The sequence below is a fragment of the Providencia sp. wls1943 genome, from assembly GCF_009706275.1.
Classification (GTDB): domain Bacteria; phylum Pseudomonadota; class Gammaproteobacteria; order Enterobacterales; family Enterobacteriaceae; genus Providencia; species Providencia zhijiangensis.
The window spans coordinates 51,997-167,339 of the sequence record NZ_WLTU01000025.1 but is presented as its reverse complement, the minus strand read 5'-3'; the positions used below and the strand labels follow the sequence as shown (position 1 = coordinate 167,339).

General features: G+C 41.7%; 120 protein-coding genes, 1 pseudogene and 1 other annotated feature (1 of these 122 running past the window's edge). Of the genes and pseudogenes, 71 read left to right on the top strand and 50 right to left on the bottom strand.

Annotation, left to right across the window (positions count from 1 at the left end):
* The 3 genes and pseudogenes from GKR48_RS17965 to GKR48_RS14840 form a co-directional block, all read right to left on the bottom strand.
* A protein-coding gene (locus tag GKR48_RS17965; RefSeq protein WP_230088701.1) for a YncE family protein crosses the window boundary here: on the bottom strand, positions 1–800 show its 5' portion. It extends 49 nt beyond the left edge of the window; the window shows 800 of its 849 coding nt (coding positions 1–800); the start codon lies at positions 798–800; the stop codon falls past the left edge of the window.
* Between the two features lie 294 nt (positions 801–1,094).
* Positions 1,095–1,985, bottom strand: a pseudogene (locus tag GKR48_RS17960) (rhomboid family intramembrane serine protease); the annotation flags it as partial.
* A 168-nt stretch (positions 1,986–2,153) separates the two neighbouring features.
* Entirely contained in the window at positions 2,154–3,851 is a 1,698-nt protein-coding gene (locus tag GKR48_RS14840) for an NAD-dependent malic enzyme (RefSeq protein WP_154628633.1), read from the bottom strand.
* Positions 3,852–4,280: 429 nt separating this feature from the next.
* On the opposite strand from GKR48_RS14840, the gene GKR48_RS14835 reads away from it, so the two are divergent.
* The 3 genes from GKR48_RS14835 to GKR48_RS14825 are packed head-to-tail and all read left to right on the top strand — an operon-like array spanning position 4,281 to position 7,740.
* Positions 4,281–4,877 carry a hypothetical protein gene (locus GKR48_RS14835; protein ID WP_154628632.1) on the top strand — a complete coding sequence of 199 codons (597 nt, stop codon included), beginning with the start codon at positions 4,281–4,283 and terminating at the stop codon, positions 4,875–4,877.
* Positions 4,878–4,904: 27 nt separating this feature from the next.
* A complete protein-coding gene (locus GKR48_RS14830; RefSeq protein ID WP_154628631.1) occupies positions 4,905–5,597 on the top strand; it encodes a hypothetical protein in 693 nt (230 codons plus the stop codon).
* 13 nt (positions 5,598–5,610) lie between these two features.
* Positions 5,611–7,740 (top strand): hypothetical protein, encoded by a 2,130-nt coding sequence (locus tag GKR48_RS14825; protein ID WP_154628630.1) that lies wholly within the window; start codon positions 5,611–5,613, stop codon positions 7,738–7,740.
* 131 nt (positions 7,741–7,871) lie between these two features.
* Here the strand turns inward: GKR48_RS14825 and cdd are convergent, their stop codons facing one another.
* From cdd to metG, 4 genes are all read right to left on the bottom strand, one after another.
* Complete coding sequence (gene cdd, locus GKR48_RS14820) at positions 7,872–8,768, bottom strand: cytidine deaminase (RefSeq protein ID WP_154628629.1); 897 nt, start codon at positions 8,766–8,768, stop codon at positions 7,872–7,874.
* Between the two features lie 179 nt (positions 8,769–8,947).
* On the bottom strand, positions 8,948–9,643 hold the full coding sequence (locus GKR48_RS14815) for a CidB/LrgB family autolysis modulator (protein WP_154628628.1): 696 nt from the start codon (positions 9,641–9,643) through the stop codon (positions 8,948–8,950).
* Positions 9,643–10,110: a CidA/LrgA family protein gene (locus GKR48_RS14810; RefSeq protein ID WP_154628627.1), complete on the bottom strand. Its 468-nt coding sequence runs from the start codon at positions 10,108–10,110 to the stop codon at positions 9,643–9,645. Before GKR48_RS14810 ends, GKR48_RS14815 begins: the two co-directional genes overlap by 1 nt.
* A 168-nt stretch (positions 10,111–10,278) precedes the next feature.
* Positions 10,279–12,306: a methionine--tRNA ligase gene (gene metG / locus GKR48_RS14805; RefSeq protein WP_154628626.1), complete on the bottom strand. Its 2,028-nt coding sequence runs from the start codon at positions 12,304–12,306 to the stop codon at positions 10,279–10,281.
* Between the two features lie 238 nt (positions 12,307–12,544).
* On the opposite strand from metG, the gene apbC reads away from it, so the two are divergent.
* From apbC to asmA, 6 genes are all read left to right on the top strand, one after another.
* Positions 12,545–13,657: an iron-sulfur cluster carrier protein ApbC gene (apbC, locus tag GKR48_RS14800; RefSeq protein WP_006662269.1), complete on the top strand. Its 1,113-nt coding sequence runs from the start codon at positions 12,545–12,547 to the stop codon at positions 13,655–13,657.
* 218 nt (positions 13,658–13,875) lie between these two features.
* Positions 13,876–14,436 carry a LemA family protein gene (locus tag GKR48_RS14795; protein ID WP_006660137.1) on the top strand — a complete coding sequence of 187 codons (561 nt, stop codon included), beginning with the start codon at positions 13,876–13,878 and terminating at the stop codon, positions 14,434–14,436.
* A gap of 29 nt (positions 14,437–14,465) precedes the next feature.
* Positions 14,466–15,422, top strand: coding sequence for a zinc metalloprotease HtpX (gene htpX, locus GKR48_RS14790; protein ID WP_154628625.1), 957 nt, complete (start codon positions 14,466–14,468; stop codon positions 15,420–15,422).
* Between the two features lie 171 nt (positions 15,423–15,593).
* A complete protein-coding gene (gene udk, locus GKR48_RS14785; protein WP_154604353.1) occupies positions 15,594–16,238 on the top strand; it encodes a uridine kinase in 645 nt (214 codons plus the stop codon).
* A gap of 66 nt (positions 16,239–16,304) precedes the next feature.
* Positions 16,305–16,886, top strand: coding sequence for a dCTP deaminase (gene dcd / locus GKR48_RS14780; RefSeq protein WP_036949679.1), 582 nt, complete (start codon positions 16,305–16,307; stop codon positions 16,884–16,886).
* A 112-nt stretch (positions 16,887–16,998) separates the two neighbouring features.
* Positions 16,999–18,861 carry an outer membrane assembly protein AsmA gene (gene asmA, locus GKR48_RS14775; protein WP_154628624.1) on the top strand — a complete coding sequence of 621 codons (1,863 nt, stop codon included), beginning with the start codon at positions 16,999–17,001 and terminating at the stop codon, positions 18,859–18,861.
* 62 nt (positions 18,862–18,923) lie between these two features.
* Here asmA and GKR48_RS14770 read toward each other — a convergent pair whose 3' ends face one another.
* A complete protein-coding gene (locus GKR48_RS14770; protein WP_154628623.1) occupies positions 18,924–19,466 on the bottom strand; it encodes a hypothetical protein in 543 nt (180 codons plus the stop codon).
* Positions 19,467–19,679: 213 nt separating this feature from the next.
* A complete protein-coding gene (locus tag GKR48_RS14765) occupies positions 19,680–21,263 on the bottom strand; it encodes a TerC family protein (protein ID WP_154628622.1) in 1,584 nt (527 codons plus the stop codon).
* A gap of 242 nt (positions 21,264–21,505) precedes the next feature.
* Between GKR48_RS14765 and gndA the strand changes: the two genes are divergently transcribed.
* From gndA to GKR48_RS14740, 5 genes are all read left to right on the top strand, one after another.
* Positions 21,506–22,912 carry an NADP-dependent phosphogluconate dehydrogenase gene (gene gndA / locus GKR48_RS14760; RefSeq protein ID WP_108478980.1) on the top strand — a complete coding sequence of 469 codons (1,407 nt, stop codon included), beginning with the start codon at positions 21,506–21,508 and terminating at the stop codon, positions 22,910–22,912.
* A 173-nt stretch (positions 22,913–23,085) separates the two neighbouring features.
* On the top strand, positions 23,086–24,462 hold the full coding sequence (locus tag GKR48_RS14755) for a DKNYY domain-containing protein (RefSeq protein ID WP_154628621.1): 1,377 nt from the start codon (positions 23,086–23,088) through the stop codon (positions 24,460–24,462).
* Between the two features lie 87 nt (positions 24,463–24,549).
* Positions 24,550–25,743, top strand: coding sequence for a multidrug effflux MFS transporter (locus GKR48_RS14750; RefSeq protein ID WP_154628620.1), 1,194 nt, complete (start codon positions 24,550–24,552; stop codon positions 25,741–25,743).
* Positions 25,744–25,871: 128 nt separating this feature from the next.
* Entirely contained in the window at positions 25,872–26,507 is a 636-nt protein-coding gene (locus GKR48_RS14745; RefSeq protein WP_154628619.1) for a CatB-related O-acetyltransferase, read from the top strand.
* 199 nt (positions 26,508–26,706) lie between these two features.
* Positions 26,707–27,129: a hypothetical protein gene (locus GKR48_RS14740; protein WP_154628618.1), complete on the top strand. Its 423-nt coding sequence runs from the start codon at positions 26,707–26,709 to the stop codon at positions 27,127–27,129.
* A gap of 55 nt (positions 27,130–27,184) precedes the next feature.
* Here GKR48_RS14740 and GKR48_RS14735 read toward each other — a convergent pair whose 3' ends face one another.
* From GKR48_RS14735 to hisG, 9 genes are all read right to left on the bottom strand, one after another.
* Complete coding sequence (locus GKR48_RS14735; RefSeq protein ID WP_230088700.1) at positions 27,185–27,613, bottom strand: YbaK/prolyl-tRNA synthetase associated domain-containing protein; 429 nt, start codon at positions 27,611–27,613, stop codon at positions 27,185–27,187.
* 188 nt (positions 27,614–27,801) lie between these two features.
* The gene (hisIE, locus tag GKR48_RS14730; RefSeq protein WP_154628616.1) at positions 27,802–28,413 is read right to left on the bottom strand and encodes a bifunctional phosphoribosyl-AMP cyclohydrolase/phosphoribosyl-ATP diphosphatase HisIE; all 612 of its coding nucleotides are present in this window, start codon (positions 28,411–28,413) and stop codon (positions 27,802–27,804) included.
* Complete coding sequence (gene hisF / locus GKR48_RS14725) at positions 28,407–29,183, bottom strand: imidazole glycerol phosphate synthase subunit HisF (RefSeq protein ID WP_154628615.1); 777 nt, start codon at positions 29,181–29,183, stop codon at positions 28,407–28,409. Before hisF ends, hisIE begins: the two co-directional genes overlap by 7 nt.
* A complete protein-coding gene (gene hisA / locus GKR48_RS14720; protein WP_154628614.1) occupies positions 29,165–29,902 on the bottom strand; it encodes a 1-(5-phosphoribosyl)-5-[(5-phosphoribosylamino)methylideneamino]imidazole-4-carboxamide isomerase in 738 nt (245 codons plus the stop codon). Before hisA ends, hisF begins: the two co-directional genes overlap by 19 nt.
* A gap of 5 nt (positions 29,903–29,907) precedes the next feature.
* Positions 29,908–30,501: an imidazole glycerol phosphate synthase subunit HisH gene (gene hisH, locus GKR48_RS14715; RefSeq protein ID WP_154628613.1), complete on the bottom strand. Its 594-nt coding sequence runs from the start codon at positions 30,499–30,501 to the stop codon at positions 29,908–29,910.
* The gene (gene hisB, locus GKR48_RS14710) at positions 30,501–31,568 is read right to left on the bottom strand and encodes a bifunctional histidinol-phosphatase/imidazoleglycerol-phosphate dehydratase HisB (protein WP_154628612.1); all 1,068 of its coding nucleotides are present in this window, start codon (positions 31,566–31,568) and stop codon (positions 30,501–30,503) included. The genes hisH and hisB overlap by 1 nt, the downstream gene beginning before the upstream one ends.
* A gap of 13 nt (positions 31,569–31,581) precedes the next feature.
* Positions 31,582–32,652 carry a histidinol-phosphate transaminase gene (hisC, locus tag GKR48_RS14705; RefSeq protein ID WP_154628611.1) on the bottom strand — a complete coding sequence of 357 codons (1,071 nt, stop codon included), beginning with the start codon at positions 32,650–32,652 and terminating at the stop codon, positions 31,582–31,584.
* A 3-nt stretch (positions 32,653–32,655) separates the two neighbouring features.
* The gene (hisD, locus tag GKR48_RS14700) at positions 32,656–33,972 is read right to left on the bottom strand and encodes a histidinol dehydrogenase (RefSeq protein ID WP_154628610.1); all 1,317 of its coding nucleotides are present in this window, start codon (positions 33,970–33,972) and stop codon (positions 32,656–32,658) included.
* 6 nt (positions 33,973–33,978) lie between these two features.
* Complete coding sequence (gene hisG / locus GKR48_RS14695) at positions 33,979–34,878, bottom strand: ATP phosphoribosyltransferase (protein WP_036952018.1); 900 nt, start codon at positions 34,876–34,878, stop codon at positions 33,979–33,981.
* 41 nt (positions 34,879–34,919) lie between these two features.
* Positions 34,920–35,047: a sequence feature (His leader region), on the bottom strand.
* 252 nt (positions 35,048–35,299) lie between these two features.
* On the opposite strand from hisG, the gene GKR48_RS14690 reads away from it, so the two are divergent.
* On the top strand, positions 35,300–36,124 hold the full coding sequence (locus GKR48_RS14690; protein WP_154628609.1) for an SDR family oxidoreductase: 825 nt from the start codon (positions 35,300–35,302) through the stop codon (positions 36,122–36,124).
* Between the two features lie 41 nt (positions 36,125–36,165).
* On the opposite strand, the gene GKR48_RS14685 is transcribed toward GKR48_RS14690, so the two are convergent.
* Positions 36,166–36,789: a glutathione S-transferase family protein gene (locus tag GKR48_RS14685; protein ID WP_154628608.1), complete on the bottom strand. Its 624-nt coding sequence runs from the start codon at positions 36,787–36,789 to the stop codon at positions 36,166–36,168.
* A gap of 277 nt (positions 36,790–37,066) precedes the next feature.
* Here GKR48_RS14685 and GKR48_RS14680 point away from each other — a divergent pair, with 277 nt between their 5' ends.
* The gene (locus tag GKR48_RS14680; RefSeq protein ID WP_154628607.1) at positions 37,067–38,272 is read left to right on the top strand and encodes a serine hydrolase; all 1,206 of its coding nucleotides are present in this window, start codon (positions 37,067–37,069) and stop codon (positions 38,270–38,272) included.
* Between the two features lie 1,989 nt (positions 38,273–40,261).
* On the opposite strand, the gene GKR48_RS14670 is transcribed toward GKR48_RS14680, so the two are convergent.
* The 4 genes from GKR48_RS14670 to GKR48_RS14655 all read right to left on the bottom strand — a co-directional run bounded on the left by GKR48_RS14670 (position 40,262) and on the right by GKR48_RS14655 (position 45,294).
* Complete coding sequence (locus GKR48_RS14670) at positions 40,262–41,629, bottom strand: L-serine ammonia-lyase (RefSeq protein WP_154628606.1); 1,368 nt, start codon at positions 41,627–41,629, stop codon at positions 40,262–40,264.
* 153 nt (positions 41,630–41,782) lie between these two features.
* Entirely contained in the window at positions 41,783–43,099 is a 1,317-nt protein-coding gene (locus GKR48_RS14665; RefSeq protein ID WP_154628605.1) for a serine/threonine transporter, read from the bottom strand.
* 904 nt (positions 43,100–44,003) lie between these two features.
* Entirely contained in the window at positions 44,004–44,612 is a 609-nt protein-coding gene (ybjG, locus tag GKR48_RS14660) for an undecaprenyl-diphosphate phosphatase (protein ID WP_006657692.1), read from the bottom strand.
* Between the two features lie 418 nt (positions 44,613–45,030).
* A complete protein-coding gene (locus GKR48_RS14655; protein ID WP_006657693.1) occupies positions 45,031–45,294 on the bottom strand; it encodes a GrxA family glutaredoxin in 264 nt (87 codons plus the stop codon).
* Between the two features lie 192 nt (positions 45,295–45,486).
* Between GKR48_RS14655 and GKR48_RS14650 the strand changes: the two genes are divergently transcribed.
* The 3 genes from GKR48_RS14650 (at position 45,487) to rlmC (ending at position 47,652) form a co-directional block, all read left to right on the top strand.
* Positions 45,487–45,843: a YbjC family protein gene (locus GKR48_RS14650; protein WP_154628604.1), complete on the top strand. Its 357-nt coding sequence runs from the start codon at positions 45,487–45,489 to the stop codon at positions 45,841–45,843.
* A gap of 155 nt (positions 45,844–45,998) precedes the next feature.
* On the top strand, positions 45,999–46,517 hold the full coding sequence (locus GKR48_RS14645) for a YbjN domain-containing protein (RefSeq protein WP_036951887.1): 519 nt from the start codon (positions 45,999–46,001) through the stop codon (positions 46,515–46,517).
* A 7-nt stretch (positions 46,518–46,524) separates the two neighbouring features.
* Positions 46,525–47,652 (top strand): 23S rRNA (uracil(747)-C(5))-methyltransferase RlmC, encoded by a 1,128-nt coding sequence (rlmC, locus tag GKR48_RS14640; RefSeq protein WP_154628603.1) that lies wholly within the window; start codon positions 46,525–46,527, stop codon positions 47,650–47,652.
* Between the two features lie 72 nt (positions 47,653–47,724).
* Here the strand turns inward: rlmC and GKR48_RS14635 are convergent, their stop codons facing one another.
* From GKR48_RS14635 to GKR48_RS14605, 7 genes are all read right to left on the bottom strand, one after another.
* Positions 47,725–49,128: a hypothetical protein gene (locus GKR48_RS14635; protein WP_154628602.1), complete on the bottom strand. Its 1,404-nt coding sequence runs from the start codon at positions 49,126–49,128 to the stop codon at positions 47,725–47,727.
* A 195-nt stretch (positions 49,129–49,323) separates the two neighbouring features.
* A complete protein-coding gene (gene artM / locus GKR48_RS14630) occupies positions 49,324–49,992 on the bottom strand; it encodes an arginine ABC transporter permease ArtM (RefSeq protein ID WP_154628601.1) in 669 nt (222 codons plus the stop codon).
* Positions 49,989–50,729, bottom strand: coding sequence for an arginine ABC transporter permease ArtQ (artQ, locus tag GKR48_RS14625; RefSeq protein WP_036951876.1), 741 nt, complete (start codon positions 50,727–50,729; stop codon positions 49,989–49,991). The genes artM and artQ overlap by 4 nt, the downstream gene beginning before the upstream one ends.
* A gap of 12 nt (positions 50,730–50,741) precedes the next feature.
* Positions 50,742–51,485 carry an arginine ABC transporter substrate-binding protein gene (gene artJ, locus GKR48_RS14620; RefSeq protein ID WP_036951873.1) on the bottom strand — a complete coding sequence of 248 codons (744 nt, stop codon included), beginning with the start codon at positions 51,483–51,485 and terminating at the stop codon, positions 50,742–50,744.
* 36 nt (positions 51,486–51,521) lie between these two features.
* Positions 51,522–52,250: an arginine ABC transporter ATP-binding protein ArtP gene (artP, locus tag GKR48_RS14615; protein WP_154604327.1), complete on the bottom strand. Its 729-nt coding sequence runs from the start codon at positions 52,248–52,250 to the stop codon at positions 51,522–51,524.
* A gap of 99 nt (positions 52,251–52,349) precedes the next feature.
* Positions 52,350–53,831 (bottom strand): DUF2867 domain-containing protein, encoded by a 1,482-nt coding sequence (locus GKR48_RS14610; RefSeq protein ID WP_154628600.1) that lies wholly within the window; start codon positions 53,829–53,831, stop codon positions 52,350–52,352.
* Between the two features lie 51 nt (positions 53,832–53,882).
* Positions 53,883–54,782, bottom strand: coding sequence for a lysine exporter LysO family protein (locus GKR48_RS14605; RefSeq protein WP_036951864.1), 900 nt, complete (start codon positions 54,780–54,782; stop codon positions 53,883–53,885).
* 444 nt (positions 54,783–55,226) lie between these two features.
* Between GKR48_RS14605 and GKR48_RS14600 the strand changes: the two genes are divergently transcribed.
* From GKR48_RS14600 to GKR48_RS14570, 7 genes are all read left to right on the top strand, one after another.
* The gene (locus GKR48_RS14600) at positions 55,227–56,891 is read left to right on the top strand and encodes an ATP-dependent nuclease (protein WP_154628599.1); all 1,665 of its coding nucleotides are present in this window, start codon (positions 55,227–55,229) and stop codon (positions 56,889–56,891) included.
* Between the two features lie 108 nt (positions 56,892–56,999).
* Positions 57,000–58,109, top strand: a complete 1,110-nt coding sequence (gene macA / locus GKR48_RS14595) for a macrolide transporter subunit MacA (protein ID WP_154628598.1) — start codon at positions 57,000–57,002, stop codon at positions 58,107–58,109.
* Between the two features lie 2 nt (positions 58,110–58,111).
* The gene (gene macB, locus GKR48_RS14590; RefSeq protein WP_154628597.1) at positions 58,112–60,055 is read left to right on the top strand and encodes a macrolide ABC transporter ATP-binding protein/permease MacB; all 1,944 of its coding nucleotides are present in this window, start codon (positions 58,112–58,114) and stop codon (positions 60,053–60,055) included.
* A gap of 462 nt (positions 60,056–60,517) precedes the next feature.
* Complete coding sequence (locus GKR48_RS14585) at positions 60,518–61,864, top strand: purine-cytosine permease family protein (RefSeq protein WP_154628596.1); 1,347 nt, start codon at positions 60,518–60,520, stop codon at positions 61,862–61,864.
* Between the two features lie 10 nt (positions 61,865–61,874).
* Positions 61,875–62,708 carry a nitrilase-related carbon-nitrogen hydrolase gene (locus GKR48_RS14580; RefSeq protein ID WP_154604322.1) on the top strand — a complete coding sequence of 278 codons (834 nt, stop codon included), beginning with the start codon at positions 61,875–61,877 and terminating at the stop codon, positions 62,706–62,708.
* Positions 62,705–63,451, top strand: coding sequence for an IclR family transcriptional regulator (locus GKR48_RS14575; RefSeq protein ID WP_154604321.1), 747 nt, complete (start codon positions 62,705–62,707; stop codon positions 63,449–63,451). The genes GKR48_RS14580 and GKR48_RS14575 overlap by 4 nt, the downstream gene beginning before the upstream one ends.
* Before the next feature lie 222 nt (positions 63,452–63,673).
* Positions 63,674–64,606 carry a DUF1177 domain-containing protein gene (locus GKR48_RS14570; RefSeq protein WP_154628595.1) on the top strand — a complete coding sequence of 311 codons (933 nt, stop codon included), beginning with the start codon at positions 63,674–63,676 and terminating at the stop codon, positions 64,604–64,606.
* 122 nt (positions 64,607–64,728) lie between these two features.
* On the opposite strand, the gene cspD is transcribed toward GKR48_RS14570, so the two are convergent.
* The 10 genes from cspD to GKR48_RS14520 all read right to left on the bottom strand — a co-directional run bounded on the left by cspD (position 64,729) and on the right by GKR48_RS14520 (position 71,076).
* Positions 64,729–64,962, bottom strand: a complete 234-nt coding sequence (cspD, locus tag GKR48_RS14565) for a cold shock domain-containing protein CspD (protein WP_154604319.1) — start codon at positions 64,960–64,962, stop codon at positions 64,729–64,731.
* A gap of 290 nt (positions 64,963–65,252) precedes the next feature.
* Positions 65,253–66,386 carry a phage integrase Arm DNA-binding domain-containing protein gene (locus GKR48_RS14560; protein WP_154628594.1) on the bottom strand — a complete coding sequence of 378 codons (1,134 nt, stop codon included), beginning with the start codon at positions 66,384–66,386 and terminating at the stop codon, positions 65,253–65,255.
* The gene (locus GKR48_RS14555; protein WP_006662242.1) at positions 66,376–66,612 is read right to left on the bottom strand and encodes a hypothetical protein; all 237 of its coding nucleotides are present in this window, start codon (positions 66,610–66,612) and stop codon (positions 66,376–66,378) included. The genes GKR48_RS14560 and GKR48_RS14555 overlap by 11 nt, the downstream gene beginning before the upstream one ends.
* Positions 66,613–66,681: 69 nt before the next feature.
* Complete coding sequence (locus GKR48_RS14550; RefSeq protein ID WP_154628593.1) at positions 66,682–67,398, bottom strand: hypothetical protein; 717 nt, start codon at positions 67,396–67,398, stop codon at positions 66,682–66,684.
* A gap of 2 nt (positions 67,399–67,400) precedes the next feature.
* The gene (locus tag GKR48_RS14545; RefSeq protein WP_154628592.1) at positions 67,401–67,883 is read right to left on the bottom strand and encodes a hypothetical protein; all 483 of its coding nucleotides are present in this window, start codon (positions 67,881–67,883) and stop codon (positions 67,401–67,403) included.
* 11 nt (positions 67,884–67,894) lie between these two features.
* Positions 67,895–68,683 (bottom strand): hypothetical protein, encoded by a 789-nt coding sequence (locus GKR48_RS14540; RefSeq protein ID WP_154628591.1) that lies wholly within the window; start codon positions 68,681–68,683, stop codon positions 67,895–67,897.
* Between the two features lie 82 nt (positions 68,684–68,765).
* Positions 68,766–69,680 carry a recombination-associated protein RdgC gene (gene rdgC, locus GKR48_RS14535; RefSeq protein WP_154628590.1) on the bottom strand — a complete coding sequence of 305 codons (915 nt, stop codon included), beginning with the start codon at positions 69,678–69,680 and terminating at the stop codon, positions 68,766–68,768.
* A gap of 159 nt (positions 69,681–69,839) precedes the next feature.
* On the bottom strand, positions 69,840–70,025 hold the full coding sequence (csrA, locus tag GKR48_RS14530) for a carbon storage regulator CsrA (RefSeq protein ID WP_006657722.1): 186 nt from the start codon (positions 70,023–70,025) through the stop codon (positions 69,840–69,842).
* A 25-nt stretch (positions 70,026–70,050) separates the two neighbouring features.
* Entirely contained in the window at positions 70,051–70,272 is a 222-nt protein-coding gene (locus GKR48_RS14525) for a hypothetical protein (RefSeq protein ID WP_154628589.1), read from the bottom strand.
* Between the two features lie 114 nt (positions 70,273–70,386).
* Complete coding sequence (locus GKR48_RS14520) at positions 70,387–71,076, bottom strand: LexA family transcriptional regulator (RefSeq protein WP_230088694.1); 690 nt, start codon at positions 71,074–71,076, stop codon at positions 70,387–70,389.
* A 105-nt stretch (positions 71,077–71,181) separates the two neighbouring features.
* On the opposite strand from GKR48_RS14520, the gene GKR48_RS14515 reads away from it, so the two are divergent.
* From GKR48_RS14515 to GKR48_RS14445, 14 genes are all read left to right on the top strand, one after another.
* Complete coding sequence (locus tag GKR48_RS14515; RefSeq protein ID WP_112860051.1) at positions 71,182–71,427, top strand: transcriptional regulator; 246 nt, start codon at positions 71,182–71,184, stop codon at positions 71,425–71,427.
* 37 nt (positions 71,428–71,464) lie between these two features.
* Positions 71,465–71,923, top strand: a complete 459-nt coding sequence (locus GKR48_RS14510; protein WP_154628587.1) for a YmfL family putative regulatory protein — start codon at positions 71,465–71,467, stop codon at positions 71,921–71,923.
* Positions 71,924–72,003: 80 nt separating this feature from the next.
* On the top strand, positions 72,004–72,210 hold the full coding sequence (locus GKR48_RS14505; protein ID WP_154638958.1) for a hypothetical protein: 207 nt from the start codon (positions 72,004–72,006) through the stop codon (positions 72,208–72,210).
* A complete protein-coding gene (locus tag GKR48_RS14500) occupies positions 72,203–72,382 on the top strand; it encodes a DUF4222 domain-containing protein (RefSeq protein ID WP_112860049.1) in 180 nt (59 codons plus the stop codon). The genes GKR48_RS14505 and GKR48_RS14500 overlap by 8 nt, the downstream gene beginning before the upstream one ends.
* 9 nt (positions 72,383–72,391) lie before the next feature.
* A complete protein-coding gene (locus tag GKR48_RS17955; protein ID WP_230088693.1) occupies positions 72,392–73,441 on the top strand; it encodes a helix-turn-helix domain-containing protein in 1,050 nt (349 codons plus the stop codon).
* Positions 73,438–73,686, top strand: a complete 249-nt coding sequence (locus GKR48_RS18225; protein ID WP_230088692.1) for a hypothetical protein — start codon at positions 73,438–73,440, stop codon at positions 73,684–73,686. The genes GKR48_RS17955 and GKR48_RS18225 overlap by 4 nt, the downstream gene beginning before the upstream one ends.
* Positions 73,686–74,330, top strand: coding sequence for a phage N-6-adenine-methyltransferase (locus tag GKR48_RS14480; RefSeq protein ID WP_154628586.1), 645 nt, complete (start codon positions 73,686–73,688; stop codon positions 74,328–74,330). The genes GKR48_RS18225 and GKR48_RS14480 overlap by 1 nt, the downstream gene beginning before the upstream one ends.
* Entirely contained in the window at positions 74,327–74,731 is a 405-nt protein-coding gene (locus GKR48_RS14475) for a hypothetical protein (RefSeq protein ID WP_154628585.1), read from the top strand. The genes GKR48_RS14480 and GKR48_RS14475 overlap by 4 nt, the downstream gene beginning before the upstream one ends.
* The gene (locus tag GKR48_RS18220) at positions 74,728–74,913 is read left to right on the top strand and encodes a Lar family restriction alleviation protein (RefSeq protein WP_006661527.1); all 186 of its coding nucleotides are present in this window, start codon (positions 74,728–74,730) and stop codon (positions 74,911–74,913) included. The genes GKR48_RS14475 and GKR48_RS18220 overlap by 4 nt, the downstream gene beginning before the upstream one ends.
* The gene (locus GKR48_RS14465; protein WP_336431178.1) at positions 74,906–75,292 is read left to right on the top strand and encodes a RusA family crossover junction endodeoxyribonuclease; all 387 of its coding nucleotides are present in this window, start codon (positions 74,906–74,908) and stop codon (positions 75,290–75,292) included. Before GKR48_RS18220 ends, GKR48_RS14465 begins: the two co-directional genes overlap by 8 nt.
* A complete protein-coding gene (locus tag GKR48_RS14460; protein ID WP_154628584.1) occupies positions 75,289–75,828 on the top strand; it encodes a DUF968 domain-containing protein in 540 nt (179 codons plus the stop codon). Before GKR48_RS14465 ends, GKR48_RS14460 begins: the two co-directional genes overlap by 4 nt.
* A gap of 32 nt (positions 75,829–75,860) precedes the next feature.
* Positions 75,861–76,256, top strand: a complete 396-nt coding sequence (locus tag GKR48_RS14455) for an antiterminator Q family protein (protein ID WP_154628583.1) — start codon at positions 75,861–75,863, stop codon at positions 76,254–76,256.
* 163 nt (positions 76,257–76,419) lie between these two features.
* Positions 76,420–76,800 (top strand): hypothetical protein, encoded by a 381-nt coding sequence (locus tag GKR48_RS14450; protein WP_154628582.1) that lies wholly within the window; start codon positions 76,420–76,422, stop codon positions 76,798–76,800.
* Between the two features lie 127 nt (positions 76,801–76,927).
* Positions 76,928–77,107, top strand: a complete 180-nt coding sequence (locus tag GKR48_RS14445) for a hypothetical protein (protein ID WP_154628581.1) — start codon at positions 76,928–76,930, stop codon at positions 77,105–77,107.
* Here the strand turns inward: GKR48_RS14445 and GKR48_RS14440 are convergent.
* Positions 77,094–77,321, bottom strand: coding sequence for a hypothetical protein (locus tag GKR48_RS14440; protein WP_006661533.1), 228 nt, complete (start codon positions 77,319–77,321; stop codon positions 77,094–77,096). The genes GKR48_RS14445 and GKR48_RS14440 overlap by 14 nt on opposite strands.
* A gap of 154 nt (positions 77,322–77,475) precedes the next feature.
* On the opposite strand from GKR48_RS14440, the gene GKR48_RS14435 reads away from it, so the two are divergent.
* The 5 genes from GKR48_RS14435 to GKR48_RS14415 all read left to right on the top strand — a co-directional run bounded on the left by GKR48_RS14435 (position 77,476) and on the right by GKR48_RS14415 (position 79,659).
* Positions 77,476–77,721 (top strand): hypothetical protein, encoded by a 246-nt coding sequence (locus GKR48_RS14435; RefSeq protein ID WP_154628580.1) that lies wholly within the window; start codon positions 77,476–77,478, stop codon positions 77,719–77,721.
* Positions 77,722–77,783: 62 nt separating this feature from the next.
* Positions 77,784–77,987 (top strand): phage holin family protein, encoded by a 204-nt coding sequence (locus tag GKR48_RS14430; RefSeq protein ID WP_006658966.1) that lies wholly within the window; start codon positions 77,784–77,786, stop codon positions 77,985–77,987.
* The gene (locus GKR48_RS14425; RefSeq protein WP_336431177.1) at positions 77,968–78,537 is read left to right on the top strand and encodes a lysozyme; all 570 of its coding nucleotides are present in this window, start codon (positions 77,968–77,970) and stop codon (positions 78,535–78,537) included. The genes GKR48_RS14430 and GKR48_RS14425 overlap by 20 nt, the downstream gene beginning before the upstream one ends.
* Before the next feature lie 91 nt (positions 78,538–78,628).
* Positions 78,629–79,111: a hypothetical protein gene (locus GKR48_RS14420; protein ID WP_230088691.1), complete on the top strand. Its 483-nt coding sequence runs from the start codon at positions 78,629–78,631 to the stop codon at positions 79,109–79,111.
* Between the two features lie 365 nt (positions 79,112–79,476).
* Positions 79,477–79,659 carry a hypothetical protein gene (locus GKR48_RS14415; protein ID WP_154628578.1) on the top strand — a complete coding sequence of 61 codons (183 nt, stop codon included), beginning with the start codon at positions 79,477–79,479 and terminating at the stop codon, positions 79,657–79,659.
* A gap of 319 nt (positions 79,660–79,978) precedes the next feature.
* Here GKR48_RS14415 and GKR48_RS14410 read toward each other — a convergent pair whose 3' ends face one another.
* On the bottom strand, positions 79,979–80,323 hold the full coding sequence (locus tag GKR48_RS14410; RefSeq protein WP_154628577.1) for a hypothetical protein: 345 nt from the start codon (positions 80,321–80,323) through the stop codon (positions 79,979–79,981).
* A gap of 138 nt (positions 80,324–80,461) precedes the next feature.
* Here GKR48_RS14410 and GKR48_RS14405 point away from each other — a divergent pair, with 138 nt between their 5' ends.
* From GKR48_RS14405 to GKR48_RS14305, 22 genes are all read left to right on the top strand, one after another.
* On the top strand, positions 80,462–80,815 hold the full coding sequence (locus GKR48_RS14405; protein WP_154628576.1) for an HNH endonuclease: 354 nt from the start codon (positions 80,462–80,464) through the stop codon (positions 80,813–80,815).
* A gap of 335 nt (positions 80,816–81,150) precedes the next feature.
* Positions 81,151–81,669, top strand: coding sequence for a KilA-N domain-containing protein (locus GKR48_RS14400; protein WP_154628757.1), 519 nt, complete (start codon positions 81,151–81,153; stop codon positions 81,667–81,669).
* Between the two features lie 21 nt (positions 81,670–81,690).
* Positions 81,691–82,185 (top strand): phage terminase small subunit P27 family, encoded by a 495-nt coding sequence (locus GKR48_RS14395; RefSeq protein WP_036979270.1) that lies wholly within the window; start codon positions 81,691–81,693, stop codon positions 82,183–82,185.
* Positions 82,182–83,912: a terminase large subunit gene (locus tag GKR48_RS14390; protein ID WP_154628575.1), complete on the top strand. Its 1,731-nt coding sequence runs from the start codon at positions 82,182–82,184 to the stop codon at positions 83,910–83,912. The genes GKR48_RS14395 and GKR48_RS14390 overlap by 4 nt, the downstream gene beginning before the upstream one ends.
* A complete protein-coding gene (locus tag GKR48_RS18215) occupies positions 83,909–84,070 on the top strand; it encodes a hypothetical protein (protein ID WP_195848261.1) in 162 nt (53 codons plus the stop codon). The genes GKR48_RS14390 and GKR48_RS18215 overlap by 4 nt, the downstream gene beginning before the upstream one ends.
* The gene (locus GKR48_RS14385) at positions 84,060–85,292 is read left to right on the top strand and encodes a phage portal protein (RefSeq protein WP_336431176.1); all 1,233 of its coding nucleotides are present in this window, start codon (positions 84,060–84,062) and stop codon (positions 85,290–85,292) included. The genes GKR48_RS18215 and GKR48_RS14385 overlap by 11 nt, the downstream gene beginning before the upstream one ends.
* Complete coding sequence (locus GKR48_RS14380) at positions 85,282–85,887, top strand: HK97 family phage prohead protease (RefSeq protein ID WP_154628574.1); 606 nt, start codon at positions 85,282–85,284, stop codon at positions 85,885–85,887. Before GKR48_RS14385 ends, GKR48_RS14380 begins: the two co-directional genes overlap by 11 nt.
* A 15-nt stretch (positions 85,888–85,902) precedes the next feature.
* Positions 85,903–87,123 (top strand): phage major capsid protein, encoded by a 1,221-nt coding sequence (locus tag GKR48_RS14375; RefSeq protein ID WP_154628755.1) that lies wholly within the window; start codon positions 85,903–85,905, stop codon positions 87,121–87,123.
* Positions 87,124–87,211: 88 nt separating this feature from the next.
* Positions 87,212–87,514 (top strand): head-tail connector protein, encoded by a 303-nt coding sequence (locus GKR48_RS14370; protein WP_154628573.1) that lies wholly within the window; start codon positions 87,212–87,214, stop codon positions 87,512–87,514.
* An 8-nt stretch (positions 87,515–87,522) separates the two neighbouring features.
* Positions 87,523–87,849 (top strand): phage head closure protein, encoded by a 327-nt coding sequence (locus tag GKR48_RS14365; protein WP_154628572.1) that lies wholly within the window; start codon positions 87,523–87,525, stop codon positions 87,847–87,849.
* Positions 87,836–88,225, top strand: coding sequence for a hypothetical protein (locus GKR48_RS14360; RefSeq protein ID WP_154628571.1), 390 nt, complete (start codon positions 87,836–87,838; stop codon positions 88,223–88,225). The genes GKR48_RS14365 and GKR48_RS14360 overlap by 14 nt, the downstream gene beginning before the upstream one ends.
* Positions 88,222–88,626, top strand: a complete 405-nt coding sequence (locus GKR48_RS14355) for an HK97-gp10 family putative phage morphogenesis protein (protein ID WP_154628570.1) — start codon at positions 88,222–88,224, stop codon at positions 88,624–88,626. Before GKR48_RS14360 ends, GKR48_RS14355 begins: the two co-directional genes overlap by 4 nt.
* Positions 88,627–88,648: 22 nt before the next feature.
* Complete coding sequence (locus GKR48_RS14350; RefSeq protein ID WP_154628569.1) at positions 88,649–89,119, top strand: phage tail protein; 471 nt, start codon at positions 88,649–88,651, stop codon at positions 89,117–89,119.
* On the top strand, positions 89,119–89,466 hold the full coding sequence (locus GKR48_RS14345) for a phage tail protein (protein ID WP_132495183.1): 348 nt from the start codon (positions 89,119–89,121) through the stop codon (positions 89,464–89,466). The genes GKR48_RS14350 and GKR48_RS14345 overlap by 1 nt, the downstream gene beginning before the upstream one ends.
* A 244-nt stretch (positions 89,467–89,710) precedes the next feature.
* On the top strand, positions 89,711–93,049 hold the full coding sequence (locus GKR48_RS14340; protein WP_154628568.1) for a phage tail tape measure protein: 3,339 nt from the start codon (positions 89,711–89,713) through the stop codon (positions 93,047–93,049).
* A gap of 2 nt (positions 93,050–93,051) precedes the next feature.
* Positions 93,052–93,645, top strand: a complete 594-nt coding sequence (locus GKR48_RS14335; protein WP_154628567.1) for a hypothetical protein — start codon at positions 93,052–93,054, stop codon at positions 93,643–93,645.
* Positions 93,645–94,226, top strand: coding sequence for a hypothetical protein (locus GKR48_RS14330; RefSeq protein WP_154628566.1), 582 nt, complete (start codon positions 93,645–93,647; stop codon positions 94,224–94,226). The genes GKR48_RS14335 and GKR48_RS14330 overlap by 1 nt, the downstream gene beginning before the upstream one ends.
* A gap of 11 nt (positions 94,227–94,237) precedes the next feature.
* Positions 94,238–94,885, top strand: coding sequence for a hypothetical protein (locus GKR48_RS14325; RefSeq protein ID WP_195848260.1), 648 nt, complete (start codon positions 94,238–94,240; stop codon positions 94,883–94,885).
* Between the two features lie 59 nt (positions 94,886–94,944).
* The gene (locus GKR48_RS14320; RefSeq protein WP_154628564.1) at positions 94,945–95,343 is read left to right on the top strand and encodes a DUF6950 family protein; all 399 of its coding nucleotides are present in this window, start codon (positions 94,945–94,947) and stop codon (positions 95,341–95,343) included.
* Positions 95,344–98,157: a phage tail tip protein J-related protein gene (locus GKR48_RS14315; protein ID WP_154628563.1), complete on the top strand. Its 2,814-nt coding sequence runs from the start codon at positions 95,344–95,346 to the stop codon at positions 98,155–98,157.
* Positions 98,124–99,170, top strand: coding sequence for a DUF6453 family protein (locus tag GKR48_RS14310; RefSeq protein WP_336431175.1), 1,047 nt, complete (start codon positions 98,124–98,126; stop codon positions 99,168–99,170). Before GKR48_RS14315 ends, GKR48_RS14310 begins: the two co-directional genes overlap by 34 nt.
* A gap of 64 nt (positions 99,171–99,234) precedes the next feature.
* On the top strand, positions 99,235–100,722 hold the full coding sequence (locus tag GKR48_RS14305) for a phage tail fiber protein (RefSeq protein ID WP_154628562.1): 1,488 nt from the start codon (positions 99,235–99,237) through the stop codon (positions 100,720–100,722).
* 40 nt (positions 100,723–100,762) lie between these two features.
* On the opposite strand, the gene GKR48_RS14300 is transcribed toward GKR48_RS14305, so the two are convergent.
* On the bottom strand, positions 100,763–101,044 hold the full coding sequence (locus GKR48_RS14300; RefSeq protein WP_154628561.1) for a DinI-like family protein: 282 nt from the start codon (positions 101,042–101,044) through the stop codon (positions 100,763–100,765).
* A gap of 624 nt (positions 101,045–101,668) precedes the next feature.
* On the opposite strand from GKR48_RS14300, the gene clpS reads away from it, so the two are divergent.
* Together clpS and clpA are read left to right on the top strand one after the other, a co-directional pair.
* Entirely contained in the window at positions 101,669–101,989 is a 321-nt protein-coding gene (gene clpS / locus GKR48_RS14295; RefSeq protein WP_154628560.1) for an ATP-dependent Clp protease adapter ClpS, read from the top strand.
* Positions 101,990–102,020: 31 nt separating this feature from the next.
* Positions 102,021–104,306 carry an ATP-dependent Clp protease ATP-binding subunit ClpA gene (gene clpA, locus GKR48_RS14290; protein WP_154604273.1) on the top strand — a complete coding sequence of 762 codons (2,286 nt, stop codon included), beginning with the start codon at positions 102,021–102,023 and terminating at the stop codon, positions 104,304–104,306.
* 67 nt (positions 104,307–104,373) lie between these two features.
* Here clpA and infA read toward each other — a convergent pair whose 3' ends face one another.
* The 7 genes from infA to trxB all read right to left on the bottom strand — a co-directional run bounded on the left by infA (position 104,374) and on the right by trxB (position 111,825).
* Positions 104,374–104,592 carry a translation initiation factor IF-1 gene (infA, locus tag GKR48_RS14285; RefSeq protein WP_004244560.1) on the bottom strand — a complete coding sequence of 73 codons (219 nt, stop codon included), beginning with the start codon at positions 104,590–104,592 and terminating at the stop codon, positions 104,374–104,376.
* 139 nt (positions 104,593–104,731) lie between these two features.
* Positions 104,732–105,454: a leucyl/phenylalanyl-tRNA--protein transferase gene (gene aat / locus GKR48_RS14280; RefSeq protein ID WP_154628559.1), complete on the bottom strand. Its 723-nt coding sequence runs from the start codon at positions 105,452–105,454 to the stop codon at positions 104,732–104,734.
* An 8-nt stretch (positions 105,455–105,462) separates the two neighbouring features.
* Entirely contained in the window at positions 105,463–107,205 is a 1,743-nt protein-coding gene (gene cydC / locus GKR48_RS14275; RefSeq protein WP_154628558.1) for a heme ABC transporter ATP-binding protein/permease CydC, read from the bottom strand.
* 2 nt (positions 107,206–107,207) lie between these two features.
* Positions 107,208–108,974, bottom strand: a complete 1,767-nt coding sequence (gene cydD / locus GKR48_RS14270) for a heme ABC transporter permease/ATP-binding protein CydD (protein ID WP_154628557.1) — start codon at positions 108,972–108,974, stop codon at positions 107,208–107,210.
* A 246-nt stretch (positions 108,975–109,220) separates the two neighbouring features.
* Positions 109,221–109,547 carry a hypothetical protein gene (locus tag GKR48_RS14265; RefSeq protein ID WP_154628556.1) on the bottom strand — a complete coding sequence of 109 codons (327 nt, stop codon included), beginning with the start codon at positions 109,545–109,547 and terminating at the stop codon, positions 109,221–109,223.
* Positions 109,548–110,681, bottom strand: a complete 1,134-nt coding sequence (locus GKR48_RS14260) for a hypothetical protein (RefSeq protein ID WP_154628555.1) — start codon at positions 110,679–110,681, stop codon at positions 109,548–109,550.
* Between the two features lie 181 nt (positions 110,682–110,862).
* Complete coding sequence (trxB, locus tag GKR48_RS14255; protein WP_132494451.1) at positions 110,863–111,825, bottom strand: thioredoxin-disulfide reductase; 963 nt, start codon at positions 111,823–111,825, stop codon at positions 110,863–110,865.
* A gap of 553 nt (positions 111,826–112,378) precedes the next feature.
* Here trxB and lrp point away from each other — a divergent pair.
* Both lrp and GKR48_RS14245 read left to right on the top strand, forming a co-directional pair.
* Positions 112,379–112,873: a leucine-responsive transcriptional regulator Lrp gene (lrp, locus tag GKR48_RS14250; protein WP_004918089.1), complete on the top strand. Its 495-nt coding sequence runs from the start codon at positions 112,379–112,381 to the stop codon at positions 112,871–112,873.
* Between the two features lie 412 nt (positions 112,874–113,285).
* Positions 113,286–115,343 (top strand): DNA translocase FtsK 4TM domain-containing protein (locus tag GKR48_RS14245; protein ID WP_195848259.1); only part of this gene is annotated, 2,058 nt, incomplete at its 3' end.

Genomic DNA, 115,343 nt, shown 5'->3' with positions numbered 1-115,343 from the left:
CTATCGACGGATTTTTGTTTATCAACCACATAAAATGATTTTGGATAAGTCACCACCCAAGCGTTCTCCGTTTCAGCGATCCCTTGAATATAGTCACCGTTTGTTGGGATCGGCAGAACATTATGGATATTCAATGTCTTGAGGCTGGTGGTGACCAGCGGAACTTGGGCCTCACTAGGATATTGCGGCAAATAGTAAGCTTGGGTTAATGCCGTATTGATACCATATCGACCATACTGTATATCGCTATTATTTCCACACCAATGATATTCCGTGATAGGTGAGGTTGGTGCTGTGACATGAGCGAAAACAAAGCGAGTATCTGTCACCATCCAGATGGATTGGCTATCCGGTGTGAAATAAAACTCTCTAACAGAGTCATAATAATTCTCTACCGTAAACCACGGTTTTGCACTAAACGTAAGTGTTTGAGTATCTAACAGATAGGCAGCTTGGGTCACATTATCATACAGCGCTAAATGTTTTTCATCGGGGGAAAGCGCGGCGGGCATTTGAATGCCGAAAGCGCCTTGATACTCTTGGCTATCTGGGAAGGAGAGTTTTTTCTCGACAGTATTATTGGCAAGGTTAATCACTGCGATACTGTTTTCTACGCCGCTTGTGACAAATGCGCGAGGGCTATTTTTCATCACATAAATTTGGCGTGGGAAAAAGTTGGTTTCAATATTAGCTTCCACTTTTTGCGTGTCGATATCAATCACACTGACGCTATTTGGTTGAAGTGAAGCAACATACAGTTTCTTTCCATCGGTGCTGAGCGAAGCCCCATAGGCACCCATTCCACGGCAGCGATTAGAGCTGCAACCCGTTTCATTTTTAGGTAATGGAAGCTGGATAGTAAATAGGAGTTTCCAATCACCATTAGCAGAAGAGTAAGCACTAACCAGGTTGGCTTCTTCATCCGTGATAAAGACTCGCTGGTGGGCATCATCACTGAGAATAAAGCTTGGTTCAATTAATTGAGGGGCTTGAACTTGAATGCCGGAAACTTGCTCTTCAGATTGCGCTGCGGGAAGTGATGCAAGCTCCTTTTCGGCAGCTTTTTCCATCACTCGCTTAGCTTGCTCTGCTTTGGCTGAGTTAAGTTCTTTATCCAGTTCTTGGTAGATAAATTCACGCTCAGCAACAAGATCTTCATCGGTCGAAAATGATTGCTGGTGGATAACGAGCGCTAAAATACCCCCCATGATTAACACGACGAGTAAATCTAATACGTATTTTTTGGCAGGAATGAGAACGAAAGCAAAGCCGATTACGGCACCTGCAAGCGCGCCACCAATATGGGCTGCATTATCGACCCCCGATTGCATCCCGTTAATTAAGGTTAATGCAATCATGGCAATAATATTATAGAGCGGGCGCTTAAGGGTATCGCGAGCATCTTTAGTGAGGTCAGGATTGTTAAGCTGTTTTAAGAGATCAATCACCGATGCAGCGGCGAGACCCATAATAGCCCCAGAAGCGCCTAAACTGACGGTGATATAGACGGTATTATCATTTTGCAGCAGGCTGCTCCATGACATCATATCAAAGCGACGCATTGCACTGTTTAAGGCTTCTTGATATTGCCAAGCTGCACTGACAAACGACCCGACAATCCCTGCAAATAGGTAGATGGCAAGGTAACGGAATTTACCAAAAGCGCGTTCACATTCAATACCAATAACCAGTAAGGCAAGGGTATTTAGCCCTAAATGTACCCATCCAGAATGCAGCACAATGCTAATAGGATAACGCCACCAATCACCGGTGAGAGAGAGTTGATAAACGCTTGCTCCGAAGAGCAACAAATTGTATTCCTGAGATTCAAGTGGTGCAGCAAAGTTAAGCTGATAAAAATAGACACCAATATTAAGAATCGTAATAAACAGTGTGAGTGCTATCGCCCATAGGGAAAATCTTCGCGTGTTTTTTTTCGGTGCAGATTCAGGCGGCGTTGATTCAGGTATGGTTGGCTCTGACATGAGCGAGTCCTATATAAACAGGTTATGTTTGCATCTTAAATAACTCTGGCGGCTATCTCAATCGCAAGTTATAGAAACGGGATACTTTCAGACAATGTTGAAATACAGAAAACAGAGAAAACAAAAAAAGAGCACCGAAGTGCTCTTTAATTTAGTAAAAACAATTAATTAGAATGAGGTACGTTTATAGACACGATATTCTGGTTTCCAGAAATTGTGCTCAATCGCTTCATCTAGAGCGCTATCAGATGTCATGGTCGCCACGCCTTGAACTTGCGCTTCTTTAGCCACTTGTTTTGCTATCACACGGGAGACATCTTGGATCTCAGATAACAGTGGTAATAGAGGACCTTCACCTTTTTGTGCCAGTGGTGAGCAGCTTGCTAATGCACGGCTTGCCGCCATCAACATGCCATCAGTCACACGTTTCGCACCGGATGCAATCACGCCTAAACCAATACCAGGGAAGATATAGGAGTTGTTGCATTGTGCGATAGCAAAGACTTTGTCTTTATAAGCCACTGGTGGGAATGGGCTACCTGTTGCCACTAATGCCTGGCCTTCAGTCCAGTTGATAATATCTTCTGGGCGCGCTTCAACACGAGATGTTGGGTTAGATAATGGCATCACGATTGGGCGAGGGCAGTGCTTGTGCATCTCTTTGATGATCTCTTCGGTGAATAGACCCGCTTGACCAGAAACACCAATCAGTACTGTTGGCTTCGCATTGCGCACGACATCTAACAGCGAAATAGAGTCACTATTGACATCCCAATCTTGCAAGTTAGCGCTGTTTTGCGTCAATTTGCTTTGGAAATCCAGCAAGTTTGGTAGTTTGTCTGTCAGTAATCCGAAACGGTCAACCATGTAGATGCGTGCACGCGCTTCTTCATCGCTTAAACCTTCTGATTTCATTTGAGCAATAATTTGCTCTGCGATACCACAGCCCGCGGAACCTGCGCCTAAGAATGTGACACGTTGGTCACTCAGTTTGCTGCCCGCTGCATGGCTAGCGGCAATTAAGCTACCCAGAGTCACGGAAGCGGTACCTTGAATATCATCGTTGAAGCAGCACAGCTCATCGCGATAGCGATTTAATAATGGCATCGCATTCTTCTGTGCAAAGTCTTCGAATTGCAGCAGCACATTTGGCCAGCGGCGTTTTACGGCTTGGATAAATTCTTCAAGGAATTCATCGTATTCTTCTCCAGTAATACGCGGATGACGCCATCCCATGTACAGTGGGTCATTCAGGCGTTGTGGGTTGTTGGTACCCACATCAATAACGACTGGTAAGGTATACGCAGGGCTAATCCCACCACAGGCGGTATACAGGGATAATTTACCGATTGGAATACCCATACCACCGATACCTTGGTCACCTAAACCAAGAATACGCTCGCCATCTGTCACAACGATAACTTTTACGTTTTGTTTGGTTGCGTTTTGCAGCATGTCATCGATGTATTCGCGGTTTGGATAAGAGATAAATAAACCACGCGCACGGCGATAGATATCAGAGAAATGTTCGCAAGCTTCACCCACAGTCGGGGTGTAAATGAGCGGCATCACTTCGGTTAAGTGTGCATCAATCAGGCGATAAAATAGGGTTTCGTTGGTGTCTTGAATATTACGCAGGTAGATATGCTTATCAATATCTGTTTTAAAATCAATTAATTGGCGATAAGCACGTTCAACTTGTTCTTCAATAGTTTCAACTTGTTCAGGCAGTAAACCATACAAGTTAAAATTAGCGCGTTCTTCTTCTGTAAAGGCGCTTCCTTTATTCAGTAAAGGAAATTCGAGTAAGATTGGACCAGCGTAAGGAATGTATAGGGGACGTTTTGTTTCGTGTTCATGTTCCATGAAATATCACTCTTCGGACGATTAGTAAGCAACAGTCAGGTTAGATCCTAAGCTAAACAAAAAATATGTACAGTAAATAATGCTACAAAACAGTTAAATTTTTTACTGAATATTATGGTTTATATGATAAGGAAATTATCTACAGAAGGGAATTTTAGACGGGATTTGTTTTACTATTACAACGAGTGGATCACGCTTATTTAAGTTCGCCGATGCTTTTAGCACGATATCAATCTTTTCAATGCAGTATATCATTTTGTTATAGGTTAAATTTATTTAACTGTTAGGTGGGGGATTAATGCTAATGGTGTGGTTGACCGCTAGATGCTTATCCTGCTAAATATATTTTTATATATCATATATTGCCGCATGTTTTTAATTAATTTAGGTTTTGCTTCTTATTTAAATAATTAATTATTAGTGGTGTTTATGAAAAAATATCTTGCATTTGTATTTTTAATTTTCTCCTTGCAAGTTCAATGTATAGAGCCTAAAGATAATAATCAAAGCATATTTAAATTAATTGTTCATGAATATATGAGAGTGAGTATGGAGGAATATAACCATTCATTATCACAAGAAAAACGAGAGAAATATAAGCGCGAATTGTCTTTAGCATATGCAAATTTCTTGAAGAGTTGGTTTGAGTTAAACGGAAATAATAACCCTAGAAAGGTAGATATTAGATTCTACGAAGCTGTTGTTATTCATGAGAATGGGCATAAGGCATCAGGAATACCATATGATGCTTGGTTTTTTGCTGATATCTATGATGTTTTAAATGAGGCTGATAGAAATAAACTTTGGGATGAAGTTTTAGATTTAATGTCTGGTAACCAAGAAAAGCAAGATGCAAAAGTGTTTATTAACTTATGGTTAAAAATGAAATCAGAAGCACAAAGTGAAAATGCGGAAAATCGTGAAAAAAGCCAACGATGGCTAAATAGAATGAGAAAAATTCCTTTAGTTATTGAAATAGAAAAAACGCTAAGAAAAGTAGATGAAGGTTTTTATCGTAAAAAATAAATATCCAGTCTAAATTGGGATTTAAATATGAAAATAAAATTTATTTTTTCTATATTTATCTTGTTAATTTCAACTCTATCTATGGCAGATAATCGTTCTGGTTTTGTTTGTGGTCGGTTTAATGGGAATATTGTTGAAGTAACTAGAAATTATGTTGATTTTATCGCTGAATATGAGGGGTATAGTTATTTTGACCGTAGATTAGTCAAAAATAAAAAAGGGTGTGATGCTAATTTTACCGTATTACCTTTAAGAATGACATGGCCGGAAATGCACCCTGTCGATAGAATGAAGCCAGAGTCAAATGAAAAGGAGATAAGAATATCGGTAAAACCAATGACGAATGATACAGTATCAATGAATAAGTTTAGAGATAATTCAATTAATGACGATTTTCTTGGTAAAAGAAGTGGCATTTATTACGATGATGAACTTGATTTATACTTTATTGAATATGTTAAAGAAAATGCAATAAATTATAATGGTAAAAATTATCAGAATAGAACACGAGTATATTGGTATGAAAATAAAAATGAAGTAATAAGTATTATTACGTGTCGCTGGTTAACTTTAAAAGGAGGTTATTATCGATGTGATATAAATGGACAAATTCCTGAAATTAATGTCTCTTTCCAAATAGATATTAAATGGGATCTAATCCATCAGTGGAGGAAAATTTTATTGAAGTCAAAAGGATTTGTAATAATTCATCTTAAATAGAAAAGGATTTTAAATGTCAAATAATACAAGATACAGTGCTAGTAGAGTGTTTACAAAAAATGATCTTATTACGATTAAAAAACTATTAAGAGAAGATAAAAGCCCAAAGGAGATGTATCAGTATCTAGCGAACAAAGGTGATAGATATTCTTTATTTGCTGGAGTGGATGGAAGTGAATCGGTTTTTTGGGGGATTGATTCTTTATATTTTCCTAGTGAAGACTCATCATGGCATGATGAAGACGCCAGAAATAAGGATTTTAAAGAAATAGATTTTAAACTAGCAAGTGAATATTTAAATTTACTTGAGGGTAAACTCATTAAATCAGGCGGAGAACTTGTTGAAATACTTGATATTAGTCATGATGAATTAATTTCAATTAATATTAAAGCTTGCTCAGGAAGTCGATTTAATATTGAAGATTGGTATTTGTATGCGGTATTTGAATCGCTTTCACCAAATGAAAAAAAAGGATTTTGGACTCATAGGTTAAACTCTAGCACTGAGTTCAAAGAACAAGTTAGTCATCATTATAAAACGTTTGAGATGATGATTAAAAAATATATGGTAAGTGATGGTACTAACAAAGAGATGCTAAAGTCATGGCTGACTAGTAAGTTCTATATTTCAATGTATAGAACATTGAGTGATTCACAATTCGATGAGCTTGATAAGATAAGAAATTCTGAATCAGAATTATCCATATTAATGAAAGATGTCATGGGCAGTATAAAAACAAATGAAAGGGTATTAGGTGATGTCGTTCCTTGGGTATTTGATGAAGTCGATGCTGATGAGATCCTGATTGAGGATGCTCTCTTATCAATGGAGAATGGGATAAATGAAAATATATTATTTTGGGAAACTAAAGAGGAAAAATTAAAATTTTTAATGAATGAAGTAAATATAAATAGGCATAATCGTAGAAAAAAACGTTCTGTATCATTTGATGATATTGAAAAAAATGACTTAGAGTTACATCTAAAAGATATGCAGGATGTTTGTGATAAAGTAGAGCGAGAAGAAGACCCTGAAATTTTATATGACTATCTTGAAGCAAATAATGAACGGTACGGTATAATTCCTAAAGGGCTTGTAAAAGGTGATTCATATGCAGGAAAAATGGCAATAAACTACTTAATTGAAAAAGCTAGAAACGATAATATTACATTAAATTCTAATATGTTGAAAAAGATACAACTTACAATAGCAATTAATACTTGTAAGGTAGAGCTAAGTAAGTTTAAGAGTAATGGAACTGAAGTTTTACGTGAAAGACTGACTGTTGACGAAATAAAAAAAATACATAAAGACTCACTCAATGAATTAGGCTTATCTGAAGATTACTGGACATTATCGATTCCATTTAAAATTATTCCTCCAGAGGAACATGATGAAATATACTCCGAAATGTTATTAAATTCAGGGAACAATCAAAGTGAGGTTGAGTATGGTCTTTACTTAGTGGATAAAATGATAATAAGCATTAAAAATAATCCATCTAAAGAAAAGTTTAATATGTTTTTAGAATGGGCTAATACTGTATCGACAGTAGATAATATGGTAGAAACGGGTTTTGTCTTCGGTGAATACATTAAAGAAAGAAGTGCAACATTTACAGAGTATATGAGAATTAAAATAAAAGAACTAAGAGAAGTCATTCCTGTAAGTGATTTAGAGATTTACGGAACCACGAACTCAACACCTACAACTAGAACACAGCCTATAAATAAGGAAGTGCTATCCCCCTCATCAATTAATCACCCTCATAATATGGTAGATAAATCTATAGTAGAAAATATCTATCCAAAAGTTGAACCTGATAGAGAATTAGCACCACTGACAACAAATCTGCTTAATATAATAAAACCTGAGAATATGGAAGCTTCAACAAATCATTATCTAGAACGACCAAGTGTTGTCTTGCCTGGAACAGATGGATTTAAAGATTTTCCTGAAGATAGAATTCAACATAATCATCACTTTGAAAATATGATTGGGCACCTTAGTGACCACATGTCCTCTATAAATCACTCATCAAGTTCTTTTGATAGAGATTTTAGAATCCCACAAGCACCAAGTATGCCTGAATTTAACTACAGTGGTGGCTATAGCAGCTCATCATCCAGATTCTCATTTTAACTTTATTAACACTCAATAACGTTTCAATAAAAAACGGCGGTTATTGAAGTTGATAAACTCACAATAACCGCCGTTGTAATCTCGAAATATTTAATCTGGTTTAAATTAAATATGATTCAATAAAATGACGTTTAAATGGACTCATCCAAATAAATGCGTTCCACTTTCTGGCAACCTAACGCGTGCAAGGTATTTTCTGTTGTACACCACTGCTGGACCGTTGCATCTTGTTTTTCCACTAACACCGCTTGTTCGATAGCATGAATATCTTTACCCGCTAAATTCACCATAATTAGTGCCGCTTGTAATGGTGGTAAGCTCGGGTTAAACGCAGCATTTTCGGCGTAGCGCCCTGTAAACAGGGAGCCATCTTTTAACTGCACGGCTATACCAGAGTGAGATTCACTGTATGGTGCGTGAGATTGGTTTGCCGCTTCAACCGCAGCAGATAACAATCTATCGCGGCTTTGATTTTGATAACCATGGTTCACATTATCGAGTAGCAATGTGGTGATATTCAGATCCGATGGACCGAATGAATCAGGCAAATAATCATGAAGTGTGGCTGCTTGGCGTTTTGGTAAATGCACCATAATCTTACCGCCTTCACGCAGTTCATTCATAAATTGTCGGCAGTGACCGCAAGGCGTGTAGTTAACGGTAATTGAGGTTAATTGTTTTTCACCTTTTAACCATGCGTGGGTAATAGCACATTGTTCTGCATGGATAGTTTGACCAATAGAAACATGGTTAAATTCCATATTTGCGCCGAAATAGAGATTACCGCTGATACCGCAAGCGATTGCGCCTACATTAAAGCGAGAAATTGGCGTAACAGCGTAAGCCGCTGCGAAAGGTAATAATGAAAAAGCGAGTTCACTGTCCGTGCATCCACTCTCAGCTTTAATTTGTTTTACTTGCTCAGCGGTTAACATGGCTGAGAAATCAGGTTTGTCCATAATCGGTTTTAGGACAGACTGTAACTTTTCTGGAAGTTCGGCCCAAGCGGCCTTGAATCTTGAATGCATAAGTAACCCTCCCTATTTAATTGTTTTCATTCTATTCAATTAATAGGGGGCTTGGATGTGATCGCGATCACTCCATGAATGCAATCAATGAAACAAATTCATTAAATGAGAGATGTATCTCAAGTTTTTGCACTGAAATTTGCATAAGAGAGGTACATGACCTCTCTTATTGATTCAGTTTAGCTAAATAAGTGAAGAATGACAGGGAAGATAAAAGGTGCAATCAACGAGGTGATTACCCCGCAGGTCATTAACGCTAATGAACTGTATGCCCCTTCAATGTAGTTAATTTCTGCACAGCGCGCGGTTCCTAGCGCATGGGAGGCTGTACCCATAGCTAAACCACGTGATGCGTGGGTACGAATACGTAATACATCAAATAGGCTATGACCGAACATCGCCCCTAAAATCCCGACAAAAAGGACGCAAGCGGCGCTGATTGCTGGGATGCCTCCGACTGAATCGGCAACTGCCATGGCTATCGGAGTTGTCACTGATTTAGGTAATATTGACCCTGCAATATCCGGTGTTGCACCAAGCCACAGTGCAATAGCGGCGCCCGTAAACATCGCCACAATACTGCCAGCAAAACAGATACTAAATAGGGATTTCCATTGCGCTCTAATCTGGTGCATTTGCTCGTAGAGCGGAAAGGCGAGGGCGACGACGGCCGGCTGCAATAAATCATTGAGTATTTTACTGCCCGCAAAATAGTGCTCATAAGAGGTATTCGTCAGGATCAGTAGTGGAATAATAATCGCGATAGTTAACAATAATGGGTTCAGAATGGGCAATTTGCACTTGATCGACAGCGCTCTTGTCAAATAGAAAACAACGATAGTTAATGGCAGTGACCACCAAATATGTTCTAACATCACTCTTTCCCCTTGGTTTTATCATTATTGATGCTTGAAGATATGGGTTCTTCAGGAGGAAGAGGAACTTCATCAGGCTTCACACCCACAATAGGGCGTTCTTTATGGATATAGTTTGAGCTGACTGCGACAACAATCATGACGATTAATGTACTGGCGATGCAGGAGACGACAATCGGGATCATCTGTTGGCTGAGTAAATCATAATAATTCATAATTCCCACACCGATGGGAACGAATAAAATCGTCATGTTTTTCAGCAGGATGCTACATCCAGGTTTCGCCCAATGAGCAGGGACTATTTGCAATGCTAGCAAGACAAACAGCAGTAACATACCGACAATACTGCCGGGAATGGAAAAAGGAAGCAGTTTGGAAATCACATTTCCGATGATTAGGCAGAGGTAAAGTATTGCGAAGGCTCGCAAATATTGCCATCCGGTGTTCAATACTTGTTTTAATGACATGGGACTTGTCCTATTACTCGACAGGCATTCATCATACAATTAACTTGAAAATTGTGCCAGAGATCACAAATAAAAACCCATAAAAAAACGGAGCTCACTGAAGTGGCTCCGTTTTATATTGATATGGTCTAAGTTTGTTGTTCAATTTCTCGAACGACAATCCATGACTTATTTGACCTGCATTCCCGGTTGTGCGCCATTATCTGGGCTCAGTAGGTAAATATCTTTACCACCAGGGCCTGCTGCCATCACCATACCTTCGGAGATACCAAAGCGCATTTTACGTGGGGCAAGGTTTGCCACCATCACGGTTAAACGACCTTCCAAGACTTTTGGATCTGGGTAGGCACTGCGGATCCCAGAGAATACTTGGCGAGTTTCACCACCGATATCTAACTGTAATTTCAGCAGCTTATCTGAACCTTCAACAAATTCTGCTTGTTTGATCAGCGCAATGCGCAGGTCAATTTTAGCGAAATCATCAAAAGTGATGGTTTCTTGAATTGGGTCATCTGCCAGAGGGCCTGTCAGTTGCTTAACTGGCTGAGCACTTTGCTTGGACGCTTCTACCATCGCTTCCGCTTTTGCTAATTCAATACGGTTAAATAACGCTTTAAATGGCGCTACGTCGTGATTTAGTAATGGCGAGTTGATGGAATCCCACGTTAATTCAACTTTCAGGAACTCTTCCACGCGCTTAGTTAAGCTTGGCAGAATTGGTTTCAAGTAAGTCATTAATACGCGGAACAGGTTGATACCCATCGAGCAGATATCTTGCAGTTCTTGGTCTTTACCTTCTTGTTTCGCAACGACCCAAGGCGCTTTCTCATCTACATAGCGGTTTGCAATATCCGCTAATGCCATAATTTCACGCACAGCTTTGCCGTATTCACGGTTAGTAAAGTCGTCACCGATCACTTTTGCCGCATCAACAAATTGTTGGTATAGCGCTGGCTCGGCTAAGTTTGCGGATAATTTTCCAGCAAAACGTTTAGCAATAAAGCCTGCGTTACGTGAAGCTAAGTTCACCACTTTGTTTACGATATCGCTGTTCACACGCTGTACGAAATCTTCTAAATTCAAGTCGATATCGTCGATGCGTGAAGAGAGTTTCGCTGCATAGTAATAACGTAGGCAGTCAGCATCGAAATGGTCTAAGTAAGAGCGAGCGGTAATAAATGTGCCGCGAGACTTAGACATTTTTGCACCATTAACGGTGACATACCCGTGAACAAACAGGTTGGTTGGTTTACGGTAGTTGCTGCCTTCTAACATGGCTGGCCAGAATAGGCTGTGGAAATAGACGATATCTTTGCCGATAAAGTGGTAAAGATCCGCTTTAGAATCTTTATTCCAGAAGTCATCAAAGTTTAAATCGCTGCGTTTGTCACACAGGTTTTTAAACGAGCCCATATAGCCGATTGGCGCATCCAGCCAAACGTAGAAATATTTACCCGGCGCATCTGGAATTTCAAAGCCGAAATACGGGGAATCACGAGTGATATCCCACTGCTGTAAGCCAGATTCAAACCATTCTTGCATTTTGTTAGCCACTTGCTCTTGCAGTGCGCCAGAGCGAGTCCATGCTTGCAGCATGTCGCTAAATGCAGGTAAATCAAAGAAAAAGTGTTCAGTTTCACGGATAACTGGCGTTGCACCTGAAACCACTGAGCGTGGGTTAATCAGGTCAGTTGGGCTATAGGTTGCGCTACAAACTTCACAGTTATCGCCGTATTGGTCTTCCGCTTTACATTTCGGGCAAGTACCTTTAACGAAACGGTCTGGCAGGAACATGCCTTTTTCTGGGTCGTAAAGCTGTGAAATGGTTTTGTTTTTAATAAAACCATTGCTTTTTAATTTGCCGTAAATCAGTTCGGATAACTGTTTGTTTTCTTCGCTATGGGTTGAGTGGTAGTTATCGTAGCTAATCTGGAAGCCTGCAAAATCGTCCTGATGCTCTTGGTTCATTGCTGCGATCATTTCTTCAGGCGTAATGCATAATTGCTGAGCTTTTAGCATGATCGGTGTTCCGTGCGCGTCATCAGCACAGATGAAATGAACCTCTTTGCCGCGCATTCGCTGATAACGGACCCAAATATCAGCCTGAATGTGCTCCAGAATATGACCGAGATGGATTGAACCGTTAGCATATGGTAACGCACAGGTTACCAGTAATTTATTCGCGACTTGAGACATAGTAACTTTCTTACTTCCATTATTAATAAAGGGTCTTTGATGTTAACCGATCAATAAAAATGTCGCTAGGGCAATAAAATATTAATCGGCAATTATTAGGAAAAAACGCTAGGTGGAAACAAATTTTTACTGTTTGTGGTTTTTCATTCGCTAGGCGGTCACTATTTTTTTCGTTCTCTGCTATCATGCAACGTAGTCAAAAATGTGTAGTTACAAAAAAGAAAATAAAGGAGCCGGGATGAACGATAAATCCCCCGAGCAGAACAAACCAGAACTGCTGACTGAACAAGTCTCCACTGTTTTGGCTTCATTTACACACCCAACTCTCAAGCGCAATCTGATTTCAATCAAAGCATTGCATCGTTGTGCGCTGTTGGACAATGTGTTGCATGTCGAATTAGTTATGCCATTTGTCTGGAAAGGCCCATTCCAAACGCTGATCAGCGAAAAAACCGCTGAGTTAAAGCAATTGACGGGTGCTCACGCCGTAGAATGGAAATTACGCCACGATATTACCACTCTGAAGCGTGCTAATGATTTACCAGGCATCAATGGTGTACGTAATATTCTTGCGGTGAGTTCAGGTAAAGGTGGTGTGGGTAAATCCAGTACTTCCGTGAACTTAGCGTTAGCGTTAGCGCAAGAAGGCGCAAAAGTTGGTATCCTCGATGCGGATATTTACGGGCCTTCAATTCCGAATATGCTGGGAACGACACTGGAGCGCCCAACGTCTCCAGATGGTCAGCACATGGCACCGATTATGGCGTATGGCTTAGCCACTAACTCCATTGGTTACTTAGTCACTGACGATAACGCGATGGTATGGCGTGGCCCAATGGCGAGTAAAGCTTTGATGCAGATGCTGCAAGATACGCTATGGCCAGATCTGGATTATCTCGTTATCGATATGCCACCGGGAACCGGTGATATCCAACTGACTCTGTCACAAAATATTCCAGTGACAGGCGCAGTGGTTGTGACCACGCCGCAAGATATTGCCTTAGTAGATGCGATGAAAGGGATTGTCATGTTCAAAAAAGTGAACGTGCCAGTGCTGGGTGTTGTTGAAAATATGAGCGCACATATTTGTAGTAACTGTGGTCATGTAGAGCCTATTTTCGGTACCGGTGGTGCAGAAAAATTGGCTGAGAAATACAACACTAAACTGCTAGGTCAGGTTCCGCTGCATATTTCATTACGTGAAGACTTAGACCGTGGTCAGCCAACCGTAATGCGCGACCCTGAAGGCGAGTTCGCTGATATCTATCGTGAAATTGCGTCTAACATCTCTGCATTGATGTATTGGGAAGGGGATAAGATCCCGACGGAAATCTCTTTCCGCGCCGTGTAATTAAATGGCATCGATAAAGGCTATTTGGTCAGTAATGACTAAGTAGCCTTTTTTATTGCCATAAAATCCGATTCTTTGATTGTTCTGATTTATTCTCAAACTGTTCCTTTATTGTTGTAGGCTGCGTAGAATGACGCATAAGTGAATTTCCTAGCCTGAAAATTAACGATATAGAAAATTCAGTCTTTATTCCGTTGGCGAATGCCTAAAAGGTGATTATGAAATTTTTAATTTTTATTGTCGTATTGGTGCTGATTGTTATTTATTTTTATAACCGCATCGTTGCATTACGTGAAGCAGTCGTTTCTAGTGAAACTGAGATCTCTGTTCAATTAGATCGCCGCGGTAAAGTTTTTGATAGCTTACTGGCGACGGTCAAAAAATATTTAAGCCATGAAACAGAAGTCTTCACTAAAATTACAGAGCTCAGAAGCCAAGCACAAAATGCGACGGGGGATAAAGCTCGTGAAGCGGAAGATGCGCTGTCCAAAATGGTGAGTAGCGGAGCCATCAATGTGGCAGTTGAAGCGTATCCAGAGCTAAAATCTGATGCGATCATGGCAAATTTACAAGAAGAGATCGTCTCTTCTGAAAATAAACTCTCTTTTGCTAAACGTGGTTATAACCGTTCATTAGAAACTTATAATGCGTATATCGCTTCTATGCCTGCTGCATTAATTGTTGGCATTATTCCTAGCTTGAAAATTAATAAAGAATATTGGCGTTTAGACGAAGCAGACATCAAAACTGAAGAGTCTCGTCGTATTAATTTCGATTAAATGGATGTTGCCATTGGCAGGGTTTTATTATGGATTTTAGAAACGTTATACGTAAAAACAATATCCGTACTCGGTTAGTTGTGTTGAGTTATATTGTGTTGATGCTAATGATTGATTTGCTCGCGGATACCGCAACCCATCCAGATGAGAGAATGGATTTTACCTCGAACCTGATAGCATTTGCGACATTACAACAACTGCCAGTGGCAACCTTTATTATTCTTGGTCTGACATTTCTAGGTTTACTTTATATTCATTTCTTTGGGCATAAATTGATGCTTGCAGGAATGAATGCGAAGGAAATCACCCAAGAAGGGGCTTCAACCCCGGAAGAAAGACAGCTATTTAATATTTTAGAAGAACTGAGTTTAAGTGCGACACTAGGTTATATTCCACGCCTGTATATTTTGGACACAGATGAACCCAATGCATTTGCGGCTGGCTGGAATTCTCGTAATGCTTTGGTCGGCATCACGCGTGGTTTATTACAAACGTTAAATCGCCAAGAAGTTCAAGCCGTAATGGCCCATGAAGTGGGGCATATTATCCATGGTGATTCAAAATTAACGCTGTATGTGGGTATTTTAGCGAATGTTATTTTGACGGTAACGAACGTTTTTGCTCAAGTGTTTATTCGCTCAGCAGGACGCAGCCGCAATAATTCAGCGAATAAAGCACAAACCATTTTATTATTGATGAATATCGTGTTGCCAATCATTACCAAAGTACTCTATTTTTATTTATCGCGTACCCGTGAATATATGGCGGATGCGGCAGCGGTGGATTTAACTTCTGATAACCAAGCAATGATAAGTGCCTTGAAGAAAATTTCAGGGGATCATCAAAAGCATGATTATGATGATGAAAGCACTGGACAGGCATACAGACAGGCGGCATATATTTTTAACAAGGGTGATTCTGTATTTTCAACGCATCCTTCCATAGAGAACCGAATTGCGGCTTTAGAAGGGCGTAAACAGTTTTAAACTTAGCGCGAAGCTTGCGCTTTGAAGAATAAAAAATTGGGTGCGTTTTTTTATCAGTCTTTGACGAGATAGACTGGTACAGCGCACCATTACACCCTATAATTCCCGCCAACCATAACACTATGATGTTATGCACTTCATTTCTAAAATTTTTAACCAGGTTACCATTTTATGACTGACACATCGCATCACTGTACCATTGTAGGTATATCGGGCGCTTCTGCATCTGGCAAAAGCCTAATCGCAAGCACCTTATATCGGGAGTTAAGAGAAAAGGTTGGTGATCATAATATCGGTGTTATTCCAGAAGACTGTTACTATAAAGATCAAACAGATATTCCGATGGAAGAACGACTCAAAGTGAATTACGACCATCCAAATTCAATGGATCACAGTTTACTTTATGAACATCTTAAAGCACTGAAAAGTGGTCAAGCCGTCGAAATTCCTCAGTATGACTATGTCGCTCATACTCGCAAACAGCAAACCGTCAGTTTTAAACCAAAAAAGGTCATTATTATTGAAGGTATCCTATTATTAACAGATAAGCGTTTACGCGAAGAGATGGATTTCTCTATTTTTGTTGATACACCGCTGGATATCTGCTTAATGCGCCGTATCAAACGTGATGTTAATGAAAGAGGAAGAACATTAGACTCGGTTATTGAGCAGTACAATAAAACGGTTCGTCCAATGTTCTTACAATTTATTGAACCATCGAAGCAATATGCCGATATTATCGTACCTCGTGGCGGTAAAAACCGTGTGGCGATTGATATTTTGAAAGCGAAAATTGGTGAGTTCTGTCAGGACTGATAGCATCAAATATCGCCAGCGATAAGCTGCCATGAATATATAAAATAATGAAGGGGGAAAGTGATCATGCGTCTTTGTGACCGCGATATAATTCAGTGGATGGATGAAGGTCGACTTGTTATTAGCCCGCGTCCACCGATTGAACGGATCAACGGAGCGACTGCGGATGTTCGTCTTGGGAACCAATTTCGTGTTTTTCGTGGACATACTGCGGCATTTATTGATCTCAGTGGACCAAAAGATGAAGTCAATGCGGCATTAGACCGTGTGATGAGCGATGAAATTGTTCTTAAAGATGACGAGCCTTTCTTCCTTCACCCTGGTGAATTGGCGCTGGCAGTTACGCTAGAATCCGTCACGCTACCCGATAATTTAGTCGGTTGGTTAGATGGTCGCTCTTCACTAGCAAGACTTGGATTAATGGTTCACGTCACAGCTCACCGGATTGATCCAGGCTGGCGTGGTCAAATTGTGTTAGAGTTTTATAACTCAGGTAAGTTACCTTTAGCATTACGTCCGGGCATGGTGATTGGTGCACTGAGCTTTGAACCGCTATCAGGCAGTGCAGACAGACCTTATAACAGCCGACAAGATGCAAAATATAAAAACCAACAAGGTGCTGTTGGTAGCCGTATTAGTCAAGATTAATACGGCAAGATAGCGAGCGGCCTCTTCTATGGAGTTTGAAGAGGTCAGCAATCGCTAACGTCAAGGAATGACAAGCGAAAGATGTGACAAATAAAGTAAAAGAGAGGGATGCATGAAACGGTTTTTAACGACGCTGATTATTTTACTTGTGGTGGTAGTTGCGGGGCTAACAGCTTTAGTGATGTTAGTGAACCCGAATGATTTTAGAGGCTACCTCGTTCAACAAGTTGAGAAAAAAAGTGGTTACCAACTTGATTTCAAAGGTGATATGCGTTGGCATGTATGGCCAACATTGAGCATCATTACAGGTCCCGTCTCAGTCACAGCACCTAACGCCAGCCAGTCTATTTTAAGTGCTGAAAATATGCGCTTAGATGTGGATTTATGGCCGTTAATTTCCCATCGACTGTCTGTCGAACAAATTGTCATTGATGGTGCAGTAATTCGCAAAACACCTGAAAGTGAACCCATTGCGACGGTTAACACCCCCGTTGCCCCTGGTGGTAGCCAAGTACCTACTGATACAACAGATAAAAGCCAATGGTTACTCGATATTAGTAAAATTGATATCACCAATAGCTTAGTCATTTGGCAAACCCCGAAAGATGAATACAACCTACGCAATATTAATCTGTCACTGAAAAAAAGTGATGATAAACAAGTTGCGATGAAATTCAGCGGTAATTTAAATAAAAACCAACAAGAATTTAATTTTGATATTAAATCAGATATCGATTTATCTAAATTATCTCAGCAGGTAAGTGGAAAAATCACGCAATTTGATTACCAACTCAGTGGTGTTGATTTACCAGAAAATGGTATTAGTGGAAAAATCACCTCAGATTTCCTGTATACAAAAGCTAACTCAGGAGAGATTCGTCTTGAAAATCTCGCCATTCAGGCAAATGATAGTCAATTAGCAGGGACAATCAGTGTCAATTTAACCGATATTCCTGATGTGACTGTTAATTTATCCTCGCCTTCTTTGAATCTCGATACATTAATTGGGCAGGCACCGGCTGCGGGTAAATCAAATACAGCCAGTGCCGCCTCTGAAAATACCGCCAGTAATAATGAGCGTGTAGGCGTTAAACCAGTGATTTCTGGTTCCAACATGCAGAAGTATGATTTAACGGGGCTAAAAGGGTTTACCGCGCAATTTAATGTCTCGATGGACACATTAATTTATCGTGGAATGTCGATGACTGAGGTGAAAATCAGCGGTGATAACCAAACACCACGTTTAACCATTTCTCAGTTAGAGGGCAATGCGTTCGGTGGGCAATTCTCACTGCCCGTAACCATTAACTACAGCGCTATTCCTGCGCAGGTTTCGGCAAAACCTGTATTTAATAATATTAATCTTACTCCGGTATTAAAGGCATTTAGTATGCCTGAAAAACTGAGCGGGATTATCTCATTAAATGCCGCATTATCCGGTATTGGCTACGATGATTATGCGGTTAAAAATCAGTGGCAAGGACCGGTTAATTTTGAGCTACGCAGCGCTAAATTGGCAGATTTAAACATTCCGCAGTTGATTCAACAATCGGTATCCCGTTTCACTAATAAAATCAATATGCCAACAGATACCAACAGCTTCACAGAAGTGGATTTATTCACCGTGTCGGGATATCTCAATAAAGGCAATATGAATATTTCTTCTCTTAAAGCAACGTCTTCACTGTTGAATATTACAGGGCAGGGTCGCGTGAATATTCCAAAAGAAACCATTGATGTCAATTTAAGTGTGAATATTCTCGGTGGTTGGGCAGGGGACTCGCGCTTAGTGCAACAGCTGCGTAGCATGAATATCCCACTGCGTATTTACGGTGGTTGGAATAACTTACAGTACCAATTGGATGTGGAAAAATTACTGCGTAATGAACTACGAACTCAAGCTAAAGAAGCCATTGGTAATTTTTTGAAAAAAGAAGAAAATAAAGGGCTAAATGATTTATTAAATGCGTTGTAATTTAGATGATATAGAGCCGCCCGAAAATGAGCAGTTCTATATTTATAGACATAATAATAAGATTATTTATGTCCATACTCCTCGTAATCTTTCGCTCTTATTGCCGCGGTATTGCTATCTATTTTAGTATTTTTACTGCATTCATTATTAGATACATTCTTGCGCAATATTTTATTTTCAATAGTATTAATTTTATTTTTACTTACTGAAATTGCATTATTCAGTTTTGTGAGTGTCTCTTGTTTTGAATGATGATGCTTATATGAAGAGCTATCTAATCTGTCTTGATATTTTTGGATTGAACTTGCAAGTTCTGTTAGCTGCTCTTTGATGCTTGTAGGGTCTTTTTCCCATGATGGTGTACGGCTATCCATCATGAGGTCAATACTAGATTTAATTTGTGTTAATTTCGTTGAAATATTCTTTTTAAGATTTTTAATTTCTTTTAAATGAACAGTTTTTTTACTTTTATTCTCTTGAGGGTGCTGGGTTGAATCATTTTTCACATTCGTTGCTGACTGCGTAAATGTCACTGTATTTCCAGCTAAATTCGTTATGCTTGCACGGCGCAGTTGAACTGATGGAGTATTATTAATTGTAGTCATTAGGTAGAGTCTCATTAAAAGTTAATTATTAAACTATTTGAATTATTCAATGAGCGAATGATTTTTTCTTTAAAAAAACGCGGTTACATTTGAGTAAGGATGCATTTTCCCTTATTACGGGCAAAAAAATACCGGCTCAATATTAAGATAAAGGCCGGTATTTAGATTGTATTAATCGTGACTAGTTTTAATCACAAATCGTATTAATCGCGATTAGTCATCGACATAGTCGTAGCCATCACCCGCGGGTGCGGGTGGTGTAATCAAGACTTTATTAACCCGATGGCTATTGACCTCAAGAGGTTGGAAAATACAGCCATTGATTTCGACTTGCTCACCCACTTCAGGAACGCGTTGTAAATGTTCCATTAAAAGACCGGCAATAGTTTCATACTCACGCTTATCATCCAGCTCCATTGGGATATACATAATTAAATCTTCCAGTGGCATAAAGCCATTGGCAATCCATGTACCATCGTCCAATTTTTGAATGTCATGGCGGGAGTCATTTTCTTCATCACCAACAGGTAAGTTACCTGCGATAGTTTCCATCACGTCAGTCAAGGTAACGATACCTTCAACAGAACCAAATTCATCCACAACAAACGCAAAGTGTGTATGCGCTTTACGGAATTGTTCTAACGCTTTTAACAGTGATAAACCTTCAGGGAAAATAAGCGGTTGAGTGACCAATGCTCGCAAGTTCAGTTGTTCACCGCTAAGCTGCTGCTTCACTAAATCCAGCACATATACCACACCAATTGGGTCGTCACTGATACTTTCATCGACAACAACAAAACGAGAGTGTGGATTTTTCTCCATTAGGTCAATGAGTTCAGCGGAGGATTTATTAATATCCAAATAATCTACGTCATGGCGGGACGTCATAATACTTTCTACGTTACGTTGCGCCATACCCAGCACACGAGCGATCATTAAACGCTCTTGAGGGTCGAAAACGGATTGGTTATCTGAAATTAAGTCAGAGGTTCTCGCGTCTAATTCACCACGTTCAGCTTTACCGCTTAAAATGCGCAATACGGCTTCTGCGGTACGTTCACGCAGAGGGCGGCTGCCTTTTAAGAATTTACGGCGGTTAAACTGCGCAAACTGGTTAAGCACCTCTATCATGATAGAGAAACCAATTGCCGCATACAGGTAACCTTTTGGAATGGCGTAACCAAAACCTTCAGCCACTAAGCTGAAACCAATCATCAGTAAGAAGCTTAAGCATAGAATGACGATGGTAGGGTGCGCGTTAACGAAGTTGGTCAGTGGTTTACTTGCCCAGATCATTAACATCATGGCGATAGTCACTGCGGCAACCATGACACCGATATGGTCAACCATACCGACAGCGGTAATCACCGAGTCTAATGAAAATACCGCATCTAATACGATAATTTGTGCGACAACCGCCCAGAAATTGGAGGTTTTACGTTGGTTGTTGGTATGCTCGTCCTTTCCTTCTAACCGCTCATTTAGCTCCATAGTGGCTTTAAACAAGAGAAATATCCCCCCGATAAGCATTATCAGGTCTCTGGCGCTAAATGGATGCTCAAATAGAGTTAGAATAGGTTGGGTCAGCGTGATCAACCATGAAAGGCTGAATAACAGAATGATACGCATTACCAGGGCACACATTAACCCTGTGATACGAGCTCTATCACGCAGTTTAGCTGGGAGTTTATCGGCCAGAATGGCGATAAAAACGAGGTTATCAATACCAAGAACGATTTCAAGAACGATTAGGGTAGCTAAACCCGCCCAAATCGAAGGATCTGCGATCCATTCCATACAGTTTGTTTTACCTTCTGATATGACGGCTTATACCGACTGGTGAATAATGAGGTTTATTGACGTAAATATCAATAAAAATTCATTCAAGTAGCGTGATATTTGGCAAAAAATGATTCGATTAGTTTATCGATTGCATCAATAACTACCATGGAGCAGCATCCTGAGTTAACATGTGATCCCGTTAACAGAATGTCAGCACAATCGAGGCTGACTTGGTCCTAATCAGACAGGAGTTTTTCATGTCAAAGCAGCAGATTGGTGTTGTCGGAATGGCGGTCATGGGTCGCAACTTAGCCCTGAACATCGAAAGTCGCGGTTATTCAGTTTCTATTTTTAACCGTTCAAAAGATAAAACTGATGAAGTCATTGCCGAAAATCCAGGGAAAAAATTAGTTCCCAACTACACGATTGAAGAGTTTGTCGACTCTCTGGAAAAACCACGCCGCATCCTGTTGATGGTTAAAGCGGGTGAAGCAACGGACAAAACCATTGCTGCATTAACGCCTCATTTAGACAAGGGCGACATTTTAATCGATGGTGGCAACACGCTGTACAAAGACACTATCCGTCGTAATCGCGAACTGTCAGAACAAGGATTCAACTTCATCGGTACAGGTGTTTCTGGTGGTGAAGAAGGCGCACTGAAAGGTCCTTCAATCATGCCTGGTGGACAAAAAGAAGCGTACGAATTAGTTGCCCCAATCTTAAAAGAGATTGCAGCGAAAGCGGAAGGCGAACCGTGTGTGACTTACATTGGTCCAGACGGTGCAGGTCATTATGTGAAAATGGTTCACAACGGTATCGAATACGGTGACATGCAATTAATCGCTGAAGCTTACTCTTTATTAAAAGGTTCTCTGAACTTGAGCAATGAAGAGCTGGCGGAAACATTCTCTGAGTGGAACCAAGGCGAACTGAGCAGCTACCTGATTGAAATTACAGCGGATATCTTCAAGAAAAAAGATGAAGAAGGTAAATACCTGGTTGATGTAATTTTAGATGAAGCGGCTAACAAAGGTACCGGTAAATGGACTAGCCAAAGTGCTTTAGATCTTGGCATCCCACTGACTTTGATCACTGAATCTGTCTTTGCGCGTTATATTTCTTTCCTGAAAGATCAACGCGTTGCTGCATCTAAAGTTTTAACGGGTCCAGTACTGAAAACCGTTGAAGGCGATAAAAAAGTCTTTATCGAGAAAGTACGTCGTGCACTTTACTTAGGTAAAATCGTTTCTTACGCTCAAGGCTTCCAACAATTGAAAGCAGCGTCAGATGAATACAACTGGGATCTGAACTACGGCGAAATCGCGAAAATCTTCCGTGCTGGCTGTATCATCCGTGCGCAGTTCCTGCAAAAAATCACTGATGCTTACAATGACAACGCGCAGATTGCAAACTTACTGTTAGCACCTTACTTCAAACAAATCGCAGATGAGTACCAACAAGCTCTGCGTGATGTTGTCTGCTACGGCGTACAAAACGGTATCCCAACACCAACATTCTCAGCGGCTATTTCTTACTACGATAGCTACCGCTCAGCGGTACTGCCTGCGAACTTGATTCAAGCGCAGCGTGACTACTTTGGTGCACATACTTATAAACGTACTGATAAAGAAGGCGTTTTCCACACTGAGTGGATGGAATAAAGATAAACCGTTAGGTTATCTTCCATAAATGAAAAAAGGTGCTCAATTGAGCACCTTTTTTATTTCTAGCTTTTTATACACTTTCAGACTTCGAGTATTTCTTTCCTCACGCTTTTCCCGTTGAATACTCTGACAAAAAATAGACTAAAAAAACAAAGTAGGTATTCCACAGCATGAAAGCCAAAATAATTATTCTTACAGTATTCGGCATTATTTTTACTTTATCTTGCGCCTTTATATCCGGCATCGTGCTTTCTATGAACAAAGAGCCTAGTTCTGAGCTCCGCTATAATGGTGAGAAGCTCGGTTACAGTATTTACACCATTTATAATGATAAAGTGTATGCGAGTGTTCCAAGTAATGGCGATTATCTGATAGAGAATGCAGACCCTTCTAGCTTTACGTTATTACCTGAAAGTTCGCGTTATGAGCAGCAAGTGGCATTAGATAAAAATCATGTTTATTGTGGAAATTTAGCAATCCCTGCATTTAATCCTAACAGTGTGAAAATCGTGGGGAATGACTATTTTACCGATGGAAATCAGACCGTATATTGCTCAATGGGCTCAGTAAGGAATTATGAACTTTCAACAATGGATGAATTATTTCAGTCTTGGTTATATGGTTGGGATTTAGGGAGTAAACCGCAAACCTATATTTACCCGATGAAGCCACTTCCCGCATCATCGACGCCATATCAAGCATTATTGTCCCGTTATTTGGCAACTGACGGGCAGCGTGTTTTTTATAAAGGCGAATATATGCCGGATGCTGATCCTGTGACCCTACAGGATATTGGCTCCCTTCAGGATGATGATTCCGTGAGAGATAGCCTTCATTTTTATCGTGATAATCTTAACGTCTATTATGACCAATATAAATTGCCAATAAAGAGTCATTCTGGTTTATACAGCTTGATATTGGATGGGTTATTTCAAGAAGGTTATTTGATTGATCCACAATCTGGCAATGTGGCGATGAATGATATTTTATTTCCTGAGGAACATGCTCCTTACCAGCTAATAAGCCGTAATAGCCAGCATGTGAATCAAGCGTTATTTCTCTCTAAGGATGGCGTATTTTTCTATCATAGAGAAAAAGAAACTATTGTTCGCGCGGGAGCGAATCCATTTATTGACGGTGAATTAAAAGAAATTGCGCCTTTAGTGTTCACTCATAATAACCAAACGTATTATCTACAGGATTCCGAGATTTGGGGAACCAATAAAAATCCGGGGTTAATTTCACGGAGTACAAAAATTTATCGTTTCAATGAGACGAATAGTGCACCATGGGAAAAGGTGGGTGATTTAGATCATCGCAGATTTGGTCAGGTATGGAAAAAAGGGGATGAATATTATTATTTTGATAATCTAGGCTCCACTCAATTAATTCAATATACCATTTATCGAGTAGATAACCAGCGTACCGTGAACCGTTTATTGAACGAAAGGTTATTACCAAGAGATATTCGTGTCTTGATTGATAATGATGATTTACAGCCGATAAGAGGCACCGAAGTGGTTCATGCAATTACTAAGTATCGATAAGATTCGATATCTATACAGAAATTCTGATATTATCGATAGCCATTTTCGAAATCGCTATCGATAACTCACCTGCTCAGAATCGGTCATATGCATAAATTTCTCGCTTTATTATTACTTTTAGTCCTATTAGGGCCTCTTGGGATAGATCTGTATTTACCGACTATTCCAGCTATCGCTAAAGATTTAGGGAGTAGCGAGTCTATAATCCAATCGACCATCGGATTATTTATTTTAGTCTTAGGGATTGGACAGCTAATTTCTGGACCATTAGTCGATAGATTTGGTCGTAAGCCTATCGCTATCATTGGGTTAGCTATTTATCTAGCTGGCTCCATTGTGGCTGCATTTTCAACGACGGCAGGGTTATTTATTGCTTCTCGGCTGTTACAAGGAGTGGCTGTGTGCTGCACCTCTGTAGTGGCATTTAGTTGTGTCCGTGACCGTATGAATGGCACAGAAGCCGCAAGAGCATTTGGTTTTTTAAACGGAACACTCAATATTGTGCCCGCTTTGGCGCCTTTATTAGGGGGACTGCTGGCGGAAGCATGGGGATGGCGAGCGCCATTTTGGTTCTTGGCGATTTACGCTGTGGCCATTTTCTTGCTGATTCTATTTTTCCTACCAGAAACGCGCCCAGCCAGTTTACTGCAGGTTAAAAAGCTTCAATTTAAGAGCTATTTTCGAATTTTAACCAGCGAGCATTTTTTGATTTTCGCATTGGTAAATGCCGGTGCAATGGGCATGGCACTGACGTATGTCTCTCTGGCCCCTAGCGTACTAATGGGGGATGCTAAGCTATCGCCTCTCGAATTTTCAATTGTCTTTGGTGTCAATGGCTTCTGGATCATGCTCGCGAGTTATATCGCGAATTACTGCATTCGAAAAATGGGGCGTCCAGCGTGTTTATCAATCGGTAGTGTCATGATGGCACTTGGTTGCATCGGCTTATTATTCGGTTTGATGGTACTTTCACCTGAAATGCAAATCCATTGGTTAGTGTATATGTTGCCGGTTGCCTGCGCGTGTACAGGGCTTGCCTTTATGATGGGCACAGCGACAAGCTATGCGTTAGAGCCTTTCGGCAATGAGGCTGGGGCGGCATCAGCCCTCGTGGGGTTTGTGCAAATGGCGGGTGGCGCTGTATTAGGGTTATGTGCAATTGCGTTACCTATAGCACCGAAATTGTCCCTTGCTCTAGTGATGCTAGCGGGATGTATTTTCGGATTAATTGCAAGAAAAACCAGTATAAAACGCGCTGCCATAATAGAGAAAATAGAGTAATCGTTATGGTTAATAATCCATTATTAAAGCAGCCGAGGATCGGTTAGCGGTGATGTAGTGTGAACGCAATTACATCACCATAGAATGCGTTCTATGGTAATAAAATACTGATTTAAGGGTTATTTACCATGAAAAATAAACATTGGTCGAAAACGCAGTTATTACATGAAGTTGTTAAAAATCCCAATATCCATCTTAAAGGATGCCACAGTTATTATAGTGATTGTTGGGATGACGGTTTTGAACAATCCGTCGTGCGTTATTTACAAGGCGATGAACAGAGCCGAGATTGGCAATTAGCTTGGGATATCGACCAACTTTATATTGGCGATTATGTGTGTATTGGGGCGGAAGCCGTTATTTTGATGGGGGGAAATCATACCCATCGATTAGATTGGTTCTGTTTATACCCTTTTCTTGAATATATTGAAGAGGCCTATATTGGTAAAGGCGATACCATTATTGGCGATGGCGTTTGGATTGGAATGCGGGCATTTATTATGCCGGGAGTTCAAATAGGGGAAGGTGCGGTGATTGCGGCAAACAGTGTCGTGGTGAAAGATGTGGCGCCTTATACCATTGTTGGTGGTAACCCTGCAAAGCCAATTAATACGCGTTTTTCCCCTGATGTAATAGAGCAAGTATTAGCGTTGAAGATCTATGAATGGCATGAAGATAAATTCGAAGCATTGAAAGTGTTTATTTGCAGTTCGGATTTTCAGGCCTTAAAAGAGGCTAGCGAGCGGTATGATGAGACTCATTAATGGGTAATAGTGCTTAAAATCTCTTTTTTTAATTTGAAGGGTTATCGCTCGATAGCCCTTTTTAGGATTAATCACCCATCATTTTGTGACTACCTTGGCTTATTTATTACCATAATACGAGTACGTTAATTAGGCAGTAAAGTGTTAGGTTTGCTCATGCAGTATCAAACTCATGCAGTTTTAATTTGAGTCAACGCCTATGAAAAAATTAACTTGTCGTATTTTTCATTTATTGGCTTCTCATCGTTGTATTTTGTTGTTTCCCATTATTAGTAGCTGTTTTTCCTCTTTTCTTTATGCTTCCTCGGAAAAAGCGGTCGCGTATCCTGCACCGATTAATATTAGTCAGATTGAAATCAAATATAATGATCAATTGGATTACCCTGAGATAATTGGCAACATCACGAATGTTCCAAATGTTGTTTTATATCAGACCTATATTAGATTTGAGCTATTGAGGGATGGCGTGTTTATTGGGGAAACAAACTATAGAGTAACTAGCTCAATTAAACCAAAACAAACGGTAAATTTTATTGTTACTATTCCAGACTATGATGTTATACCCAATGAGCAGATTGTTGTTGAAACCATCGCTGCCTATTATTTGGATAAACCGCGTTGAGTGTCATTTAGGAGCCAGCTGATGATGATGGCTCCTAATCAATCAGTGTGATGAGTTATTCATCATTTGTGCGAATAAACTCGACTAAAGTGGGGGAAGCGATACGCTGGTAATCTTGGGTATTGAGAATAATTGAGCGTTCTAGGCTTCCCGCATTAAATGCGAGTTCATCAAAACGGTCGAATAGGTATGGGTCAGCGATAAGCTTCAGTGATGGATGAAAGCTGAATGGTGGGATGGCGCCGAAAACACAATGGGTGAGTTCATCGACTTCCTTTGGGCTAGCTAATGAGGCTCGAGTGCCGCCAATGGCTTTGGCAATCTTACCTAAATCCGCTTGTTGATCAGCAGGTAAGATGGCTAAAACATGCTGGCGAATGCCATTTCCTTTCACATGACAGACTAATCCTTTGGCACCTTGACCTAGCTGTGTGCCGCGGATTTTTGCCACTTCTTCAGATTTTCCCGCAGTTGGATGCTCCATCACGCGATATTTTGCATTTTGGCTATTCAGTAATTGAGTTAATTGCGTAAAAACGCCATTGTCGGACACAATGAGCTCCTTCAAAAGTCCACATCAAATGAGGGGAATGATAGCAAGTTCAGAGAGAGAAACAATGACGAGAGAAGAAAGTAAGGGCAGCTATCATAAAATAGTTGCCCTTAAGCCAGTTACTGATGGCGTTCTTTCAAACGCTTGATAATGGCGGTTAAATCAAGGTCTTGATCTTGCAGTAATACCATTAAGTGGTACATCAAATCGGCAGCTTCGTTGGTTAATTCTTCGCGGTCATTAACCGTGGCAGCGAGTGCAGTTTCAACGCCTTCTTCACCCACTTTTTGTGCAATACGCTTGGTGCCGCTAGCATACAGACGGGCAGTATATGAACTTTCTGGCGAGGCATTTTTACGCTCTTTCAGTAAGGTTTCTAATTCATATAAAAAACCCCATTCGCTTTGAGCCGGCGCAAAGCAGCTGGTGGTACCATTATGGCAGGTTGGGCCATCAGGCAGAACCATGGCAAGCAGCGTATCGTTATCGCAGTCAGCAACAATATTCACCAAATTCAGAAAATTGTTGGAGGTTTCCCCTTTAGTCCACAAACGTTGTTTGGTGCGAGAGAAAAAGGTGACTTTACGGCTCTCTAAAGTCACTTTCAGCGCTTCTTGGTTCATATAACCCAACATGAGAACATCACCAGAAATAGCGTGCTGAACGATGACAGGCATTAGGTTATCAACTTTTTGCCATGCAAGCTGATTACATTGTTCTGTGGTTAACATACTCTTATTTGAACTCCATTTTCTGCTAAGTATTGCTTTAAGTCACCGATGTTAATAATCTGCTTGTGGAACACCGAAGCGGCTAAAGCGCCATCGACGCCAGCGTCAGTAAAGGCGTCTAGGAAGTGGATTTTTTCTCCTGCACCGCCGGAGGCGATCAATGGAACTTGGCACACTTCACGAACTTTTTTCAGTTGTACCAGATCGTAACCTTGTCGTACACCGTCTTGGTTCATCATATTGAGCACAATTTCTCCGGCGCCGCGCTGCTGAACTTCTTTCACCCAATCAAGGGTTTTCCAGCGAGTTTGGGTGGTGCGTTTTTCATCGCCTGTGAATTGATAAACTAAATATTCGTTTGTTTCTGCGTCAAACCATGTATCGATTCCAACCACGATGCACTGAACACCAAAGCGATCAGCCAAACGGCTAATTAGGGTTGGATCAGACAATGCAGGGGAGTTGATTGAAATTTTGTCTGCGCCAAAAGAGAGGATCTGAACAGCATCTTCCACGCTTTTAATTCCACCCGCCACGCAGAAGGGAATATCAATCACTTCCGCCACTTTGGCGACCCAGCTTTTATCGACAACACGTCCGTCAGATGAGGCGGTAATATCATAGAAAACTAACTCATCAGCCCCTTCTTGGGCATAGCGTTGAGCTAGTGGGACAATATCACCGATAATTTCATGATTGCGAAATTGCACCCCTTTAACCACTTGTCCGTCACGGACATCCAAACAAGGAATTATGCGTTTTGCCAGCATTGGATTGCCTCCGTTACGGTAAATTTGCCTTCTAATAATGCGCGACCCACAATTACGCCTGCTGCGCCAGAAGCTGGCAGTGCGGCGATATCGTTTAAATTACCAATTCCACCAGAAGCTTGTACCTCTATATCAGGGAATTTTTGGCTGATTTCGCGGTATAACTCCACATTGGAGCCCGCCAGCGTGCCATCTTTGGAAATATCGGTACACAGCACATGCTTTAAGCCATAAGGGCGATACATTTCAATGGCTTGCTCAAGGGATAAGTTTGAATTTTCTTGCCAACCACTAATGGCAATTTCTTTGATGCCTTGAGCATTAATACGCACATCCAGTGCTAGTACGATAGCGTCGCCACCATAACGTTGAAACCACGTTTTGACTAACTCTGGTTGGGTCACTGCCGTCGAGCCAATCACCACGCGAGTCGCACCTGCATCTAGCAGTGCTTTGACATCGTCTTCAGTACGAATTCCCCCCCCAACTTGCACGGGAACAGTCACGCCTGCCAGCAGTTTTTTCAGCAGAGGAATTTGACGTTTCTGTGGGTCTTTAGCGCCAGTTAAATCCACTAAGTGCAGCAGTTTTGCCCCTTGCTTTTCATAATCTTGTAAGCGAGGAAGTGGGTCGGTGCCATAGTCCGTTTGTTTGGCGTAGTCCCCTTGATGTAAACGCACAACGGTGCCATCAATTAAATCTAATGCTGGTATGATCATGGTTTTTACATCTCCAAGAAATTTTGGATCAAGCGAGCACCCGCAGCACCCGAACGTTCTGGGTGGAACTGCACACCATAGTAATTATCTTTATTCACGGCACTACTAAACAGGTTGCCATATTGTGTTTGCGCGATGGTGTTGGCGGAAATAGGCATTGAATAGCTGTGGACGAAATAAAAATAGGCATCGTCGCTTACCCCCTTAAACAGGGGATTGCCCGCGAGTGCTTTCACTTGATTCCAGCCGCTGTGAGGGACAGGTAAGCCGTTTGCATCCATTTTGCGTACGGGGCTGTCGATTAACCCTAACAGTGGAATTTCTGTTTGGCCTTCTTCACTGATACTGCCGAGTAATTGCATCCCCAAGCAGATACCTAAAACGGGTTGAGTTAGCGCTTTAATTAAAGGGATAAGTTCACGCTCAGCCAGTTTTTCCATAGCGGCGCTGGCAGTGCCAACTCCGGGCAGAAAAACTTTGTCTGCTTGTAAAATGGTGTTGGTGTCGCGGCTCACAGTCGGCTCATAACCTAGGCGTTTAACGGCATAGGCGACGGACGCTAAGTTTGCGCAGCCAGTATCGAGGATCACAACCTTCATTACAGAACTCCTTTAGAACTTGGCAAGGTATCCCCTTCAACACGGATAGCTTGGCGTAAGGTACGACCAAAAACTTTAAACAGGCTTTCCGCTTTGTGGTGATCGTTTTTCCCTTTCGTTTTCAGGTGTAGCGTGCAGCCCATCGCGTAGGATAACGAACTGAAGAAGTGCTCGATCATTTCAGTGCTTAGGTCACCTACGCGCTGATATTTAAATTCTGCTTTATATTCAAGGTGTGGACGCCCCGAAATATCCAGCGCACAGCGTGCTTGGCATTCGTCCATCGGTAATACGAAACCGAAACGGGCAATGCCGCGTTTATCACCGAGTGCGACGCGCAGCGCTTCGCCGAGTGCTAGACCTGTATCTTCCACAGTGTGGTGATCATCAATGAACAGGTCGCCATTAACTTCAATGCGTAAGCGGAAGCCGCCGTGAGTTGCGATTTGGTCTAGCATGTGGTCAAAGAAGCCAACGCCTGTGTTGATTTTGCTGCCGCCTTCTTGGTCAAGCCACACTTCTACTTGGATGTTGGTCTCTTTGGTGACGCGTTCGACTAAGGCATAGCGGTTACGTTTAGTGAGTTGGTTGGTGATGGTATTCCAATCCAGCTCTTTGGTGCTGTAGCGTAGCCCTTTGATGCCCATATTTTGAGCGAGCTGAATATCTGTCTCGCGGTCGCCGATGACATAGCTGTTTTCGATATCGAGAACACCGTCGTTGAGGTAGCTTTCCACCAGCTTGATTTTTGGCTTACGACAGTCGCAATTGTCTGCAGGCATGTGTGGACAAATCAACACGTCATCAAAGCGGATGCCTTGAGATTCAAATACCTGCATCATTAAATTGTGAGGCGGATCGAAATCTTCTGTCGGGAAGCTCTTGGTGCCTAAACCATCTTGGTTGGTGATCATCACTAAGCGATAGTTGGCTTTTTGCAGTGCTAATAGGCTTGGAATGACATCCTTTTCAAAGGCGAGCTTACTGAGGCTATCCACTTGATAATCTGTCGGTGGTTCGGTAATTAATGTTCCATCACGGTCGATAAAAAGAATTTTCTGGCTCATGACTATTTCCTAATTAGCAAAGTGCTTTAATCGCTTCAATGACACGGACGTTTTCAATTTCGGTACCAATGGTGATACGCAGGCAGTTGATCAGCCCCGGCTGCTTGCTTTGATCGCGTAAAATAATGCCTTGATCCCACAGCGCTTTAAACACTGTAGCGCCGTCGGTAAAACGCACCAAAATATAGTTGGTTTCACTTGGGTAGACGGTTTCGACAATCGATAAGTCACGCAAAGCTTCTGAAAGCGCAATACGATTTTCGCGAATTTCTAACACGCGTTTTTTCATGATGGCGATGCCATCTGCGTTTAGGGCTTTTTCAGCTATCAGCGCCACAGGGGTAGAGAGCGGATAAGGGGCGATGACTTTCAGTAAAACTTCAATCACTTCAGGGGATGCCAAGGTAAATCCACAGCGTAACCCTGCTAGCGCAAATGCCTTTGATAAGGTTCTTAAAATCACTAGGTTTGGGTATTTGGCAAGCCAGCTCGCGACGCTGAATTCTGGGCAAAATTCAATATAAGCTTCATCGACCACTACCAGCGCGCGACCTGCAGCCATTTCTAATACTTCCAGCAGTGCTTGGTTATCGATGATGTTGCCCGTTGGGTTATTTGGGCTACAGATGTAAATCAGTTTGGTATTCGATAAGTTTTCGCGGATAGCGGTGACATTCAGTGACCAATCGGGTAACGACAGAATTTTTTTCTGTTCTACACCAAAGGTTTCTGCGCTGACGCTGTACATGCCATAGGTTGGCGGGCAGAACATCACTGCGTCTTTACCGGGCTCGCAAAATGCACGAATTAATAATTCGATAGATTCATCAGCGCCACGGCACACTAAGACTTGTTCAGGTGATAACCCTGCATAGGCCGCATAGTTGTTAATTACGCCAGCAGGTTGCGCCTCTGGGTAACGATTAAGATTACGCTCAATAAACTGATAATCCGGTGCTGTTGGGTATTCGTTGGCATTGAGCCATACATCCCCATTCCCCCCAAGACGACGAGCAGACATATACGGGGTCATCACTTTTACATTTTCGCGTGCGAGGCTGGCTGCGTTAAACGTCTGGCTCATGGTTCACTCCTGATTTTGTTTTTTTAGTTCGGTGACTCGTAAGGTAACGGCGTTTTTGTGGGCAGTTAGCTGTTCTGCTTGCGCCAAGGTTTCTATGGTGTTGGCTAATCCTAATAACCCTTGAGCCGACAGTTTTTGTACCGTCATTCTTTTCATAAAGTCGGCTAAGCCAAGGCTTGAGTAGGTTGATGTGTAACCATATGTCGGTAATACATGGTTAGTGCCGGAAGCGTAATCCCCCGCGGATTCTGGTGACCAATCCCCAACAAACACCGATCCTGCACTGGTGATAGATTCCACCAAATCATCGGCATTTCGAGTTTGCAGAATTAAGTGTTCAGGCCCGTAGCGGTTACTGATTTCAACACATTGGTTGATAGAGTCCGCGATGATCACACGGCTTGCATTGAGGGCTTCACGCGCAATAGATGCCCGAGATAATACAGCAAGTTGCTTTTCGGTCTCTTCAATAACGCGTACCGCAAAATCCGCGTCGTCGGTGAGTAAAATTACCTGAGAATCCGGCCCGTGTTCTGCTTGGGAGAGCAAATCCGATGCCGTAAATGCAGGGTTAGCTTGGCTATCGGCAATCACCAACACTTCAGATGGACCCGCCGGCATATCAATGGCTGCGCCTTGGTAGCTTTGGCTAACTTGGCGTTTGGCTTCCGTGACATAGGCATTGCCAGGTCCAAAAATTTTATCAACACTCGGAATGCTTTGGGTACCAAATGCCATCGCTGCAATGGCTTGGGCGCCACCGACTTGGAAAATGTCAGTAATGCCGCACAGTTTGGCTGCATATAAAATTTCGTCTGCAATTGGTGGAGGCGAGCAGAGAATAATGTTGCGGCATCCGGCGATATTCGCAGGCGTTCCCAGCATCATGACAGTAGAAAGTAATGGTGCGGAGCCACCCGGAATATACAGCCCGACGGAATCAATCGGGCGGGTCACTTGTTGGCACACCACGCCTGCTTGAGTTTCAACGGTGATCGGCGCAGGTTTTTGGGCTTCATGGAAGCGGCGAATATTGCCAATCGCCGTGTTCATTGCCGCTTTAATGTCATCGCCAAGGCGAGCTTGGGCTTCATCAACGGCTTCTTGTGAAACACGAACAGAGGTAATGTCTGTTTTATCAAAACGTTGGCTCAGGGCGATGAGGGCCGCATCTCCCTCTGTACGCACTTGGTCAATAATTTGACTGACTGCGGCGCTAATGTTGCCAGAGGCGGCAATAGCAGGGCGCATCAGTAAAGCTTCTTGCTGCTCTTCAAGACAGTCTGACCAGCGAATTGGTTGATTGAATCCCAGTTCCATGGCGAATTACTCCATCATTTTTTCAATTGGTAAAACAAGAATTGAACTTGCGCCCAAGGATTTCAGTTTTTCCATGGTTTCCCAGAATAGGGTTTCTGAACTGACCATGTGCATTGCAACGCGGCTTTGGTCGCCAGCTAATGGCAGAATGGTTGGGCGCTCAGCACCCGGTAACAGTGCGATGATTTCTTCGAGTTTTTCACCCGGAGCATGCAGCATAATGTATTTTGATTCGCGCGCTTGGATAACGCCTTGAATACGCGTCATCATGCGGTCAATTAACTGTTGCTTATCGGCTGACATTTCGCCATCACGCTGAATTAAACAGGCTTTTGAGCGGTAGATGACTTCCACTTCTTTTAAGCCGTTTGCTTCAAGGGTTGCGCCTGTAGAAACGAGATCACAAATGGCATCGGCTAAACCAGCGCGTGGCGCGACTTCTACAGAACCGTTCAGTAAGCAAGATTTAAATGTCACGCCTTTTTCATCAAAATAGCGTTTTAGTAGGTACGGGTAAGAGGTGGCGACACGGGAACCATTCAAGCATTCTGCCCCGGTATAATTGAAGTCTAATGGCGCAGCTAGAGAGAGGCGGCAGCCACCAAAATCAAGGCGACGTAATGTTGTAAATTGTGGGTTTTCACCGCGAGCTTGGCGGCTTAATACTTCTTCTTCCAGTACGTTTTCACCAATAATACCGAGATCAACAACACCGTCCATTACCAGCCCTGGGATATCGTCATCACGTACACGAAGTAAATCAATAGGCATATTTTCTGCATAAGCAATCAGTCGTTGCTGTTGTAAATTGATTTTAATGCCGCAGCGAGCTAGTAGCTCTCTTGATTCTTCGCTTAGGCGTCCTGATTTTTGTATTGCGATACGTAAACGTGATTTGTCCAACATAATTTTGCTCCACATCCCTAAAATATCTTTTTGATTAATAATAAAAAAAACCCTCGGAAGATAATCTTCCGAGGGTTTTCTCAATTCGCATTTCAGCCACCGGAAGAGTCGTTGATCGTCTTCCAGCACACATCGCCCGAAAGACTAATCAGGATGATGGTGATGATGATGGTTGCGTGAAATACGAGTCATAATAGTTTCCGTTTAGTTATTTGGATAATTGCTTAAACATTCAATACCAATCAAGCTATCCGATTTCATACTATGAATGCAACCCTTTTTTTCAAAAAAACTCATAATAATTAGTTCCCGGTTTTTTATAGTGATTAATCCCTTGGAAAATAGCTTCGGAAGTTGAATTATTTTCAGCTAATCTATGAGGCATTGATGTAATCATTTTCTCAGAATGCGGGACAGTCTTATGAAAAAAATCACCATTATTGGTTTAGGTTGGTTAGGGGTTCCTTTAGCGAGTCGCTTGATGGCGCAGGGAATGACGGTAGCGGGAACGAAAACCAGCCTAGATGGTATTGAAGCCGCTCGAGGGGTCGGCATTGATTGCTATCCGCTGCGGTTAACACCTGAATTACAATGCGATACCGATGATTTAAGTGAATTAATGAAGGGGGCTGATGTGATGGTAATTTTATTACCACCATCGAAAGTCAGTCTTTCAGAGTATATTGTCGCTATTGAGAAGTTAGTTGATAGCGCAATTAACTATAAAATTCCGAGAGTCATTTTTACATCATCGACTTCTGTCTATGGTGATGTGGATGGTGTTATTGATGAAGGTGCGCCATTACTTGGCGAAACCGCCTCAGCACAAGCGTTAATTGCAGTTGAACAATGGCTTCATGGCTTACCTAATATTCGAGTGGACGTGCTGCGATTAGCCGGTTTAGTGGGTGAAAAGCGTCATGCAGGACGATTCTTAGCCGGGAAACAGCAAGTCAAAGGGGCTAATCAGCCAGTTAATATGGTGCACCAAGATGATGTGATCGCCGCAATTTTGTTGTTGATCCAGCAATCCAATGGTGGGCATACCTATAATTTATGTGCGCCTGAGCATCCGACGCGTCGGCAATTTTACACTGAAGCGGCAAAGTCATTAGGCTTAACGCCGCCAGAATTTGCGCTTGAAGAGCATGAAATGGCAGGTAAAACTATCGACGGGGATCGTATTTGCCAAGAAATGGGGTTTGAGTATGAGTTTACCCACCCACTTTATATGCCGATGAGTTAAATGAAAGCCGTGGCGCTCAATACAAACGCCACGCTAAATGCTTATTTGATAGGTAACATCACAATTTCTTGGAATGCAGGGCGTTTGGTCAGTGTTTGATACCAGCGCTCTAAATGAGGAAATTCAGGGCGCTCTGTCACAATTTCATGCCATGGGTAGAACAGTGGCGCGATGGCGATATCCGCAATACCAAATTTATCTCCGCTAAAATAGGCCTGAGTCGCCAGAGCATCATCCGCAATTTTCAGCAGTTTTTCGATATTTTGATAAATGATTTTGGCTTGAGCTGGATCTCTATCCGCTTCAGGAACGCGAACGATTTTGTTCATCATCTGCTTGATATGGTCAAATAAATTAGCGCTACTCCAATCCATCCATTTATCTGCCGCCGCTTTTTCCTGTAGATCACGGGCTAACAATAGGTGAGAGTGATCATACTTTTCCGTAAGGTAACGTAAAATTGCATTGGATTCCCACAGGGTAAAGCCTTCATCCTGTAAAGTTGGAATTGTGCTGTTTGGATTCATTTTCTTATATTCAGGTGTATCAACACCACCGAATGGGCCACCAACATCTTTTTGATTATAAGGAATATTCAGCTCTTTCAAGCACCACAGTACTTTTTTCACGTTTGAAGAGTTAGTACGTCCCCAGACAGTTAACATTGGAATCTCCCATGACTATGTTTTAACTTAAAGACGGTATTTTTGACCTAAACAAGATAGATGAAATTAATGAATTGAGAAACTTTATTATTTATTAATTGCGGTGGTCATCATCACTTATTTTGTTTAGGGTATGGGGGGATTTTGATAAACGTAATATTTTGCAGTATCTCGATGAATTTGACTGCATTTTTGGTTTCTAGTGAATATTTTATTAAAAATGGTTTGATTGTGATGAACGCTTTGAATAGCAATACTAATAGTAAAGGAGTAACCAATGAATAAAACAACATTGTCCTCAGCAATTCGAGGAACAGGTATCGGGTTTAGTCTATTCGTTGTGATGAGCACCAGTAGTTATGCCGCTCAGACACCAGTTGCTCCACAAGTTGACGCAAAAGCGTTTGTATTAATGGATTATAACAGCGGTAAAATTTTGGCTTCAGGTAACCCTGATGAGCATTTGGATCCTGCAAGCCTAACCAAGATCATGACTAGCTATGTGGTCGGGCAAGCGGTCAAAGCGGGAAAAATTACGCCGCAAGATATGGTGACAGTCAGTGAAGCCGCTTGGGCGACAGGCAATCCAATTTTAAAGGGTTCTTCCTTGATGTTCTTGAAGCCGAAAGACCGTGTTTCAGTGTTGGATTTAAATAAAGGCGTGGTAATTCAATCTGGGAATGATGCCAGTATCGCCTTGGCTGAACACGTTGCAGGGAGCCAAGAATCTTTTGTTGACCTGATGAATGGCTACGTCCAAAAAATTGGCTTAACCAACACCCATTTTAAAACCGTACATGGTTTAGATTCTGAAGGGCAATACAGTACCGCTCGGGATATGGCGGTGTTAGCGCAAGCGCTGATCCGCGATGTGCCTGATGAATATGTATTGCATAAAGAGAAAGAGTTTACTTTCAATAATATCCGTCAACCTAACCGTAACCGTTTATTGTGGAGCCAAAACCTTCATGTCGATGGCGTGAAAACAGGGCATACCAGTGGGGCTGGTCATAACCTAGTGGCATCAGCAACTGATGGTCCTATGCGCTTGATTTCAGTCGTTTTGGGTGCGCCGAGTGACCGCGTTCGTTTTTCTGAAAGCGAAAAGTTACTCACTTGGGGCTTCCGTTTCTTCGAAACAGTGACTCCGATTAAAGGGGATGTAGTTTTACAGAAACAACGTGTTTGGTTTGGTGACATTTCAGAAGTACCTTTAGGGGTCGAAAAAGATGTGGCAGTGACCATTCCAAAAGGTCAGTTACAGAATCTGAAAGTGGATATCAAATTGGATAATGACTCCCTTGAAGCGCCTTTAGCATTGAACCAAAAAGTGGGAACGATTAACTTTATTCTTAACAATGAAGTGATTGAACAGCATCCATTGGTTGCAAAGCAAGCCGTAGAGGAAGCTGGATTTGTAGGGCGTATTTGGGATTACATAATGAAAACCATTACTGGCTGGTGGAATGCCATTTTTGGATGATTAAAGCCTAATTATAAAATTAATATATATGGAGACCTCTTTATGAGGTCTCTTTTTTTTGTAATAAATAACATTAAATAAACTTACAGATAAACTTCAATTGAAATATTTTTAAATCAATTTAATAATCATTTTAATTGTTTGAGAGCTAACTATTTTACTGTTATTTAAATATTAATGACTGAAATTATCTCATTCAATTTCATAATATATTTATTAATTTAATTAATTGAAATGGAGAATTATCAATGGGCATTTCCATGGAAGAAAGAATGCAACAGCTGTCCTTACAAAAAAATACGCAAGGGATTGGGGAAAACAGCGTTAATGGCGGNCGGTCGTGCAGATAACCGTGGTGAAAATAGTGGCGTGATGAAGTCTGGCGATGCGACGGATTCTGGCAAAGGTGGAGGCTCTGTAACTGGTGGTAATACGTTAAACCTGCATACCAATAACCATATTATGGGAGGCGGTGCTGCGCGTAACGATGGCGATAATAATGGCGAAATTGAAGGGGGGCATAGCACCAACTTGGGTTTAAATAATAATGAACTGAACGGGGGAGCTGCGACAAATGAGCTGGGTTCAGTAAATCATGAAAACTCCTTTATTAAAGGGGGTAATGCAATTCGTGAATTACAAAGTGGGATCGAAAAATATCAAGGTATGCAAAAACAGCTAGCGGATGCAAATAAGGAAATTATCCGTAAAAATAATGAATTACTGAAATTACAAAAAGATATTGAATCTCAAAGCGCTGAGTTACAGAAGCAGCAACAGGCGTTAGCGGAGCAAGCACACCAATCGAAAGAGACGCAAGATAAGCTGGATGCAGCTCAGCAACTTCTTGCGCAAAATGAAAAAGAGAAACAGTCATTACATAATGAATTGTTGAAGGCAAAAGGGGATGTCAGCCAACTTCGCTCAGATATGAAAGCTCAACGTAGTGAAATTGAAAAGCTCAAAGCTCTGGTAGATGCTGGCAAGCAAGAGGTTCAAGAGCTTGAAGTTAAATTAGTGCAGGCGAATGGTGATAAAGAAAAGCTCGAAGAGCGCTTAATAGCCCAGCAAAAGCGTAATAAAAAGCAGGAAGAAAAAATCATTGAAATTCAAGGCAAAATTGACGGTAAGCAAAAAGAAATTGCTGCCTTGAACGACAAGCTTGCAGATGAAGGAAAAAATACATCGGGTTTAAATACCAAAATTCAGCGTCTAGAAAATGATGTCAAAAATTTAAAGGGTATTTTAAGTAATAAAGTTGAAAAAGAATCTGAGAGCAGCTCTAAAGTCACTCAATTGGAAGAAAAAATTGCCACTCTAGAAATGGAGAAAAAAGAGTTAGATTCTATGTTACAGAGAGAGCTTCATTCTTATGCCAAACTGCTTGAAGACTATCGTCTCTATAAGCAGTCCGTTAAAACAGACATGGCAACATTTAAACAGCTCAAGCCAATGCTCTCTAAAATTGGTGATTTAGCAAACCAAGGTGAAGATATCTTAAACGATCAATCTAAAGTGTCGACAGTGACATTTGAAACAACCTTATCCTCGCGTAAAACTGAACGCTCAGCAGGAAGCACATTAGGCGGTTCTGCACAAAATTCAGGAACTAACTTAGGGATAATTAATGGTGGGAACAGTACGAGTAGCACTCAGATCAATGGCGTGGCTGTTGACGGCAGTGCGGTTGAAGTTGCTGCAGATAAATTAATTGAAAATATGAGTAGTTTGGTGGAAACCATCGAAACCGTTATTAAAGATTCGGGAGAGTCAGCAAAAGGGATGGCTGGATCGGCAGAGTTGTTTATTCAGGCTAAGACGACTCAACACATTAGCAGCATTGGTTTCTAAAATTTTGTATTGATTTTCGCCTGATAACACAAAGAGGGAAAAACTCGCGTTTATCCCTCTTTGTCATCAGCCTCAGGCCTGCGTAATAGGCAGGCCTTTCTTGATAACACTCACCAACATTGCAATGTAAGCAATAAACTATTCGCAGTGACCTAGTTTAATGGCTAAACCACCTTGGGAAGTTTCACGGTATTTTGCGTTGATATCTTTACCTGTTTCATACATGGTTTCGATCACTTTATCGAGGCACACGCTTGGCGCGCTCACTCGGCGTAATGCCATACGAGCGGCGTTTACTGCCTTAACAGACGCAATGGCGTTACGCTCGATACAAGGTACTTGGACTTGCCCACCAACAGGGTCACAGGTTAAGCCTAAGTTATGTTCCATGGCGATTTCAGCTGCAACGCACACTTGCTCTGGGCTACCCCCCATTAATTCTGCCAAACCTGCCGCAGCCATGGAACAGGCTACACCGACTTCACCTTGGCAACCGACTTCTGCACCCGATATAGACGCATTCATTTTATACAGCGTACCAATCACGCCTGAGACTAAGAAATAGCGGGTATAAGAGTTTTCGTTGACTGGGCGAATAAACTTATCGTAGTAAGCCAATACTGCAGGAATAATTCCACAAGCACCGTTAGTGGGTGCAGTGACAACACGACCACCGGCGGCGTTCTCTTCATTGACGGCAAGGGCGTACATATTGATCCAATCAATCACCGCCATTGGGTCAATGTTGTTATTGTCAGAGGTCACTAATTGACGGCGTAATGCAGCCGCACGGCGAGGAACACGCAGTGGACCTGGTAATAAACCTTCGGTACTCACACCGCGTTCAATACCCGCTTTCATGACATCCCACACCGCCGCAAGATATTCAGAAATTTCTTCTTTGCTGTGCAGGGCTAACTCGTTTTGCATCACTAATGCAGATAAAGATAGTCCCGTTTCTTTACAGTGTTTCTGTAAATCAGCCGCATATTTATATGGGTATGGGACTTGAACAGCATTCTCAGTCTCTTGACCGAAATGTTCTTCATCAACGATAAAGCCACCGCCAATGGAGTAATAATTCTTGGTATACAGAATATGATCACCCGCAAATGCAGTGATAGTCATTCCGTTTTCATGTAATGGTAGGTTGGTTGAATGGAAATTCATCCCACCTTCAGTTGGGAAATCAACTTCATGTTGGCCATTTGCCAGCAACAGTTTGCCTGTTTGCTCAACATTGCGCATAAATGCTGGGATAGCATCAATATCAATCGTATCGGGCAGATTACCTGCTAAACCCATAATAATCGCCATATCAGTGGCGTGACCTTTACCTGTCAACGATAAAGAACCATAAACATCGACGGAAATACGTGTGGTTTTAGTGAGAAGATTTTGCTGGATGAGGTCATCGACAAACTGCTTACCGGCTTTCATAGGGCCGACAGTGTGTGAGCTGGATGGTCCGATACCGATTTTAAAAATATCGAATACGCTAATCATATTCTGTCTTCCTATATTGAAGGATCCCCATCAAACTGCCAATCATAGGGTATTTGTTGTCAGTAAGATGATTATAGAAGATCCCTCAATTAACCAGATTGATATAGGTTAATTGAGGGCTTAGATTTACTTAATTATTTGCTAATTTTTTAATTAGAAGAATAACTTGTAAGTTGCTGCGGAGATAGCGACCAGACCCATGATAACCACGAAGATATTGCTGAGTTTACCGGAGTATTTACGCATTGCTGGGACTTTACTGATTGCATACATTGGCATTAAGAACAGCAGGATTGCGATAACTGGACCACCCAGACTTTCAATAATATCCAGTACACCTGGGTTCAGTGTTGCGACTAACCACGTTGTTACCAGCATGAACAGCGCAGTACCACGGTTTAATTTTTTGATATCAACAGTTTTACCTTTTGCACGATACGCACGCTCAACTAAACCATTGAAACCTTCACGAGCACCTAAGTAGTGGCCTAAGAATGATTTGATGATAGCGATAAAGGCGATGATAGCGGCAGCATACTTGATGAACGGCTGATCAAAGTAACCAGACAGGTAGTCAAGGATACTGATGTTTTGCGCTTTAGCAGCAGCAAGGTCCGCTGAAGACAGCGTGAATACACAGCTGATGACGAAGAACATTACAGTCAGAACCATCAGGATGTGCGCAGAAGCCAGAATGCGTGAACATTTTTTCTCAGCCGCTTCATCATACTCTTCACGTTTTGCCACAGAGAATGCAGAGATGATTGGTGAGTGGTTAAACGCGAACACCATAACTGGGATTGTTAGCCAGATAGTGATCCAGATGCTTTGTCCACCGGATGCTTTAGCTGCTTCAGTTACGCTATCTAAAGATAATGTGCTCAGAACATCGGTGCTCCAATGTGGAACCATGTACAGAGAGAAAGCGACCAGTACGGCGATGAATGGGAACACCAGCATACTCATGACTTTAACAATGTATTTTTCACCGAATGCCACGATTGCCATAATGCCACCGACTAAAATCAGTGCCAGCAACCAACGTGGTGGAGCGCCAACGCCTAAAAGTTCAGTCAGGAATTTGTTGACGTTGTTAGTGATAGAAACACCATAAACTAACAGAATAGGATAAATAGCAAAGAAATAGAGCAGGGTGATCCAGTTACCTGCTGTACGACCAAAGTGTTCTTCTACAACTTCAGTGATGTCACCGTCTTTCTTTGAACCGGAAAGTACAAAGCGTGTTAAACCACGGTGAGCGAAAAATGTCATTGGGAAAGCAAGTACTAACATCAGTAATACTGGTAGTAATCCACTCATACCCGCATTGATAGGTAAGAATAAAACACCCGCGCCGATGGCTGTACCATAAAGGCCGAGCATCCACACGGTGTCTGTTTTGCGCCAAGCGGTAGCATTCCCTGTTTGCGAGGCTGTTTTGTTGATGGAACCAACTTTTGTTGTATCCATAATAGTCTCCAAAAATAAAAGTCAAAAATAAAAATTGGGTGCCTATTTCACTAGGCTCTTAATCTTTTTGTACGATTAATCGACGGTTTAATCAGTGATTAGTAAATAAACAATCGATTAATACACTGTCTAGCCATTAATAATGGTTTTATACGTAACAATCTGATTGGAAATAAAACTAAGATGAATATGAAATTCATTTTCAATCAGTTTTGTAATTTTATAAGTAATTTTTAAAAATGGATTTTGAGTGTGAGAATCTACATTTTAGCAGAGTAAAATGCCGTGATCATTATCTCAAAAGAGAAATATCCACCATGTTTATCAGGTCACAGTGAATTTTGTAAAATTGTTAATGAAATTTAACTTAGTGCTAGTTTTCATGGGTTTTCGGCAATGTTCATAAAATGATTATTCGACAAATTTATTTATATAAAAATACAAAACATTAAAACCGTTATCATGTTAATAAAAAATTTAACGTCAATCAGATGATCAATGACTTGAAAATACGGATGAAAAAACCGCTTTATTCTTTAGAGAAATACCTAGCTGGGGTTTATTTTAACATATTGATATAAAAGGAATTTATTCCTTTACGTTAATTAAATAATAACGTGATTAATTTTTTTGGTTAATTAATGTTCTTGCGAAATATGTTAATTATTTTAGGGGATTTAAGATGGGAAATAGAATGCTTATTTTTTGTCGCAAAAAATAATAAGAAATAGTTACAAAATATTTGTTAATTAATTGTTTTAATATTTATTTGATAAATTCAAATAAAGTTATTATCGCTAAAAATAAATGAAAACAAACTTTGATTTAGCTCAATATTTAATGATGGAGAAAATGAAGGGGAAAGTACTGACACTGATAATAGGTCAGTACTTTAAATCACCAATTAAGGTTGCATCCATCCTTTACGAATGAGAGAACCAAATACGAGGTGGTAAAGACGAGTGAGTGGTTGCTGAATAACACTGCCACCTCCAGCCCAAATCAGCTGAGATAAACCGCAAGAAATAGCACCTAAGATAAATGCACCGATCATGTCTAACGGCCAGTGAACACCAAGATAAATTCGAGACCATGCAATAACGATGGCAGGAACCATAAACACGAAGCCAACCCATGTTCTTAGCCAGAATAAGAAAGCAAAAACAAACGTGAAGACAATAGTTCCATGGTTACTTGGGAAAGACGGAGTTGCGTCGTGATCTAAGAAATTAGAGCCAATGCCCATCACGAAAGGACGCTCATGTGGTGCAAAATAACCAATCAACCAAGAAATTACTAAGCCAATGACAATGGCGTAAGCCGTTTTACAGGCAAAGGCACGTTGACGAGTCATACTTGACTGCGCGCCCCAAAACCAACACGCAACAGTAAATAGCGGGAAAATAAGGATCAAGCGTTTGGCGATCACCGTGGCTAACGCAATAGTACCACTTGCGGACTCAGGCGTTGCGTTGATCAGATTAAAAAGATCCAGATTTAGTTGTTCCAGCACGATCAGAGTACCTCGGACATTAGTTCTCAAGAAGACGGGACATAGCAATGGGAAGGGGTGAATCAAGACACGCTCTAGACCTTGCTACTCAAGCTGACAAATTTACTTTTTGTTAAACATTAACTCAATCAATATTTGCTCAATAACAGTGATTTATCAGGGCAATGCAAAAGCTCTAGACACAAAAAACCCGATAGCATGAAAAAATCAAATGGCTATCGGGCTCCTCAATATGGGGACATCAAAGAAAAGCAGTGGCACTAATTAAGACTACAGCAATGGAGGAAAGTTCTCTCGCTGATCAGAAAAAGTGCAATTTTTGATGAAAATATTTTTGCATAGCACAAAAAGAAAAAATAAAGCCCCAAATGAGAGGCTCATCAAGGGCTTTATAAAAGAAAATGTCTTGTAAGATTGATTACTTATACAGACTCAGATTTTCTTTAGCGTATGCTTCAAAATCAGTGCAACCACCAATGTGTTTTTCATCGATAAAGATTTGAGGAACGGTTTCTACAGTTTTACCAACGGTTTTGGATAAGTCTTCTTTAGAGATACCTTCCGCTTGGATATCAACATAGCGATAATCGAAGTCGTCACGTTCATTCTTCAGTTTTTCTGCAAGTTCTTTAGCACGAACACAGTATGGGCAACCAGGGCGACCAAAAATAACAGTGTACATAATATCTCCTTAAATTTAGAACTCAGATTCTAATGACTAATCAGATACAAAATAATAATGCCCAATACTATGCCAACATCAGCTTCTAAATAAAAGTTGAATTTTCCTTTCATAGCTATAGGCAGTCTATATAATTTGCTAGAGGTGGTGACGATACTGTCAATATAAGGTAATAAAACGAAGGAAAACATCATGGAACAACAGCAAAAACCCATAAAAGAGACTAAAGGGACGATGCGCTCACTAGCGGATATGCCAAAACCCGTTCTATTTCTTGAGGGTATCGGAATATTATTACTAATCACCGTATTACTTGCCACTAATGACTATATTACGCTGCCGGAATGGCTCGCCAGCTCTGGCGCGATTGTCTCTATGGTGCTGGTTGGAATGGGGTGTTTAATCCCAGCGATGATCAATATTATCTGGCGAGCCGTGCATGGCCTTACTTTTTTAGGCATTGATAATAAATCGGGGGGCGCGAGTCGTGACCGCCGTAATCAGACAAAAGAGACAACGCGAGATGATGATAAACCAGACGAAAAGTAGAGCAGGGCATGGTTTTACTGGTGTTTAGACTGGCTATGTGTGAAAATTGTCCGCTTTCTATTTGTTAGAATGAATTGTTAGTATGAGTGCTTGGTTGGCACGAATATGGTTATTTTTGGTATATCGCTATTTTGAGTTGAAGAAGGTTATTGATCATGGATTCTATTTGTTACCCAGATATCTCACAACTGCGTGAGTGGCTCGACCAACTCAAAACCTCTTATTTCGAGTGTGATTCTTGTGCTGCTTTGCATCTCCCTCATATGCAAAATATTGATGGGATCTTTGATGCTAAATTAGACATTATTAATAATGTGTTAGTACTCTCAGCATTGGCAGAACTTAAACCTACCGCGATTATTACGCTGGTGGCAAATATTAGCCAAATTAACGCCAGCTCATTAACGGCAAAAGTTTTTCTCGAAATTAATAATGAAAATCTACCTAAATTGGTGGTTAGCCAATCATTTTCGTTAGAAGCTGGGATAACCTATCGCCAATTTAGCCATTTCTTACAGCAAGCCGAAGAGCAAATTTCCGGTATTGTGTTTGAAATTTTCAGTAATAATCTGCTTTATGCTAACCAAGATGAGTATGAAGAGTTAGAGTCGGATGATAATGATGACGATACTGAATCCGACCTTGATGATAAACCTTCCGTGATTATTCACTAAATACCTTATGCATTGTGAAAAATATTTGGCAGGAGAATGTCGCTCCTGTCAGTGGCTAGAATTATCGCCAGAACAGCAAATTGCCTGTAAACAAGATAATCTGCAATCTTTATTGCCTTCTTTGGCATCGTCTTTATTTTTGACACCCGTGACGGGGCCATTTGAAGGATTTCGCAATAAAGCCAAAATGGTTGTCAGTGGTAGTGTTGAAAAACCGATTTTGGGTATTGTTAACCGTGATGGAGATGCTATTAGTTTAACGGAGTGCCCGTTATATCCCACTGAATTTTCGCAAATCTTCGCGCAGCTTATTCCTTTTATCGCAAGAGCTGGGTTAACTCCCTATAACATTGAACGTAAGCGCGGTGAGCTAAAATATATTTTGCTGACTCAAAGCTGGCATACCAAACAATTTATGTTGCGCTTTGTCTTGCGTTCCAATAAAAAAATCGCGCAATTGCAGAAAGCATTACCTTGGTTACAAGAAAAATTGCCGCAATTAGCCGTGATCACCGCCAATATTCAACCCGTACATATGGCTATTTTAGAAGGTGAACAGGAAATTATGTTCACTGAGCAACATGTGCTGCGGGATGAATTTAACCAAGTTCCTCTGTTTATTCGTCCGCAAAGTTTTTTCCAAACGAACCCTATCGTGGCATCTCAGTTATATCAAACTGCTCGAGAGTGGGTGAAAGACTTGAATATCACTAGTTTATGGGATCTGTTTTGCGGTGTGGGTGGCTTCGGTTTGCATTGCGCGGATAAGACGACCAGGCTAACGGGTATTGAAATTAGTGCGCCCGCTATTGAGTGTGCTCGCCAGTCTGCCCAAGAGCTGGGTTTGCAGCATGTAGAGTTCCAAGCATTAGATTCAACCAATTTTGCAACCAGTCGCCAAGATATTCCCGATTTAGTGCTGGTGAATCCACCTCGCCGCGGTATCGGTAAGAATTTATGCAATTATTTATCTGATATGCATCCTGAGTATATTCTTTATTCTAGCTGTAATGCCCAAACCATGGCGCAAGACTTTGAATTATTATCAGGATACGATGTTTGCAAAGTTCAACTATTTGATATGTTCCCGCATACAGCACACTATGAAGTGTTGAGCTTATTGAAACGAAAATAGTGATTAAAATAGGTAGGTTTACGCCTATCTATTTTCACGTCTCGTTTTACAAGATAAGGCTCAAATGAAGAGTTAATTTCTATTATGAATATCTCCATATTCATCAATAGATAAATTACCTTTTTCGCTCTTTATTAATGGGAGCTTTTCAGTAATAGTTGAAATCATTTTTTTAACGTCAGTTTCATTTGAATCGATATTCCATTTTTTTAGTCCCTTATAAACGGTGAGTTTGGTTATATTACTTATTGGGTCATGGCTTTTCAGCTTTATTTTGAAATTATCGGGTAATGCTATATTTACTTTATCTTTTATCAGTGCATTTTTGATATTAGTTTGAAGCTCTTCATCAGAAAAATTAGGCAAGCTAAGTTTGTTTTGGCTGTTGGTTCTTTTATCAATCATGCGGACATTAAGTAATGCATGACCAGTATCAGAGCGTTCAGTTCGACCATTGATATTAAATTCATCAAAAATTTGGGATAACTGACTGAAAAAACTGTGGCTATCTTCATCAAATAGAATGCCTTTGTTTGGTTCAAAAAATGTGTATATCACTTTTTCATCACTGTTTTTGGCGGAAATAGCCATGCAGTGGTCGATTGTTTCTACAAGACAGTAATAATAACCTTTGCTTTTTATTGATTCATTGATATCCATTTCTATATCAGCTAGCGTTTTTAACTCACCAGAATGATTGGTATTTTGCCTATCTTCCAGTGGTTGTGCATTATCGTTGATTAATCCTGCGCGAATTCGTCTATCAACAGAAATTAGGCTAATTTTGTCTGCCTCAAATATTAAAAAGGCAGTCAAAATTAAACGGGCATCATTCGTTGTTAACGGTATTTTATGGGATAATTTTTCTCTTATTAGCTCTATTTCTTCCTGGGATAAATACGAGCAGCTGAAACAGGTTCTATCCAGTATTTTTTCTATAAAAAAACCTAAATTAGCAGGGAGATCATAGTTAATGAGGAATGTATCAGGTATATTTATTCCTTCATGAATTTCACCTGATTTTAGTAGCTTATTTAAATATCTAACATTATCTTCCTGCGAGTAAATATCTCTAATAGAGATAGTGTTCATGTAAAATGCGAGGTTATTTAATTGAATTGAATTTGCGTAGTCTACTTGTTCATTGATAGCTTGATAAATTAAAGTGCTAAATTCAGCCATTCTAAATTTCTTAGTAGAATTTAAAATATATGTATCCAGCGTGTTTTGGGAATACTCTTGATTCGATATGACATTAAATGTGTCACTAAGTTTTTTGACATACTGGGGCCCAAGATTATGACTTTCATACATCATAAAATGGTTGGAAAGACCGGCGCAAATACCTGCTTGAATGGGGCTAATATTTGAGACTTTGACAAGTTTATTCACAAATAGGTTGGGGATATCCGTGGCTATGTAATTAACAATAGGCCCTTGCTGAAAAGGAATGGAAAATTTAACTTGTGTAATCATCTAGATAACCTTATGTAATCGGTATTATTTTGCAATGATTCATACTACCAATATAAAATGGTTCTATCTTTCAAAAATCAATACATACAGAGGCAATTGGCTATGTATATTTTTCATATAAAAAAAGCTTGGTGTTGAACCAAGCTTTTTTATGTGTAAAAACAATGAGCTTATGGACGAAATGGTAAGCTAAATTTAGCTACGATGTTCAAATGCCAGTGCTTTACGCTCAATCAGACGCATAATTAACGTCAGAATCGCATTCACCACAAGATAGATAATCCCTGCCGCGACAAACGCCATGACATCCCATGTTTGCCCAAATACTTGGCTACTGTAGCCCATAATATCCAGCATTGTAATGGTACTGGCGAGAGAGGTACTTTTGAAAATCAGTACCACTTCGTTGGAATAGGATGAAAGTGAGCGTTTAAACGCATAAGGGAGAATAATCCACATGGTTTGTAGCTTATTCATACCCAGCGCTTGGCAAGATTGCCACTGACCCGACGGAATGGCTTTTACCGCACCATGGAATAATAGCGTGGAATATGCCGCACTGTTTAATGCCAGTGCTACCATCGCACAAACCCATGGCGTCGAAATAAACTCCCACAGCATCGGGTAATTTTGCAGTGACTTAAATTGGCTCGGGCCATTATAAATCAAGAAAAACTGCACCAATAACGGCGTGCCGGTGAATAGGGTGATATACACCTTAACCGCTTGTGAAATGACGGGAGTTTTGAGGGATAAGATCAGCGTAAAGAAGATGGCTAAGATAAAAGCCACCAATAATGCACTGAAGGTCAGTGACAAGCTGGTCGGTAATCCCGGTAATATTTGTAGAATTAAATCGATCATTTCGCATCACTCCGTTCAAAACGCGTGGTGCGCAGTTCAATACGTTTTAGCACCAATTGGCTTAATAGGGTGATAGCGAGGTAAATCAGTCCCACAATAGCGTACCAAGTAAACGGTTCATGGGTACGGTTCACAATGGTTTTGGTCTGTAGCATTAAGTCGTTGACGCTAATTAAGGACACTAACGCGGTATCTTTGAGTAACACTAGCCACTGGTTACCTAAGCCCGGCAGGGCATGGCGCCACATTTGCGGCATGATATAGCGAAAGAAAATGGTTCGTTTGCTTAATCCAAGGGCTAATCCCGCTTCCCATTGACCATAAGGCACGGCTTTCAAGGCACCACGCAAGGTCTGTGAGGCGTAAGAAGCATATAACAGTGCAAGCGCAACCACACCACAGAAGAATGGCGTGTAGTCAAATTCGCCGCTGTCAGCAAAGAAAATGCTCGGATCAATTTGGAATGTACCTTGCCAGAAACCTAAGTTAATGGCGATACCATCACCTAACAGGTTAATGAGCTGGAGCGTTCCAAAATAGACAAACAGCACCACCAGTAGTTCAGGTAAACCACGGATCAGCGTGACCCAGCAGGTTCCTAAAAAGGCGAGAGGTTTGAACCGAACAGATTCCCATGCGGTAAATAGCATTGCGAGAACCAATCCAAGGACTAGCGCTAAAACGGCAAGGCCGACGGTAATACCGGCGGCACTTGCTAAAAAGAATAAATCATTCATTAATTATATCGACTACTGTTGAAACCATTTTTTATGGATAGCATCGTAGGTGCCATCGGCTTTAACTTCAGATAAGGCTTTGTTCATCTTATCAAGTAACTCTTTGTTGCCTTTACGAACCGCGATACCTAAACCAATACCAAAGTATTGTGGATCGGTCACTTTGTCGCCCACAGCTGCTAAGTTTTCATTACCTTTCGCTTTTAACCACTCATCAGCAACGGCAGTGTCACCGAAGACCGCATTAATACGACCGTTTTGCAGATCTAAAATGGCAGATTGGTAGTTATCATAAGGGACAACAGTCATATCTTTATGTTGTTCCAGAATGTATTTCTGGTGTGTAGTACCGTTTTGTACCCCGATTTTTTTACCTTTTAACTGGTCAACGGCAGTAATCTTATCTTTTACCGCAATAAATTCAGCGGAGTTCGGGTAGTAAGTTTCGGTGAAATCCACTTGTTGTTGACGCTCAGGGGTAATATCGATACCCGCCATTAATGCTTCAAAGCGACGGAATTTCAGGCTTGGGATTAAGCTATCAAAAGATTGGTGTGTGAATGTGCAGGTTGCATTCATTTTTTCACACATTGCATTTGCCAGATCTACGTCAAAACCCACGATCTGGTTGTTTTTATCAAACATTTCAAATGGAGCATAAGTGGCTTCAGTTGCAAAACGGATAGTCTCTTTTTCCGCCGCCGCCGCAGATAGGGTTACAGCGCCTAATAATGTAGCTAATAATAATTTTTTCATTGCTTAATCCTATATCTATTAGTGGGACAGAATCTATTAATGGGATAGATAATTTGCAAATGCTTCGGTTTGAGGTGCAGCGAAGTGGCTAGCATCTCCTTGCTCTACAATATGACCGTTTTCCATATAGACCACACGGCTTGCGGTTTTACGGGCAATTTCAACTTCATGGGTCACGATAACTTGGGTGATCCCTGTTGCTGAAAGTTCACGAATAATGTCCACCACTTGCGCTGTGATTTCAGGGTCAAGTGCGGCTGTTGGCTCATCAAATAACAGAACTTGTGGTTCCATCATTAAGGCGCGAGCAATCGCGACACGCTGTTGTTGGCCGCCGGATAAATGCAAGGGATAGCGGTCAGCAAATTGAGATAAACGTAAACGCTCTAACAGCTTAGCGGCTTTTTCTTGAGCTTGCTGCTTGGATAGCTTCAAAACGCGGCATGGCGCTTCAATCAGGTTATCCATCACACTTAAGTGAGGCCAAAGATTATATTGCTGAAAAACCATGCCTACGTTTTGGCGCAGATCGCGAATAGCTTTCGCATCTGGTGCTTTGGCAAAATCAAAAGTATGGTTGGCAACGTTGAGTTGACCTGAACGTGGCATTTCTAGCAGGTTTAGTACGCGCAGTAAGGAACTTTTACCTGCGCCGCTTGGCCCGAGTAATACCATGGTTTCACCAGCAGAGCACTCTAAGTTGATATCAAAGAGTGCCTGATGGTTACCGTAGAAACAGTTTATGTTTTTTAATTGAATGCTCATGCTTACCAATAATATCTAAATTAACTACCTGCGATATTAATCCTGTAAGCATATTTATGCAATGTTTTATGCATAAAAATTTGGTTTTTTACGCTAAATTTATTCTGGCTTATTGGAGCTATCTTCCGCTATCGGCGCAGTCACAAGCTTTTTGTCCCGTTGAATCGCCAATTCACTAATACGCTTAGCCATGCCTTTAAAGATGAACAGATGAGCTGGCATCATCGCAAACCAATAGAGTAATCCGCTGAAACCCGCTGGGTGCCACCATGCACGAACATCAATTGAGCGTAGATTTCCACTATCATGAATAGTGAAAGTCAATCGACCTAAACCGGGTGCTTTCATACCAAAAAGCAAGCTAAGTTGCTTATTTGGCTCCATATTAATGACTCGCCAGCCATCAACTTCATCACCAACCTGTAAGGTGTCACGATCAGGTCTGCCATATTTGACTTTATTCAACATCATATCGTCCATAATGGCGCGTGTTTTCCAAAGAATATTGGCGTAAAAATAACCTTCTTTTCCACCAATTTGCTGGACAGTATGCCAGAGCGATTCTGTGGTTGCAGTGGTACTATAAGTAAAGCCTGCTTGTTTAGGGTAATAGCCGTAACCCGGTCTCCAGCGTTTTCTTACCTCCGGATCGTAACCCCAATCTGAGTTATCAATGGCGCTGGCTTCTTCCGATAATGTGGTTCTGACCGCGTCATCAAATGAAATCAGTGTTTGCGGGATAAGTTCGCGAATGAGTTTATCGTCTGCAGGCAGGTCGTGTTGTAAGCCTTGGATCAACTCTTTGGCAATTGTGGGCGGCACAGAAGTTATCAAACTAATAAAGTGCACGGAGATCATACTGACAGGGATCGGAATTGGAATTAACAAACGGCGCTTTCCAGAGACTTTAATAAAGCGCTTGAAGAGCTCTTGGTAGCTTATATATTCAGGGCCGCCCGCATCTAATACTTGGCTCTTCGTAACGGGGAGTTGGGCTAATTGCGTGAGGTAATACAGGATATTTTCAAGGGCAATTGGGGATGACTTTGAGCGAACCCAACGAGGCGGAGTCAAAATGGCGAGGTTATACACCATATCCCGCATGATTTCGAAGGCCGCAGAGCCTGAACCAACGATAATGGATGCGCGGATCTCAGTTACAGGAATACCACTTTCGCGCAGAATTTCTCCTGTTAAGCGTCTGGCAATTAAATGCGGGGAATAAGTATGCCCATGTTGCAGTGCGCTGAGGTAAATCACTTGCTTGACGTTGGAGCCTTGCAGCGCATTTTGTACATTGCACGCCGCTTCACGTTCACGTTCAATAAGATTGGCTTGATCCGCCATGCTATGAACAAGGAAGTAAACAATATCCACTTCATCCATGATATTTTTCAGGGTTTCAGGCTGGTGTAAATCCACATAGATACAGCGAGTATCTGACCAACCTTGGGATAGCATCCAGTCTACACGTCGGGCGGCAGCAGTGACTTCATGACCTTCTTCCAATAATTTAGGAATTAAATTTTGCCCAATATAGCCACTGGCACCTAGTACTAAAACTCGTTGTTTACCCGTCATGTTAATTTCCTGTGATACCTAAATTAACGGCTATTGTGACTGAAATTCTACTTATGTAAAGAAGGCCATAAGGATTGGCGTAATTAGACTTAAAACGAAGCCATGAACGATAGCGGCGGGGACAATCGACACGCCACCACTGCGCTGCAATACCGGCAAAGTAAAGTCCATAGACGTAGAGCCACAAATGCCCAATGCAGTAGAACGATAGCGATTAATAATCAACGGTATCAACATGATGGCAGTCAATTCGCGCAATAGGTCATTAAAAAATGCAGCGCTGCCCATCACGGGGCCATAGGCATCGGTAATTAAGATACCAGTAAGTGAATACCAACCGAATCCAGAGGCGATAGCTAACCCCATTTTGATAGGAAGGCCAAGGAAAAAGGCTGCGGCGGCACCACCGATAAGGGCGCTAACCCCCATGACTAAGGCAATAGTGGTTCCTCGGCGGTTAATTAAAATCTGTCGAATATGCATTCCACTGTTACGCAGTTGTACCCCAACCAGTAACAGCAGCAACATTAGCGCCACTTGGCTGCCTTTATCTGCATAATGTAAGAATTTGAATCCGGTTAATCCCACTAAAAAGCCAATGAGTAACACACCACACAGCTGCAAGGATTCAAATACCATTTTGATACGTGAAGGGGGCTTTTCTTGCTTGTGCTGTGGTACTTTCCACGGATCAAGCTTATCCAGAAGAATTAAAGAAAGCGCATTGAGGCCAAAAATGCAGGCGAAGAAGGTCAGGGCATAAATTAAGATGGAGACTAAATGTGCGCTGAGGTTTTCAAGCAAAGCAAGGGTAATACCCATTAAAAATAAAATAACGTACACCATCGAATTTAAAGACTGATGAACTCGATGAAGAACATTTTTATTTTTTATAGGTATCAAGTAACCCAAAAACAGAGGTAAAAGAATAATCAGCAAGCCTGAATACATGTTAGTGCCCTTTTATTTCATTTTGTTTTATTGCATTAACTACACTAATTTATGCCAATATAAACTTATGCCAATATAAACTTATTTCAATATAAACAACAGATTATATTTAAACATTCATGAACATTGCTATCGAAACATGAATAAATTTAGCCTGTGATGCTAATTATCACGCAGGTGATAAATATTTTTCAATGGCTGATTAACTAAAAATAGGAGAAAAATGCTGGAAAATAAAGCATAAACATCCTATATCACCAAATAAATAAGCTCAATGCAGGAACATGTATCGTAACGTGTTTTTTTTGTACTATGTTGACTCATATAGTAATTAATCGGCTTAATGAGTAAGCTTTTATTTGCGATAGTTCAGGTTGTTTCACGGATACTTGAGCGGTCAGGATGTTACAATCAAACTCAGTTTTTGATAGCAAGGAGAGAGATATGTATCTGGAACGTGTGGAAATATACGGATTTAGAGGGATCAACCGACTTTCTTTAGAACTCAATAATAATACCGTTCTGATCGGGGAAAACTCATGGGGTAAATCCAGTTTACTCGATGCCTTAGATATTTTGCTCTCTCCCGAACATCGGGAATACCAATTCACTGCTAATGATTTTCACCATCCAACAGGGGATGATGAAACACGTTTTCGTACTTTGCAGATAGTCTTAAAGTTCTGTGAGAGTCGCCCGGGTCGCCATCATTCTTATCGTTTCCAAAATCTTGCTTCTGTTTGGGTCGATAATGGAGATGACTTAAAACATATTTTATTCCGAGTGAGTGCGGAGCTAAAAGACGATAACAGTGTTGCGGTAGATAAATGCTTCTTAAATTCAGGGGGAAATAAGTTATCCCTCGATAATGTGGGTAAGTATATTAAAGAAATTGTCCGTTTATATCCCGTAATCCGCTTACGAGATGCGCGTTTCTTAAATAATATAAACCCCGAGACGATAGTCAGCGGAAGCAACAATTTCCGTGAAAACTTTAATCATCAGATTAAAGAATTGACGATGGCGCTGGTGAATAATCCTGAACGCTTAAGTGATAATGACCTTGAAGATGGGGTGGACGCGATGCAGCAATTGCTGAGCCACTATTTTTCAGGGAAAAGTGGTCATATGGTGAAAACGGATAATTCAATGATTAGCATAGAACCTCGTAAGCGAGGTTGGCAGGCATTGGATAATATTAACCGATTAATTGCAAAGCCGAATCAACGTAATATTCGCCTGATTATCCTAGGGATGTTTTCGTCATTACTGCAATCTAAAGGGAATATTGAGCTGGATAAACATGCTCGCCCAATTATTATTGTGGAAGACCCTGAAACACGGCTACATCCTATTATGTTGTCTATTGCGTGGGGGCTGTTTAGCTTGTTCTCCTTGCAGCGGATCACCACAACCAATTCTGGCGATTTACTTTCCCAAGCGCCAATTGATAGCTTATGCCGCCTTGTTCGTGATACGAATAAAGTATCTGCGTATCGTTTGAACCCGCAGGATTTAAGTGCTGAAGAGTTACGTAAAATCTCTTTCCATATTCGTTTTAATCGACCTTCCGCATTATTTGCCCGTTGTTGGCTACTGGTTGAGGGAGAAACGGAAATTTGGCTAATGAGTGAATTTGCGAGGCAGTGTAATTATTTCTTCGAAACAGAAGGAATTAAGGTAATTGCCTTTGCACAAAGTGGCTTAAAACCGTTATTAAAATTTGCCAATAAAATGGGCATTGAATGGCATGTATTAACTGATGGGGATGAAGCAGGGCGAAAATATGCCGCAACGGCGACGCATTATGCCAATAAAATTAATTCGCCAGATAGAGACCGGTTAACCATGTTACCAGCACCGGATATGGAACATTTTCTGTATCGTGAAGGGTTTCAAGGTTTGTACCATGAAATTGCAGAAATTCCTGAAAATGCCCGAGTATCCACTCGCCGTGTGATTTTAAAAGCGATTGCACGGACGTCAAAACCAGACTTAGCACTGGCGACCGTAAACCGTGCCGCTGAATTAGGCCCTGAAGCAGTACCATTGGCTCTGAGAAATATGTTCTCAAGAGTCGCATGGTTGGCGCGCGGTAAGGCGTATTGATATAAATTGCAGTTAATCTTGAATCTGTTTAGTGAAGAGTGATAATTATTCAGCTATCTTATTTTCAAGAGAGGGGCGGCCCTCTGATTGAAAATAGGAATAGAGTTAATGAAGGCAGTATCAAGAAAAAAATGGATTTATGGCATATTTGTCCTACTCGCGGCGCTGGTGACCGCATGGTTTTTTCTTGGTAACCAGCAGCCAGAGAGCTACCAAACAGTTGATGTGACTCGTGGTGACCTTGATAAGCGGGTTATGGCGACGGGTAAATTAGATGCTGTACGTAAAGTGGATGTGGGGGCGCAGGTTAGCGGGCAACTGCAAACACTGTATGTCAAAGAAGGTGATACCGTTAAAAAAGGCGAGCTGCTCGCCGTTATTGATCCGCAAAAAGCGCAAAACGAAGTCACTGAATCTCAAGAAACTATCCATGAATTAGAATCCAACTTGGCATTGGCTCAGGCTGAATTAAAGCTTGCGCAAGTGACTTATCAACGTCATTTAAGCTTATCAAAAGTGCAAGCAGTGGCTCAGCAAGAGCTGGATAAAGCCAGAACCGATGTAGAAGTGAATAAAGCGAAAGTGGCTACGTATCAGTCTCAGATTAAACGTAATCGCGCCTCTTTAGATACCGCAAAAACGAATCTGAAATACACCCAAATTACTGCACCGATGGATGGTATTGTGACGTTTATTAAGACGTTACAAGGGCAAACGGTGATTGCCGCTCAAGAAGCACCAACGATTTTGACGCTGGCTGATTTGGATACGATGTTGGTTAAAGCGGAAGTTTCCGAAGCAGATGTTATCTACCTTGAACCGGGACAAAGTGCGTCTTTTACCGTGTTAGGTGCCCCAGATAAAAAATTCGCGGGAAAACTGAAAGATATCCTCCCGACCCCTGAAAAAATTAACGATGCAATTTTCTATTATGCACGTTTTGAAGTGCCAAACCCTCAACATCTTTTAAAACTCCAAATGACCGCGCAAGTGGTGATTGAGCTTGAGTCCCATAAAAATGTGCTGCTCCTTCCATTATTGGCGTTAGGAAACGAAGTCACTCCACAAGTTTATGAAGTGGAAGTCTTGAATGACGGAATCCCGCAAAAGAGAAACGTTGAAATTGGCAGTCGCAATGATGTCTCTGTGGAAGTGATTAGCGGTTTAAAGGAAGGGGATAAGGTCATCATCGGTCGCAGCAGCGAGACGGAATCGTAATAATGACGACTTTACTTGAGCTACATAACATTACGCGGCGCTATCCTGCGGGTGAACAGGAGATCACGGTACTCAAAGATGTTTCGCTGAAAATAAATGCCGGTGAAATGGTGGCGATTATTGGGGCGTCGGGGTCGGGAAAATCGACGCTGATGAATATTTTGGGATGCTTGGATAAACCCTCATCAGGAGAATATTTCGTTGCAGGGCAAAATATTGCGACCTTAGATAATGACCAGTTGGCACAATTACGACGTGAACATTTTGGTTTTATCTTCCAGCGTTACCATTTACTGAGCCATTTGAGTGCTGAGCAAAATGTCGAAATCCCCGCTATTTATGCGGGAGCAGGCAAGTCTCAGCGCAAAGAACGAGCGGAACAATTACTTCAGCGTTTAGGCTTAGGTGAGCGAGTCAATTATCGTCCAAGCCAATTGTCGGGTGGGCAGCAACAAAGAGTCAGTATTGCTCGCGCTCTGATGAATGGTGGACAGGTTATTTTGGCGGATGAGCCGACGGGGGCGCTGGATAGCCATTCGGGGGAAGAGGTCATGAAGATTTTAAAAGATCTTTGTGTCCAAGGGCATACAGTTATCATCGTTACCCATGACCCGAAAGTCGCGCAACAAGCAGAGCGGATCGTTGAAATCAAAGATGGCGAAATCATCAATGATTCTGGTGTGTTAGCAACGAAGAAAGTGGAGTTTCCGGCAAAAGTTGCGATGAAGAAAAATCCATTAGGGCAATGGATTAGTCGATTCAGTGAAGCCTTATTAATGGCGTGGCGCGCGATGGTGGTGAATAAAATGCGCACCTTGCTGACCATGCTGGGAATTGTGATTGGGATTGCCTCAGTGGTATCCATCATGGTGATTGGTGATGCGGCCAAAGGGATGGTATTGAATGATATTAAATCGATTGGTACCAATACAATTTCTGTGTATCCCGGAAAAGATTTTGGCAGTGATGACCCAGAAAATCGACAAGCGTTGAAAGCCTCTGATATTTCTGCCATTGCTCAGCAGCCTTATGTTCAGTCTGTGACGGGGTCCATTGATACCTCTGCTCGATTACGTAAAGGTAATTTAGATGCGGTGGCTCGAGTCGCAGGAGTGGGGGTAGGTTATTTCCAAGTTTATGGTAATAAATTCGCTGAAGGGATGGGATTTACTCAGGATATGCTTGATCGGCGTGCGCCTGTGGTGGTGATTGACGGTAATACGAAACGACGCTTTTTTCCGAACAAACAGAATGTCGTGGGTGAGATATTGCTTATCGGAAATATGCCCGCGACAGTAATTGGTGTCTTAGGGGAGCAAAAGTCAATTTTTGGTTCCAGCAAAAGCCTAGAAGTGTTTTTACCCGATACAACCATTAACAGTAAGCTGATTAACCGTTCTTACTATGACAGTATTGTGGTGAGAGTGAAGGATGGTATTGATGCGAAAGTCGCTGAGCAGCAACTGACCCGCTTGCTGACATTGCGTCACGGTAAGAAGGATATTTTTACCTATAACATTGATACGTTGGTCAAAACAGCGGAAAAAACCACCCAAACTATGCAGCTCTTTTTGACTTTAGTTGCTGTCATTTCGCTTGTGGTTGGGGGGATTGGTGTGATGAATATTATGTTGGTGTCTGTCACGGAAAGAACGCGTGAAATTGGTATTCGTATGGCGGTTGGCGCCCGAACGATGGATGTGATGCAGCAATTTCTTATTGAAGCGGTGTTAGTGTGCCTTATTGGTGGCTTAATGGGAATTGGCTTATCTTATGGCGTCAGTTTGATTGCTCAAATGGCTCTGCCGGGTTGGACATTTGCCTTTGATCCTATTGCACTCGTCAGCGCATTTGCGTGTTCAACGGCGATTGGGATTATTTTTGGTTTCCTACCAGCAAGAAATGCGGCGAGATTAAACCCAATTGATGCATTAGCAAGAGAGTAATTTATCAATTCGTGATTATTTGAAAAGTTGTAGAGGGGATCTCTACAACTTTTTTCTCACCAAATACGCAATTTATTAAATAAAATAATCGGTGAATGGCTGTTTAGGTCGAATATTTTGTGCGATTAACTGCAATGAAAAGATAATTTACTCCATATTGGCGTGTCGAAATCAGAATTATCTATAGCTGATAACTCATTTTATGAAGTTTCTCTAATCAAATGCGGAATTTTTAACCTATTAATTTACAGCTTATTTTGTTTTTACTCCCTCCTATTTCTCCTCCTATTTAAATAACCGATAATAAAAAAACTATCAAAAAGGTAAATTCTACTTGCGATTTGGTACCGATCGTGGATATTATTCGTCTCGTAGAATAAATGAAACCTAGTTCCATTGAATGGAACTTTAGCGAAAAGCCAAAAATCACAAGTAAAGACTCATACACAGCAGGCATAAAAAATGGCAAATAAAGCAGGTGAAGATTATTCTCTGGCGCGGGTACCGCAAAGTGCTCGTCGACCGTTTTATGAAGTGTTGATCCTCCGTATCGGTTCACTCGCTTGCGTTTCGCAAGTGATGCTAGGTGCAGCGCTTGGTTATGGATTAACGTTTTGGCAGGCGTTTTGGGCCACAATGCTCGGTTCTGTAATTTTACAGGTCGTCAGTTGGGGTCTCGGAGCGGCAGCTTGCCGTGAAGGAATGTCAATCAGTCTACTGTCTCGGTGGTCTGGTTTTGGAAAACTAGGATCCGCATTAATTGGAGGAGCCATTGCTATCTCCTTAATGGGTTGGTTCGGTGTCCAAAATGGTTTCTTCGCGGATGGTATGTATAAAGCGACTAACGTGCTAACACCAGGGACCTGGTCGCTTATTACAGGTATTGCGGTGACAATTATTACGGTATATGGATATCGCTTTTTATCTATTACCGCGAATATTTCAACACCGCTATTTTTATTCGCACTAGGTTGGGCAACTTATAATTTATTATCGGGACAGGACATTAGTTTATTAATTAATGCCACTGAACCTGCCGGGCCTTTAATGACAATGCCAGCTGCAATTACGATGGTTGCGGGTGGTTTTATCATCTCTGCTGTAACAACTCCAGACATCAGTCGCTTTATGCATAAACCGAAAGATGTATTCTGGATGACATTGATTGGTACATTCTGTGGCGAACTTTTCGTCAATATGATTGCGGTATTAATGGCTTTAGCATTACGCACAAGCCAAGTTTTTGATTTGATGATGGCGTTAACTGGGTTGCTAGGTGCATCGATTGTTATCTTCTCAACAATTAAAATGAATGATATCAATCTCTACTCTTCATCACTCGGCTTCTCCACACTGTTGAACGCTATTTTTAATAAGCGTTTTGACCGCCGCTATTTAACCTGGATTATTGGTATTTTTGGTACCGTGGCTTCCATGTTAGGCATCTTAGATAACTTTATTAGTTTCTTAATTTATCTTGGTATTTCGATTCCGCCTGTCGCGGGTATTATGGTTGTCGATTATTACTTGTTAAAACGTGACAGAAAAGAGCTGGATATCAGCCGAGAACAAGGCATTTTACCAACTCGCTGTGAAGCGTATAACCCTGTGACTTTAGTTGCATGGTGTTGTGCGGTTGTCGTCGGTTGGGGCACCTCTGCTCTGGGGCCTTTTGGTGCAGATATTGGCGTTCCAGCGTTGAACTCTTTACTGGTTGGTGCAGTGGCTTATTGGGTAGGTATGCGCTTATTAGCGGCATTCCGAGGCGAGAAAGGCACTCACTTCCGCCAAGTTTCTCATTTAGATTGAGGACAGATAGATGACCGATAACCAAGTGAAAGTCGCTCTGGCTCAGTTTGATTCTGAACTAGGGAATAAAATAGGTAACTTGCAGCGTATGGCGCAACTGTGCGAGCAGGCGGCATCTCAAGGCGCTAAGTTAATCTGTTTCCCAGAGCTGTCGACAACGGGTTATCGGGGTGATCTACTCTCCACTCAGTTATGGGATCTTAGTGATTTTGATGGCAGTGAAACATACTGCCTATTTAGCCAATTAGCTTCCCGTCTAGATATCACAATTGTGGCGGGATTTGCTGAGCGCGGTGAACGTCTTGGTGAAGTATATAACTCTGTAGGCGTTTGGAATCCGGGTTGTGAGAATATCAGCGGCGTATTTCGTAAAGTACATGCGTTTGGTATTGAAAAGCAGTGGTTCAAAAGCGGGGATACTTTCCCCGTGTTTGATACGCCAATCGGCAAAATTGGTGTGATGATTTGCTACGACATGGGCTTCCCTGAAGTGGCGCGGATCCTCACTCTGCAAGGCGCAGAATTGCTAATTGCACCTTCTGCTTGGTGTATTCAAGACCGAGATATGTGGAATATCAATACAGCGTGTCGTGCTTTAGAGAATGGCACGCATCTTCTAGCGGTGAATCGCTGGGGGCATGAAGAAGATTTACACCTATTTGGTGGCAGTAAAATTATGGGCCCGCGTGGGCAAGTTTTGTGTGAGGCATCTTGCGAACAAGAACAGTTGTTAGTTGGTGAGATTGATTTTCGTCTTCAGGCGCATACGCGTTTAAATGTGCCTTATTTAAGGGATAGAAAGCCTCTGGATTATGGCTTGCTGGTGCAGGAAACTCAGGTATGAGTATTTTAACAAGTGTTGTCGACGTGTATCGCTTATTTTTACGCTCAGGTAATGAGTTAACGGTAACCACGTTGGTCAATGAATTATCGATGCCGAAAAGCTCTGCTTCACGTCTATTAAAGCAGATGGCAGAACTTGGGTTGCTCGAAAAGAAAAATAACGCGCCGATTTATCGTCCAGGTTTGTTGATTATGGAGATTGCCCACCGAGCTCGTGGCATGAACCATTTAATTGATATGGCGTTAGAAGCGTTAGACAGTTTGACGAAAGATACTGGGTTTACCAGTTATGTCTCTGCGTTAGATGAAGACAAAGTTCGTGTTGTTCATGCCCGAATTGGTAACAGTATGCTGCAAGTGATTACGCAGCCTGGAACGCGTTTACCTATTGGCGGTACATCAACGGGGCGCGCATTATTAGCACGATTACCAATAAGTGAGCGCATAAACTTAATTAATTTAGAGCCTGAAGAGTCTCGAGCCAGTTTAAATGAGCGTATTAGCGTGATCAATGAACGAGGTTGGGAGTTTTCAGTCAACGAGTCAGTTGCCGGTGTCGCTTCTGTATCCAGTACAGTATATGACCCTTCACAAAATACATTATATGCGTTGTGTTTGAGTCTCCCAGAGTCGCAAATGACCGATGAGATTATCGTGCAGCTGTCCCAAGATCTTTACCGTAAGGCTTCTTACCTAGGATGTATGGTTGGGGATCCTTACTGGTTAGAGCGTAGTACCAAGTAGTCAAAAAACCTTGTGATATAAAGCAGTATCAGCAGTAAAAGTTCAGTAATGAGTAGTTGCAGTAAATAATAATTAAATACCATTCAAAGTGCGTGAATACGCCTTCATCAGGAAATATACCCTTTGTCTTTAGTTAAGGGGTATTCAGAGTAAGCGGGTGCTCCTTTGGTGCCCGTTTACTCTAAAACTCTAAAAAAAATAATTAGAATTAAAGGAAGTACAATGACTCTAAAGCAAACTTTGTGCGTTTATGAGCTGCTCGATTGTGCGAATGTTAGTGGGCATGATGTTGTTCAGTTGTTCCAGGATTTCCCCGCAGTCCAAGCCATTTCAACAACTGTAGTCGATCAAAAAGGCCAAAGTGATTTCGTCAGAATCACCATTCCAGGCTTACAAGGCAAGTCCCAAGGTAAGAATGCACCAACGCTAGGGATCATCGGGCGTTTAGGTGGTTTGGGTGCAAGACCTTCGCGCATTGGGGTTGTTTCTGATGCGGATGGCGCAATTGCAGCCATCACAACGGGATTAAAGTTGGCTCAAATGCAGCAAAGAGGGGACGCATTACAAGGGGATGTGATCATTACAACGCATATCTGCCCAAATGCGCCAACTCGTCCGCATACGCCAGTCGATTTTATGGATTCACCCCTTGAAGACGCTACGATGAATCTTCATGAAGGGATCCCAGAAGCGGATGCCATTTTATCGGTAGATACCACCAAAGGAAATCGCTTAATTAACCATAAAGGTTATGCGCTATCACCAACGGTAAAATCGGGATATATCCTACCTGTTTCTGAGGATCTATTGCGTTTAATGGAGTGGAGTAGCGGACAAAATGCGGTGACGTTCCCGCTATCTATCCAAGATATCACGCCTTATGGCAATGGGCTTCATCACCTCAATAGCATTATGCAGCCAGCGGTTTCAACAACGGTTCCGGTTGTTGGTGTCGCAATTTGCACTGAAACTGTTGTGCCAGGTTGCTCAACGGGAGCTAGTCATGAAGTGGACATTGCTGCGACTGTGAAATTCATGATTGAAGTCGCAAAAGCTTTCGGTGAAGGCCAATGCGCGTTCTATGATGAAGAGCAATATCAGCTATTAACTGAATTGTATGGTGATATGCATCATTTGCAGGCAATGGATGAGTAATAATATTTGTTGCAGACTGTCTTAATTTAGAGCGTTATTAACCTAAAATATCGCTAATTTGAAATAGCAACAGTTAATTATTTACCCCTTAAAAATAATTAACTGTGCTCTATTACCCTAACTTATTCTGCTTTTGCTTCACTACTTTCGATAATTGGAATAATGGCGGTAGCATGAGCGCCTTTAGGTCCATCAATCATAAGCGTGTAGTTGACCTTTTGACCCGCTTTGAGAGTCCGGTAACCATCCATTTGGATTGTGGAATAATGTGCAAATACATCATCTCCGCCATCTTCTGGGCAAATAAAACCAAAACCTTTGGCATTATTGAACCACTTAACCGTACCTGTATTCATATTTCCGTCCTTCAAGTTTGCTACTGACTGTTTATATACATGCATAAAATGCATATGTATACCAGAAGAGCTTTTTCATTACACGTAAATTAAATTAATGTTTTATTTCGATAATATTTTTTATCTGTTTTTAACTTATTGTATATATTGATTTATTAAAATATCGATTTTCTTATTATGATTAAACGCATAAGGAGTGTTATGGTGTTTCTGTTTGTTTTATAAGCAATTATTTTCTTCCCCAAAACCCCACCAAAAATACTCCCCAAAACATTTAAAAATTTGAGTCTTTAAATTACGACAATTTTCCACTCTTTACCGCGATCATCGTTGTAATTATCAGTCATTACTTTCGACCTGTGACCTAACAATCGTTGAGTATCCAATCCTTGTTCTCGATATATCCTTTCAGAAAGAGAACGCTGTTCATGAAAGGTTGGTTCAGCACCTTTCGACCAAGTAATTCCACATTTATTACGTGCATTTTTAAACGCGGCCGTTAATGAGGTATTTGATATTGCCCCGCCTTTTTTACCCCTAGCAATAGAATGGCGATGGTGAAGTAGGTAAGGGCTAACAACAAGATCCCTACACATGGAGATCACATCACCAAGCGTCATTTCTATAGCATCACACTTCAACGTTAATGGGATAGCAATTTTCGTTCCTGTTTTTTCTTGCTCAACATGCAGCATTCCATCCCAAACATCCGAGAATTTCATTTTTGTGATATCACCAAGGCGCTGCCCTGTAATTAGAGCTAATAGCATCCCATGCTGTAAGTAATGAGGGTGCATAGCTGCTTGCTGATAGATAGCCTTCCATTCATCCAGCGATAAACGCTCTCGCTTCACTTTGCTTCTAGGTTTCTTGGTTGCAAGAGCAGGGTTATACCCTGGTGGAACATGGCCAACATGCTGAGCCTCTTTAAACACATCAACAATCACGGATCTGACTACTTGAGCCATTCGGTTATGCCCGAGCGCCTTTACTTCGTCTGTTATTTTAACGACTTCAAGCGCAGTTATATCTTTTAAGGACATCATCCCGCAGTGTTGCTTAAATAGATTTAGCGGCTTAATTTTTTGCTTATATGAGTTTAGCTTTAACTCTCCTTGGTCCATTCGTTCTTGCTGTATTTCTAAATATTTATCAATCCAATTGGACACGCTAATGCCAATTTTCTTATTTTTAATATTTGAAAGCCTGTCATTGATACTGAGTATTTGTTTTGTTTGCTGTTCAGCTATAACCACATTTGCTTGAGCGGCTACTTGCTCGGCTTCCTCGGCGTCCGTGCCGAGGCTATGAAACCTACCTGTTAACGGGTGTTTATATTGCCAATAAACCTTTCCGTTTCGTTTATCTAATTTCCGATACAAATTTGGAATAGTGATTTTATGAGCGCGGGGTCTAGCTGCCATCAGATAATATCCTTTGAAGTTTATCGTTTGAGCAATTCGGTAATTGAGGTTTTGAAACAATACCCACCCAGCGGGAATCACGATCTACCATCCATTTCTTACCAACTTTTAAGGCTGGTGGTACCATCATGTTCGCTTTCGCATACTTCAATAACACTTGCTTGCTGGGCGCATCATCACCGAATTCCAGTTTTGCCCATGCTTCTAGAGATACCATTCTAGACATAATTACCTCCACATATCTGCCCGCATGCAGACTAAAAATTCAACCACAAATACTCGGTACGATTTAACCTCACACAACAATTCTGTAAACTGAGTTAACTGTCTGGATATATCCATCAGCAAGATAAGTATCGATATTGATTACTCGTGATGTTTGAATAGAAGCTCCATCGTAGAATCGATTTTTCTTATCGTTGAAGATTTTCCCGTAAGCGCCATAACCGTAGATTTCTTCAAGCTTTAGATCGGCATCATACTCAGGAGTAATCCCCGTAAGCTGGTTATAGCGATGAATAAACATAGCCCTTGCTTGGACTGGCAGCATTGGGTTTACAGTGATCAGGTCGCTTGATGGGATCCCTTCAAGAATAGGCCATTGGTTATCACCATCCACATCTAAATCACGGCGTTCTGTTGCAAGCATTGTCAGGTCCGCATAGTGAACAACATCACTAATCACTGTTGGCAAGTTCCATTTATCGCAAATAACAGACTGAATAGTCTTTTCGATTGCTTTATATTCCGGCAGCAATGCTTTTAATGGCGTTGGCAGGTCACGGCAATAAGCCTCAGCGGCATCATGCAATAATGCTTCTAACGCGTACTCAGGCGGTACAAGCTGGCTAACATAAACAGAGTGTTGAGCCACAGAATAGAAAGAGTCAATTTGGCCAGCAAACCGACATTCGTTAGATAAGCCCTGTGCAATATCTTCGATAGAAATATCTTCTGCACAGATATTAACAAAATCGAAATGCTTGCCAGTGAACGTTGAGATATAAGACATAATTAAATACCTTTGTTTGCTTCAATCGAGTTATAGGCAGACTTCATTTCTTGATAAAGTTTATTGCTATTGCGAGCCTTATAGAGCTCGATCCATTTATCCCAGTTGTCCACTACAGCAGCCCATTGTGGTGAACATGCTTTCATTTTATGTAATTCACTTTCTAGTTCAGGCACCGCTTCCAGTAGTCGAATACAGCGACCAAAATCAGACGGATCCCAAGGATAGTTATGAGAAACACTAAACTGACCTGAAAGAATAGAAGCCATGTATTTTGAACTAGCCCCAGTATCATCACTCGCTAACCAAGCAGTAAGGCCCATGCCACTGGATGTTTTAACAATAGGTCTTCTGAATTCATCACAAATCAAATTAGCAGCATTAATAATGGCATTCATATAACGAGGTTCGGCAGGGGTGCCGGGTATTTGTTTTTCTATTTCAGTAGATATAGCGGAAATTAATCCAATTTGGTTAATTTGCATAATTACACCTTCTACTCATCATCTGTATATTGATAGTTTTCATCCATACCATAATCACCAGGCGATAATTCTGGATGACATAAATGAAAAGCAAATTTGCGCCAATGTAACTTTTCAGATTCAGATTGTTCTCTATAAGATTTAGCTATATTAATGTTGACTAGATCCCCATTAATAATATCGAACGTCCCGCAATTACTACCTAGGTCTTCATCAGCAAATCGAACAGAAAAGCTATGCTGGCTAAATTTATTTCCAAGTGCTGCATAAATTTGTTCAGGTGTAGACCATGCCGTATCAAACTTAATTACTAACTCGCCCCCATTGGCAATATGTCTTTTTAATCGTTTTTTATAAATACGTTTTTCGTAGCATTTAACATGTGTTGGAGTATGGCGATGCCCATATTTTACTTTTTTATATTTATGCTTCACTGGCATCAGCACATCATATGCGCCCCATTTTGTTCCCCAATTCGAGATGCGCCAGCTATACCAAGTGGCATGACCGTATAGGGCTTCGTTCTTAATTGATTGCTTGGCTTCATTAACTAATTTTTTATATCGTTTCGGGCCAAGTTGTTTTTTAAATCGCTCAAAAACGCCTTTGTCATTTTCTCTTATAGCTGCCGCCATCATTTCAGTATGAGACCCAGAAGTAATATTTAACGTTTTTGGCATTTTTATTAGTTTATTAAAATCAAAGATGCCGTCATTGTTGATGATACTATTAAGTACATGCAGCTTTTCTTTTTCATTTCCTGATGTCATGATTAATTCATTAGTGACATGATTTGGCATAATTAATACTCCACAAAATTTAGATAATAAGAGTCCGTCTCTTAATAAAGAGAATTAAATTCCTTGGTGTTGGGTAAATTATTTAAAGCTTGGCTTCTTTGCCAAGTGAATCAATTAATGCTTTTGTTAAAATATTTAACTCTGAAACAATTAAGAAGAAATCAGCGTCAAAGCGTTGGTTGTAATCTTCCATTCCAATATCATCATTAGTTTCTAAAAATGCAGAATCAAATTTAATTTTGGAAAGAATAAAACTATCATTAATACAGAAGGTGATTCTGTCCTCATAGTTCAATGATAATTTAGTTACTAATTTACCAGCCTCAATATTGGACTGAATTTCATCCGAGACTAAATCTTGTTTTGAATATTTAGCAATTCCGCCTTCTTCAAGAATGGCTTTCATTTCTGATTGCTCACCAAACACAAAGCCTTTTGGTAATTGCCCACTTCTAACCCATTCAGTTAGTGTTAACTCAATTGGGTCTTGCACTGTTAATGGAACAACGGGCAAAGAGCCAATAGCTTTACGGATCATTGCGAAGCAATCCTCAGCGCGGCGAGGTGACGAAACTAGCGCAGCAATAAAACCATCAGTAATATTCACCCATACATCGAAGCGGGCATATTTAGAGAACGCGCGAGGTAGTAACTCGTGAATCACTTCATCTTTAATGGCTTGACGCTCGGTTTTCTTTAGCGTCCTACCCTGATCCGCTTCTAATTTTCCCACCTTTTTATTTAATGCATCATTAATAACTGGCGTTGGTAATATTTTCTCTTCTTTAAAAAGAGAGATTAACATTTGGTTGTTAACTTGATGAGTTAAGCAATCCGATTTACCGATGCCTAGTGGTGGAATAAAACCAAATCGCGACATGTCCAGTGAACCACAAGGTTGGTATTTTAAATGTGATAACTGTTCTTCAATATTACTTAAATCAATATCACGAGTAAGGCGATATATAACCAAGCTTTTTACATTAAAAACGCTCATGAGATAACCCTCATTAATTTGTAATTAACTCCACAATATAAATAAGACCACTGACAGTAATTAAGCACATATTTACCCGTATGGACTGACGCCAATGGTCTTATTTATATTTAGAAAAAAGAGGCGGCATGGCACCGCCAAAAAAATTATCAATAATTACTAACTAGCAACGGCATTATTATTTTCAGCTTGGATCCGAAGATAAATTTCTTCGCGGTGAATACTTGTATCTTTTGGTGCTTCGATACCAATCCGCACTTGGCATCCTTTAATTCCCAAAACAGTGACTTTGACATCATCACCAATAACAACTGTTTCACCGGCACGACGGGTTAAAATAAGCATTCCACTAATTACTCCACATAGTTGATTAGTTGGTTGCTGGTAGGCCCAGACCCGCATTGCAGATCTCAGTTTGCTCGTAAATATCATCTTCGATTCTTACCAGCTTTTCTTTGAGTTCTGCGTAGGCAGCGTTAAGGCTTTCAAGTTTTTTAAGTGCAGCAGCTTTCTCCAAAATCCACGCATGAATTTCATCTGTGGACATTGGGTTGTTAAAGGTAACGATTGGTTTGTTTGAGTTAGTTTGCATAAGTTCCATCCTATTCCTTGTGTGAAATAAGAATGCAACTAAAAGTAGATTATGTCAACAACTAAAAGTAGAAAATAAAGGTAAAATAAAACCAGCTTCCGCTGGTTTTTTTAATTATGCGAATTGTTTTAACGACATAGGCAAGCTTCGAATTAATTTTCCATGAAAATACAATTCATGCATTTCATGGTCTTCAATATAGAACGGCGGGTAAAATTCATTATCAGACATAACCGCTAGCTTTCTACCTTTAACTCTTTGTAATCGTTTAATAAATGTCGAGCCCTCGAAATTAAATACATAAATGCCATCGCCAGTAAATTGCTCAACCTTTGTATCTACAAAGAGCAAATCTTTAGGGTTCAATGTTGGCGACATGCTGTCACCATCAGCATTTATGATTACGACACCATCAAGGCTATTTCTACCGAAAAGTTCATAGACTCTTTCTTTGGGGATTTCTATTGAGCGGATTATCTCAGGGAAAGGGTTATTAATGTAACCATTCCCAGCAGATGCAAATGCTTCGATTTGCCTCACTGTTACCGTATCTCTTTCTTGTTCTTCGCCAAAGCTTCCATATATATCAACGCCATAGTCGAGATAAACTGGCGTGGAATGCACCGTATTTGCTACTTGTTCCATTTTGTCATCTCTGGGCTTTGCAGTTCCAAGCGTATAACGCCGAGCCATTTCATAGGAAACACCGACATTCTCAGATAGCTGTTTAACATCGACACCAGCATCTCTCATGCGCTCAGTAAGTCTCTTAGCGAAATCACTGTATTTTGTATTTTCTACCATAAGTAGAAGTCTATCTCGCACTTTAAGTATTGTCATTTCTATTTTAAGTTGCTTATTATCTCTACTTTAAGTAGTATTTATTCTATTCTTAATCGGAGAAGAAAAATGAATAAAGAAAACATTACAGAGAGAGCAATTAGAGCCGTAGGTGTCCCGTCTTCCGTCTCACGTTTATTCGGTTTTAATTCACCTCAATCGGTTTTTAATTGGATTAAAAACAACAAGGTTCCCGCGGAGCGTGTAATTCAACTCTGCAAAATGGGCGGATGGGAAATTTCTCCACACCAACTTAGACCTGATCTTTATCCAAATGAGCTTGATGGTTTACCAAACAGTACCAAAACCAACTAACAGAGTTAACTACCAACAAAACAACGGAATTGTAGATATGTGCAAACAAACACTAAAAGAAGTCGTGAAAGAGATGTGCAAAGCATTTCCTGGTGGACGTTCGGCAATGGCGGGTGCTTTGGGGATATCTGAAACAACGTTCAACAACAAGCTGTATGAGAAAAACGGCTGTCGCTTTTTTGAAATTGATGAGCTGGAAGCGATTGAAGAGTTGTCCGGTACTGAGTTGCTGGTGGCTTATCACATGGAACGCCACGGAATTACGCCAGCGGTGAAAATCGAAGCAGAGAGCTTAGACAAGGTTGAATTGTTCGATATTCAAATGCGTTTGGGAGCAATGCAGGGGGCGTTAAGCGTTTTAATCAAAGACAGTATTTCTGATGGCGTTTTAACACCAGATGAAATTTCAGCTATCTACAGAAAAATGGAGAAAGTCTTTGCTTATGCATTGGGCTTCGTGGGTTCTTTAGAAAGCGTTTATGGGATTAAACAATGATGAGCATAGCCAGAAAGGGTGACGCCCAGATATGCGGTCCGGGCGTCGGGGTCGCTAAAAACATTTGTGGAGTAATTAGCATGAGCAGTTTAAACCAAATCAGAGCTAAAAAGCAATTCCGCTGCTTACCAGCTTCTAAAAGTGGTCCGTTTCAATATGTAGAAATCATAACTTCAGCAGATGCCTCGGGCAACTACCAGACTGAGCAGCAATTGGTAGATATCGCTGAGTTGAGAAACGACTGGGCTAACTTTTATTTCAATAGCAAAGGCGAGGCGCATGTCTAATGAAAACCCAAATAATCTTAATCGGGTGTATCTGGATAAGCGTGGTATTCGCGTTCGCGTCATACGTTATGAGCGAGAAAAGCAGTGGGTCATATACCTGCGTGACGGCTATGAACATGAATGCTTCGCCCCTTTGTACAAATTTAAAGATGAATTCACAAGAGTCGAGTAGGTAGCAAGTATGAGCGTAAAACTATCAAGTTATGTTTGGGATGGCTGTGCGCCAGCAGGTTTGAAGATAACCTCAGTTGCTATCATGGCTCGTCTCGCAGACTTCTCAAACGATGAGGGCGTGTGCTGGCCATCGGTACCAACGATTGCCCGCCAAATTGGTGCAGGTGAAAGCACTGTGCGTACCGCTATCAAAGATTTAGAAAAAGATGGTTGGTTGTCGAGAGAAAAGCGCCGTAAAGGTAACCGTAATGCGAGCAATATCTATCAGCTTAATGTTGATAAATTAGCTTTAGCAGCGAGAGCCGCATTACCTCAACCAGCAGAATCTGATACGTCAAATCCTGACGCGTCAAAATCCGTTGCATCAAAATCTGTCCCGTCAGAATCGAGCAAAAATAACCATTTTGACCCGTCAGAATCTGGGGGCGATCCGTCAGTAACTTCAAAACAAGATCCATCAGTAACTAACTCTTCGTCGCAGAATTCTAGCGAATCCAGCGACAAGCCTAAAATTGATTTTTTAAATCGTTACCCAGAGGCAGTGATTTACAGCCCTAACTTCCAGAAATGGGGATCTGCGGATGACCTCAAGTGTGCTGAATGGCTGTTTAGCCGCAAGTGCGAAGTATTCAAAGATTTAGGTCTCAATGCTCCTAAGGAGCCTAACTACACTGAGTGGGCTAACGATGTTCGCCTGATGGTGAGCCAAGATGGTCGCACCCACAAAGAGATTTGCCAATTCTACAAACGCGTTAGCCAGGATGCATTTTGGAAAAAGAATGTTCAATGTCCGAAGGCATTACGCACCCAGTGGGATGATTTAACACTCCGTTTAGCGGGTGAGCAAAAGGTTTCTATCGACCAAGTTGAGCGTGACGAGGCATTCACTCGCATCATCGGTTCCCGTTCAAAACCACAAAACCGTATCGAAGAAATTGCCGCTGAGTTAGCGGGCAAATCTGGCGTTCGTCGTATGACTGACTTTGTTGGACGCAAGGCATGGGCGGGTATTTGGCAACAGGCAGCAGAACAAGCAGCGAGAGAGGTGACAGCATGATGCGCAGTGAAGCTAAAAAAATCTATGGCACTAACGTTTTTGGCATTGTTGCCATGTTGCATCAGCTGCGCCGCTGGTGGGCTATTCGTGACTTACGTAGTCGTTGGAATGATTCTCGTGATGGCTTAGTTATTTGCAGAAAATTCAGCCATCTAAGCTACTACGCTGATTATTTTCAAGTTCAGCAGCGTTATAAGCGGATTCGTATGTTTGCAAAAGCCCACCAGCAGCGAGGTGCTATCTGATGAGCGAATACGTTGCAAAACTCAATGAACTCAAAGCCAAGCCAGTCCATAAACTTAATGAGATTGGTGATCAGTGGCAATCTCCCGAAAATCTGGTGTATGGCGTTAACGCAATCTATGGCCCATTCACGCTGGATTTATTTACTGATGGTGAAAATAACAAAGCCCCACATTTTTACACTGCGGAGGACAATGCGCTCACTCAAGATTGGTCGGAAAAGCTAAAAGAAATCGGCGGTGTAGCATTTGGTAACCCTCCATATTCAAGACCTTCATATCACGATAAACAGGCCATCACAGGTGTTATTCACATTATGAATTATGCTTCAGCGATGCGCGAAAAGGGCGGTCGTTATGTCTTTTTATTGAAAGCAGCAACAAGTGAAAGTTGGTGGCCACAAAATGCGGATCACATCTGCTTTATTCGTGGGCGTATCGGTTTCGACGTTCCTAAGTGGTTTAACCCTGCTGATGAAAAACAAAAACCTACCGGGGCATTTTTCGCCGGAGCAATTGTTGTTTTCGATAAAACTTGGACTGGCAAAGCATTTGATTACATCAATCGTGAAGAGTTAGAGCAGCGCGGCAAAGCATTCATAGAGCAAGCGCAGTGGTTAGCTAAAAAGATGGGAGTGGCGGCATGAGAGACAATGTTTATTTAAGAAGCATCGATGTCATAAAAGCTGTTAGGCACTTAGATGCATTCACTCAGCGTCATGTAGAAAGACTTCTTTGCTTCACATACTCAGAAGCTAATCACGCGATAAAGATGTTGGTAGATCTCGGATGCGTTAAGTCGATAGGAAAACGAAAAGCATCCCATAAAAACATTGAAGTTTATCACTATGAAGTAGATCCGATGGCAATAACGAAGTTAAAGGCTGCTAGAGGAAAAGATACTGAGCCAGTGTTCAAGGAAAAGAAGGAAAGGGATAAAGAGGATATTTTCTGCGGGATAACTGTTGTTGAAAAAGCTTACATCGGCGATATGGGAAGTCCTTTGCTTAAACAACTAGATAAACTGCTGGCGGGAGTTAGAGCATGAAAGACAAGATGCCAGAAATCCAGCCTTGCCGTTATTGCAACAGTTCTGACACAACAGTTGAAAGTCATAGTTATAGAACATGGTTCTATGTTCGATGTCATAGCTGTGGTGCTAAAGGCCCCGACGTTAATGATAAACCAATGGCAGTAATTGTATGGAATAAGGGGGTAATTAGTGAGTAACTCAATATCTCTAACGCTACCATTTCCTCCAAGTGTTAACGCTTGCTGGCGGAATATCAACGGTAAAACTCTGATCAGTGCAAAAGGGCGCGCGTTCCGGGCAAATGCTGCGGCAGCCATCTATGAACAATTACGCAAAAAACCAAAGGCAATCACTGAGCATGTATATGTCACTGTGAAGATGTACCCACCATCAAAACGTCGAATGGATATCGATAATTACTTGAAAGCACCTTTTGATGCATTAACTCATGCAGGCGTTTGGAGTGATGATGTTCAGGTTAGGCGCGCAATCATTGAATGGTGTGAAGTAGTCAAAGGTGGTCGGTTTGAAATTGAGATACACCCTCTTAATGCGGAAGGGGGAAAATCAGCATGATTCATCAATGGATATTAACTCCAATCATCATTCCAGAAGTGAATGCAGTGATGTTTAAACCAGGGGCGAGCCTAGGTATGTTTAGTGGCCGAATGCTTATCACGACATTACCTGATGAATTAAAGCATCAACCCTCGGGTTTAATTTCTTCCTCTCAACATAACTTCAGCGCCGAGGTGAGCGGTGAACGGGTATCAAAACCTGTATTAAATTTAACCATAGACGCTGAGCCACCAGCAAGTTTTATGAAATTACCGAAGTTTCAGCGCTGGACTAACAATGATTACCTGAAATGGGTTAAATCACAGCCGTGTTGTGTTTGTGGCGCCACAGCTGACGATGCTCATCATATTATCGGATACGGTCAAGGTGGAATAGGTGCAAAAGCTCATGACTTGTTCACTATCCCATTGTGTCGAGTTCACCACAGCGAGTTACACAAGGATCCTAAAGGGTGGGAACAAGAAAACGGTAGCCAGTTAGTTTTGTTATTTAAATTTCTAGATCGCTCTATCGGTCTGGGTGTATTTGGTTAATGCGTTGTGCGGAACGCTGTGGAGATTATTGCATGAGAGATATTCAGTTAGTTTTAGAGCGCTGGGGTGGTTGGGCTGCCGAAGGTAAAAGTCGTGTTGGTTATTCACCAATTGCTGCAGGGTTTAAAGGCTTACTCCCTAATGTGAATGGTGATCGACTTTCTTGTTGCGATGACGATGGAATACTTATCGACTCAGCTGTTGGACAGCTAATTAAAGCTGGCAAAAAAGATGAATATGATCTGATAGAAAAACACTACATCAAAGACATATCAAAATCAGCAATAGCAAGGGACATGAAGTGTTCGGAAGGTAAGATTAGACAAAAGCTTATGATAGCTGAAACCTTTATTGATGCCTGTTTAATTATGGCTGGTGCAGTTTTGGAAATGGATGAATGGACAAATAAATCAACAATTGATAGCTAGATACTTTTCGTTACGAATTTTGGGTGCTAATGTGATAAGAGTGAATACGTTGTCACCTAACTTATAGAATGAAACCTCGCCATTTGTGCGGGGTTTTTTGTGTATTAAAATTAAATATTGGACCTATAATAGGGCACTCACTTTCAATTTATAGGTCTAAAAAATGGATATAACGACTGAAAAAGAATTAGCTCAAGCTCTTAAAGGGAATATTGATACAATCACAGTGACCGGCAATCTAGCTAAAAGCACTATTAAAATTAAGGCTACGGGAAATGTTGCATGGGCAATAGCTATTGGGGCAATCGGTATAGCTGCATTTGCTACATATGCTACTGTGGGAACTGGGGGAACCGCAGCTCCTGTCTCTGGACTTGCTGCCATTGGTGGTTCTGGCGCAGCAGTAGGGATATTAGGCACAGCAACCACATGGAGTGCAATATCTATTGCCGTTGCTGCTGGTGGTGTGGGTGTTTTAAACAAGCTAAGAAAATATAAAATAGTTGAAAAAACGGGGGATAGGGTTGTACTTAAAAGAAAATAACTCTATCGCCATCAAAAAGGGCTGCGCATTGCGTAGCCCTTTTTGTATATACCAACCGCAAATCACTATCAACACGTTCAATTGTTACAATTAATTTGCTGGTAGCTTTCCATTTAGAGGAACTGTTATGTCGAAGAATAAAGAGCCTAATAATGAACAATTAACACTGGAAGAGAGGGTGGCGCTGCTCAGTAATAAAGTTTTAGAGCTTGAGAAACAGTCATTGCAAATAATTTCGGCAATCTCTCAAGCTCAAGCGTTTAATGATCACGCTATAAATGAGCTTCGTTTACTTATTTTGAAGTAGATGGAAGCCCCTTCAAAAACTCACTGTAGGCTATTTCTCTTATCTCGCTCAGCGTCTTGTTTTTTATATCGTGTGATATTGCATCCAAACCAATGATTGTGGTGATTCCATTTACACTCAGGCTCACATTTACAACGTAATTTATACCCGGCACAGGGTTAGCAATAAAGACACGTGATAAATCGTGGATGCCAATAAGACTGTAATTTTCCATATAAATCTCACTCCGAAGTTAATCAGCCATCCCTTCGGTAAGTCACATAGGGCTGAACCTCTAACTTATCTCAAATACTGATTAAATTCATTAATCTAAATCTAGCTGCTATTGCTGGTGGCTTTCTATTATTTACACACTAAGGAATATAACTATGTACGCACTTAAATTAATGGCAGAACGTAATGGTCGTAAAGTCGAAGAGGTTCACCATATTGGTAGTATGTACCGGCTGGAGTTTTATCCAGTATCTGAAAATCCTGATATTGTGGCTCGGCTGGAGTACACCGCAAAGGACTCTGTTCCTTCATTTGATATCAAGCGAACCGACCACGCCTACATCACGACAGTAACTGGCGATACAGTTCGGGTTATTAGTCGGGGATTACAATCAAATTGACATAGGCTGCCTTGGCAGCTTTTTTATTAACTAATTATTGGAACACTCCGCAGGGGGTGGATATGCGTATGCACGAAAAATACTCTAGCCCCTTTTCTTATGCTCTTGGAGTTATCACCACTGCTGCTGGGGCTTTATCGTTAGACCAATGGGCGGTGCTCATCGGGATTATATGTACAGTCGCCACATTTTTGGTGAATTGGTACTACAAGCGGAAAGAATTCAAATTAAGAGAAGGTGAATCTAGTGGCAAAAATACCAAATAAAATAAAAACTGCCACCGCTGGTGGCTTAGTTGCTTTGACTGTAAGCATGATTGCTTACTTTGAGGGGATGGAAACCAAACCTTATAAAGATGTCGTGAATGTCACTACTGTTTGTTTTGGGCATACGGGTTCTGACATTATTCCTACAAAAACATATACAGAATCAGAATGTTTAGCTTTGCTTGAAAAAGACCTCAGCAAAGTAAGAAAGGGCGTGGACCCTCTAATTAAAGTTGATATCGACGATAACACCCGAGCCGCTATTTATTCCTTTGCTTACAACGTGGGCACAGGTGCTTTTGCACGTTCTACGATGCTAAAGAAACTGAATGCAGGTGATATCGCTGGTGCTTGCAACGAACTTAAACGCTGGACATACGCAGGGGGTAGAGAGTGGAAAGGCCTGATAACACGCAGAGAGATAGAAAACGCAGTATGCCATGGCAAGTTTGCTTATGCTTATCCGCTTTCATTATCGGAATCCCCGTCTGTTTGGCAGCTGGCGTATACGCACTCAATGACAATACCTGCGGTGGCACTGACAAGGTAAGTTTAGAAAAACGCTGCCAAAGTGCGGTCAATTACAACAAAGCCCGGCAGGTTAACTTATGAAGATAGATAACTCAGTTTGGCTTTTTTTTATGCTAGTTATTGCAGGTTGGTGGGCGGTTACTGAACATGAAAGTAATTCGTTACTTAAAGCGGATAACATCAACAAAAGCAAAGTCATTGCTTCTCAATCCTTTCAATTCAACCGCTTCAATCAAATAGCGACAACGGCATATCGTAATGGCATCAAAACTGATGTTAAGTCACAGGAGAAAGTCATTGAATACCGCGAAATACTCAAGAAAGAGCTTACTTGTGATTTGCCTGTGCCTCAGCCTATTGCTGATGGGTTGCTCAAGTACACCCACGAATTACGGGCAATGTACGCCGATTCCCAAAACACTAACAGAGCCAGTGCTAGTACCACTACCACCAGCACCTTAACTTATTGCCAAGCGGTGCTATGGATTGATTCTTTATTATCAGCATTGGATAAGGCTAACGGGCAAATAGAGGCAATACGGGAAATTGAAGCGACTAGAAATAAAAACGCCCCAGATATCGGGGCTAAATGAGAATAACTACTTATGAATGAGCGTCACTATACGTTAATCATTAATGAGCACAACATTAAAGAAGTAGTAATCTCAAATAGATATTACAAACATGAGCCTCGCTAAATGCGGGGCTTTTTCATTGGTGTAATTATCCTGCTATTTGAAAATTAATACGGAGATAGCGACATAGTGAAAACCTACAACTTTCCCCCTTATGGTCCCGGATACAATTCAAGTGTCGTAGTGGTACTTGACCGCATTACTCACCTCGAGGGCATTAGCTTTAATGGCATTCGAGGTACTGAGATTCACCTAGATACGGGAGTGAAAATTCGCACGGGCATGAATTTATGCGATGTAAATAAAATAATGGAAGGTAACCAATGACAGGAAAAATTGTATTAACACTGGAGAAAATCAAGTCACTACATGAATTTGCACAAGAAGAAGGTCAACCGTCTTACACAATTGAAGTAGGTACTATCTGTGATGGTGACGAAATTATTTATGAAGGTCTGATTGCTTATTCAGGCTCTGAAGAACATGGCGTTCTACAACTAGAATAATTGCGAGCGAGGCGCTGCGTTGTCGCTGTCTCGTATGTTAACTGTGACCTGCGACCTCTAAGCAGATAGTGCATATTGAGAATCAAAAACAATGAATCCGAATATGGATAGATTCATGCGGTGGAAACGTCAGCCATTGGAGAAAAAACGGCGTGACTTATGGAGAGACATAATTTTATTTAATTCTACAAATGCTATTCATTGAGTAGCATTTGTAGAGTTTTATATATGTTTTTAGTATTTGCGGTTATTACAGAGATATTTTAAATCAGAGTGTTTAAATATATTTATTGGAATATCATTTTAATGAATTCATAAATTAAAGTAATATATCATAGCCCAATGTTATTATTTGAAATATAATAACATCATCTATAATGAATCCTTTTACTGAATTTCCATTGAATTGATAATTTATTTCTATAGGCGGGTTGGGCTGCATAGTATTATTAATATCTGGGTATACCAATCTCCAACGACAGAAATCATGATCGAATTCAAAAATATGCTCCCCATAAAAATCTGTAATTAGATGATTATCACTACTCGCAACATAATATGCAGCTCCTATGTCAGACATTATATTTTCAATTGCACCTTCAATATTGCAAACATATTTATGTTGATTAAATTTCGGGTCGCACGGGTCGTAATTTTTTATCATAACAAGTCATCTCAAAGATAAAAATAATTTTATAGTGGGTATACCATATAACTATCAGTTGCATTATTGATGTTTAAAATGAACTGGATTTTAACTATAAATAAACCATTAAGTAAAATGAAATTTAGGATGTAAATTATGCCTCCACGTATCCCCCGCGCTTGTCGAAAGCACGGGTGCAGCAAAACAACCACTGACCGTAGTGGTTACTGCCAAGAGCACATGAACACTGGATGGGAAAGCCACCAGCAAGGCAAGAGCCGCCATGAGCGCGGTTATGGTTTCAGGTGGGACAAGATACGCGCTCGTGTTCTGCATCGTGACAAACATCTATGCCAAGAGTGCTTGAAGTCAGGTAGGCCAACTGAAGCCAAGACAGTGGACCATATTAAACCCAAGGCGCATGGTGGTACCGATGACGATAACAATCTGCAATCGCTGTGCTGGTCGTGCCATAGAAGCAAGACGGCAAGCGAACGAACCAGAAGATAATTTCCATATAGTCATCAAGGCTCAAGGGGGAGGGGCGGGTCAAATCCCTACCACTCTCGCCTTAAAGTACCGCCGCCTTAAGTCAATTTTTATACCCGCGAAAAATGAAATTAAAACTGGCTGATTGTTTAGCCATATTTATGCATTAGAAATCAGAAGCCTCGCAATAGCGGGGCTTTTTTATACCCGTCATTTGGTGCACTGCATGCATCGTTATTTTTAAACATCGAACCTGTACTTAGGAATGAGCCTTGAGGTGATCAGTTATAGCTGATGTTGCTTCGATGGGCTGATCTCCTATGCAGCAAGGTTCATTGCTAAGTAAGGTTAACATTATGCAATTCCCAAGAGTGAGCGTTAATGGCGTATCCGTCAGAGTGGATAATGAAGGTCGATATAGTCTGAATGATTTACATGCTTCAGCGGTAATCAATGGTGAAGCCAGAGAAAACCAAAATCCAAGCCAGTTTCTGAGGAGTAAGCAAGTAAAAGCGTTCGTTGATAAATTAAGCGCAATGCAAAATTGCACTGCGGTAAAGGTGATTAACGGAGGGTTAAATCATGGTGTATGGGCGCTTGAATTAGTTGTTATTCGATATGCGGCTTGGTTAAAGCCTGAGTTTGAAATCCTTGTTTATAACACTTTCAAGGATGCCGCAAGAAAGGGCTTAGATATTATGGCTAGACTAAATAAGTTGGATTACATCATTGATGCTGAAGCTAAAAATGTTAGTGGATGCGCAAGAATAATGGCGAACTGGGGATCTGGTGGAAGAAAGCAATTATTACTCACCGCTAGAGAGAGAATTGCTTCTGAGGCTCAAATTTATTTGCCGGGTATCGATGACTATTAATGCTTTATTGGAGGTTTTGTTATGGCTGGCACTCCGGGCAAGTCTGGTCGCCGCCCGAAGCCTACCGCCAGAAAAGAGTTGGCTGGTAATCCGGGTAAAAGAGCACTCAACAAAGATGAGCCGGTATTCACACCACTAAAAGGCGTGTCGCCGCCAGATTGGTTTACAGAAAACGAATTAGAACTTGCTGTTGTTATGTGGGAAATCACGATCAAGGAGCTTTGTGGTCAGGGTATTTTATGTATTACCGACTTAGCCGTGCTTGAACGTTGGTGCGTTGCCTACCACATTTGGCGTAATGCAGTGGTTGCGATCATGCGAGATGGAACTCGCTTAATTGGTGCAACGGGTGGGCCAATTAAAAATCCCGATTTAACAACGAAGAAAGAACAAGAGAGTGAAATGGATCGTACTGGTGCAATGCTGGGTTTAGATCCAAGTAGTCGTCAACGATTAATTGGTATGGCTGGTCAGAAAAAGCAAGATAACCCCTTTATGAGGATTATTTCATCATGAGCCGTAAATCTTACCCGAACGTCAATGCGGCAAATCAATATGCGCGTGATGTAGTGCGTGGCAAGATTGTGGCGTGTCAATATGTCATTGATGCCTGCCAGCGACATATTGACGATCTTGCCCAAGAGAAAGGGCGTAAATTCCGTTATCGATTTGATAAAGACTTAGCAGAGCAAGCTGCTAAGTTTATCCAGCTATTACCTCATACAAAAGGGGAATGGGCATTTAAGCGAATGCCTATCACATTGGAGTCATGGCAATTATTTATCGTATGCTGTGCATTTGGCTGGGTACAAAAAGGGACTAAGCTTAGGCGTTTCCGTGAAGTTTATACCGAAATACCCCGTAAAAATGGTAAGTCCGCTATTTCAGCGGGTGTGGCATTGTATTGCTTTACTTGTGATAACGAGTTTGGCGCAGAGGTTTACTCTGGCGCGACAACGGAAAAGCAAGCGTGGGAAGTATTCAGACCTGCAAAGCTAATGTGCAAACGCACACCGTTACTCACAGAGGCGTTTGGGATCGAGGTTAACGCTAAAAATATGAACCGCCCTGAAGACGGTGCACGATTTGAGCCGCTTATCGGCGATCCTGGGGATGGTCAATCACCCCACTGCGCGATTGTGGATGAATATCATGAGCATGATACTGATTCACTCTACACAACTATGCTTACTGGGATGGGGGCTAGACGTCAGCCGTTAATGTGGGCGATTACTACGGCTGGGTATAATATCGAGGGACCTTGTTACGATAAGCGGCGTGAAGTGATTGAAATGCTGAATGGTACGGTACCTAATGATGAATTATTTGGCGTTATTTATACAGTTGATGAAGGAGATGATTGGACGGATCCTAATACGCTAAAGAAGGCTAACCCGAATATGGGTGTTTCAGTCTACAGTGAGTTCCTCATTAGCCAACAAAATAGAGCGAAAAATAATCCTCGACTTGCCAGCATCTTCAAAACTAAGCACCTAAACATTTGGGTTTCAGCGCGTTCAGCGTATTTCAACATGCTGAGTTGGCGAGAATGCGAAGATAAAACACTGACATTGGAAATGTTTGAAGGGCAATCGTGTGTTCAATCGCTCGACTTGGCCAGAAAACTGGATATGAACTCCCGAGTTAAGTTATTTACGCGTGAAATTGACGGAAAGCGGCATTATTACTGTATAGCACCCAGTTTTTATGTTCCCTATGATGCTGTTTTTGGTGCTGATATTGAAAATCAACGAACTGCGGAACGATTCAGAAAGTGGGTTGAAACTAAGCACTTAAAACTAACCGATGGTGCTGAAATTGATTATCGCGTTATTTTGGAGGATGCCAAAGCAGATAACTTGAATAATCCGATTGATGAAAGTCCAATTGACCCACACGGTGCAACTAATTTATCTCACCAATTGGCGGATGAGGGATTAAACCCTATCACCATTGTTCAAAATTACACAAATATGTCAGACCCCATGAAAGAGCTTGAAGCAGCTATTGCTTCAGGGCGTTTTCACCATGATGGAAATCCAATTATGACTTGGTGTATGGGGAATGTGGTGGGTAAATTTTTACCAGGCAATGATGATGTGGTTAGACCTATCAAAGAGCAAAATGAAAACAAAATTGACGGTGCTGTAGCGTTAATTATGGCGATTGGGCGAGCTATGCTTCATGAAGATAGCGATTTTCTTTCCTCCCTTAACCCTGACGAAGATCTACTATTCCTATGAAAAACTTATTTCTCGATATCACTGCATTGATTGGTTTCAGCGCGGTGATGGCAGGCTGTTATCTAAATTATGGGCTCCCCAATACATTAATGATCGGCGGTTCCGTGCTGGTGGTTTATGCATTAGTGGCGGCAATGAGGGGGAAACGTGCTTCTTAATGCGTTATTTCGTAATGATGAACTGACAAGCATTGAAAATCCATCGGTACCTATTACCTCAGATTCCATTGATACCGATGGAATTTTTACTGCTGATGTACATGTTAGCCCTGAAACCTCGATGAAGCTTGCCGCAGTGTATGCGTGTATTTACGTGCTTTCTTCATCTATTGCTCAAATGCCATTACATATTATGCGTAAATCGGGCAATAAAGTTGAAACAGCGCGTGACCATTCATTATTTCATCTTGTTCACGATGAACCTAATGAGTGGCAAACCAGCTATAAATGGCGAGAAACGAAACATCGACACATTTTAGGCTGGGGAAATGGTTACACGCAGGTCGTACGTAACCGCAAAGGGGAAGTGACCAATCTCGAGGCATGTATGCCGTGGGAAACAACCCTATTGAATACAGGCGGGCGTTATACCTACGGTGTTTACAATGAACTCGGTAATTTTGCCATCAGTCCTGATGACATGATCCACATTCGTGCTCTGGGCAATAACCAACGCATGGGGTTAAGCCCTATTGCCCAGCATGCTGAAACTATCGGTATGGGAATGAGCGGACAGAAATACACCAGCTCTTTTTTCGGGGGAAATGCAAGACCGGCTGGTATTTTGTCTGTTAAAGGTGAGCTAAATAAAGATGGTTGGGCGCGTATAAAAGATATGTGGCAAAAGGCAAGTGCCGCACTCCGTAGTCAGGAGAATAAAACTATGCTTATCCCCGCAGATCTTGACTACAAAGCGTTAACCGTTTCCCCTGTCGATGCTCAGCTTATCGACATGTTGAAATTAAACCGCTCTATGATTGCGGGGATCTTTAACGTTCCTGCTCACATGATTAATGACCTTGAAAAGGCGACTTACTCTAATATTTCTGAGCAATCCATTCAGTTTGTTCGCCATACCATCATGCCGTGGGTGGTTAATTGGGAGCAGGAACTTAATCGTCGCTTGTTCACAAGACAAGAAAGAGTAGCTGGGTTTTATGCTCGCTTTAATTTGGCGGGTTTATTACGAGGTACCGCGAAAGAGCGCGCGCAATTTTATCATTATGCCATTACTGATGGTTGGATGAGTCGAAATGAAGTGCGTGCTTTTGAAGATATGAACCCAGTTGATGGGCTGGACGAAATGTTAGTCAGCGTTAATGCTGCTCAGCCTGTTGGTAGTCAAACAGATAAACCCAAAGGGGATAATGATGAGCAGTAATCAAGAAACTCGCTGCTATATGGGAGAAGTGAGAGCCGAACCCGGAGAAGAGAATCAAGCAACCCATATTATCGGGCTGGGCTCTGTTTTCGACTCTCGTTCTGAGTTGATGTATGGATTTAAAGAAATCATTAAGCCGGGGGCGTTTGATGACGTGCTTAATGATGATGTTCGCGGATTATTCAACCATGATCCTAACTATATTCTCGGAAGAACAGCGGCAGGAACGCTGTCTTTAAGTGTGAATGAGCGTGGTTTGGTTTATGACATCACCGCACCGGACACTCAAACTATCCGTGATTTAGTGCTAGCACCGATGCAGCGTGGTGATATTAACCAAAGTTCTTTTGCCTTTCGTGTCGCCCGAGATGGTGAAGATTGGTATCAAGATGATGAAGGCGTGATTATTCGTGAAATTCACAAATTCTCGCGCTTATTCGATGTGAGTCCAGTGACTTATCCGGCTTATCAAGATGCTGGTGCCGCAGTACGTTCGATGGAAGCTTGGAAGGAAGCGCGAAATGGCGGTGATCTGCAAAAAGCGATTAATCAAAAATTAGCGCGTGAGCGCATTTTAACTTTACTCAATGCATAAGGTAATACTATGACTATGAAGCTTCATGAATTAAAACAGAAACGTAACACCATCGCTGTCGATATGCGTGCTATTCACGAAAAAGTGGGTGAAGGTGTGATGACCGATGAGCAGCGCACCGAGTGGAATAAAGCGAAAACAGAGCTTGAAAACTTGGAAGCACAAATTGAGCGTGAAGAACAATTACGTTCGCTAGACCAGTCATTTGTTGACGACAAAGAGCAAGAGCAGCGTCGTAATCCTGATAATGACCCTGAAGCCGCAAAAGTCGAACGTCGTAATTTAGCCTTTGATCGCTTTGTGCGTAGCGGGTTCGGTGAGTTATCAACGGAAGAGCGTCAAGCGCTTAAAGAATTACGTGCGCAGGGAACATCGCCGGATGAAAAAGGGGGGTATACCGTACCGACACAAATGCTGAATAAAATTATTGAGCAGATGAAGGCATATGGTGGCATTGCCAGCGTCGCACAAATTTTAACAACATCAACAGGACAAGATATTACATGGTCCACTTCGGATGGCACAGAGGAAGAAGGGGAATTATTAGGCGAAAATACAGCGGCTAGCGAACAAGATGTAGAATTTGGCACTGCAATCTTAGGTGCGAAAAAGCTTTCCTCTAAAATTATTCGCGTATCAAACGAGTTACTTCAAGATAGCGGCGTGAATATTGAAGCATATTTAGGTAGCCGTATTGCTCAGCGGATTGGTCGCGGTGAAGCGAAGTATTTAGTTAAAGGCACAGGGACTGGATCGCCGCTGCAGCCTAAAGGGCTAGATGCTTCCGTCACTGGTACGATTGATGCATCCGCAACGTTTGGGTGGAAAGATATTAACGCTTTAGAACATGCGTTAGACCCTGCATACCGAAACGGACCTAAGTTCCGTTTAGCGTTCAACGATGACACATTAAAAAACCTGAAAGAAATGGAGGATGCACAAAAACGCCCACTGTGGCTGCCATCGATTGCTGGCGTTGCTCCTTCGACTATCTTGGGTATGCAATATGTGGTTGATCAGGCCATTGATAAAATGGAAGCGGGTAAGAAATTCATCTTCTGCGGTGACTTTGATCGATTCATTTTGCGTCGTGTGACCTACATGACTCTGAAACGTTTAGTTGAGCGTTATGCTGAATATGACCAGACAGCATTCTTGGCGTTCCACCGCTTCGATTGTGTCCTTGAAGATACTTCAGCGATTAAGGCGCTAGTCGGTAAAGGCGCCACAAAATAATTATTAATACCCCCCAGTCAAGTGCCGCTTAATTGCGGTTTTTTTGTGCCTGCGATCTGGTCATGGTCGCAGGCATTAAGGTGAAAACATGCCATTACCCACATTGGAGAAGTTAAAGGCGCAATGTCGGATTGACGATGACAATGCAACAGAAGATGACTTGCTGATCACGTATATGCTGGCGGCTAAGAAGCGGGCAGAAAACTACATCAACAGAACGCTTTATGACGGTGATATTCCTGAATCCGATCCAGATGGTTTGCAGATCTCGGAGGATATTGAGTTGGCCATTATGCTGGCGGTGGGTCATTTCTATGAAAATAGAGAAACAACGGGTATGTCTGCCGGATTTAAAGCGCTATTGGATCCATATCGCTATATCAATATTTAGGGGGTGATATGAAAGCGGGCGAACTCAATAAGCGGATTTGGTTATCGCGTATCGAGGAAGTGAGGGATGAGCTCGGCGTCCCTAAATCTAGCGTGGTGAAAGTCAAAGATGTTTGGGCAAAAGCGGAGGCGATGTCTAACCGGAAAATACGCACCGCCGATCAACAGCAGGTTATTGAAACGTACCAATTCACTATTCGACCACGCAGCGACGTTAATATCGGGTGGATCATCACTTATCAAAATCGCAACTTTACGGTTCGCGCTGTTGATAGAAACCAGTCAGACCGACTAATCATAACGACGGAGGCTGACAATCAGCATGATAGAAACTGACATTAAAGCCGATTTGGAGCGACTAACAGGATTAAAGGCATATCCGTTAGGACTGCCATCTGATGTGTTGGAAGGGGTTATTTATCAGCGCATCAGCGACCCTAAAATGCTTACTGGGCTCGCTAAAACCGCCCTTGTTCAATCGCGTTTTCAAATTACCTTTCAGATCCCCAATGATTATGCCAAAGCGTTGAAGCTAGAGGCTTTGGTGCTTGAAGCTTGGGAAAACATCACGCACGGTCATATCGGTTCATATCCCGTACAAACCGTTCAGCGCGGGGCCTTCATGCAGTCACGAGAGGAGCAGACAGATAAGCGCGTTATTTTCAGAGTGATGCGTGATTTTGTTCTTACTTATCCAGAGAACGCAAAATGAAAATTAACGCTAGCGTTACAGGTCTACGTGAATTAGGAGAGGCTCTAAGTCGACTTGAGGAGGAAATAAAAACAAAAATATTACGGGATGCTGGCAAGAAAGCCATGGAGCCAGTTCTTGATGATATGAAGAGTAATGCTGGGTTTGATGAAAGCTCTCAAGCTTCCCATATGAGAGATAGCATAAAAATACGCTCAACAAAAAGTAAAAAACTGAATAGCTCAGTATTAATTACAGTTGGGCCATCAAATAAGCATTTCATTAAAGCTTTTGCTCAGGAAATGGGCACAGTAAAACAAGTTTCCCGTCCTTTTATTCGCCCCGCATTAGATTACAACAAACACGCTGTTCTTAAGATTTTAACCACTGAAATCAGAGATGCGTTATATCGATTTAAATAACATATTGAAACTAGGAGTTATTATGGCTGGTCAAAAATCATCCCCTGAATATGCAATGTTGCCTGCTGGCACTATTGTAAAATATGGTGAAGTCAGCGATCTACCCACCGCACTAAAACCATTGGTAAACTGTAAAGCTATTGGTGCTACAGGTCTTACGGGCAGTTTCGTTGACTGCACTACACTTATTGATACAAACAAGCAATTTATTTCAGATATGCCGGAAGGCCCTGAAAAAACATTAGGGTTTATTGATGATCCAGAGAATGCTGATTTCACCGCATTCTTGAATGCAGCACAAGAGCGAAAAACTGTTCAGTTTTTCATTGAATTACCTAATAAACGCACCGCAACCATGATTATGGCTCTATCGGGATGGGAAATGGCTGAAATTAGTGCACCAGCCAGTGAAGTTATTCAGATTACCGTCAAAGGCAAACAGAATAACTTAGTGTGGGGAACGGCAACAGCAGGTGCAGGCGGTACTAAATAATGAAAAATTTAAAGGCGGCATTTTTAACATCACAGGCTCATGTTCAAAAAGTTCAGCTACTTGGTGTTGATGTAAACATTCGAAGAATGACAGCAACAGAGCTTCTAACATTGGAAGAAGAAGCGGCTGGACTCAATGCCGAAGGTAAAGTCATGGATTCATCACTACGAAATGTTGAAATGATTTTGTCTTGCATTGTCGATGAAAAAGGGAAGCCATACGATAAAAGTGAGCTACCAACCGCTAAAGAGCTGCTTGATACTCATGATAATGCATCGTTGTTTGAAGCCATTTCCATTGTGAAGCGTCATTCAGTTGGTACGCTTGAAGAAGCAAAAAAAAACTAACTGAAACTCCTCTTTTGCGGTTTGCCTATGAGTTATCAGAACAACTCGGAGAAATAGATCCTTACCGCGTCCTATCACTGCCTGCCTCCACGCTTCTTGGATGGCAGGCTCATTTTGAACTGAAAGCAAATCCGTTAACGAATAACGAATCTAATAACGATCCGAAAGATAATCAATTGCCTACGCCAGCATCATCAACACTGGATGAGCAGTGCTCGGCAGTCATGAAAATGCTGGGGTAAATATGTCAAATTTAGCTGATCTCAAAGTTGGGTTATTACTAAACGATGTTAGTTTTAGAACTCAAATTGCAGATGCCTATCGCTTAGCCGGTAGCGAATCAGACCGATTCACACGAAAAGTAAAGTCTGACAATAAACATACCGAAGAGTCTTTTGCATCCCTTGAAAAGTCTATCAATCGTGTTGGTGGACGATTGGCGATGATCGCTGGCGGTGGATTATCTCTCGGCGCCATCATCAATACGACTCGACAATATAGCCAATCATTATCTGACCTTGCAGCCATTACAGGTGCTACTGGCGAGCAAATGAAGATATTTGATGAGGCTGCCCAGGAGATGGGGAGAACAACCCAATTTTCGGCGATGCAAGGTGCAGAAGCGATTAAGTTAATGGCATCCGCCAAGCCGGATTTGATGAAAACGAGCACCGGGTTAGTCGATGTAACAAAAAGCGCATTAATCCTTGCGCAAGCGGCAGGCACAACACTGCCAGATGCAACAAGAACACTGGCATTATCGCTAAACCAGTTTGGTGCCTCGGCGGCTGAAACAGACAGGTATATCAACGTATTGGCAGCGGGTGCTAAATATGGTTCATCAGAAGTAAATGAAACATCCGAAGCGATAAAGAAAAGTGGTGTTGCAGCAGCTAACGCAAAAATGAGTTTTGAAGAGCTAAATGCGGCAATTCAAACTCTAGCAGAGCGAGAAGTAAAAGGTTCTGATGCTGGCACGGCACTTAGAAATATGATCTTAAAACTTGAAGCGAGTACAGATAAAAACCTGAAACCCTCGGTTGTCGGCCTTGGTTCAGCATTGGAAAACTTAGGCAAAAAGAACTATTCAACTACTGCACTGACAAAACTTTTTGGCTTAGAAAACGTTAATACTGCAATGATCTTGTCTCAAAATGCTAGCAAGGTTAAAGAGCTCACTCAGGCATTAACTGGAACGGATACTGCATTTGAGCAAGCAAAGGAAAGAACTAACAACCTAAATGGTGATTTACTTGGTTTGTCATCGGCATTTGAAGGGATGGCCATAAAAGTAGGGCAAATGTCATCAGGTCCACTTCGTGCAGGAATTAATACGACAACGGATGCTGTCAATGCATTGGCCGGAAACTTAAGTACTGTTGTTGATATTGCCGCATATGGCGTTATCCCATTACTTGGTGGGCGACTATCCAAAGGATTACAAGAACAAACAAAATTGTGGTATGACAATGAAGTCGCATCTAGGGCTGCAGCAAAACAAATGGCTGAGACTGCAAAGTCAGGAATAGCTCAAGCAGATGCTCAGATAAAATATGCTGCTGAACAAGGACAAAGCTTATCTAGGCACAATGCAATGATGCGACAGCATGGTATGGAAACCCTGAATTTGAGCGAGCAGAGGAATAAATTATATCGTATTGAGAACGAGGCGATACAAAGTAAAGTAAAATACACAGCCCAATTATCCACTGCAAACCACCAATTATCTTTAAGTCAACGAGCCCTTGCCGCTTCATCTAACATATTAAAGAGTGCGTACTCAGCTATTGGTGGTCCAGTAGGTGTAGCTATGCTTGCTGGTTCCGCAATTTATTATTTCCACAACAAAGCCGTTGAAGCTAGACAAAGTGCATTAAATTTAAAAGATGCTGTTATTGAAACGACCGAAGCGTTGATGCAGATGTCACAGAAACAACTCAATGTAAAACTAATTGATACTGAAGATGAGCTGCAGAACATAATTACTGAACGCAATAAGATGATTAAAGAGCTCCGAGACACAAAAGATCGTAAAAATGATCTAGATAGTGGGTGGGATGTCTTTGGTCAGGTACCTAAGTTAAAAAATGACATCATTAGGCTCGAAAGGGATTTAGAAAAAGCCAATGATAACATGGATATAAAAAGAGAGGTGATTAAAAACATAAATGAGGCCAGAGATAGACTTAAGTCTGGTGAAAAACCGAAGCAAGCGCAGACTGAAGATACTATTGTTGATGTAGGTACAAAGCAAGAGCTTCCATCTAAGGATAAATCTGGAAATAAATCAGTTAATCAGTATCAGCAGTTAAGGCAGCAAATTGAGCTTGAACATTCACTTAGTCTTGAGCGCATTTCTCTCAGTGAAAATGAAACATTACGTAAGTTACAAGAGAGCTACAAAGCTGGCGGAATGAAGCAAGGTGAGTTTGAAAGATTAAAAACTCTAAATGCAGAAAACCACATGAAGCAACGCTCTGAGCTTGCTGAAAAATATTCACCTACCCGCGCATTAATCCGTAATGAGCAAGAAGCTAATAAAGAATTGAAAGCCCTGCTTGATGCACGTTTACTCACTGATAAAGAATATCAATATGCAAAAACACGGCTTGAACAAGATATGGCAAAGAACCGGTTATCTGATCAGGCTAAGGGCATTGCCCTGCCAAACATCAGCATAATTGGTGAAATTGATCCTGTTATTCAGTTGAAAAACCAACTTGAAGAGCAAAAGGCAATGTATGAAGCCTTTTATCGTGATGGTCTAATTAGCAAAGAGCGTTATGAGCAGTTAATGACTGCAGCAACAAATAAATCCAAAGTTGCACAATTACAAGCAAGTAAAGAGCTTTATGCCGCACAGGGAGATTGGCAGCGCATGCAAATTAACTTGTTTGAGTCTATTGAGCAGAGAATGGGGAATTCATTAACTGGGATATTGACCGGCTCTAAATCATTTTCCGAGGCACTACAAGATATATCTGCATCACTTGCGGAGTCAATTATTCAGGATTTAGTTCGTATTGCTATGCAAGCCATGATCACTAACGCTCTGACAGGATTGATGGGTGGGTTTGCTGGCGGATTATCATCTGGCGCGGCGGCGGGTGCAGGTAGCGCAGCCACAACTGCATCAGGCACTGGCGGCATGGGAATGCCGACTAGCTGGAAAGGATATAGTCGAGGTGGGTATACAGGAAACCGTGGAACCGATGAAATATCAGGTGTGGTTCACGGACAAGAATTTGTTTTTGACGCCGAATCAACCAAGCGCATTGGGGTAGATAATCTAGAATCAATGCGTTCTAGAGGAGCCACTAACACTATTAATCAGTCAGATTTTGGCGGCAGTGAGTTTAAAGGGATAAGCAGAAACTCTTTCGGCGCAACTGACAACAGCCAAACAAACAAAATAGAAATTTACCAGACTATTCAAGTATCTGGAAATGGTGATCAGGCATTGTATGAAGCTATGCATCAGGCGGCTAAATTAGGTGCAAAACAAGGTTCTGATGATGCGCTAGCTAAGATTCAGCGTGACTTTCAAACAAATGGGAATATAAGAAAGAGCCTCAGGGGGTAGTTATGGTATTGGTGTGGCCAGATAGCATTGTACCTTCAACAATGAATTGGCAGTTACTGAGCAATAGCCAGACATTTACTTCTGTATTTACTGGTAGCGCACAGACAGTGCGCTTTCCCGGTAGCCGTTGGAAATGTGTATTATCGTTCAACAATTTAACAGATGAAAAATCAAGGTTACTTGAAGTTATTCTTGCACAACTTGATGGAGAAAGTGGGAGAGTTAAGATCAGCAATTGGCTAAGACCAGGGTTAATCGGAAAGGGAAGCCCAATTATTAGCGAGGAAAACCAAACTGGTACTATGTTGCAAACAAAAGGATGGATTGCAAATTCAATTATTTTACGTAAAGGCGACTATATTACAGTCAGTAATGAACTCAAGATCATCACGGAAAATGTAATTAGTGATAATGATGGAAATGCAAATATTCCAATTTCTCCGATGTTACGAAATTCCCCGTCAATCAACGAGAAGATAGAAACCGTCAAACCATTCGGTATTTTTAAGCTAACGAGTAATGATCAAGGTAACTTTCAATATCGCCCCGGGTTTTTTTCAAGCGTAAGCATTACTCTTGAGGAGGCACTTTACTAATGCTATATCATCCATTTTCAAATGACATGGTCAAAGCCATCAATGATGGCTATGAGTTAGTTATTGCGGCAAAATTGGAGTTAAAGTCAGGTGTAACTTTTGCACATACTGGCGTAGGTAATTTGATTATAGCCGGTGAGAATTACCAAGGCGTTGGTTCATTTGGTGAAATTGAACCTGTGACGGAAAGTAACTCAACAAGTCCACAGCAACTTATCCTTTCACTATCTGGGTTTGACTCCTTGCTTGTGGCTGACGTCATGAATGAGCGTAGCCGAGGTAGAAATGTTAGTATTTTACTAGTAGCCTTGGATGGAAATGGTAGACCAGCAATTGCTGAAGTTGTTTTTGCTGGTCAAATATCTAACATTGGAGTGTCTACCGGTGGGCTAAACAAAGTATCTGTTACGGTATCTAATCGCTTTGAGCGATGGTCTAATGGACTGCCTGACAGATTTACCGACGAGTCATGGGTAAAGCGGCATAAAGGCGATCGTATTTTCAGATATGTAGCCCAAATGGCTGAACGTTCGATTTATTGGGGTAGTAAAAAGGATGCCCCATCTTTCATTTATAAATAATGGTGAATAGTGTGGAAATAGATAATAAATATATAATTGTTTCACGATTTTTATTGAGACTTGATTCTGTTTCCATTAATGAAGTCAAAAAAAGAGCTAATATCGGATACAACCAAGCAGTATTAATACTAGAGGATCTCGAGAAAAAAGGGGTGATAACCCATGGTGATTTTATAGACGATGACTGGCTATTCTTAGTCAATAAAGATAAATTAAAAACGTTTCTTTATGAAAACGACCCAATTTATAAAACAAAAAAAATAGAATGCAATGATAGGGAAATTGAGACTGATAATAGGTTTGGGAAGTTTTTGTCAACATCTATTTGTATTTTAGTCGGCGCTGTCTCCTTGTACTTTATTTTAATATTCTTTTTTAATGGAGAGAAAAAAGAAGTTGATTATTGTAATGATGAAGAGAGAGCATATTTAGCATCACAGACAATAATACAATCTAAATTAAAGTCACCATCTACAGCAAGGTTTCCTCATTACTCTAAAGTTTCAATTACAAGCGCTGGCTTGTGTACATTTCAAATAGATGGCTATGTGGATGCGCAGAACAGCTTTGGTGCTTTAGTGAGAGATAATTATACAACAATAATAACATACGATGAAAAAAGTCAGACTCACATACAAAAATCATTAAACTTTAAGTAAAACAAGTGCACATCCAACCAACCCGCTTCGGCGGGTTTTTTTATGCTCGGAGATCAGCAATGCGACATCCTAACTGGACAATCAGACTCCCAGAAACCTTACAAAAAGCAACACAGAAGCCATTTTCATGGGGGCTGCATGATTGTTGTTTATTTGCTGCCGATTGTGCAGTTGCCGTATGCGGTATCGATATCGCAGAAAAGGCGCGTGGCAGATATAAAACCAAAGCTGGAGCTATGCGAGTCTTAAAGTCTGAGTTCGGTGACTTGGAAACAGGGCTATCAGATTTCTTTGCAGAAATTGAACCTGATAGAGCAATGCGTGGCGATATCGTCATGTTTAACGGCGATGACGGGAAGACGCTTGGCGTTATATGGGCAAATAAAGTTTGGGCGGTTACCGAGTCAGGGGCAATGCCAGTTAATCATCAACCAGTCAAAGCGTGGAGAGTAGAGTAAATGGGAAAGACGGTCACTAACATTGTCTCTGCTGGGTTGATGATTGCAGGGGTCATCGCCACTGGTGGATTGGGTACAGCATTAATCGTAGCGGGTATTGCTGTGCAAGCTGCTGGTACCATGATCTTCAAAGATAAAATGCCATCGATGAGCTATCGGGACCAATCTGAACGAAAACAAATGCTACGCTCTGCGGTTGCATCAGAAACTATTATTGTGGGGAAAACGGTGTGTTCTGGTTTATTGTTTTTCGCAGAAGAAGAGCGCGGCGAACAAGATGAAAATGAACGTCTATTTATGGCATTAGCCATTGCTGCACACAAAGTTGATCACATCGGCAAGATTTGGCTGAATGATGATTTGATAGGAACTTTCGGCGATAAAGCGGGTTATGAGTTTCATAACTCCCGGAGTGATTGTGACCCATACATGCTAAAGAATGCACCATCATGGAAAGAAGACATGATCGGGGATGGTCTGGCATGGTTACGGTTAACGCTGAAATACGATGCTGAAAAATTTCCGTACGGCGTGCCAAACGTCAAAGTAGAGGTTTGGGGTAAGCAGCTATTCGATCCTCGCACGAATAAAACAATCTGGAACAACAATGGGGCGCTGGTAGTTCTCGATTTTTATCGCAGCTATCTTAGTGTGCCTGATGCTGATATCGATTTTGAATCATTCAAGGTCGCTGCAGATCTATGTGACGAACAAGTCGTTAGCCCAGAAGGTGTTGCCGAACCACGCTACACAATTAATGGGGCCTATGAACTTTCTGAATCTCCAGCATCGATACTCGATCACATGCACAAATGCATTGCAGCGGAGCCGACCTATGTAGCCGGCAAGCACGGGATTTTAATGCAGGCTTACAATGGCCCAGCAGTATTACGCATTGAACCGAATCAAATCATTGATACCGTTAACATCACGCCGGAACTGGCTTTACGCGATGCCACTAATGCGATTTACGGGACGTTTGTTGATGCCGAGCAGTTGTACATCAAAACTGACTTTGAGCCTGTCATTATCGAAGAATGGATTGATGAAGATGGGTTAGAAATCAAAGAGAACATGGATTACCGGTTTGTCACTAGCCCATACCAAGCAGCTAGGCTTTCTAATTTATATCTACGGAAAAAGCGTGCAGGTCGCCGTGTTCAATTGCGCATGAATATGGATGGTTACGCGTATCGACCAGGAGAGGTTGTTTTATTAAATCTTCCTCATATTGGTATTCAAAACCTTGAGTTTCGTGTCGCTGAGTGGAAATTTCACCCGCAGGAAGGAGTTGATATCCTCCTCGAGGAGGATGGTGCTTATATTTATGAGGATGTGATCGGCAAGCCATTTGTTAGACCACCGTTTACTGTATTGCCGACGGGCGGCGTGGCGCCACCTTTAAACCTCTTATTTGTGACGGTTAGTATCGGCGAGATTGTTCAGGGATATCTGAGTTGGAAATCAGCTGCTGCAGATGTTCGCTACAATACAGTGAACATTATTCAAGATGGGAAAGTGATTCAATCAATTCAGGTACCGCAAGATAGAGTCGACTTGTCAGGACTTGTTCGCGGATCCTATCGCGCTGAAGTTCGTTCAATTAATGCCGCTGGCGCCATGTCTGCACCCGCCATTATTGATTTTGATATTCAAGCACCACCTAAGCCTGTCAGTGTTGAAGTGACTGGCGGGATGTTCTCATTAACATGCGTTCCACACGCTGGCGAGTCAGCACAACACGGCTATACATTTGAATTCTGGTTCAGCGACAAGAAGCTGGCAAACACTAACGATTTGGAAGTTACAACAAAATCCAATCGGTTAGGGCAAGGGCAGTTCTGGACGAAAGAGAGTTTAAAAGCGGGTACCGATTATTGGTTTTATGTTCGAACGGTCAACAGTTACGGAAAGTCTCAATTCGTTGAAGCAACTGGACAGCCAAATGCTTTACCTGAAGGCGCGTTAGATGAAATGGGTAACCAGTTCATGACTACCGAAGCTGGCAAGCGACTTGAAGACCGACTCAACTGGCTCGACGAAGCAAACTTGATACAAGGTTCTGCAACATTCGAAGTTCAGCAAGATTTGTTCACAAAGCATGGTCAATCGATGGCTGAAATTAAGCGACTAGACCGCGTGTTTGCTAGCGCCGAGTTGGCATGGGCTCAATCTGTTGTTGAAGTGAATGCGTCGATAAATGGAGTGAAAGCAGGGGTAATCAAGAACGACCAAGCTATTGCAAGTTTAGATAAAGCATTCTCAGAGTCACAAACTCGGGTGCAAGCTCAATTTGGTGAGCAAAGTGCGCTTATTGACACGAAGGCAACAACTGAGTTTACGGCTACTGGTGAAGGCTACGCAACGTGGGATGTGAACGCAGGTGTTTGGTACAACAAGCAATTCTACAAAGCGGGTATGGTTATTAGCGCTGAAGTGAAGGCTGGAAAAGTCAGCACTTACATCGGATTTATGGCGAATAACTTTGCTTTCATCAACCCATCTAATGGCAAGTTTGAAACGTTTATGTATATGAAGAACGGTCAGATTTTCATGAATGAAACGTTCATCGATAAAGCGTGGCTAAATAGCGTGGTTGTAACTGACAAAATGACGTCAGCAAACTATGTCCCCGGCAAGGTGGGTTTTAATATCGATGCTAAAACAGGTGATGCTGAATTCAATAAGCTGCTCATTAGCGGGGATTTTAAAATAGTTGGGGATGCAGGTCGGGTGTTAGTCGATGGTACCGGAATGACAGTCTATGACGAAAATGGTAGATGGGCGGTGAAAGTGGGGAGGCGTCCAGCATGAGTGATGATTATGGACTATTCATAAACCCAAAGGATGGCGGAAAGCCGATTGAAATCACTAACAATTCCTATCCTCTAACCTTCTTAAAGCATATTGTTATTCATCCACTCAGCCCACAGCCGTATCAAAAAAATAAGTCTGTTAATGTACCAGGAATGTCAAAATACAATGTGGTTATTGTGCCCTCAGCGTTATGCCACTTTCTGGCTTATGGTTCGGTGCAGGGCGTGAGTATCGGAAGCTATTGGGTGTCTGGCGATACATTCTATTGTAACTATGACTGGTGGGGCGGTGATTCAGGTTGGTTACCGGGGAGTGATGGTAACTCCCACTTTTTCTTATACGGTGTACTGAAGGAAGCCCCGCAAGACTCTTATGGGCTTTTTATTAACTCGCAGATAGATGCTGCCGTTGATAACTTTAGAGCTATCACCCAAGAATCCACGGTTTCATATTGTGTATTTCGGCAAAAAATATTTATACAAGCGGATAAGAATGGGCGGGGTTATTGGAGCGTTCCGGATTCTATTCCTAACCGTAACTCGGTTTGTGTATTTATTCGACCTGAAAATACAAGCCAAACGATACGTTATGACAGACCTAATAACCGGATAATTTCGCTAGAGTCTGGCTGGGTGTATGTTGTGATATTTGCGTCTGGGTTAAATCTTCAACCTTCCGATGGACTAACGATTTGGAACAGAGAGGGCAAGGTAGTATTCAACTCCGAGTACACACCGTTTTATAACAATGGGCAGATAGTTAACACGAGCAATAATGTTGCCACAAGTAAATTTGATGTCCCGATGTTCACGATGGATAGCCCCAATACATGGCTGGAGAATGAGGGAAATACCGTTAACTGTTACATGTCTGGATTTAGGGTATCAGGGAAACAGCTTATAGCGAAAAGGATGTGGACCATTGGTGATTACCCCACGTATGCCAACTACATGTACAACAAGATAGTGTATGCCGGCAGCTACGCCATCGACTTCAACGACTACTTCTAAATACTCAATTCAACGATAAGCCGCTTAACTGCGGTTTTTTTTGCGTCCAAATTTTGGAGTTAATATGATTTATCAAACAGGCACAATCAAAACGACAGCGGGTCAGACTAAAATTACCGGCACAGGAACTCGCTGGAAAGATAACTTAGCCGGCATATCAGAAGGCTGCCCAATCTCTTATCTCATCAATAACGTTGTGTACATGAACACAATATTATCAGTGAACTCAGATACAGAGATTAACCTCACTTATCCTGTGACAGTGGCAGCTTCAGCAGCCAAGTATCAGATAGCGACATTCGTTCTAGACAGCATGAGCGATGGCGTTCGCAAGATGCTAGCGAATCAGCAGTATATCCAGTATTTCTTGCGAAATATGGATACATGGCTAACACAGGACGGCATCGTTGAAATTAAAACTCCAACAGGGGAAACGGTAAGGCTAGAAAGTATTATTGCGCTGAAAAAATTAATAGATGATAAGTTTGATAAAAAAGGTGGCGGTATATCTGGGGCTATTGATGTTGGTGGAAACATCACATCAAAAAATGATGTAATTCAAGTTACAAATGAAAGAACAGGAAACAACATCCAGTTAGATACAACGGTACCTGGAACCGCAAGATTAAATACGCAGAGAAAGGGCGGGGCTTGGAAAAATCATGTAATACCTGATGCCAGCGGAACGCTAATGCAGGTTGGGGATTGCGGCTTAGGTGATGTCGTAGCAAAATATCCGACTGGTTTTGATCTTGATAATGCCTTAGCTACAGGGTCTTGGGATCCAGGAGGGTCATTAAACGTAAATGGAGCACCATTTGGATGTCAGTACGCCCCTACTTTTACAGTCTCTAGAAATACAGCAGAAAAATTTCAATTAGCAGCATGGCAAAAAGATTTTTTCTTCAGATATTTTAGAGCAGGAGCTTTCCAAAGTTGGGGTGTTGTTTATTCAACACTTAATACTATAAAAGATGCAAACGGAAATATAAAAGCAGCATCTCCTGTCATTAAAGTTTTCACAGATGATATTGAACCTAACGAAGAGGCTGAAGGAGTTGAACTAGAAAAACTCGGTACCGGTCGCTATAAACTCAAAGGCACTCTCGGTATGAACTCTGACGCAAGTTGGGGCGGGATTCACGGAGGCTTAGTTGTACCGAATGGGATTAATAACCTACCTTTAGTTTGGGCTGATTTTGATGTACTGCCAGACGGTGACATCATCATTGAAACTCGTTATAGAAAGCACACTCTTCATCCTCGACTCGAAGCCCAGCGCCTAATGACTTATCCAGAGTTTCTCGATGAGAATAACATTGAGCGTGAAGACTATGACTATTGCGATATTCCAAATGGTCACTGGATTGATGTTCGTGTGAATATGCCAAGTGATTCTATCTACAATCAGAAGCTAGCTGAAGCTGAGCGATTAGCGAAAATTGAAGCTGAGCGGGTAGCGAAAGAAGAAGTTGAAAAAGCTGCACGTGAGGAAGCGGAGAGATTAGAGGAAGAATCCAAACAAGAACAAGCAAGCAAACTAGAAGAGTAATAACTAAGGTGCGCCAGCTCGAGTAGTTGGCGCACTCAGATCATTTATCGAAATACTCTACTTCCTCAGTTTCTTTCATTTCAGGCATCCAATCTCCATCATTCCAAATTTCTTCCAGCGTTTCTTCAATGTAGGTTTTCTTTTCGTTCTTACCAAGGCCATCAATAGAAACATTAGCTTGAGATCCCCAACTAATATCGATATTTAAATCAGGGTATTTGGGGTTCAATCTTTTTGTGATCTCATTTCTCAATGCGTCGAAAGTCCCCATAGGTAATTTACCTTTCATGCTTGCAGCGAAGCGAACTTTAATAGTAACCATCGTACATTCTCCTTACATAAAGTGCTGTATATAAAAACAGTTAAATAATAACTGTGATTATATACAGTAAAATATTAATGGAGATCAAGAAATAAGGTAAAATTTATCTTATGGCTAAGAAAATGACTTCCCCAAAACCATTTAAATAATATCGTTAAATCAAGAGGTTAAATGATAGTTGAAAATGGCATAAAACCAAGGGTTAATGCCATTTAAATAATTATGAATCAATAAGTTAAGTTATTATTAAGCGCATGAATAAAATACACATGCAAACTAGGTATAAATACGAAGTTAATCGCGCGCATTTTATACTGTATTGAAGAGGGATATCTGGTCAAGAGTCGGATTTTGGCTTTTTGAATAAACTGAAAATAATCCGATGAGCGTTTTTCGTGAATTTTTAAATTATTTGATGTGCGTCACAAAATTTAGGTGCTATAAGTTAGTCATCAGCCCATGGTACACTGGGATAAATTGAGAATTCAGTACCAAAATGAAGACAAAATATTTTTAATGGCTTAGCTTTATTGAATTGCTATTTAGTGAATAGATATCATTGATAATAAAGGCTATGCTTAAATTGAATTTCCACACTGAGTAATACGACTGAGCACGAAAGTAATGAGTGATTTTCTGGGCACATTTAAAACTGACACAATTTTTAAAGATGAAGTTGAAAAGGCGCTGCAACCACCATCGATGTATAAAGTACTGTTAAATAATGATGATTATACGCCGATGGATTTTGTTGTTGAGGTGTTACAAAAATACTTTTCTTTTGATGAAGAACGCGCTACACAGATAATGTTAGATGTGCATTTTCAAGGTAAAGGTATTTGCGGTGTTTATACTGCTGAAGTTGCAGAAACGAAAGCCGCCCAAGTCAATGCTTTTGCAAGGGAACATGAATATCCTTTATTGTGTACTATAGAGAAAGTCTGAAGAGTCTTAATATCAATTTTGGGAGGTGCTTATGCTCAATCAAGAATTGGAGCTTAGTCTAAATGTTGCTTTTACCAGAGCGAAAGACAATCGCCATGAATTTATGACTGTGGAGCACCTATTGCTGGCATTATTGAGCAATATCTCTGCGCGTGAAGCTTTAGAGGCTTGTAAGGTCGACTTAGTTGCCTTGAGACAAGAACTCGAACATTTTATTGCCCAAACCACGCCTCTATTGCCTGAGAATGATACGCGAGACACTCAACCGACTTTGAGTTTCCAGCGCGTACTGCAACGTGCTGTTTTTCATGTTCAATCATCAGGACGCAGCGAAGTGACTGGCGCGAATGTGCTAGTGGCGATTTTTAGCGAACAAGAATCCCAAGCGGCTTATTTATTACGTAAGCATGATGTTAGCCGCCTCGATGTGGTTAATTATATTTCCCACGGTACCATTAAAGGTGAAGATTCTTCTTCATCGGAGGATGATGCCGCAAACAATACACCACCAAGTGAAGAGCAGCCGGTCTCAGAAGACCATATGGACAACTTCACTACCAATCTGAACCAACAGGCTAAGAAAGGGAATATCGACCCGCTGGTGGGACGTCAGGCTGAATTAGAGCGTACCATTCAAGTGTTGTGCCGTCGCCGCAAGAATAATCCATTATTGGTTGGGGAATCCGGCGTAGGTAAAACGGCGATCGCTGAGGGCTTAGCGTGGCGTATTGAGCAAAATGATGTGCCTGAAGTGATGAAAGATTGCACAATCTACTCACTGGATATCGGCTCATTGTTGGCAGGCACTAAATATCGCGGTGATTTTGAAAAACGTTTCAAAGCGCTGCTGAAAATGTTGGAAAAAGATCCGAAAAGCATTCTGTTTATCGATGAGATTCACACAATTATTGGTGCTGGTGCGGCATCGGGTGGACAGGTAGACGCCGCAAACTTGATTAAGCCGCTGTTATCAAGTGGGCGTATTCGTGTGATTGGCTCTACGACCTATCAAGAATTTAGCAATATCTTTGAGAAGGATAGAGCGCTGGCTCGACGTTTCCAAAAAATTGATATTGTGGAACCTACTCCTGAAGAAACTGTGCGTATCATTAATGGGTTGAAACCGAAATATGAGTCTCACCATGATGTTCGCTACACCGCGAAAGCCATTCAGGCTGCGGTGGATTTATCGGTGAAATACATTACCGATCGCCATCTGCCAGATAAAGCCATTGATGTTATCGATGAAGCGGGAGCAAGAACGCGTTTAGTGGCGCCTAGCAAACGTAAGAAAACCATCGGTGTACCTGAAATCGAAACCGTGGTGGCGCGTATTGCGCGTATTCCAGAAAAAACCGTTTCCTCGAGCGATAAAGATCGTTTGAGAACCTTAGACTCACGCCTGAAGATGTTAGTCTTTGGACAAGATAAAGCGATTGAGGCGCTGTCTGAGGCGATTAAAATGAATCGCGCAGGCTTAGGGTTAGATCATAAGCCTGTCGGCTCCTTCTTGTTTGCAGGGCCAACTGGCGTGGGTAAAACGGAAGTCACCGTGCAGCTGGCAAAAGCGTTGGATGTGAAACTGCTGCGCTTTGATATGTCTGAATATATGGAACGCCATACGGTTAGCCGACTGATTGGTGCGCCTCCGGGGTATGTTGGTTTTGACCAAGGTGGATTGCTGACCGATGCCGTCATTAAGCATCCGCATTCCGTCGTGTTATTGGACGAAATCGAAAAAGCGCACCCGGATGTGTTTAACATTCTTCTGCAAGTGATGGATCACGGTACGCTGACGGACAATAACGGTCGTAAAGCGGATTTCCGTAATGTGATTGTGGTAATGACCACCAACGCAGGGGTGCAAGAAACTCAGCGCCGCTCGATTGGTTTTGCAGAGCAAGATAATAGTACGGATGCGATGTCTGAAATTAAAAAGACATTTTCACCGGAATTCCGTAACCGTCTTGATGGCATTATTTGGTTTAATGCGCTGTCGATGGATATCATCACGCAAGTGGTGGATAAATTCATTGTTGAGTTGCAAGCACAGTTGGATGAGAAGGGTGTTTCGATTGAGGTAAGCCAAGCGGCTCGTCGTTGGTTGTGTGAGAAAGGGTATGACAAAGCAATGGGGGCCCGACCTATGGCGCGTGTCATTCAGGATAACCTGAAGAAACCATTGGCAAATGAACTGTTATTTGGTTCGTTAACGAATGGCGGCTCGGTGAGTATCGGGCTTGATGAAAAGAGTCACACACTGACATACAGCTTCAGTAGCGTACACAAGGCCTCTCCAGAGGATGCTGTAATCTGACAATAGCTAGTACCACAGGTGTCTTAGGCACCTGTGGTCTTGTCAGGCCTTGCCTGAAAATCGAAAATCAGCGGCTACGGAAAATGATGCGGCCTTTGCTCAGGTCGTAAGGAGTTAACTCTACAGTTACCTTGTCGCCTGTCAGAATGCGGATGTAGTTTTTACGCATTTTACCAGAGATGTGCGCAGTCACAACGTGACCGTTTTCTAGTTCAACGCGGAACATTGTATTTGGCAGGGTATCCAAAACCGTTCCCTGCATTTCAATATTATCTTCTTTGGCCATCTAATCCTCTAAGTCTAATAACCGTGATTTTTTACGGGCAAGATAATGCCCAAAAACCCACACTAAGTAAAGAAGTGTCGCATTTTAAAGCGATCTTTCTTTAAAATAGTTGGGGATAAAATTACTGTATTGCCACTTTCTATCGCTTAAAAAGTGGTGATTTTTCAAATGATTGAGGTAAATCAATTGACTGTGGTAACCAGCATGCTGGGTCAATCCGCAGGTCACGCCACCGATAAAGAATATGCAGAAAATCCCTGCGGGAGATCTCCGTCGCGCCAAGTGAAGCGGTGTGGTGGTTAAGTACCTGACAATCAAAAAGTTGCCCATTATAGCGCAAAAAATGAAAATAGAATGTAATAAAAGCACATTTGGACGCATCATTCATTCTACTGAACATAGACTCCCCACAAAATAGGTGTCCCATGTTCACGCCATACAAACCGCCCACCAGCTGATCACCATGCCACGCCTCAATCGAGTGGGCGAGCCCTTCTTGATGAAGCGCTAGGTAACCAGCCTGTACGGAAGGAAGGATCCACGTTCCTTCTGCACGAACTGCACAAGCCGCTATCACCTCTTTGAACGCATGATTTATGGTAATGCGATAAGGAGATTTTTTTAATGTTTTGATCATGGAACGGCTGATATGCAAGTCGCCCACTCTCAAGACGGCTCGCGGATCGGGTGACCACCATAAAGGCACTTCACCAGGGTTAAACCAAGGAAAAATGCCATCATAGTATGCGGCTTGTAAGCGGCGAGATGATAAATCACCGCCGATCGCCAGTAACCCATTAGGTTCCCGCATCGCTTCAGACACGGGCGGGAACAGGTATGAATCATCGTCTAATTGGTACATGGTGCACCTCAGCGAGTTTGCTGAACCAAATGACGTTGACGGAACTGATAATAACGACCTTGCTCAGCTAATAATTGCGAGTGTGAGCCTTGTTCGATAATTTCGCCATTATCCATCACACAAATGGTATCCATTTGCTCTAAACCTTGCATACGATGGGTGATTACCAGCAGGGTTTTATCGGCACATTTTTGCTTGAGCAGGCTGAGAATTTGCTGTTCAGTGTGGGCATCTAACCCTTCTGTTGGCTCATCCATTAATACCAGCGGCGTATTGTGCAGAAGGGCGCGAGCGATACCTAAGCGGCGCTGCTCTCCTCCTGATAATTGACGACCGCCTTCACCCATCCATGCGTTTAATTTTAGCTGATTATCCAACAAATTATCTAAGCCAACTTGAGTCAGTACATCGCACAGTTGCTCGTCAGTGGCTTGCTCGTTGGCTAATAATAAGTTATTGCGTAGGGTATCACTGAAGACATGAACACGCTGAGGAACCACGGACATCACGCCACGTAGCGCTTCTTCGCTGTAAGCTTGAATTGGCTGGCCATTAATCGATATCACGCCACTGTCCACATCCCAAGCGCGGGTGAGCAATTGCAGCAGCGTTGATTTACCGCAGCCCGTTTTTCCTAATAACGCGATGTGCTCACCTCGTTTGATCGACAAAGTGATATTTTTTAGTACGGCGAAAGGCTGTTCTGGATAAGTGAACGTCACGTTATCAATGATTAAATTTTCTAGCGATTTTAGTTCATTACCTTGATTGACAAAGTTCACTTCCGGTTTCGCATGCATTAACTGAGAGACACGGGTAGCCGATGCGATCACTTGCCCCATGTGTTGGAATGCGACGGCAACAGGCCCTAACGCTTCAAATGAGGCTAATGCACAGAAAACAAATAAGGCAATCAGCGCACCGGGTTGTGTATTTCCGCCAACATGTTCAGCGGCCATCCATAAAAGCAAGGTTGCGGTAAGCCCTGATGCACACAAAATAATGGCTTGAGATAAACCTGTCAGTGCAGCTTGCTGCTGCTGGCGACCTTGCCATGAATTTTCGATGCTTGATAAGTGTTGACGAAAACGTTGAGTCGCACCAAATAAGGCTAATTCGGCTTGGCCTTGTAATGCTGAAGTTAATACGATGCGGTAATTTCCGCGCAGTTCAGTCAGTTCGCGTCCAATCGGTTTACCAGCACGATAAAATACAAATGGCATCGTAAACAGCAGGAACAGCATAACGCCGCCTAATGTCCATGCTAGGCGAGGGTCAAGGAAGCTTAAACCAATAATCAGGACAAACGTGACAAAGAAAGCACTGACAATCGGGGAGAGAACGCGCAAGTAAAGGTGGTCTAGGGTTTCGACATCCGCCACCAATCGGTTTAATAGATCCCCTTGGCGGAAACGGCTGATCCCACCGGGAGATAGCGGTAAAACCTTACTGAAGGCGAAAACTCGCAGATGGGCTAAGACTTTAAATGTTGCATCATGGCTGACTAAACGCTCGGCATAACGTCCCGCAGTACGGAAAATAGCCGCACCACGAACTCCAGCCGCAGGGAGCATATAGTTAAAGAAAAAGATCCCCGGCGCACCAACGATAGCAGCACCGGCTAAGAACCATCCCGATAACGTGAGAAGGCCAATACTGGAAAGCAGCGTGACAATCGCCAGAATGATCCCTAAGGAAATCAAAAACCAATGACGGCGATAGAGGGCTAAGAAGGGGAGTAACACTTTCATTTTCAAAGCTCCTCTTGGCGATGAGCGAGTAATTGGGCAAAGGCACCTTCAGACTGGCTCAGTTGTTGGTAGTCACCACGCTGGATAATTTTCCCGTTAGACATCACCCAAATTTGGTCGTAATCCATGGTTTCTTCAAGTAAATGGGTGACTAACAACGTGGTTTGCTGCTCAGATAGTTGATTCAGTGTTTCCATTACCCGCTGTTCGCTGTGTGCATCTAAGCTGGCCGCTGGCTCATCTAATAGCAATAAGCGAGAAGGTTTTAAGAGTACGCGAGCGACAGCGACACGTTGGGCTTGCCCAACAGAAAGACGTGCAGCGAAATCGCCTAAGCGAGTATTTAACCCATCCGGTAAGTTTGGCAGAAATTCCGCCACATAGGCTTTTTCAATTGCTGATTGAATTTCTGTTTCGGTAGCATCAGGTTTACCTAGGCAAATATTTTCTTGCAATGTTTGCTCAGGCAAATGTGGGTTTTGCCCAACCCAGCCCACTAAAGCACGCCATTGTTCTGGGCATAATTGATTGAGCTCATTGCCATTAATCGTGATGGAACCTTGGTAAGGCAGGAAGCCAAGTAATAAGTTTAATAGGGAGCTTTTACCCGCACCACTTTGGCCAACTAAGGCAATGCGTTGCTGCGGCTCAATGATGAAATCGAGAGGGCCCGCGAGGATAGTGCCATCATGGGAGAGAACTTCCAGCTGTTTGGCTTCAATGCGAATAGGTTGCTCATCAATCACCTTATCGCCTTGTGGTAATTGTTCATCACCTTGGCTTTCGAGTAAGGTTACCAGCGATTCAGCAGCGCCCACAGCTTGGGCTTTTGCGTGATAGTAAGTGCCTAGGTCGCGCAGAGGTTGGAAAAATTCAGGGGATAAAATCAGTGCAAGGAAACCTGCAAATAGTGTGACAGGCAGACCATAGCTACCGAAACTTAACTCTCCAAGATAAGAGAATCCGAAATAAACAGCGACCACTGCAATGGAAATTGACGCGAAAAATTCTAAGACACCGGAAGATAGAAATGCCATACGCAGCACTTCCATGGTGCGCGAACGGAAGTCTTCAGTGGATTCACGAATTTGGGTGACTTCTGCTTTGCCTCGGAAGAACAGGCGTAGGGTGTCTAATCCACGTAAACGGTCGAGGAAACTGCCACTCAAACGGCTTAAAGCAAGGAAGTTACGGCGGTTAGCATCGGCAGCACCCAGCCCAACCAGTGCCATGAAAATCGGAATTAACGGTGCGGTTGCAAATAAGATCAGCGCAGCTGCCCAGTTAAAAGGGAAGATGGCAATCAAGATCATGATTGGGATGATGGTGGCTAAATACATTTGCGGAAGATAGCGAGAATAGTAATCTTGCATATCTTCAATCTGCTCAAGAATAATCGTCGCCCAGCTTCCTGCTGGCTTACCTTTGACCCAAACAGGGCCTAATTCTTGCAGTTTATCTAATACCATGCCGCGGACTTGCTGTCTGACAACTTGTCCACAACGGTAGCCAGCGCGTTCACGAAGATAATGAACAACACCGCGTAAAATAAAGACACTAATTAATAACGCAAAGTCGGTGAGGAGTTGCTCGCGTGGAATACTCTCCATCATGAGCGCTTGTAGGATCACGGCGAGGAACCAAGCCTGCGCAATAATTAATAAACCGCTGACTATGCCTAATAGCATAGAAATTCGGAGCCAACGCTTAGCAGGAGCGCTGTGTTGCTTTAACCAACGCACCAATTCAGTCTGTCTTGATTTATCCATAATGATTTAGTTAGCAGGTGTAGTTTTCATGTTATTGAGTGCGGTTAAGATTGTTGACTTTGTCATCAAATCTAACCGAATTTTTGCCTATCATAACAGCTTCCATTCGATATGTTACATAATAAAAGCCAGTTATTTGAATAGAACAATTTTTGTTATCAATATGTTTTGCAAAGGTAAATTATATTAAGATTAATAAATTTATATTCATAGTTTCTTAAGTAAATAAAGATAAAAAATTAGTTTTTAATTTCGACTCAACTTTTTTTTCATGTCAAATAGAGCATCGTATACTAATAAATCAGGGTTTTTCTCACAAAAAAGATTGACATAGTCATGAATAGTTCCAAGACTAGCTTCTTTTGCAAAATCTCCACTTTTTTCAAAGTAATTTATAGTGGTAGCAACACCAGCTAACCATAATGTTTTCTCATATCTATCTGTTATACCATCACCTTTTTCAATAAAAATACTACATCTAACAAGTGATTTACCATATGAAGTAAAAATATGTTCTTTAGCTTGTGTATAATGAGAAAATATAACCATTAGTATGAATAATATGCTTCTCATTTAAATATCCTTATGATAAAAATAATGATTCATTTGTGTTGCTTCTAGATTTAAAAATGAAATCAACTGAATAATATTTATAATGAAAAAAAAGGAAACCATAAAAAATCCGAAAAATGAGTTTAAAATTAAATCGTTGAATGTATTCATTATTCCTAGATATGTTGGAATGCCTATTAAAGATAGCAATAAAAAAATAAATACTACTCTAGTAATAGAATAAAACTGAATGGATGACTTAATTTCTTTTTTAGTGGATTTAACATCAAGTGATAATTTATTTAGAATTTCACAATTCTTTTTTGATGAGTAGCAGGCGTAAATATTTAGGATATGAGGATAACATAGAGAGTTGTTCTTTATCTTTTTTAATAAAATAATCTCACTATATCTTGTCACATAGAGTGTTCCTATCCAGATTGAAATGAAAACAGGCATGAAATAGACTAAAAACGATTGAATGTTAACGATAGATATAGTGGTTTTTAAATCACCTATTTTAAATGGAATATGTACAGGAGTGTCAATGTCATATATGGATACTTTCATGTTATCTAAACTTTCGATTTCTTTATTTATTTCTATTTTTATTTTATCGAAATCCCAGTTCTGATCACTCATTAGATTATGTTTGTTTTTAAAATTCCCAGTATTATTAAATGCAAGATTTAATAAATACTTTAATTCAGTATCTTTAGCTAGAGTAATATCTTTTACCTCTTCTAATCCTAATCTTTTTCTTATGTCATTAACTGTTATTAAGTCTGTATCTTTTCTAAAATTTATCGTGGGAGTGTATTCTTCATTAGTTGGTGATACTAAATTTAATCCGACTTTTTTTCTTATTTCATTTTGACTTGCTATAAAATCAGGGCTGATTTTATTTTTTTGATTAAATTCACTTAATCTTAGTTCTTCTTCTTCATTGAATTTTACATGATAATTAACTATTTCTTTAATTTTAACAATCAACTTTTCATTTTCATTCATTTCTTTTAATATTCGTTTGTATTCACTTGTAGTTGAAAGTACTGATATTTCAGAAACGGATTTTGATAGAGAATATGTTATAATACTTAGAATTATTACTATAATACTGAGAAACAAAAGACGTTCAAATCGTTTACCTAACACATATAGTCGTTCCATTCTGATTTATACCATAAAATATAGTTATACTTACTCACATTCTATCACCCTTGGTGAATTGTTATCAAACAAAAAGCCCCATTCTATTTCGTTGCGAACTTAATGAACGACAACGTAAAAATGAGGCTTCAAGGAATTTCAGATTAGCGATTGTTAGATTAAAAAACTATTTCTTGTCTGCTAACCCGTCAAGGTAACGCTCGGCATCTAATGCCGCCATGCAGCCAGTGCCGGCTGAGGTAATTGCTTGGCGGTAGATGTGATCCATTACATCGCCAGCCGCAAAGATCCCTTCAACAGATGTTTGAGTGGCGTTACCGTTGGTGCCGGATTGCACTTTAATATAGCCATTATTTAAAGCTAACTGACCGTCAAAAATTGCGGTGTTAGGGCTATGACCGATAGCGATAAAGGCGCCCATGACAGCAACATCTTCCGTTTTATCGGTTTTGGTGCAACGTAAACGAACGCCTGTAACGCCCATATCATCGCCCAGAACTTCATCTAATGTGTTGTCGGTATGCAGAACAATGTTCCCATTTTCAACTTTATCCATCAGGCGATTAACCAGAATTTTTTCCGCTCTGAAGCTATCGCGACGGTGAATTAAATGTACTTCAGACGCGATATTAGAAAGATACAGCGCTTCTTCAACGGCAGTATTACCGCCACCGACAACCGCAACTTTTTGGTTACGATAGAAGAAACCATCACACGTTGCACAAGCAGAAACTCCGCGACCTTTAAAGGCTTCTTCTGATGGTAGACCGATGTAACGAGCAGACGCGCCTGTCGCAATGATCAATGCGTCACAAGTGTATTCTGTATCATCACCAAAGAGACGGAAAGGGCGCTGTTGGAAATCCACTTTTGTAATGTGGTCGTTGATGATTTCGGTTTCGAATTTTTCTGCATGGGCATGCATGCGCTCCATGAGTCCCGGGCCTGTTAAGCCTTCAGGATCACCCGGCCAGTTTTCAACTTCCGTGGTTGTGGTTAATTGACCGCCTTTTTCCACCCCAGTAATCAGTGCAGGGTGTAAATTTGCGCGAGCTGCGTAAACGGCTGCGGTATAACCTGCAGGACCTGAACCTAAAATGATTAACTTGCGATGTGTGGTTGTGCTCATGAATTCCTCTTTTTAGTCTCAAAAAAGCATAAGAACGATTGTAGGAGAAATAGGGGGGTAACAAAAGTGATTTAACCATTCATTGATGTGGAGGGGACAAATTTTTCTGATAGGCAATACCAATTAAGAGTTAAAAAATGAGAGGGAAAGTGCTTTAATCACGAAACGGTAATTTTAGGAATTATCTTGAATTGCGTCTGCGAAACGTTTTACTGAAAAAAAAACCGAAATCTTGTACTGATTTTTATTCATTTACTTTGACAATCGGCTGCGCATTTGCGAAAACATCTATCTAAGAGTTAATTATCTAGCAGGTCAATGGAAATGGCGCATTTTTGTTCTTACTGGAAAATTAACTTTACGTCACACATTCTGGCAATGTCGCGACGATTGTAAGCCGCTCCAAAGGTAAATATGTTTCGGTTTACGAGAACTTCAGTTATTACGAATAGAATAGGTTCCACGCCCGCTAGTCCGCTTAGGAAGACTGACGAATAGATGGTACCGTTTTATAAGATGTAGAAAATAACAATTAAAGAAAGAGAGATAAGAGATGATTGACAATAAAAAGCGTCCTGGCAAAGACCTTGACCGTATTGACAGGAATATACTGAACGAATTGCAAAAAGACGGGCGTATCTCTAACGTTGAGCTATCTAAGCGTGTTGGTTTATCTCCAACGCCATGTTTAGAGCGTGTTCGTCGTCTTGAAAGACAGGGTTTCATTTCTGGCTATACCGCACTGTTAAATCCACACTATTTAGATGCATCGCTACTGGTTTTCGTTGAAATTACCTTAAACCGTGGAGCACCAGATGTATTCGAACAATTCAACACGGCAGTTCAAAAACTTGAAGAAATTCAAGAATGTCATCTCGTTTCCGGTGACTTTGACTATCTGTTGAAAACGCGTGTGCCAGATATGTCCGCATATCGTAAACTGCTAGGTGAAACGTTATTACGCCTTCCTGGTGTAAACGACACTCGTACCTACGTAGTTATGGAAGAAGTGAAACAAAGCAACCGTTTAGTGATTAAAACTCGCTAATTGCACTTTGTGTTCATCATTCCTGCACAGCAATCTGCATTGTTGTCGCACTGCTGTTTCAACGCTGGGTTTACTCAGCGTTGTTCCGTTTTTAAGCGCTATAATTTTTCTCTTCAGTTTTCCCAATGGTTCTTTTTCGAACATTCTCTCGTCGCTGTCTGCGATAGACTCAAAATTAGTCAGAAATTTTCATTTCAATTTATTGATTTTAAAGCTATAAACAATTAAGAATTTTGACCTTAAATAGAGTTTGAAACCCTATTCGTAAGATGAAATACTGAGTCTTATGGTCTCTATGGTGTGATAATTTGTCTTAATCCCCTTAAAGCAGGCGCGTTTAGAGGATTAGTGTTAGAATAATCATAGGATAATCACGTATTAAGCAAGAACATCAGTCAGTAAAGAAACAATAATGAGCCAAGAATATACCGAAGATAAGTACATCAAATTTAAAAAGCTCAGTAGCGGCAGACGGCTATTAGAGGTGATTTTGTTGGCAATCTGCCTCTGTGCGATTTTTCTTATGGTCGCGCTATGGAGCTTTAATCCTTCCGATCCAAGTTGGTCACAAACTAACTGGGACGCTCCCGTTAAAAACTTAGGGGGAAGTATTGGTTCATGGAGTGCGGATATCCTGTTTTCTGCATTTGGTATTCTCGCGTTTGCGATCCCGCCATTGTTGTTACTCGGGTGTTGGGCAATTTATCACTATGAAAGCCAGCGCCGCTATATTGACTTTTTCTCACTCTCTTTACGCCTTATTGGCGGGTTAGCACTGATCCTTTCATCTTGTGGTTTGGCCGCACTCAACTTTGATGATTTACCTAACTTCGCTTCTGGCGGGGTCATTGGCAGTGTATTCAGTACTGCAATTATGCCGTGGTTTAATTCATTGGGTGCAACCTTGGCGCTGTTATTCCTTTGGGCAATCAGTTTTACCCTCTTCACGGGTTGGTCTTGGCTGACTATTGCAGAAAAAATAGGGGCAGGGATATTGCTTCCTATCACCTTGCTAACAAACCGCGCCCGTGGTGATGAACTTGATGACTACGATTATGATGTTGAAGAGACCGAAGAGGCGCTACAGCGTGCTCAAATTGCTGAGCATCAAGCAAATGATGAAAACCAACAATTTGATGCGGATGATGTACTGTTTTCCGCGCCAACAGTCTCTGAGCTCATTTCTGAGGATGTACAGCCTGCGGTTGAACCACAGGTTATGGCTGATCCTCTGTTAGCTTCTGAAGCGCAACCGGTTATTGAGCCAGTCCAGCCAAGCGCTTCTTTGGCAGAGCAGCCTACTTTTACTGCTCAACCAACGGAAAATACAGTTTTACCGACATTTTCCGCGACAGAAGAGCCTTCAGCGACTAAAGAGCAGCAAACATACCATTTTGAAGTGCCTGATGATTATCAGCCTCAAGTGGCACCAACGCAGGCATTTTCTCCTGCACTTGTTATACCTCAAGAACCGACATTTACACCTGAGCCCGCTTTTGTTCCAGAACCTGTTTTTGAGTCCAAACCGGCAGCTCCAACATTTACATCATCACAGTTTGCGCCTGTAGAGCCCACCATTGATATGGGAAGCCCTGACGTGAGTGAATCATCGGTAACTAGTCGTGTTGCCAACCCTGCCGCGCTAGCCGCTGCGGGTATTTCGATTGCAGCGATGGAACGCCACGCGCAAGTGAAAAAGAATCTGGAGCCAGAATTACCTCGTCCAAATCCGGTTCGCTTGCCGACTCGCCGTGAACTGTATGGCATTCGTATTCCGTCTCAGCGCGATGCGGAGCTTCAACGTCGTCAAGAGGAAGCCTCTCAGCGTGAACAGGTTTATCAGCAATGGTCTGCGGCTGAAGAGCCTGAAAATGAAGTAAAAACTGACGATGAGCTAGAGCAAGAAAGATTACTGCGCGTTCAATTCTTAGAGCAGCAACGTCAACGCTACGGTGAGCCTGAAGTCGATATGCAGGAGTTTGACACTGCATTTCAGGTTAACCAGCCTGCGGTTGATTCTGTTCCTGCACCAGAGCCAGAAACTCCCCAGGATTATATGCCTGCGAGTACGTTTACTCAGCCAGAAATTGAACATCGTTGGGCTTCTGCTCCGGCATTTACGCCAGCTTTTGAACCGACAAAACAAATAGTGCCAACGGAGCAAACTTCACCTTCTGATATCCATCGCTTTACTGCCCATGCCGATGATGAGCATGAGCTGGATAATGATGCGGATGATTTTGAACCTAAAATTGATTTAAGTACGCCATTATCGGCATTTGAGCGTTTCTCGCCGGTGGATGATTTAGTTGATGATGAGCCAGCAGCGCCGCTGTTTATGCCGTCATTTACCGAACCACCAGTGCAAGCTCATTCGATAACCCAAGAACAGCCGATAGCGCCTGTGCATAATGGAAATGAATTTGTTGCTCATCCGGCGGGGCAGCCTCAAACTGCAGCACAGCAGCCA

What these genes read in the sequence shown, in the direction of transcription:
- GKR48_RS14395 (WP_036979270.1), top strand. Translation starts at nt 81,691, where the DNA reads ATGGCTGGCACTCCGGGCAAGTCTGGTCGCCGCCCGAAGCCTACCGCC.
- GKR48_RS14645 (WP_036951887.1), top strand. Translation starts at nt 45,999, where the DNA reads ATGGATTCTATTTGTTACCCAGATATCTCACAACTGCGTGAGTGGCTC.
- htpX (WP_154628625.1), top strand. Translation starts at nt 14,466, where the DNA reads ATGGATTTTAGAAACGTTATACGTAAAAACAATATCCGTACTCGGTTA.
- hisH (WP_154628613.1), bottom strand. Translation starts at nt 30,501, where the DNA reads ATGAAGGTTGTGATCCTCGATACTGGCTGCGCAAACTTAGCGTCCGTC.
- GKR48_RS14520 (WP_230088694.1), bottom strand. Translation starts at nt 71,076, where the DNA reads ATGGTAGAAAATACAAAATACAGTGATTTCGCTAAGAGACTTACTGAG.
- csrA (WP_006657722.1), bottom strand. Translation starts at nt 70,025, where the DNA reads ATGCTTATTTTAACCCGTCGTGCCGGTGAAACAGTTGTTATTGGTGAT.
- GKR48_RS14745 (WP_154628619.1), top strand. Translation starts at nt 25,872, where the DNA reads ATGAAAAATAAACATTGGTCGAAAACGCAGTTATTACATGAAGTTGTT.
- hisIE (WP_154628616.1), bottom strand. Translation starts at nt 28,413, where the DNA reads ATGTTAACCACAGAACAATGTAATCAGCTTGCATGGCAAAAAGTTGAT.
- macB (WP_154628597.1), top strand. Translation starts at nt 58,112, where the DNA reads ATGACGACTTTACTTGAGCTACATAACATTACGCGGCGCTATCCTGCG.
- GKR48_RS14685 (WP_154628608.1), bottom strand. Translation starts at nt 36,789, where the DNA reads ATGTTAACTGTCTGGGGACGTACTAACTCTTCAAACGTGAAAAAAGTA.
- GKR48_RS14600 (WP_154628599.1), top strand. Translation starts at nt 55,227, where the DNA reads ATGTATCTGGAACGTGTGGAAATATACGGATTTAGAGGGATCAACCGA.
- GKR48_RS14555 (WP_006662242.1), bottom strand. Translation starts at nt 66,612, where the DNA reads ATGTCTAGAATGGTATCTCTAGAAGCATGGGCAAAACTGGAATTCGGT.
- GKR48_RS14460 (WP_154628584.1), top strand. Translation starts at nt 75,289, where the DNA reads ATGATTCATCAATGGATATTAACTCCAATCATCATTCCAGAAGTGAAT.
- hisC (WP_154628611.1), bottom strand. Translation starts at nt 32,652, where the DNA reads ATGAGCCAGACGTTTAACGCAGCCAGCCTCGCACGCGAAAATGTAAAA.
- GKR48_RS18220 (WP_006661527.1), top strand. Translation starts at nt 74,728, where the DNA reads ATGAAAGACAAGATGCCAGAAATCCAGCCTTGCCGTTATTGCAACAGT.
- GKR48_RS14350 (WP_154628569.1), top strand. Translation starts at nt 88,649, where the DNA reads ATGGCTGGTCAAAAATCATCCCCTGAATATGCAATGTTGCCTGCTGGC.
- GKR48_RS14655 (WP_006657693.1), bottom strand. Translation starts at nt 45,294, where the DNA reads ATGTACACTGTTATTTTTGGTCGCCCTGGTTGCCCATACTGTGTTCGT.
- GKR48_RS14445 (WP_154628581.1), top strand. Translation starts at nt 76,928, where the DNA reads ATGTCGAAGAATAAAGAGCCTAATAATGAACAATTAACACTGGAAGAG.
- GKR48_RS14265 (WP_154628556.1), bottom strand. Translation starts at nt 109,547, where the DNA reads ATGAGAAGCATATTATTCATACTAATGGTTATATTTTCTCATTATACA.
- GKR48_RS14610 (WP_154628600.1), bottom strand. Translation starts at nt 53,831, where the DNA reads ATGACGGGTAAACAACGAGTTTTAGTACTAGGTGCCAGTGGCTATATT.
- GKR48_RS14335 (WP_154628567.1), top strand. Translation starts at nt 93,052, where the DNA reads ATGGTATTGGTGTGGCCAGATAGCATTGTACCTTCAACAATGAATTGG.
- GKR48_RS14585 (WP_154628596.1), top strand. Translation starts at nt 60,518, where the DNA reads ATGGCAAATAAAGCAGGTGAAGATTATTCTCTGGCGCGGGTACCGCAA.
- GKR48_RS14355 (WP_154628570.1), top strand. Translation starts at nt 88,222, where the DNA reads ATGAAAATTAACGCTAGCGTTACAGGTCTACGTGAATTAGGAGAGGCT.
- GKR48_RS14455 (WP_154628583.1), top strand. Translation starts at nt 75,861, where the DNA reads ATGAGAGATATTCAGTTAGTTTTAGAGCGCTGGGGTGGTTGGGCTGCC.
- hisF (WP_154628615.1), bottom strand. Translation starts at nt 29,183, where the DNA reads ATGCTGGCAAAACGCATAATTCCTTGTTTGGATGTCCGTGACGGACAA.
- GKR48_RS14605 (WP_036951864.1), bottom strand. Translation starts at nt 54,782, where the DNA reads ATGTATTCAGGCTTGCTGATTATTCTTTTACCTCTGTTTTTGGGTTAC.
- GKR48_RS14310 (WP_336431175.1), top strand. Translation starts at nt 98,124, where the DNA reads ATGGGCGGTGAAAGTGGGGAGGCGTCCAGCATGAGTGATGATTATGGA.
- aat (WP_154628559.1), bottom strand. Translation starts at nt 105,454, where the DNA reads ATGTACCAATTAGACGATGATTCATACCTGTTCCCGCCCGTGTCTGAA.
- GKR48_RS14315 (WP_154628563.1), top strand. Translation starts at nt 95,344, where the DNA reads ATGGGAAAGACGGTCACTAACATTGTCTCTGCTGGGTTGATGATTGCA.
- macA (WP_154628598.1), top strand. Translation starts at nt 57,000, where the DNA reads ATGAAGGCAGTATCAAGAAAAAAATGGATTTATGGCATATTTGTCCTA.
- GKR48_RS14500 (WP_112860049.1), top strand. Translation starts at nt 72,203, where the DNA reads ATGTCTAATGAAAACCCAAATAATCTTAATCGGGTGTATCTGGATAAG.
- GKR48_RS14405 (WP_154628576.1), top strand. Translation starts at nt 80,462, where the DNA reads ATGCCTCCACGTATCCCCCGCGCTTGTCGAAAGCACGGGTGCAGCAAA.
- GKR48_RS14360 (WP_154628571.1), top strand. Translation starts at nt 87,836, where the DNA reads ATGATAGAAACTGACATTAAAGCCGATTTGGAGCGACTAACAGGATTA.
- GKR48_RS14815 (WP_154628628.1), bottom strand. Translation starts at nt 9,643, where the DNA reads ATGTTAGAACATATTTGGTGGTCACTGCCATTAACTATCGTTGTTTTC.
- GKR48_RS14810 (WP_154628627.1), bottom strand. Translation starts at nt 10,110, where the DNA reads ATGTCATTAAAACAAGTATTGAACACCGGATGGCAATATTTGCGAGCC.
- GKR48_RS14320 (WP_154628564.1), top strand. Translation starts at nt 94,945, where the DNA reads ATGCGACATCCTAACTGGACAATCAGACTCCCAGAAACCTTACAAAAA.
- GKR48_RS14560 (WP_154628594.1), bottom strand. Translation starts at nt 66,386, where the DNA reads ATGGCAGCTAGACCCCGCGCTCATAAAATCACTATTCCAAATTTGTAT.
- infA (WP_004244560.1), bottom strand. Translation starts at nt 104,592, where the DNA reads ATGGCCAAAGAAGATAATATTGAAATGCAGGGAACGGTTTTGGATACC.
- udk (WP_154604353.1), top strand. Translation starts at nt 15,594, where the DNA reads ATGACTGACACATCGCATCACTGTACCATTGTAGGTATATCGGGCGCT.
- artQ (WP_036951876.1), bottom strand. Translation starts at nt 50,729, where the DNA reads ATGAATGATTTATTCTTTTTAGCAAGTGCCGCCGGTATTACCGTCGGC.
- apbC (WP_006662269.1), top strand. Translation starts at nt 12,545, where the DNA reads ATGAACGATAAATCCCCCGAGCAGAACAAACCAGAACTGCTGACTGAA.
- GKR48_RS14400 (WP_154628757.1), top strand. Translation starts at nt 81,151, where the DNA reads ATGCAATTCCCAAGAGTGAGCGTTAATGGCGTATCCGTCAGAGTGGAT.
- GKR48_RS14440 (WP_006661533.1), bottom strand. Translation starts at nt 77,321, where the DNA reads ATGGAAAATTACAGTCTTATTGGCATCCACGATTTATCACGTGTCTTT.
- GKR48_RS14840 (WP_154628633.1), bottom strand. Translation starts at nt 3,851, where the DNA reads ATGGAACATGAACACGAAACAAAACGTCCCCTATACATTCCTTACGCT.
- hisD (WP_154628610.1), bottom strand. Translation starts at nt 33,972, where the DNA reads ATGGAACTGGGATTCAATCAACCAATTCGCTGGTCAGACTGTCTTGAA.
- GKR48_RS14430 (WP_006658966.1), top strand. Translation starts at nt 77,784, where the DNA reads ATGCGTATGCACGAAAAATACTCTAGCCCCTTTTCTTATGCTCTTGGA.
- GKR48_RS14330 (WP_154628566.1), top strand. Translation starts at nt 93,645, where the DNA reads ATGCTATATCATCCATTTTCAAATGACATGGTCAAAGCCATCAATGAT.
- GKR48_RS14825 (WP_154628630.1), top strand. Translation starts at nt 5,611, where the DNA reads ATGTCAAATAATACAAGATACAGTGCTAGTAGAGTGTTTACAAAAAAT.
- GKR48_RS14690 (WP_154628609.1), top strand. Translation starts at nt 35,300, where the DNA reads ATGAAAAAAATCACCATTATTGGTTTAGGTTGGTTAGGGGTTCCTTTA.
- artJ (WP_036951873.1), bottom strand. Translation starts at nt 51,485, where the DNA reads ATGAAAAAATTATTATTAGCTACATTATTAGGCGCTGTAACCCTATCT.
- hisG (WP_036952018.1), bottom strand. Translation starts at nt 34,878, where the DNA reads ATGTTGGACAAATCACGTTTACGTATCGCAATACAAAAATCAGGACGC.
- cydD (WP_154628557.1), bottom strand. Translation starts at nt 108,974, where the DNA reads ATGGATAAATCAAGACAGACTGAATTGGTGCGTTGGTTAAAGCAACAC.
- GKR48_RS14570 (WP_154628595.1), top strand. Translation starts at nt 63,674, where the DNA reads ATGACTCTAAAGCAAACTTTGTGCGTTTATGAGCTGCTCGATTGTGCG.
- GKR48_RS14680 (WP_154628607.1), top strand. Translation starts at nt 37,067, where the DNA reads ATGAATAAAACAACATTGTCCTCAGCAATTCGAGGAACAGGTATCGGG.
- GKR48_RS14505 (WP_154638958.1), top strand. Translation starts at nt 72,004, where the DNA reads ATGAGCAGTTTAAACCAAATCAGAGCTAAAAAGCAATTCCGCTGCTTA.
- GKR48_RS14765 (WP_154628622.1), bottom strand. Translation starts at nt 21,263, where the DNA reads ATGGAATGGATCGCAGATCCTTCGATTTGGGCGGGTTTAGCTACCCTA.
- GKR48_RS14550 (WP_154628593.1), bottom strand. Translation starts at nt 67,398, where the DNA reads ATGTCTTATATCTCAACGTTCACTGGCAAGCATTTCGATTTTGTTAAT.
- cdd (WP_154628629.1), bottom strand. Translation starts at nt 8,768, where the DNA reads ATGCATTCAAGATTCAAGGCCGCTTGGGCCGAACTTCCAGAAAAGTTA.
- GKR48_RS14770 (WP_154628623.1), bottom strand. Translation starts at nt 19,466, where the DNA reads ATGACTACAATTAATAATACTCCATCAGTTCAACTGCGCCGTGCAAGC.
- GKR48_RS14365 (WP_154628572.1), top strand. Translation starts at nt 87,523, where the DNA reads ATGAAAGCGGGCGAACTCAATAAGCGGATTTGGTTATCGCGTATCGAG.
- GKR48_RS14375 (WP_154628755.1), top strand. Translation starts at nt 85,903, where the DNA reads ATGAAGCTTCATGAATTAAAACAGAAACGTAACACCATCGCTGTCGAT.
- GKR48_RS14665 (WP_154628605.1), bottom strand. Translation starts at nt 43,099, where the DNA reads ATGGATACAACAAAAGTTGGTTCCATCAACAAAACAGCCTCGCAAACA.
- rlmC (WP_154628603.1), top strand. Translation starts at nt 46,525, where the DNA reads ATGCATTGTGAAAAATATTTGGCAGGAGAATGTCGCTCCTGTCAGTGG.
- GKR48_RS14480 (WP_154628586.1), top strand. Translation starts at nt 73,686, where the DNA reads ATGAGCGAATACGTTGCAAAACTCAATGAACTCAAAGCCAAGCCAGTC.
- artP (WP_154604327.1), bottom strand. Translation starts at nt 52,250, where the DNA reads ATGAGCATTCAATTAAAAAACATAAACTGTTTCTACGGTAACCATCAG.
- GKR48_RS14830 (WP_154628631.1), top strand. Translation starts at nt 4,905, where the DNA reads ATGAAAATAAAATTTATTTTTTCTATATTTATCTTGTTAATTTCAACT.
- artM (WP_154628601.1), bottom strand. Translation starts at nt 49,992, where the DNA reads ATGATCGATTTAATTCTACAAATATTACCGGGATTACCGACCAGCTTG.
- cydC (WP_154628558.1), bottom strand. Translation starts at nt 107,205, where the DNA reads ATGAAAGTGTTACTCCCCTTCTTAGCCCTCTATCGCCGTCATTGGTTT.
- GKR48_RS14740 (WP_154628618.1), top strand. Translation starts at nt 26,707, where the DNA reads ATGAAAAAATTAACTTGTCGTATTTTTCATTTATTGGCTTCTCATCGT.
- GKR48_RS18215 (WP_195848261.1), top strand. Translation starts at nt 83,909, where the DNA reads ATGAAAAACTTATTTCTCGATATCACTGCATTGATTGGTTTCAGCGCG.
- GKR48_RS14510 (WP_154628587.1), top strand. Translation starts at nt 71,465, where the DNA reads ATGTGCAAACAAACACTAAAAGAAGTCGTGAAAGAGATGTGCAAAGCA.
- GKR48_RS14650 (WP_154628604.1), top strand. Translation starts at nt 45,487, where the DNA reads ATGGAACAACAGCAAAAACCCATAAAAGAGACTAAAGGGACGATGCGC.
- GKR48_RS14340 (WP_154628568.1), top strand. Translation starts at nt 89,711, where the DNA reads ATGTCAAATTTAGCTGATCTCAAAGTTGGGTTATTACTAAACGATGTT.
- GKR48_RS14575 (WP_154604321.1), top strand. Translation starts at nt 62,705, where the DNA reads ATGAGTATTTTAACAAGTGTTGTCGACGTGTATCGCTTATTTTTACGC.
- GKR48_RS14345 (WP_132495183.1), top strand. Translation starts at nt 89,119, where the DNA reads ATGAAAAATTTAAAGGCGGCATTTTTAACATCACAGGCTCATGTTCAA.
- GKR48_RS14795 (WP_006660137.1), top strand. Translation starts at nt 13,876, where the DNA reads ATGAAATTTTTAATTTTTATTGTCGTATTGGTGCTGATTGTTATTTAT.
- GKR48_RS14525 (WP_154628589.1), bottom strand. Translation starts at nt 70,272, where the DNA reads ATGCAAACTAACTCAAACAAACCAATCGTTACCTTTAACAACCCAATG.
- GKR48_RS14420 (WP_230088691.1), top strand. Translation starts at nt 78,629, where the DNA reads ATGCTAGTTATTGCAGGTTGGTGGGCGGTTACTGAACATGAAAGTAAT.
- hisB (WP_154628612.1), bottom strand. Translation starts at nt 31,568, where the DNA reads ATGAGCCAGAAAATTCTTTTTATCGACCGTGATGGAACATTAATTACC.
- trxB (WP_132494451.1), bottom strand. Translation starts at nt 111,825, where the DNA reads ATGAGCACAACCACACATCGCAAGTTAATCATTTTAGGTTCAGGTCCT.
- hisA (WP_154628614.1), bottom strand. Translation starts at nt 29,902, where the DNA reads ATGATCATACCAGCATTAGATTTAATTGATGGCACCGTTGTGCGTTTA.
- GKR48_RS14300 (WP_154628561.1), bottom strand. Translation starts at nt 101,044, where the DNA reads ATGGTTACTATTAAAGTTCGCTTCGCTGCAAGCATGAAAGGTAAATTA.
- dcd (WP_036949679.1), top strand. Translation starts at nt 16,305, where the DNA reads ATGCGTCTTTGTGACCGCGATATAATTCAGTGGATGGATGAAGGTCGA.
- GKR48_RS14415 (WP_154628578.1), top strand. Translation starts at nt 79,477, where the DNA reads ATGACAGGAAAAATTGTATTAACACTGGAGAAAATCAAGTCACTACAT.
- gndA (WP_108478980.1), top strand. Translation starts at nt 21,506, where the DNA reads ATGTCAAAGCAGCAGATTGGTGTTGTCGGAATGGCGGTCATGGGTCGC.
- GKR48_RS14635 (WP_154628602.1), bottom strand. Translation starts at nt 49,128, where the DNA reads ATGATTACACAAGTTAAATTTTCCATTCCTTTTCAGCAAGGGCCTATT.
- lrp (WP_004918089.1), top strand. Translation starts at nt 112,379, where the DNA reads ATGATTGACAATAAAAAGCGTCCTGGCAAAGACCTTGACCGTATTGAC.
- GKR48_RS14475 (WP_154628585.1), top strand. Translation starts at nt 74,327, where the DNA reads ATGAGAGACAATGTTTATTTAAGAAGCATCGATGTCATAAAAGCTGTT.
- GKR48_RS14450 (WP_154628582.1), top strand. Translation starts at nt 76,420, where the DNA reads ATGGATATAACGACTGAAAAAGAATTAGCTCAAGCTCTTAAAGGGAAT.
- GKR48_RS14540 (WP_154628591.1), bottom strand. Translation starts at nt 68,683, where the DNA reads ATGCCAAATCATGTCACTAATGAATTAATCATGACATCAGGAAATGAA.
- metG (WP_154628626.1), bottom strand. Translation starts at nt 12,306, where the DNA reads ATGTCTCAAGTCGCGAATAAATTACTGGTAACCTGTGCGTTACCATAT.
- GKR48_RS14390 (WP_154628575.1), top strand. Translation starts at nt 82,182, where the DNA reads ATGAGCCGTAAATCTTACCCGAACGTCAATGCGGCAAATCAATATGCG.
- rdgC (WP_154628590.1), bottom strand. Translation starts at nt 69,680, where the DNA reads ATGAGCGTTTTTAATGTAAAAAGCTTGGTTATATATCGCCTTACTCGT.
- GKR48_RS14835 (WP_154628632.1), top strand. Translation starts at nt 4,281, where the DNA reads ATGAAAAAATATCTTGCATTTGTATTTTTAATTTTCTCCTTGCAAGTT.
- GKR48_RS14435 (WP_154628580.1), top strand. Translation starts at nt 77,476, where the DNA reads ATGTACGCACTTAAATTAATGGCAGAACGTAATGGTCGTAAAGTCGAA.
- GKR48_RS14410 (WP_154628577.1), bottom strand. Translation starts at nt 80,323, where the DNA reads ATGATAAAAAATTACGACCCGTGCGACCCGAAATTTAATCAACATAAA.
- GKR48_RS17955 (WP_230088693.1), top strand. Translation starts at nt 72,392, where the DNA reads ATGAGCGTAAAACTATCAAGTTATGTTTGGGATGGCTGTGCGCCAGCA.
- GKR48_RS14580 (WP_154604322.1), top strand. Translation starts at nt 61,875, where the DNA reads ATGACCGATAACCAAGTGAAAGTCGCTCTGGCTCAGTTTGATTCTGAA.
- GKR48_RS14750 (WP_154628620.1), top strand. Translation starts at nt 24,550, where the DNA reads ATGCATAAATTTCTCGCTTTATTATTACTTTTAGTCCTATTAGGGCCT.
- GKR48_RS18225 (WP_230088692.1), top strand. Translation starts at nt 73,438, where the DNA reads ATGATGCGCAGTGAAGCTAAAAAAATCTATGGCACTAACGTTTTTGGC.
- GKR48_RS14670 (WP_154628606.1), bottom strand. Translation starts at nt 41,629, where the DNA reads ATGATTAGCGTATTCGATATTTTTAAAATCGGTATCGGACCATCCAGC.
- GKR48_RS14380 (WP_154628574.1), top strand. Translation starts at nt 85,282, where the DNA reads ATGAGCAGTAATCAAGAAACTCGCTGCTATATGGGAGAAGTGAGAGCC.
- GKR48_RS14370 (WP_154628573.1), top strand. Translation starts at nt 87,212, where the DNA reads ATGCCATTACCCACATTGGAGAAGTTAAAGGCGCAATGTCGGATTGAC.
- GKR48_RS14545 (WP_154628592.1), bottom strand. Translation starts at nt 67,883, where the DNA reads ATGCAAATTAACCAAATTGGATTAATTTCCGCTATATCTACTGAAATA.
- GKR48_RS14515 (WP_112860051.1), top strand. Translation starts at nt 71,182, where the DNA reads ATGAATAAAGAAAACATTACAGAGAGAGCAATTAGAGCCGTAGGTGTC.
- asmA (WP_154628624.1), top strand. Translation starts at nt 16,999, where the DNA reads ATGAAACGGTTTTTAACGACGCTGATTATTTTACTTGTGGTGGTAGTT.
- cspD (WP_154604319.1), bottom strand. Translation starts at nt 64,962, where the DNA reads ATGAATACAGGTACGGTTAAGTGGTTCAATAATGCCAAAGGTTTTGGT.
- GKR48_RS14735 (WP_230088700.1), bottom strand. Translation starts at nt 27,613, where the DNA reads ATGGAGCATCCAACTGCGGGAAAATCTGAAGAAGTGGCAAAAATCCGC.
- clpA (WP_154604273.1), top strand. Translation starts at nt 102,021, where the DNA reads ATGCTCAATCAAGAATTGGAGCTTAGTCTAAATGTTGCTTTTACCAGA.
- clpS (WP_154628560.1), top strand. Translation starts at nt 101,669, where the DNA reads ATGAGTGATTTTCTGGGCACATTTAAAACTGACACAATTTTTAAAGAT.
- GKR48_RS14755 (WP_154628621.1), top strand. Translation starts at nt 23,086, where the DNA reads ATGAAAGCCAAAATAATTATTCTTACAGTATTCGGCATTATTTTTACT.
- GKR48_RS14305 (WP_154628562.1), top strand. Translation starts at nt 99,235, where the DNA reads ATGATTTATCAAACAGGCACAATCAAAACGACAGCGGGTCAGACTAAA.